This is a genomic window from Pseudomonas prosekii, assembly GCF_900105155.1.
Taxonomy (GTDB): domain Bacteria; phylum Pseudomonadota; class Gammaproteobacteria; order Pseudomonadales; family Pseudomonadaceae; genus Aquipseudomonas; species Aquipseudomonas prosekii.
Genome location: NZ_LT629762.1, coordinates 4,597,501 through 4,712,843, shown reverse-complemented (window position 1 = coordinate 4,712,843; position 115,343 = coordinate 4,597,501). Strand labels below are relative to the sequence as shown.

General features: G+C 60.1%; 104 protein-coding genes, 4 tRNA genes, 2 rRNA genes and 3 pseudogenes (2 of these 113 only partly in view). 39 read left to right on the top strand and 74 right to left on the bottom strand.

Features of this window, described 5'->3' with window-relative positions:
- The 5 genes from fabG to BLU01_RS21465 form a co-directional block, all read right to left on the bottom strand.
- Positions 1–599 carry the 5' portion of a 3-oxoacyl-ACP reductase FabG gene (fabG, locus tag BLU01_RS21485; protein ID WP_092279268.1) on the bottom strand. 145 nt of this gene lie to the left of the window's left edge, so the window shows 599 of its 744 coding nt (coding positions 1–599); the start codon lies at positions 597–599; its stop codon lies off the left edge, out of view.
- Between the two features lie 16 nt (positions 600–615).
- Positions 616–1,554 carry an ACP S-malonyltransferase gene (gene fabD / locus BLU01_RS21480; RefSeq protein WP_092279266.1) on the bottom strand — a complete coding sequence of 313 codons (939 nt, stop codon included), beginning with the start codon at positions 1,552–1,554 and terminating at the stop codon, positions 616–618.
- Positions 1,555–1,679: 125 nt separating this feature from the next.
- Positions 1,680–2,690, bottom strand: a complete 1,011-nt coding sequence (plsX, locus tag BLU01_RS21475; RefSeq protein WP_092279264.1) for a phosphate acyltransferase PlsX — start codon at positions 2,688–2,690, stop codon at positions 1,680–1,682.
- Between the two features lie 4 nt (positions 2,691–2,694).
- On the bottom strand, positions 2,695–2,877 hold the full coding sequence (gene rpmF, locus BLU01_RS21470) for a 50S ribosomal protein L32 (RefSeq protein ID WP_008152339.1): 183 nt from the start codon (positions 2,875–2,877) through the stop codon (positions 2,695–2,697).
- A gap of 13 nt (positions 2,878–2,890) precedes the next feature.
- A complete protein-coding gene (locus BLU01_RS21465; RefSeq protein ID WP_092279262.1) occupies positions 2,891–3,418 on the bottom strand; it encodes a YceD family protein in 528 nt (175 codons plus the stop codon).
- Between the two features lie 105 nt (positions 3,419–3,523).
- On the opposite strand from BLU01_RS21465, the gene BLU01_RS21460 reads away from it, so the two are divergent.
- Positions 3,524–4,102, top strand: coding sequence for a Maf family protein (locus BLU01_RS21460; RefSeq protein ID WP_092279260.1), 579 nt, complete (start codon positions 3,524–3,526; stop codon positions 4,100–4,102).
- Between the two features lie 228 nt (positions 4,103–4,330).
- Here BLU01_RS21460 and sppA read toward each other — a convergent pair whose 3' ends face one another.
- The 3 genes from sppA to rluC are packed head-to-tail and all read right to left on the bottom strand — an operon-like array spanning position 4,331 to position 6,950.
- Positions 4,331–5,317 carry a signal peptide peptidase SppA gene (sppA, locus tag BLU01_RS21455; protein ID WP_092279258.1) on the bottom strand — a complete coding sequence of 329 codons (987 nt, stop codon included), beginning with the start codon at positions 5,315–5,317 and terminating at the stop codon, positions 4,331–4,333.
- 24 nt (positions 5,318–5,341) lie between these two features.
- Positions 5,342–6,001 carry an HAD-IA family hydrolase gene (locus BLU01_RS21450; protein ID WP_092279256.1) on the bottom strand — a complete coding sequence of 220 codons (660 nt, stop codon included), beginning with the start codon at positions 5,999–6,001 and terminating at the stop codon, positions 5,342–5,344.
- Positions 5,988–6,950, bottom strand: coding sequence for a 23S rRNA pseudouridine(955/2504/2580) synthase RluC (gene rluC, locus BLU01_RS21445; RefSeq protein WP_092279254.1), 963 nt, complete (start codon positions 6,948–6,950; stop codon positions 5,988–5,990). Before rluC ends, BLU01_RS21450 begins: the two co-directional genes overlap by 14 nt.
- Positions 6,951–7,648: 698 nt before the next feature.
- On the opposite strand from rluC, the gene rne reads away from it, so the two are divergent.
- On the top strand, positions 7,649–11,005 hold the full coding sequence (gene rne / locus BLU01_RS21435) for a ribonuclease E (protein ID WP_092279252.1): 3,357 nt from the start codon (positions 7,649–7,651) through the stop codon (positions 11,003–11,005).
- A 175-nt stretch (positions 11,006–11,180) separates the two neighbouring features.
- On the opposite strand, the gene BLU01_RS21430 is transcribed toward rne, so the two are convergent.
- From BLU01_RS21430 to BLU01_RS21375, 12 genes are all read right to left on the bottom strand, one after another.
- Positions 11,181–11,771: a nucleotidyltransferase family protein gene (locus BLU01_RS21430; RefSeq protein ID WP_092279250.1), complete on the bottom strand. Its 591-nt coding sequence runs from the start codon at positions 11,769–11,771 to the stop codon at positions 11,181–11,183.
- Positions 11,768–12,751, bottom strand: coding sequence for an XdhC family protein (locus BLU01_RS21425; protein ID WP_092279248.1), 984 nt, complete (start codon positions 12,749–12,751; stop codon positions 11,768–11,770). Before BLU01_RS21425 ends, BLU01_RS21430 begins: the two co-directional genes overlap by 4 nt.
- Entirely contained in the window at positions 12,751–15,078 is a 2,328-nt protein-coding gene (locus BLU01_RS21420; RefSeq protein WP_092279246.1) for a xanthine dehydrogenase family protein molybdopterin-binding subunit, read from the bottom strand. Before BLU01_RS21420 ends, BLU01_RS21425 begins: the two co-directional genes overlap by 1 nt.
- Positions 15,075–15,545, bottom strand: coding sequence for a (2Fe-2S)-binding protein (locus tag BLU01_RS21415; protein WP_092279244.1), 471 nt, complete (start codon positions 15,543–15,545; stop codon positions 15,075–15,077). The genes BLU01_RS21420 and BLU01_RS21415 overlap by 4 nt, the downstream gene beginning before the upstream one ends.
- A 255-nt stretch (positions 15,546–15,800) precedes the next feature.
- Positions 15,801–16,820, bottom strand: coding sequence for a UDP-N-acetylmuramate dehydrogenase (gene murB / locus BLU01_RS21410; protein WP_092279242.1), 1,020 nt, complete (start codon positions 16,818–16,820; stop codon positions 15,801–15,803).
- Positions 16,817–17,281, bottom strand: a complete 465-nt coding sequence (locus tag BLU01_RS21405) for a low molecular weight protein-tyrosine-phosphatase (protein WP_092279240.1) — start codon at positions 17,279–17,281, stop codon at positions 16,817–16,819. Before BLU01_RS21405 ends, murB begins: the two co-directional genes overlap by 4 nt.
- The gene (kdsB, locus tag BLU01_RS21400; RefSeq protein ID WP_092279238.1) at positions 17,281–18,045 is read right to left on the bottom strand and encodes a 3-deoxy-manno-octulosonate cytidylyltransferase; all 765 of its coding nucleotides are present in this window, start codon (positions 18,043–18,045) and stop codon (positions 17,281–17,283) included. Before kdsB ends, BLU01_RS21405 begins: the two co-directional genes overlap by 1 nt.
- A complete protein-coding gene (locus BLU01_RS21395) occupies positions 18,042–18,227 on the bottom strand; it encodes a Trm112 family protein (RefSeq protein WP_007945752.1) in 186 nt (61 codons plus the stop codon). Before BLU01_RS21395 ends, kdsB begins: the two co-directional genes overlap by 4 nt.
- 25 nt (positions 18,228–18,252) lie before the next feature.
- Positions 18,253–19,263: a tetraacyldisaccharide 4'-kinase gene (gene lpxK, locus BLU01_RS21390; RefSeq protein ID WP_092279236.1), complete on the bottom strand. Its 1,011-nt coding sequence runs from the start codon at positions 19,261–19,263 to the stop codon at positions 18,253–18,255.
- Positions 19,263–19,694, bottom strand: a complete 432-nt coding sequence (locus tag BLU01_RS21385; protein WP_092279234.1) for an ExbD/TolR family protein — start codon at positions 19,692–19,694, stop codon at positions 19,263–19,265. The genes lpxK and BLU01_RS21385 overlap by 1 nt, the downstream gene beginning before the upstream one ends.
- Positions 19,691–20,326 (bottom strand): MotA/TolQ/ExbB proton channel family protein, encoded by a 636-nt coding sequence (locus BLU01_RS21380; RefSeq protein WP_167370441.1) that lies wholly within the window; start codon positions 20,324–20,326, stop codon positions 19,691–19,693. The genes BLU01_RS21385 and BLU01_RS21380 overlap by 4 nt, the downstream gene beginning before the upstream one ends.
- A gap of 98 nt (positions 20,327–20,424) precedes the next feature.
- Positions 20,425–22,671: a DNA internalization-related competence protein ComEC/Rec2 gene (locus tag BLU01_RS21375; RefSeq protein ID WP_092279230.1), complete on the bottom strand. Its 2,247-nt coding sequence runs from the start codon at positions 22,669–22,671 to the stop codon at positions 20,425–20,427.
- 136 nt (positions 22,672–22,807) lie between these two features.
- Between BLU01_RS21375 and BLU01_RS21370 the strand changes: the two genes are divergently transcribed.
- Complete coding sequence (locus BLU01_RS21370) at positions 22,808–23,326, top strand: DUF2062 domain-containing protein (RefSeq protein WP_092279228.1); 519 nt, start codon at positions 22,808–22,810, stop codon at positions 23,324–23,326.
- Between the two features lie 146 nt (positions 23,327–23,472).
- On the opposite strand, the gene BLU01_RS21365 is transcribed toward BLU01_RS21370, so the two are convergent.
- The 4 genes from BLU01_RS21365 to BLU01_RS21350 form a co-directional block, all read right to left on the bottom strand.
- Positions 23,473–24,252, bottom strand: a complete 780-nt coding sequence (locus BLU01_RS21365) for an ABC transporter permease (RefSeq protein ID WP_092279226.1) — start codon at positions 24,250–24,252, stop codon at positions 23,473–23,475.
- Positions 24,249–25,181, bottom strand: coding sequence for an ABC transporter ATP-binding protein (locus BLU01_RS21360; protein ID WP_092279224.1), 933 nt, complete (start codon positions 25,179–25,181; stop codon positions 24,249–24,251). Before BLU01_RS21360 ends, BLU01_RS21365 begins: the two co-directional genes overlap by 4 nt.
- A 132-nt stretch (positions 25,182–25,313) precedes the next feature.
- Entirely contained in the window at positions 25,314–25,937 is a 624-nt protein-coding gene (locus BLU01_RS21355; RefSeq protein WP_092279222.1) for a glutathione S-transferase family protein, read from the bottom strand.
- Between the two features lie 43 nt (positions 25,938–25,980).
- Positions 25,981–26,652: a transglutaminase-like domain-containing protein gene (locus tag BLU01_RS21350; protein WP_092279220.1), complete on the bottom strand. Its 672-nt coding sequence runs from the start codon at positions 26,650–26,652 to the stop codon at positions 25,981–25,983.
- Positions 26,653–26,901: 249 nt separating this feature from the next.
- On the opposite strand from BLU01_RS21350, the gene BLU01_RS21345 reads away from it, so the two are divergent.
- Positions 26,902–29,349, top strand: coding sequence for an acyl-CoA dehydrogenase (locus BLU01_RS21345; protein WP_092279218.1), 2,448 nt, complete (start codon positions 26,902–26,904; stop codon positions 29,347–29,349).
- Positions 29,350–29,414: 65 nt separating this feature from the next.
- The gene (locus tag BLU01_RS21340) at positions 29,415–29,822 is read left to right on the top strand and encodes a PA2817 family protein (RefSeq protein ID WP_092279216.1); all 408 of its coding nucleotides are present in this window, start codon (positions 29,415–29,417) and stop codon (positions 29,820–29,822) included.
- A gap of 147 nt (positions 29,823–29,969) precedes the next feature.
- Here the strand turns inward: BLU01_RS21340 and BLU01_RS21335 are convergent, their stop codons facing one another.
- Entirely contained in the window at positions 29,970–30,968 is a 999-nt protein-coding gene (locus tag BLU01_RS21335) for a LysR family transcriptional regulator (protein ID WP_092279214.1), read from the bottom strand.
- A gap of 90 nt (positions 30,969–31,058) precedes the next feature.
- Here BLU01_RS21335 and BLU01_RS21330 point away from each other — a divergent pair, with 90 nt between their 5' ends.
- From BLU01_RS21330 to BLU01_RS21320, 3 genes are all read left to right on the top strand, one after another.
- Positions 31,059–31,685, top strand: coding sequence for an alanyl-tRNA editing protein (locus tag BLU01_RS21330; RefSeq protein ID WP_092279212.1), 627 nt, complete (start codon positions 31,059–31,061; stop codon positions 31,683–31,685).
- 104 nt (positions 31,686–31,789) lie between these two features.
- Positions 31,790–32,560 carry a 2OG-Fe(II) oxygenase gene (locus BLU01_RS21325; protein ID WP_092279210.1) on the top strand — a complete coding sequence of 257 codons (771 nt, stop codon included), beginning with the start codon at positions 31,790–31,792 and terminating at the stop codon, positions 32,558–32,560.
- 1 nt (position 32,561) lies between these two features.
- Positions 32,562–33,200: a LysE family translocator gene (locus BLU01_RS21320; RefSeq protein ID WP_092279208.1), complete on the top strand. Its 639-nt coding sequence runs from the start codon at positions 32,562–32,564 to the stop codon at positions 33,198–33,200.
- Between the two features lie 132 nt (positions 33,201–33,332).
- On the opposite strand, the gene BLU01_RS21315 is transcribed toward BLU01_RS21320, so the two are convergent.
- The 4 genes from BLU01_RS21315 to BLU01_RS21300 all read right to left on the bottom strand — a co-directional run bounded on the left by BLU01_RS21315 (position 33,333) and on the right by BLU01_RS21300 (position 33,747).
- A tRNA-Gly gene (locus BLU01_RS21315) sits at positions 33,333–33,408 on the bottom strand.
- Positions 33,409–33,411: 3 nt separating this feature from the next.
- Positions 33,412–33,487: transfer RNA gene (locus BLU01_RS21310), tRNA-Glu, on the bottom strand.
- Positions 33,488–33,592: 105 nt separating this feature from the next.
- A tRNA-Gly gene (locus BLU01_RS21305) sits at positions 33,593–33,668 on the bottom strand.
- A 3-nt stretch (positions 33,669–33,671) separates the two neighbouring features.
- Positions 33,672–33,747, bottom strand: a tRNA-Glu gene (locus BLU01_RS21300).
- Positions 33,748–34,137: 390 nt separating this feature from the next.
- Between BLU01_RS21300 and BLU01_RS21295 the strand changes: the two genes are divergently transcribed.
- Positions 34,138–34,896 (top strand): hypothetical protein, encoded by a 759-nt coding sequence (locus BLU01_RS21295; RefSeq protein ID WP_178076517.1) that lies wholly within the window; start codon positions 34,138–34,140, stop codon positions 34,894–34,896.
- 465 nt (positions 34,897–35,361) lie between these two features.
- Complete coding sequence (locus BLU01_RS21290) at positions 35,362–35,727, top strand: DUF6124 family protein (RefSeq protein ID WP_092279204.1); 366 nt, start codon at positions 35,362–35,364, stop codon at positions 35,725–35,727.
- A 188-nt stretch (positions 35,728–35,915) separates the two neighbouring features.
- Here BLU01_RS21290 and BLU01_RS28410 read toward each other — a convergent pair whose 3' ends face one another.
- The 4 genes and pseudogenes from BLU01_RS28410 to BLU01_RS21275 all read right to left on the bottom strand — a co-directional run bounded on the left by BLU01_RS28410 (position 35,916) and on the right by BLU01_RS21275 (position 40,389).
- Complete coding sequence (locus BLU01_RS28410) at positions 35,916–36,779, bottom strand: methyl-accepting chemotaxis protein (RefSeq protein WP_373562284.1); 864 nt, start codon at positions 36,777–36,779, stop codon at positions 35,916–35,918.
- Positions 36,777–37,844: pseudogene (locus tag BLU01_RS28405) on the bottom strand (HAMP domain-containing protein); the annotation flags it as partial. The pseudogene BLU01_RS28405 and the gene BLU01_RS28410, both read right to left, overlap by 3 nt.
- Before the next feature lie 147 nt (positions 37,845–37,991).
- Entirely contained in the window at positions 37,992–39,386 is a 1,395-nt protein-coding gene (locus BLU01_RS21280; RefSeq protein ID WP_092279200.1) for an aminotransferase-like domain-containing protein, read from the bottom strand.
- Positions 39,387–39,627: 241 nt separating this feature from the next.
- Complete coding sequence (locus BLU01_RS21275; protein WP_092279198.1) at positions 39,628–40,389, bottom strand: SDR family oxidoreductase; 762 nt, start codon at positions 40,387–40,389, stop codon at positions 39,628–39,630.
- A gap of 234 nt (positions 40,390–40,623) precedes the next feature.
- On the opposite strand from BLU01_RS21275, the gene BLU01_RS21270 reads away from it, so the two are divergent.
- The gene (locus BLU01_RS21270) at positions 40,624–41,628 is read left to right on the top strand and encodes an NADP-dependent oxidoreductase (protein ID WP_092279196.1); all 1,005 of its coding nucleotides are present in this window, start codon (positions 40,624–40,626) and stop codon (positions 41,626–41,628) included.
- Positions 41,629–41,760: 132 nt separating this feature from the next.
- Here the strand turns inward: BLU01_RS21270 and pyrF are convergent, their stop codons facing one another.
- On the bottom strand, positions 41,761–42,459 hold the full coding sequence (gene pyrF / locus BLU01_RS21265; protein ID WP_167370440.1) for an orotidine-5'-phosphate decarboxylase: 699 nt from the start codon (positions 42,457–42,459) through the stop codon (positions 41,761–41,763).
- Between the two features lie 292 nt (positions 42,460–42,751).
- On the opposite strand from pyrF, the gene BLU01_RS21260 reads away from it, so the two are divergent.
- On the top strand, positions 42,752–43,510 hold the full coding sequence (locus BLU01_RS21260) for a response regulator (protein ID WP_092279192.1): 759 nt from the start codon (positions 42,752–42,754) through the stop codon (positions 43,508–43,510).
- The gene (locus tag BLU01_RS21255) at positions 43,510–44,520 is read left to right on the top strand and encodes a sensor histidine kinase (protein ID WP_092279190.1); all 1,011 of its coding nucleotides are present in this window, start codon (positions 43,510–43,512) and stop codon (positions 44,518–44,520) included. Before BLU01_RS21260 ends, BLU01_RS21255 begins: the two co-directional genes overlap by 1 nt.
- Before the next feature lie 166 nt (positions 44,521–44,686).
- On the opposite strand, the gene BLU01_RS21250 is transcribed toward BLU01_RS21255, so the two are convergent.
- The 10 genes and pseudogenes from BLU01_RS21250 to BLU01_RS21210 all read right to left on the bottom strand — a co-directional run bounded on the left by BLU01_RS21250 (position 44,687) and on the right by BLU01_RS21210 (position 52,999).
- Positions 44,687–45,739, bottom strand: a complete 1,053-nt coding sequence (locus tag BLU01_RS21250) for an AI-2E family transporter (protein WP_092279188.1) — start codon at positions 45,737–45,739, stop codon at positions 44,687–44,689.
- Between the two features lie 84 nt (positions 45,740–45,823).
- Positions 45,824–46,630: a DUF4892 domain-containing protein gene (locus BLU01_RS21245; protein WP_092279186.1), complete on the bottom strand. Its 807-nt coding sequence runs from the start codon at positions 46,628–46,630 to the stop codon at positions 45,824–45,826.
- 17 nt (positions 46,631–46,647) lie between these two features.
- Positions 46,648–46,770: pseudogene (locus BLU01_RS28095) on the bottom strand (glutathione S-transferase); the annotation flags it as partial.
- Positions 46,771–46,820: 50 nt separating this feature from the next.
- Entirely contained in the window at positions 46,821–47,675 is an 855-nt protein-coding gene (locus BLU01_RS21240) for an alpha/beta hydrolase (RefSeq protein WP_092279184.1), read from the bottom strand.
- Positions 47,672–48,478 carry an alpha/beta fold hydrolase gene (locus tag BLU01_RS21235; RefSeq protein ID WP_092279182.1) on the bottom strand — a complete coding sequence of 269 codons (807 nt, stop codon included), beginning with the start codon at positions 48,476–48,478 and terminating at the stop codon, positions 47,672–47,674. Before BLU01_RS21235 ends, BLU01_RS21240 begins: the two co-directional genes overlap by 4 nt.
- Before the next feature lie 313 nt (positions 48,479–48,791).
- Positions 48,792–49,235: a hotdog fold thioesterase gene (locus tag BLU01_RS21230; RefSeq protein WP_092279180.1), complete on the bottom strand. Its 444-nt coding sequence runs from the start codon at positions 49,233–49,235 to the stop codon at positions 48,792–48,794.
- 38 nt (positions 49,236–49,273) lie between these two features.
- Complete coding sequence (locus BLU01_RS21225) at positions 49,274–50,941, bottom strand: AMP-binding protein (protein WP_092279178.1); 1,668 nt, start codon at positions 50,939–50,941, stop codon at positions 49,274–49,276.
- 204 nt (positions 50,942–51,145) lie between these two features.
- Positions 51,146–51,598 carry a phosphohistidine phosphatase SixA gene (gene sixA, locus BLU01_RS21220; RefSeq protein WP_092279176.1) on the bottom strand — a complete coding sequence of 151 codons (453 nt, stop codon included), beginning with the start codon at positions 51,596–51,598 and terminating at the stop codon, positions 51,146–51,148.
- Positions 51,595–51,942 (bottom strand): DUF4389 domain-containing protein, encoded by a 348-nt coding sequence (locus BLU01_RS21215; RefSeq protein WP_092279174.1) that lies wholly within the window; start codon positions 51,940–51,942, stop codon positions 51,595–51,597. The genes sixA and BLU01_RS21215 overlap by 4 nt, the downstream gene beginning before the upstream one ends.
- 31 nt (positions 51,943–51,973) lie before the next feature.
- Positions 51,974–52,999, bottom strand: coding sequence for an NAD(P)H-dependent glycerol-3-phosphate dehydrogenase (locus tag BLU01_RS21210; protein ID WP_092279172.1), 1,026 nt, complete (start codon positions 52,997–52,999; stop codon positions 51,974–51,976).
- Positions 53,000–53,195: 196 nt separating this feature from the next.
- Here BLU01_RS21210 and BLU01_RS21205 point away from each other — a divergent pair, with 196 nt between their 5' ends.
- From BLU01_RS21205 to BLU01_RS21180, 6 genes are all read left to right on the top strand, one after another.
- Positions 53,196–55,319, top strand: coding sequence for a TonB-dependent receptor plug domain-containing protein (locus tag BLU01_RS21205; protein ID WP_092279170.1), 2,124 nt, complete (start codon positions 53,196–53,198; stop codon positions 55,317–55,319).
- Positions 55,320–56,249 carry an ABC transporter substrate-binding protein gene (locus BLU01_RS21200; RefSeq protein WP_092279168.1) on the top strand — a complete coding sequence of 310 codons (930 nt, stop codon included), beginning with the start codon at positions 55,320–55,322 and terminating at the stop codon, positions 56,247–56,249. It begins immediately after the preceding gene.
- Positions 56,246–58,150: an ATP-binding protein gene (locus tag BLU01_RS21195; RefSeq protein ID WP_092279166.1), complete on the top strand. Its 1,905-nt coding sequence runs from the start codon at positions 56,246–56,248 to the stop codon at positions 58,148–58,150. Before BLU01_RS21200 ends, BLU01_RS21195 begins: the two co-directional genes overlap by 4 nt.
- Positions 58,151–58,398: 248 nt before the next feature.
- A complete protein-coding gene (fabA, locus tag BLU01_RS21190) occupies positions 58,399–58,914 on the top strand; it encodes a 3-hydroxyacyl-[acyl-carrier-protein] dehydratase FabA (protein ID WP_042560484.1) in 516 nt (171 codons plus the stop codon).
- Positions 58,915–58,925: 11 nt separating this feature from the next.
- Positions 58,926–60,146, top strand: a complete 1,221-nt coding sequence (gene fabB, locus BLU01_RS21185) for a beta-ketoacyl-ACP synthase I (RefSeq protein ID WP_092279164.1) — start codon at positions 58,926–58,928, stop codon at positions 60,144–60,146.
- A 432-nt stretch (positions 60,147–60,578) separates the two neighbouring features.
- Positions 60,579–60,767, top strand: a complete 189-nt coding sequence (locus BLU01_RS21180) for a hypothetical protein (protein WP_092279162.1) — start codon at positions 60,579–60,581, stop codon at positions 60,765–60,767.
- 103 nt (positions 60,768–60,870) lie between these two features.
- On the opposite strand, the gene BLU01_RS21175 is transcribed toward BLU01_RS21180, so the two are convergent.
- From BLU01_RS21175 to BLU01_RS21140, 8 genes and pseudogenes are all read right to left on the bottom strand, one after another.
- Positions 60,871–61,413, bottom strand: a complete 543-nt coding sequence (locus tag BLU01_RS21175) for a DUF2058 domain-containing protein (protein ID WP_092279160.1) — start codon at positions 61,411–61,413, stop codon at positions 60,871–60,873.
- Positions 61,414–61,441: 28 nt separating this feature from the next.
- Entirely contained in the window at positions 61,442–62,275 is an 834-nt protein-coding gene (mazG, locus tag BLU01_RS21170) for a nucleoside triphosphate pyrophosphohydrolase (protein ID WP_092279158.1), read from the bottom strand.
- A 128-nt stretch (positions 62,276–62,403) separates the two neighbouring features.
- Positions 62,404–64,647 (bottom strand): GTP diphosphokinase, encoded by a 2,244-nt coding sequence (gene relA, locus BLU01_RS21165; RefSeq protein ID WP_092279156.1) that lies wholly within the window; start codon positions 64,645–64,647, stop codon positions 62,404–62,406.
- Between the two features lie 123 nt (positions 64,648–64,770).
- Positions 64,771–66,123 (bottom strand): 23S rRNA (uracil(1939)-C(5))-methyltransferase RlmD, encoded by a 1,353-nt coding sequence (gene rlmD, locus BLU01_RS21160; protein ID WP_092279154.1) that lies wholly within the window; start codon positions 66,121–66,123, stop codon positions 64,771–64,773.
- Entirely contained in the window at positions 66,123–67,025 is a 903-nt protein-coding gene (cysM, locus tag BLU01_RS21155) for a cysteine synthase CysM (RefSeq protein WP_092279152.1), read from the bottom strand. The genes rlmD and cysM overlap by 1 nt, the downstream gene beginning before the upstream one ends.
- Positions 67,026–67,150: 125 nt before the next feature.
- Positions 67,151–67,774: pseudogene (locus BLU01_RS21150) on the bottom strand (DUF1016 N-terminal domain-containing protein); the annotation flags it as partial.
- 180 nt (positions 67,775–67,954) lie between these two features.
- Complete coding sequence (locus BLU01_RS21145; RefSeq protein ID WP_092279150.1) at positions 67,955–69,379, bottom strand: sensor histidine kinase; 1,425 nt, start codon at positions 69,377–69,379, stop codon at positions 67,955–67,957.
- Positions 69,366–70,088, bottom strand: coding sequence for a response regulator transcription factor (locus BLU01_RS21140; protein WP_092279148.1), 723 nt, complete (start codon positions 70,086–70,088; stop codon positions 69,366–69,368). Before BLU01_RS21140 ends, BLU01_RS21145 begins: the two co-directional genes overlap by 14 nt.
- A 214-nt stretch (positions 70,089–70,302) precedes the next feature.
- Here BLU01_RS21140 and BLU01_RS21135 point away from each other — a divergent pair, with 214 nt between their 5' ends.
- The 4 genes from BLU01_RS21135 to BLU01_RS21120 all read left to right on the top strand — a co-directional run bounded on the left by BLU01_RS21135 (position 70,303) and on the right by BLU01_RS21120 (position 75,235).
- Positions 70,303–73,053: a response regulator gene (locus BLU01_RS21135; protein ID WP_092279146.1), complete on the top strand. Its 2,751-nt coding sequence runs from the start codon at positions 70,303–70,305 to the stop codon at positions 73,051–73,053.
- A gap of 276 nt (positions 73,054–73,329) precedes the next feature.
- The gene (locus BLU01_RS21130; protein WP_092279144.1) at positions 73,330–74,319 is read left to right on the top strand and encodes a 2-hydroxyacid dehydrogenase; all 990 of its coding nucleotides are present in this window, start codon (positions 73,330–73,332) and stop codon (positions 74,317–74,319) included.
- A gap of 77 nt (positions 74,320–74,396) precedes the next feature.
- Complete coding sequence (locus BLU01_RS21125) at positions 74,397–74,831, top strand: hypothetical protein (protein ID WP_092279142.1); 435 nt, start codon at positions 74,397–74,399, stop codon at positions 74,829–74,831.
- Positions 74,831–75,235, top strand: a complete 405-nt coding sequence (locus BLU01_RS21120; protein ID WP_092279140.1) for an META domain-containing protein — start codon at positions 74,831–74,833, stop codon at positions 75,233–75,235. The genes BLU01_RS21125 and BLU01_RS21120 overlap by 1 nt, the downstream gene beginning before the upstream one ends.
- 807 nt (positions 75,236–76,042) lie before the next feature.
- On the opposite strand, the gene BLU01_RS21115 is transcribed toward BLU01_RS21120, so the two are convergent.
- Positions 76,043–76,510, bottom strand: coding sequence for a TlpA disulfide reductase family protein (locus tag BLU01_RS21115; RefSeq protein ID WP_092279138.1), 468 nt, complete (start codon positions 76,508–76,510; stop codon positions 76,043–76,045).
- Positions 76,511–76,624: 114 nt separating this feature from the next.
- Between BLU01_RS21115 and arsC the strand changes: the two genes are divergently transcribed.
- The 3 genes from arsC to BLU01_RS21100 are packed head-to-tail and all read left to right on the top strand — an operon-like array spanning position 76,625 to position 77,998.
- Positions 76,625–76,978: an arsenate reductase (glutaredoxin) gene (gene arsC / locus BLU01_RS21110; RefSeq protein WP_092279136.1), complete on the top strand. Its 354-nt coding sequence runs from the start codon at positions 76,625–76,627 to the stop codon at positions 76,976–76,978.
- Complete coding sequence (gene wrbA / locus BLU01_RS21105; protein WP_092279134.1) at positions 76,975–77,571, top strand: NAD(P)H:quinone oxidoreductase; 597 nt, start codon at positions 76,975–76,977, stop codon at positions 77,569–77,571. The genes arsC and wrbA overlap by 4 nt, the downstream gene beginning before the upstream one ends.
- A gap of 1 nt (position 77,572) precedes the next feature.
- Positions 77,573–77,998, top strand: coding sequence for a DUF2069 domain-containing protein (locus tag BLU01_RS21100; protein ID WP_092279132.1), 426 nt, complete (start codon positions 77,573–77,575; stop codon positions 77,996–77,998).
- 100 nt (positions 77,999–78,098) lie between these two features.
- Here the strand turns inward: BLU01_RS21100 and BLU01_RS21095 are convergent, their stop codons facing one another.
- Positions 78,099–78,773, bottom strand: a complete 675-nt coding sequence (locus BLU01_RS21095) for a DNA-3-methyladenine glycosylase I (RefSeq protein ID WP_092279130.1) — start codon at positions 78,771–78,773, stop codon at positions 78,099–78,101.
- A 183-nt stretch (positions 78,774–78,956) separates the two neighbouring features.
- Positions 78,957–79,781: a tRNA 2-thiocytidine(32) synthetase TtcA gene (gene ttcA, locus BLU01_RS21090; RefSeq protein WP_092279128.1), complete on the bottom strand. Its 825-nt coding sequence runs from the start codon at positions 79,779–79,781 to the stop codon at positions 78,957–78,959.
- 449 nt (positions 79,782–80,230) lie between these two features.
- On the opposite strand from ttcA, the gene BLU01_RS21085 reads away from it, so the two are divergent.
- Together BLU01_RS21085 and BLU01_RS21080 are read left to right on the top strand one after the other, a co-directional pair.
- Positions 80,231–80,833, top strand: a complete 603-nt coding sequence (locus tag BLU01_RS21085; protein ID WP_045061787.1) for a Yip1 family protein — start codon at positions 80,231–80,233, stop codon at positions 80,831–80,833.
- A 182-nt stretch (positions 80,834–81,015) separates the two neighbouring features.
- Positions 81,016–81,510: a SprT family zinc-dependent metalloprotease gene (locus tag BLU01_RS21080; RefSeq protein WP_092279126.1), complete on the top strand. Its 495-nt coding sequence runs from the start codon at positions 81,016–81,018 to the stop codon at positions 81,508–81,510.
- A gap of 119 nt (positions 81,511–81,629) precedes the next feature.
- Here BLU01_RS21080 and BLU01_RS21075 read toward each other — a convergent pair whose 3' ends face one another.
- Positions 81,630–82,811, bottom strand: coding sequence for a CaiB/BaiF CoA transferase family protein (locus tag BLU01_RS21075; protein ID WP_092279124.1), 1,182 nt, complete (start codon positions 82,809–82,811; stop codon positions 81,630–81,632).
- Between the two features lie 174 nt (positions 82,812–82,985).
- A complete protein-coding gene (locus BLU01_RS21070; RefSeq protein ID WP_092279122.1) occupies positions 82,986–84,320 on the bottom strand; it encodes a dicarboxylate/amino acid:cation symporter in 1,335 nt (444 codons plus the stop codon).
- Positions 84,321–84,658: 338 nt separating this feature from the next.
- Here BLU01_RS21070 and BLU01_RS21065 point away from each other — a divergent pair, with 338 nt between their 5' ends.
- Positions 84,659–85,657 (top strand): AraC family transcriptional regulator, encoded by a 999-nt coding sequence (locus BLU01_RS21065; protein WP_092279120.1) that lies wholly within the window; start codon positions 84,659–84,661, stop codon positions 85,655–85,657.
- Between the two features lie 159 nt (positions 85,658–85,816).
- On the opposite strand, the gene BLU01_RS21060 is transcribed toward BLU01_RS21065, so the two are convergent.
- The 3 genes from BLU01_RS21060 to BLU01_RS21050 all read right to left on the bottom strand — a co-directional run bounded on the left by BLU01_RS21060 (position 85,817) and on the right by BLU01_RS21050 (position 88,559).
- On the bottom strand, positions 85,817–87,163 hold the full coding sequence (locus BLU01_RS21060) for an ATP-binding protein (protein ID WP_092279118.1): 1,347 nt from the start codon (positions 87,161–87,163) through the stop codon (positions 85,817–85,819).
- A complete protein-coding gene (locus BLU01_RS21055; protein WP_092279116.1) occupies positions 87,160–87,837 on the bottom strand; it encodes a response regulator in 678 nt (225 codons plus the stop codon). Before BLU01_RS21055 ends, BLU01_RS21060 begins: the two co-directional genes overlap by 4 nt.
- 119 nt (positions 87,838–87,956) lie before the next feature.
- The gene (locus BLU01_RS21050; RefSeq protein ID WP_092279114.1) at positions 87,957–88,559 is read right to left on the bottom strand and encodes an outer membrane beta-barrel protein; all 603 of its coding nucleotides are present in this window, start codon (positions 88,557–88,559) and stop codon (positions 87,957–87,959) included.
- Between the two features lie 146 nt (positions 88,560–88,705).
- Between BLU01_RS21050 and BLU01_RS21045 the strand changes: the two genes are divergently transcribed.
- Complete coding sequence (locus tag BLU01_RS21045; RefSeq protein ID WP_092279112.1) at positions 88,706–89,497, top strand: dienelactone hydrolase family protein; 792 nt, start codon at positions 88,706–88,708, stop codon at positions 89,495–89,497.
- 174 nt (positions 89,498–89,671) lie between these two features.
- The gene (locus BLU01_RS21040; protein ID WP_197675566.1) at positions 89,672–90,397 is read left to right on the top strand and encodes a 4'-phosphopantetheinyl transferase family protein; all 726 of its coding nucleotides are present in this window, start codon (positions 89,672–89,674) and stop codon (positions 90,395–90,397) included.
- Between the two features lie 159 nt (positions 90,398–90,556).
- On the opposite strand, the gene BLU01_RS21035 is transcribed toward BLU01_RS21040, so the two are convergent.
- On the bottom strand, positions 90,557–92,167 hold the full coding sequence (locus BLU01_RS21035) for an ATP-binding protein (RefSeq protein WP_092279108.1): 1,611 nt from the start codon (positions 92,165–92,167) through the stop codon (positions 90,557–90,559).
- A complete protein-coding gene (locus BLU01_RS21030) occupies positions 92,164–92,886 on the bottom strand; it encodes a winged helix-turn-helix domain-containing protein (RefSeq protein WP_092279106.1) in 723 nt (240 codons plus the stop codon). The genes BLU01_RS21035 and BLU01_RS21030 overlap by 4 nt, the downstream gene beginning before the upstream one ends.
- Positions 92,887–93,619: 733 nt before the next feature.
- Here BLU01_RS21030 and BLU01_RS21025 point away from each other — a divergent pair.
- Complete coding sequence (locus tag BLU01_RS21025) at positions 93,620–96,514, top strand: ribonucleoside-diphosphate reductase subunit alpha (RefSeq protein ID WP_092279104.1); 2,895 nt, start codon at positions 93,620–93,622, stop codon at positions 96,512–96,514.
- A gap of 356 nt (positions 96,515–96,870) precedes the next feature.
- Here BLU01_RS21025 and flgE read toward each other — a convergent pair whose 3' ends face one another.
- From flgE to BLU01_RS20995, 6 genes are all read right to left on the bottom strand, one after another.
- Entirely contained in the window at positions 96,871–98,187 is a 1,317-nt protein-coding gene (flgE, locus tag BLU01_RS21020; RefSeq protein ID WP_092279102.1) for a flagellar hook protein FlgE, read from the bottom strand.
- 31 nt (positions 98,188–98,218) lie between these two features.
- The gene (gene flgD / locus BLU01_RS21015) at positions 98,219–98,947 is read right to left on the bottom strand and encodes a flagellar hook assembly protein FlgD (protein ID WP_092279100.1); all 729 of its coding nucleotides are present in this window, start codon (positions 98,945–98,947) and stop codon (positions 98,219–98,221) included.
- A gap of 15 nt (positions 98,948–98,962) precedes the next feature.
- A complete protein-coding gene (gene flgC / locus BLU01_RS21010; RefSeq protein ID WP_092279098.1) occupies positions 98,963–99,406 on the bottom strand; it encodes a flagellar basal body rod protein FlgC in 444 nt (147 codons plus the stop codon).
- A 3-nt stretch (positions 99,407–99,409) separates the two neighbouring features.
- Positions 99,410–99,817, bottom strand: a complete 408-nt coding sequence (flgB, locus tag BLU01_RS21005) for a flagellar basal body rod protein FlgB (RefSeq protein ID WP_092279096.1) — start codon at positions 99,815–99,817, stop codon at positions 99,410–99,412.
- Between the two features lie 260 nt (positions 99,818–100,077).
- Entirely contained in the window at positions 100,078–100,905 is an 828-nt protein-coding gene (cheR, locus tag BLU01_RS21000) for a protein-glutamate O-methyltransferase CheR (RefSeq protein ID WP_074879171.1), read from the bottom strand.
- A gap of 46 nt (positions 100,906–100,951) precedes the next feature.
- A complete protein-coding gene (locus BLU01_RS20995) occupies positions 100,952–101,884 on the bottom strand; it encodes a chemotaxis protein CheV (protein WP_092279094.1) in 933 nt (310 codons plus the stop codon).
- An 87-nt stretch (positions 101,885–101,971) separates the two neighbouring features.
- Between BLU01_RS20995 and flgA the strand changes: the two genes are divergently transcribed.
- The 4 genes from flgA (at position 101,972) to BLU01_RS20975 (ending at position 104,587) form a co-directional block, all read left to right on the top strand.
- Positions 101,972–102,733 carry a flagellar basal body P-ring formation chaperone FlgA gene (gene flgA / locus BLU01_RS20990; protein WP_092279092.1) on the top strand — a complete coding sequence of 254 codons (762 nt, stop codon included), beginning with the start codon at positions 101,972–101,974 and terminating at the stop codon, positions 102,731–102,733.
- 167 nt (positions 102,734–102,900) lie between these two features.
- On the top strand, positions 102,901–103,227 hold the full coding sequence (flgM, locus tag BLU01_RS20985) for a flagellar biosynthesis anti-sigma factor FlgM (protein WP_092279090.1): 327 nt from the start codon (positions 102,901–102,903) through the stop codon (positions 103,225–103,227).
- Positions 103,228–103,274: 47 nt separating this feature from the next.
- Positions 103,275–103,742, top strand: coding sequence for a flagella synthesis protein FlgN (locus BLU01_RS20980; RefSeq protein ID WP_092279088.1), 468 nt, complete (start codon positions 103,275–103,277; stop codon positions 103,740–103,742).
- A 98-nt stretch (positions 103,743–103,840) separates the two neighbouring features.
- A complete protein-coding gene (locus BLU01_RS20975; protein WP_092279086.1) occupies positions 103,841–104,587 on the top strand; it encodes a flagellar brake protein in 747 nt (248 codons plus the stop codon).
- A 67-nt stretch (positions 104,588–104,654) separates the two neighbouring features.
- On the opposite strand, the gene BLU01_RS20970 is transcribed toward BLU01_RS20975, so the two are convergent.
- The 4 genes from BLU01_RS20970 to BLU01_RS20955 form a co-directional block, all read right to left on the bottom strand.
- Positions 104,655–106,034 carry an MFS transporter gene (locus BLU01_RS20970; protein ID WP_092279084.1) on the bottom strand — a complete coding sequence of 460 codons (1,380 nt, stop codon included), beginning with the start codon at positions 106,032–106,034 and terminating at the stop codon, positions 104,655–104,657.
- Between the two features lie 69 nt (positions 106,035–106,103).
- Positions 106,104–107,345 (bottom strand): glutamine synthetase family protein, encoded by a 1,242-nt coding sequence (locus BLU01_RS20965; RefSeq protein WP_178076518.1) that lies wholly within the window; start codon positions 107,343–107,345, stop codon positions 106,104–106,106.
- Positions 107,346–107,555: 210 nt separating this feature from the next.
- A complete protein-coding gene (locus BLU01_RS20960) occupies positions 107,556–108,245 on the bottom strand; it encodes a sensor histidine kinase (protein WP_092279080.1) in 690 nt (229 codons plus the stop codon).
- The gene (locus tag BLU01_RS20955) at positions 108,242–109,846 is read right to left on the bottom strand and encodes a tetratricopeptide repeat-containing response regulator (RefSeq protein WP_092279078.1); all 1,605 of its coding nucleotides are present in this window, start codon (positions 109,844–109,846) and stop codon (positions 108,242–108,244) included. Before BLU01_RS20955 ends, BLU01_RS20960 begins: the two co-directional genes overlap by 4 nt.
- A 233-nt stretch (positions 109,847–110,079) precedes the next feature.
- Between BLU01_RS20955 and BLU01_RS20950 the strand changes: the two genes are divergently transcribed.
- The 3 genes from BLU01_RS20950 (at position 110,080) to BLU01_RS20940 (ending at position 112,681) form a co-directional block, all read left to right on the top strand.
- A complete protein-coding gene (locus BLU01_RS20950; protein ID WP_092281684.1) occupies positions 110,080–110,637 on the top strand; it encodes a lysozyme inhibitor LprI family protein in 558 nt (185 codons plus the stop codon).
- A gap of 40 nt (positions 110,638–110,677) precedes the next feature.
- A protein-coding gene (locus BLU01_RS20945; RefSeq protein WP_092271200.1) for an IS3 family transposase occupies positions 110,678–111,828 on the top strand; the annotation gives its coding sequence in 2 pieces (ribosomal slippage) (positions 110,678–110,912 and positions 110,912–111,828; 1,152 coding nt in all).
- The gene (locus BLU01_RS20940) at positions 111,821–112,681 is read left to right on the top strand and encodes a hypothetical protein (RefSeq protein WP_157720179.1); all 861 of its coding nucleotides are present in this window, start codon (positions 111,821–111,823) and stop codon (positions 112,679–112,681) included. Before BLU01_RS20945 ends, BLU01_RS20940 begins: the two co-directional genes overlap by 8 nt.
- Positions 112,682–112,857: 176 nt before the next feature.
- Here BLU01_RS20940 and rrf read toward each other — a convergent pair.
- Both rrf and BLU01_RS20930 read right to left on the bottom strand, forming a co-directional pair.
- A 5S ribosomal RNA gene (rrf, locus tag BLU01_RS20935) occupies positions 112,858–112,973 on the bottom strand.
- Between the two features lie 181 nt (positions 112,974–113,154).
- A 23S ribosomal RNA gene (locus BLU01_RS20930) occupies positions 113,155–115,343 on the bottom strand; it runs 703 nt beyond the window's last position.

The window sequence follows — 115,343 nt, the reverse complement described above, 5'->3', positions numbered from 1 at the left end:
CGCTGCGCTTCAGGCAGCTCACGGGTCATATCGGTGTCGATGAACCCTGGGGCCACCGAGTTTACCGTAATCGAACGCGAACCGACTTCACGCGCCAATGCGCGGCTGAAACCTTCCAGACCTGCCTTGGCGGCTGCGTAGTTTACTTGGCCTGCGTTGCCCATGGCACCCACAACCGAACCAATACTGATAATTCGTCCCCAACGCGCCTTGGTCATGCCACGCAAAACGCCCTTGGACAGCCGAAACAGACTGTTCAGGTTGGTATCGATGACGTCGTTCCATTCGTCGTCTTTCATGCGCATCATCAGATTATCGCGGGTGATGCCGGCATTATTGACCAGGATCGCCGGCGCACCGAACTGCTCGGAAATGCTCGAAAGGACCGCCGCAACCGATTCGTCGCTGGTCACGTTGAGTTCCAGACCCGTGCCCTGAATTGCGTTTTCTTTAAGCGTTGCAGCGATGCGCTCGGCACCCGCTGCGGAGGTCGCGGTGCCAATCACGATGGCGCCCTGACGACCCAGTTCCAGGGCGATGGCCTGGCCGATACCACGGCTTGCGCCAGTGACCAGTGCAACTTTACCTTGCAGACTCATGCAAGTTTCTCCTGATTCAGACCAGCGCTGCGCGAGCGGCAGCGAAAGCGTCTGGGGTATTGAGGTTGGAAGTCGACACGCCTTCGGCGCAGCGTTTGTTCAGGCCGGCGAGCACTTTACCCGGGCCGCATTCGACCAACTGGGTCGCGCCCTTGGCGGCCAGCGCCTGGACCGATTCAACCCAGCGCACAGGCTTGTAGAGCTGCTCAAGCAAATCGCGCTTGAGGGTGTCGAGATCGGCCGGCACGCTGGCGCTGACGTTCTGCACCACCGGGATCTGCGGCGCCTGCCAGTCAATCGCGGCGATGGATTCGGCAAAACGCTCGGCGGCCGGACGCATCAGCTCACAGTGCGACGGCACGCTGACCGGCAACGGCATGGCGCGCTTGGCACCACGCGCCTTGCAGCCTTCGATGGCGCGCTCGACGGCAGCCTTGGCACCGGCGATAACCACTTGGCCCGGCGAGTTGAAGTTGACCGCACTGACCACTTCGCCCTGCACCGCTTCGGCGCACGCTGCCAGTACATCGGCATCTTCCAGACCAAGGATAGCGGCCATGCCGCCCTGCCCGGCCGGCACGGCTTCCTGCATCAGTTGGCCACGACGCTCGACCAGTTTCACCGCGTCGCCCAGGCTCAGACTGCCCGCAGCGACCAATGCGCTGTATTCGCCCAGGCTGTGACCGGCCACATAAGCCGGACGCGCGCCGCCTTCAGCCAGCCACAAGCGCCACAAGGCGATCGAAGCGGTGAGAATCGCCGGTTGGGTTTTATCGGTTTGATTGAGTTGCTCTTCCGGCCCTTGCTGGGTCAGTGCCCACAGGTCGTAACCGAGAGCATCGGAAGCTTCTTTGAATGTTTCGAGGACGATCGGATGTTGCGCGCCCAACTCGGCCAGCATGCCGAGGGACTGCGAACCCTGTCCTGGAAAGACGAATGCGAGGGAAGCAGACATGTAACAAGCCCCTAATGATCTTGTCGTCGGAGAATTGACGTCCCGCTTGGGGGACGCAAGAAACTGACAGTTGGATGGCCAATTGAACTGAGCGGTCACATTTAAGCATTGTCCGACGAAAACGCCTAAGGCAACAAATCCTCCAGACGACCGTGCAGGCGTCGCGGGAGGTTTTCCTGAATCTCGATCAGGGCGCGCTGAATGGCGCTCTGAAAGCCCTGCACGCCCGTCGAGCCGTGGCTTTTTACGACGATTCCCTGCAAACCGAGAAAACTCGCACCGTTGTGTCGCGCCGGGGCCAGGTCCGCCTGCAAGCGCCTCATCAGCGGCAGCGCCAATGCGCCGACCATGCGCGAGGCCAGGTTCTGCTTGAACAAGGCTTCGATGCGCCCGGCAATCATTGTCGCCAGGCCTTCGCTGGATTTGAGCAGGATATTGCCGACAAAGCCGTCACACACCACCACATCCGCCTCGCCGCGATACAAACCGTCACCTTCGACAAAACCGATGTAATTGATGCCGCGCGCGTTCTGCAACAAGGTCGCAGCGAGTTTGACCTGCTGATTGCCCTTGATGTCTTCGGTGCCGATGTTCAGCAGCGCCACGCGCGGGCGCACCACACCCAGCGTCTCCGCCGCCACCGAGCCCATGATCGCGAACTGCAACAAGTGCTCGGCACTGCAATCGACGTTGGCGCCCAGATCAAGCAACTGGCAATAACCCTTCTGCGTCGGAATCGCCGCGACCATCGCCGGCCGATCAATGCCGGGCAGCGTCTTCAACACAAATCGCGACAACGCCATCAGGGCGCCGGTATTGCCGGCGCTGACGCAGGCCTGGACTTTGCCATCACGCAGCAATTCGAGCGCCACGCGCATCGACGAGTCAGGCTTGCCACGCAAGGCCTGCGCAGGCTTTTCGTCCATGGTGATGATTTCGGACGCGGGGGTAATCGACAGGCGCGCGCGATCCACAGCCGAGTGACTGGAGAGCAGTTCTTCCAAAAGGGTAGTTTGACCGACGAGGGTCAGGTGCAGCGAGGGCGTAGCAGACAGGCAAGCGAGGCTGGCCTGAACAATGCTGCGGGGACCGAAGTCCCCGCCCATTGCGTCAATCGCGATGACTTGAGCAGACAAGTGATTACTCGTCAGCGCCCTTGTCGATCACTTTACGGCCACGGTATACGCCTTCTGGCGATACGTGGTGACGCAGGTGAATTTCACCAGTGGTTTTTTCTACAGACAGAGTGCTTGCCGTCAGGGCGTCGTGCGAACGACGCATGTCACGGGCAGAGCGGGATTTTTTGTTCTGCTGAACAGCCATAATTGATTAACTCCTAAACGTTTGGGTCACGCTTTAACTGCGCCAATACACTGAACGGGTTGGACCGCGTTACCTCGTCCTCGCTCGGTTCGGGCTCATCGAGACCCGCCGGCTGCTGGCATTCTTCCGGATGATGAGCAGGCACAATGGGCAGGGCGAGCAAAAGCTCCTCCTCGACCAGTGACTGCAGATCCAATGGATCTTCGCCCAGTTCCAGCACGTCATAACCTTTCGGTAACGACTGGGTATTCGCACCCTCCTTCACCACAACGTAACTGCATTCGCTGTGGATTGGCAGGGTGACCAGCTCAAGACAACGCTGGCAAACCATTTTGACTTCGGTGTCGATAAAGCTGTGGATTACCACAGACTTACGTTCATCTCGTTCAAAAACGAATTTAGCCTGCACCGTACCGACAGTGTCGGAAAGCGGGTCGCAGAGTCTCTCCAAATCGGCCAGCAGCAGTTCACCTTGAAGGGTGGTGCCACGATCAGCCAATTTGCGCGGGTCAACGTGAGGTGGAATCGGGTCATTCAACATAGGCGCAGCATTATAGGGATGCACCCAGCCATGTCAAAGGAAATTCAGCCCTGTCCGTCACTTGCAAGCCTCGCTAGAATTCGTCACTGCCTTTTGGAGATGCGCATGCTGCCTTTATTACTCGCTTCAAGCTCGGTTTACCGCCGGGAATTGCTGGCCCGCCTGCAACTTGAGTTCACCTGCAGCTCGCCGGATATCGACGAAAGCCATGGTGAAAATGAATCGGCAATCAATCTGGTAAAACGCCTCGCCGAACAGAAAGCACGCGCGCTGGCGGGCAGCCATCCTGCGCATCTGATCATCGGCTCCGATCAGGTCGCCGTGCTCGGCGAGCGCATTATCGGCAAACCCCACACGTTCGAAAAGGCCCGCGAACAATTGCTCGCCTCCAGCGGCGCCAGCATAACCTTCCTCACCGGCCTCGCGCTGCTTAACAGCCAGACCGGCAATTGCCAGGTCGACTGCGTGCCGTTCACCGTGCACATGCGCGTGCTCGACCAGCAACGCATCGAACGCTACCTGCGCGCCGAGCAGCCCTACGACTGCGCTGGCAGCTTCAAGGCTGAAGGTTTGGGGGTGAGCCTGTTTCAAAGCACCGAAGGCCCTGACGCCACCAGCCTGATCGGCCTGCCGCTGATCCGCCTGATCGACATGCTGCTGGCCGAAGGCGTGCAAATCCCCTGAACCTGCTTATGCGCAAACGCCCGAACACCGCAATTATGTAGCAGCTGGCGAAGCCTGCGTTCGAGTGCGCAGCGCTCGCCAACCCAAGCGCCGCGTTGCTTCAGGTAGATCGCGTGCAGAAGTTTTACGACTGCTGCGCAGCCGAACGCAGGCTTCGCCAGCTGCTACACGGATTGCATTCGCAAAAAAACCGGCCATCTCGGCCGGTTTTTTAAGGAGCAAACTTGATCAGCGCAGCGACGGACCGTTAAACCCCATCCACATCGCCAAGTGCTCGGCCACGCTGGCGCCGAGCTTTTTCGAGAAGCGGTCGAACGTCGACTCCTGAACGGTGAAGTCCACCAACTCTTTCTCGCCAATCACGTCACGGGCCACCGAACTGGCACTGCCCAGACCATCGATCAGACCCAGCGGCAGCGCTTGCTCGCCCGACCAGACCAAACCGGAGAACAGCTCCGGGTGCTCTTTGTCCTTGAGTCGATCACCACGGCCCTTCTTCACGCTGTTGATGAACTGCTGATGCGTGGTATCGAGCACGCCCTGCCAGAACTGCGTTTCTTCAGGCTTCTGCGGCTGGAACGGATCGAGGAACGATTTGTGCTCGCCTGACGTATAGGTGCGGCGCTCAACGCCGAGCTTTTCCATGGTGCCGACAAAACCGTAACCGGCCGCCGTCACGCCAATCGAACCGACCAGACTGGCCTTGTCCGCATAAATCTGGTCAGCCGCGCTGGCGATGTAATAAGCACCGGAAGCGCCCAGATCGGAAATTACCGCGTAGACCTTGGTGTCCGGATGCAAAGCGCGCAGGCGCTTGATTTCGTCATAGACGTAACCCGACTGCACCGGACTGCCGCCCGGGCTGTTGATGCGCAGGATCACGCCTTTGACCTTGTCGTCCTCAAACGCTGCACGCAGGCTGGTGACGATGTTGTCGGCGCTGGCGGCTTCCTTGTCGGCGATCACCCCGGTTACTTCGATCAGCGCGCTGTAGTTGGAACTGCGCGCGGCGCTCTTTTCCATGTCCATCAGCGGCGTGAACAGCAGCAATGCCACGACCAGGTAAACGAAGGTCAACAGCTTGAAGAAAATCCCCCAGCGCCGCGAGCGACGCTGCTCCTGGACACTGGCCAGCAAAGTCTTTTCCAGCAACTGCCAGCTTTTGGCGTCACCGTCAGTGCTCGCCCGCTCAGGCGCTTTCCATTCGTCGGTCATGCCATCCACCCCAGCAAAAACGTATTAAGCCTGACGAAGCCAGGCATGCAATTCGGAAAAGTGATCTATCGCCAGCCGCGGCTCGAACAGCTTGAGCGCCTCGATGGACTGCGCGCCGTAACTGACCGCCACGCTATCCATGCCAGCGTTGCGCGCCATCTGCAGATCAAAGGACGAATCCCCGACCATCAGCGCCTGCTGCGGCGAAACCCGGCAATGCGCGAGAATCTCTTCCAGCATCAGAGGGTGCGGTTTGCTGGCGGTTTCATCGGCGGCACGAGTGATATCGAAATATTCTTCCCAACCGTGCGCTTTCAGCACCCGATCGAGCCCGCGACGCGCCTTGCCGGTCGCCACCGCCAAGTGATAACCGGCATCGCGAAACGCCGCCATCGACTCGACCACGCCTTCGAACAACGGCGAAGGCACGGCCTCAGCAGCGATGTAGTGATCGGCGTAGTGCTGACGAAACGCAATCAGCTGGTCATCGGCAATTTCTGGATACAACGTGCGAATCGCCTCGGGCAAGCCCAGGCCGATGATGCCCTTGACCGCAAAGTCGTCGCGCAACGGGAACCCGGAGCGCTCGGAGGCGACGTGCATCGCTTCGACAATCCGACCAATGGAATCAGCCAGCGTGCCGTCCCAATCGAAAATCAGCAGTTTGTAATCAGAGGGGTGCACTCAGGCGCTCCACAGTCTTGGCCCACATCTCGTCGACCGGCGCCTGCAACTTCAGCTCGCCGCCATCCGGCAGCGGTACGGTCAGCATGTAGGCGTGGAGGAACAGACGCTTACCGCCCAGATCACGGATTTCCTTGCTGAAATCGTCATCGCCATACTTGCTGTCGCCGGCAATGCAATGCCCGGCGTGCAAGGTGTGGACGCGAATCTGGTGGGTGCGGCCGGTAATCGGCTTGGCTTCGATCAGCGTGGCAAAGTCGCCGAAACGGCGCAGGACCTTGAACACGGTCACCGACTCCTTGCCCTCCTCCTCGTCGACCTCGACCATACGCTCGCCGGAGCGCAGATTGCTCTTGCCCAGCGGCGCACGGACTTGCTTGATCGAGGCCGCCCAGTTGCCGCGGACCAGCGCCATGTAGCGCTTGTCGACGCCATCACCGCGCAGCGCCGAGTGCAAGTGGCGCAACATGCTGCGCTTTTTCGCAATCATCAGCAGGCCGGAAGTGTCACGGTCGAGACGGTGAACCAGCTCCAGCTCCTTGCAGTCGGGACGCAACTGACGGAAGGCTTCGATCACCCCGTAGGTCAGGCCGCTGCCGCCGTGAACGGCAATGCCGCACGGCTTGTTGATCACGATCAGGGCTTTGTCTTCGAAAACAATCGACGCTTCAAGGCGTTGCAGCAGGCCTTGTGCCAGCGGCACCGGCTCGTCGCGCTCGGGCACGCGCACTGGCGGCACGCGCACGATATCGCCCGCCTGCAGCTTGTATTCGGGCTTGATCCGACCTTTGTTCACCCGCACTTCACCCTTGCGCAAAATGCGATAAATCAAGGTCTTGGGCACGCCTTTGAGCCGAGCGAGAAGGAAGTTATCAATACGTTGGCCGGCATATTCCGGCGAGACCTCCAGCAGTTGTACGGCTGGGGTCGAAGGGGCAGTAGTCGTCATGGCGCGGATGATAACAATTTTTTATGGAATTGAAGCACTTAATCATTGCTGCTATAGTCGCGAACGCCGCCAAAAGCGGCCTGGACAGCGGACTAACGGTCAAAAACCGGCCCTGACCAACGCAATTCACCAGGACGCGAGGCCGTCCTACGGGGCTTTCGCTACGTAACGGTGGAGTTTGCAGGTGTAACGAGCGCAGGTGACATGAGGCCTGAATCAAGCCGCAAAGCAGAGTTTTCACTCGTTTTGCTCGCCAATATTCATGGCCAGTTCACAAAGTGCAGTCAGCTGCGAATGACCCCGAGCGAATGCTTCGGAAACAACGCCTAAATTAGCCATGATGCGTGACCTCCCCTTTCGGAGCTCACGGTAAATGCCAACCCGCTGCGGATTCTGCGCGCGGCAGCACCCGAATTATCAGGGATACGTGTAGGGTGGAGATGCACAACCGCTGGACTGTGTAGCAATAGGCTTTATCAAGACGCTTCATCTCGTCCACAGCCGCCGGTTGATTCCTCCTCCTGACTGAGTGCTTAAGTAGCCACAGCAAGCAGGACGCGTACGTCGCGATAACGGCCCAATTGGCCACGTCGCTGGACACGGGAATGGCCAACCACTCCCGACGCACCTGACACCGACCGTGAGAAGTCGTGTGTGCCGAACGCCGTTTCCGGCAGCCCGGAAACCGACGGTACTACATGAAAAGAATGCTGATTAACGCAACTCAACCCGAAGAGTTGCGTGTTGCACTGGTAGATGGCCAACGCCTCTACGACCTGGACATCGAATCCGGTGCACGCGAGCAGAAGAAGGCCAACATCTATAAAGGCCGGATTACTCGCATCGAACCAAGCCTTGAGGCTGCCTTTGTCGATTTCGGCTCCGAGCGCCACGGCTTCCTGCCCCTCAAAGAAATCTCCCGCGAATACTTCAAGAAAGCCCCCGAAGGCCGCGTCAACATCAAGGACGTCCTGACCGAAGGCCAGGAAGTCATCGTTCAGGTCGAAAAAGAAGAACGCGGCAACAAGGGCGCAGCCCTGACCACGTTCATCAGCCTGGCCGGTCGTTACCTCGTGCTGATGCCGAACAACCCGCGTGCCGGCGGTATCTCCCGTCGCATCGAAGGTGAAGAGCGCAACGAACTGCGTGAAGCCCTGAACGGCCTGGTTGCTCCAGCCGACATGGGTCTGATCGTGCGCACTGCCGGCCTGGGCCGCAGCAGCGAAGAAATGCAGTGGGACCTCGATTACCTGCTGCAACTCTGGACCGCCATCAAAGAAGCCTCGCTGGATCGCTCCGCGCCATTCCTGATCTATCAGGAAAGCAACGTGATCATCCGCGCCATCCGCGATTACCTGCGCCAGGACATCGGCGAAGTGCTGATCGACAGCGTTGAAGCGCAGGACGAAGCCCTGACCTTCATCCGCCAGGTGATGCCGCAGTACGCGAGCAAGATCAAGCTCTACGAAGACAGCGTTCCGCTGTTCAACCGTTTCCAGATCGAAAGCCAGATCGAAACCGCCTTCCAGCGCGTTGTCGAACTGCCTTCCGGCGGCTCCATCGTTATCGATCCGACCGAAGCCCTGGTGTCCATCGACATCAACTCGGCGCGCGCCACCAAAGGCAGCGACATCGAAGAAACCGCCCTGCAGACCAACCTTGAAGCCGCCGAAGAAATCGCCCGTCAGTTGCGCTTGCGCGACATCGGCGGCCTGATCGTCATCGACTTCATCGACATGACCCCTGCCAAGAACCAGCGCGCCGTGGAAGAGAAAGTCCGCGAATGCCTGGAAGCCGACCGCGCTCGCGTGCAAGTCGGTCGCATCTCGCGCTTCGGCCTGCTGGAAATGTCCCGCCAACGCCTGCGTCCATCGCTCGGCGAAAGCAGCGGCATCGTCTGCCCGCGTTGCAACGGCACCGGCATCATCCGTGACGTTGAATCGCTGTCGCTGGCGATCCTGCGCCTGATCGAAGAAGAAGCCCTGAAAGACCGCACCGCCGAAGTTCGCGCACAAGTGCCGATCCCGGTGGCCGCGTTCCTGCTCAACGAAAAACGCAACTCGATCACCAAGATCGAACTGCGCACCCGTGCCCGCATCGTCATTCTGCCGAACGACCACCTCGAAACGCCGCACTTCGAAGTTCAGCGTCTGCGTGATGACAGCCCGGAAGCGCACATCAATCAGTCCAGCTACGAAATCGCTGCTGCCGCTGCCGAAGTGGAAGAAGTTCAGCCTGCCGCTGCCACCCGCACTCTGGTTCGCCAGGAAGCCGCGGTTAAAACTGCGCCGGCTCGCGCCAACGCGCCAGTGCCGACCGAAGTCGCCGCCCCTGCGCCTGTCGCAGCACCGGTTGCCGTGCCAGAGCCGAGCCTGTTCAAAGGCCTGGTGAAATCGCTGGTCAGCCTGTTCGCGACCAAAGAAGAGCCAGCCGCTCCGGTTGTGGTTGAGAAACCAGCGACCACCGAGCGTCCAGCGCGTAACGAAGAGCGCCGCAACGGTCGTCAGCAGAGCCGCAACCGTAACGGTCGCCGCGATGAAGAACGCAAACCTCGCGAGGACCGTGCACCGCGTGAAGAACGCGCACCACGTGAGCCACGCGAAGAGCGTCAACCACGCGAAGCTCGTGAAGAAACCGCAACTCCGGCCGTTGCTCGCGAAGAACGCGCACCTCGCGCCCCTCGTGAAGAACGTGCACCGCGCGCGCCTCGCGAAGACCGCAAGCCTCGCGGCGGTGATCGTGAAGAACGCGTCCGTGAACTGCGTGAACCACTCGACGCCGCTCCGACTGCTGCTGCCGTAGCCGCTGTTGGCACTGTTGCCACCGCGACCACGGCGGAAGAGCGTCCAGCGCGCCAGCCACGTGAAGAACGCGCGCCACGCCAACCGCGTGAAGAGCGTCAACCACGTGCCGAGCAAGCTGTTGCCGCCGTCGCTGAAGAAGAGCTGACCAACGAAGAGCAACTGCAGGAAGACGGTCAGGACAACGCCGAAGGCGATCGTCCACGCCGCCGCTCCCGTGGCCAGCGTCGTCGCAGCAACCGTCGCGAGCGTCAACGCGATGCCAACGGCAACGTGATCGAAGGTTCGGAAGAATCCGAGTCCGCCGAAGGCAGCGAAGGCAACGACAACCACCAGGCACCAAGCGCTGGTGATCTGGCCGCCGGCCTGGCCGTTACTGCAGCCGTCGCCAGCAGCGTGATCAGCGCTCCGGCCGAAGCTCAGGCTAACGAGCAAGCCGAACGCGCCACCGCCGCCGTGCAGGAAACTGCCCCGGTAGAAGCGCCGGTTGTTGAAGCGACTACTCCGGTAGAAGCCACGGCATCGCCGGAAATCGAAGTCGCGCCGGTTCGTGAAGCACAGCCTGAAGTTCAAGCTGCTGCCGAGCCTGCTTTTGTCGCCGAAGCTGCCCATCAGGCAACTCCGGAAACATCGACCGAAACAGTCACCGAAGCCGTTCGCGAAGTGCGTGAAGAGCAAACCGCGTTCAACTGGGTCTCCGAGCCAGTAGCCGCTGAGCCAACCGTCGAGGCACCAGCGCCAGTCGCTGAAGCTGCGGCAGTGGAAGCTCCGTCGATTGAAGCTCCGGTAGTCGAGGCTCCAGTTGTTGAAGCTCCAGTAAATGAAGCTCCGGCATTCAAAGCGCCGTCGTTTGAAGCGCCAGTCGCTGAAGCAGTGGTCGCCGAGCCAGTGGTTGCCGCTACCGAGCCTGCTCCAGTGGTTGAAGCACCGGTTGTTGCCGAAGTGGCTGCACCGGTTGTCGAAGCTGCTGCGGTCAGCGCTCTGACTGAAAACGGCCGCGCGCCGAACGACCCACGTGAAGTGCGTCGCCGCAAGCGTGAAGCCGAACGTCTGCAGAAAGAAGCCGAACAGGCTGCTTCTGCTGCTCCGGTCGCTGCTGAAGTTGCCGAGGCAGCCCCTGCCCCGACTGCTGAAGCGCCTGCTGTTGGCACAGCTGAATCCGCTATCGACGAAGCGCCACGCTCCGTTCAAGACGCGGTACAGCAACACGATCAAGCCCTGGAAAAAGAACACGAGCCTAAACCCCTCGTCTGATTCCATCGGCCATTAAAAAGCCCCGCCTGGTGATCCAGGCGGGGCTTTTTTTATGTTCACCACAATCTCTGTGGGAGCGAGCTTGCTCGCGATGGCGGTGAGTCAGCTTGCATAAATGTTGAATATCAAGCTGCTATCGCGAGCAAGCTCGCTCCCACAAGGAACTGCGGCAGAACTACTGGAAGACCAACCTCTGCGGCACATCCACATCCCACAACACGCCGGGATCATCCACCGCCACTTCCACCACCCGCGCCTGCGCGAACAACGGCTTGGCCCCACGGTCACCCGACAACTTCATCAACTCAGGACCGAAACGCCGCCCAAATCCCACCGGGTGCCCATGGTCGCCCTCATGCACCGCAACGCTGATGCAATCCTCGGCCATCCCCGCCACCACCCGCTCAACACTCGAAGGCAGGATAAACGGCATATCCCCGAGCACGATCAACCAACCATCAAGCTCGGCACACGCCGCCACGCCGGCAGCGATGCTGTCGCCCATGCCGGTCGATTCGATCAGCACAATTTCGAAGCCGTACGCCTGCGCCATGCGAATCACTTGCGGGCGATCCTCGGTGGTCACCAGCACGCGTTTGTGCAGCGATGCCGGCAAACTCACCAGCACCTGCTCGATCACCGAACGCACAGCGCCATCGCGACCGGTGCAATCGGCCAGCAATTTGTCTTTATCAGCACCGGCAACCTGGCGAAACCGACTGCCCTGCCCCGCCGCCAGCACGATCACGCCAACCGGCTCACTCATACGTCCTCCCGCAACGGCTTCTTCTGTTTCAGCTCGATGCCGTTTTTGATCGCGACAATTTCGGCCAGCAGCGACAAAGCGATTTCAGCCGGAGTGTGGCTGCCGATGTGCAGGCCGATCGGGCCGTGCAGCCGCTCGATGGCCTGTGCTGACAAGCCTAGCTGAGCCAGGTTGTCGCGGCGTTTCTGACTGTTGACCCGCGAACCCAGCGCACCGACGTAAAACGCCCTGGAATCAAGCGCAGTCAGCAGCGCCATGTCATCCAGGCGTGGATCGTGGGTCAGCGCAACAATGGCCGTGCGCTCGTCGGTCTGAATGTTCAGCACCGCTTCATCGGGCATGCCCGTGACGAATCGGCCGTGCTGTTCTTCCCAGCCGTAGACGAACTCCGTGCGTGGATCGCAGATCAGCACTTCGAAATCCAGCAGCCGCGCCATTTCCGCGACATAACGCGACAACTGCCCCGCACCGATCAGCATCAGACGCCAGCGTGGCCCGTAGATCGCGCGCAACGTATTGCCGTCGAAACTCAGCGCGTCGGTCTTGCTCGCGGGCTCCAGCAGCACTTCGCCGCTGGAGATATCCAGCAGACGCGCGACGATTTCATGGTCTTCACAACGCGCCAGCAATTCGGCGACCCATGCTGGATCGCCGACGCGCTCCTCGGTCAGGCGCAACGTGCCGCCGCAAGGCAACCCGAACCGCGCGGCCTCCTCGCGGGTAACGCCGTAAGTGATCAATTGCACCGGCGGCCCGTCAGGCGGAATCCGCCCGTCGTGCAACCGCGCAATCAGGTCGTCCTCGACGCAACCGCCGGACACCGAGCCGATCACCACACCGTCCTCGCGCAACGCCAGCATCGCGCCAGGTGCCCGGGGCGCGGTGCCCCAGGTCTGGACCACGCTGTACAACATCACGCGCTGACCGGCGCGGCGCCATTCGAGGACGCTGCGCAGGACGTTCAGATCGACGCTGTCCATCAGGCTTCAGCCTTCTGCCAGCCCTGCAACTGATAACGCACCGGCAAGTCGCGAATGCGTTTGCCGGTCGCGGCAAAAATCGCGTTACACAATGCCGGGGCAATCGGCGGCACACCCGGTTCGCCGACGCCGCCCAATGGCACCTCGCCCGGTGGCGTAACCAGATGGATCGCGACTTCCTTCGGTGCCAGCGACATGCGCGCCACTTCGTACATGTGGAAGTTGTCCTGCTGGACCTTGCCGTCCTTGAAGCTGATCTCGCCGAGCACCGCGTTGCCGAGGCCCATCACGCAAGCGCCTTCGAACTGCGAACGGATGCGCTCGGGGTTGATCTGCGGCCCGCAATCCACCGCAATGTCAGCCTTGTGCACGATCAACGTGCCATCGTCCTTGACCTCGACTTCAATCACCGCCGCCACATAGGTGACGAAGCTGTAATGCACCGCCAGCCCCAGGCCTCGGCCCTTGGGCAATTGCCGACCCCAACCGGCAGCCTTGGCCGCAGTTTCCAAAACGGTGCGCATGCGCGCGGTATCGATTGGATAACGCTCCGGAGATTCGCCGTAATTCCACTCTTCACTCAAGGTGCGCGGATCAATCTTGCGATCCGGGCCGAGCAACTTGATCTGATACTTCAGCGGATCCTGCCCGGCCTTGTGGGCCAATTCGTCAACAAAGGTCTGGATCGCGAAACCGTGAGGAATGTTCGACACCGAGCGATACCAGCCGACCCGCGTGCGCACGGTCGCTTCCGGGTTTTCCAGGCGCACATTGGGAATCGCGTACGCCATGTTGGTGAAACCCATGCCCAACTCGAACGCTGCTTCGTGGTTCATGCCCGGCGCAAACAGCGCGGTGATGCTCGGCGCCACGGTGCGGTGCAACCAGCCCGACGGCATGCCGTCCTTGTCCAGACTGGCTTTCAGGTATTCAGCCGACACGGTGTGGAAGTACGAACAATGGATGTCGTCTTCACGCGTCCATTGCACGCGCAGCGCTTTGCCGGGGAATTCCTTGGCAAGGATCGCCGCTTCGACGACGAAATCCGGTTTCGACTTACGCCCGAAACCACCACCGAGCAATGTGACATTGAACGTGACGTTATCGAACGGCACACCGAGGCGTTCGCCGATCCGCTCGCGGGTGACTTGCGGTGCCTGGCTTGGCGCCCAGGCTTCGATCACGCCGTCCTTGAAGCGCGCGATGGCGACCATCGGCTCCATCGGTGCCTGCGCCAGATGCGGCAAATAGTAAGACGCTTCCAACGTGTCGGCGCCGCTCAAGGCTTTGTCGATGTCGCCGGTGTTGCGCACCACTTTGCCGGGTTTCAGCGAAGCGGCTTCCAGTTCCTTGCGGTAGGCAATCGAGTCGTAACTGGCATTCGGGCCGTCGTCCCACTCGATTTTCAGCGCCTCGCGGCCCTTGATCGCCGCCCAGGTATTGCTCGCCACCACGGCCACACCGCCCAACGGCTGAAACTCCGATGGCAACGGACGACCTTCGATCTGCAAGACTTTTATCACGCCGGGGACTTTCAGCGCGGCGCTGTCATCCACCGTTTTGACCTTGCCGCCGTACACCGGCGGGCGGGCGATTGTCGCGTAGAGCATGCCCTCGAAATGCACATCGGCGCCGTACACCGCGCGGCCATTGACGATGTCGTCACCGTCGATGGCGCGCACGCCTTCCTTGCCGATATAGCGAAACTCTGACGGCTGCTTGAGCCGCAGGCTGTCGCGCGCCGGTACGGCCAGCGCACCCGCGGCAGCGGCCAATTCGCCGTAACCGAGTTCACGTTTGCTCGGTTGGTGCACGACTTTGTGTAATTGCGCGCGGCATTCGCCGACCGGGACTTTCCACTGATCAGCGGCGGCTTGTTCAAGCATGGCTCGCGCGGCGGCACCGCAGCGACGCATCGGTTCGTACCAGTGGCGCATGCTGCGCGAGCCGTCGGTGTCCTGGTTGCCGAAACGCACTTCGTCGCCCGGCGCCTGTTGCACTTTGACCCGCGCCCAATCGGCGTCGAGTTCATCGGCGACAACCATGCTCAGACTGGTGCGCACGCCCTGGCCCATTTCCGAGCGGTTGCAGACCACGGTGACCGTGCCGTCGGTGGCGATGCTGACGTAGACCTTCGGATCGTCGATCCAGCCGTTGGGCATGCCTTCGGCGCCGAACTTCTTGTCTTTTTCCTCAGCGAAAGCATCGGGCAAACCCCAACTCGCCGCGACCACCAGCGCACTGGTGGCACCGACGCCTTTGAGAAAGCCGCGCCGGCTCATATTACTCAAGTTGCTCAGGGCAAAATCTTTCGGCAGCTGGCTCATGCCTTGGCCTCCTTCAGATGAGTAGAGGCTTGGCGGATCGCAGTCTTGATCCGGTTGTAAGTGCCGCAACGGCAGATGTTGCCGACCATCGCTTCTTCGATCTGCTCGTCGCTGGGGTTCGGGTTGGTCTTGAGCAGTGCGGTGGCGGACATGATTTGCCCGCCCTGGCAGAAACCGCACTGGGCCACGGCGGTGTCGAGCCAGGCTTGCTGAACGACTTGCCCGACCGGGTCGGCGTGCAGGTTATCGATGGTGCGCACGTCCTGGCCGACGACCGAGCCAATCGGCGTGATGCAGCTGCGCGCCGGCAGCCCGTCAATGTGGATGGTGCAGGCGCCACACAGGCCCATGCCGCAGCCGAACTTGGTGCCGTTGTAACCGGCGACATCGCGAATCGCCCAGAGCAGCGGCATGTCTTCGGTGACGTCGAGTTGATGGTCTTGGCCATTGAGTTTCAGGGTAATCATGGGCACGCCCGCATATTTGGTTTGGTCATGGGGTCGAGCAATCTGCCGCCGGGGGATGGCGGTGGGTTCAACAGATCGGCTCAGGCTAATCGGCTCTCTTACGCGGACGGAAGCGTCTGCGTCGGGCCTGTCGTTAAATAAATGGGTGAAACAAATGGTTGCATCGTTAGGTGGCTAAGTTAACCCAGCGTTAACAAAAAAGCCCTGCACATTTGAAGTGTGCAGGGCTTCGAATTCGATCTTGAAAGCGTAGCCTCAATAACGATTAGGCTCCATTTCCAGCTCGACGCCGAATCGTTGCGAAATGTCTTGCTGGATGCGTTGCGCCAGTTCGAGCAGTTGCAGCCCGGTCGCGCCGCCGTAGTTGACCAGCACCAGCGCCTGCAATTTGTGCACGCCGGCATCAGCGTCGCGGAAACCTTTCCAGCCAGCCTTCTCGATCAGCCAACCGGCCGCCAGTTTCATCTGCCCGTCGGCTTGCGCGTACGCCACCAAGTCCGGGTATTCGACCTTCAGTTGCGCAACCAGCGACGCCGGCACCAACGGGTTTTTGAAGAAACTGCCGGCATTGCCGAGCACCGCCGGGTCCGGGAGTTTTTCGCTGCGAATGCTGCAAATCGCCTGGCTGACATCAGTCGGCGTCGGCTGATCGATGCCCTGCTCGCTCAGGCGCTGACGCACCGGGCCGTATTCCAGGTGCAGATGCGCGGCGCGGCTCAAAGTAAAGCGCACCCGCAGAATCAACCAGCGGCCCGGCTGCTGTTTGAACACGCTGTCGCGATAAGCGAAGTTGCATTCTTGCAGGGTGAAATCGCGCAGCTCGCCGGTTTGCCGATCCAGCGCCGTGAGGCCGGCGAACACGTCTTTGATCTCGACCCCGTAAGCGCCGATGTTTTGCATCGGCGCGGCCCCGACAGTGCCGGGGATCAGGCTGAGATTCTCCAGCCCGGACAACCCTGCGGCCAGCGTGTGTTGCACAAACGGATGCCAAGGCTCACCGGCCTCGGCCTCGATCACCACTTGGCTGCCGTCATCGCTCAACACACGAATCCCGCGCGTGGCCATGCGCAGCACCAGTGCCTGAATATCGGCGGTCAGGAGCAAATTGCTGCCGCCACCGATCACCAACAGCGGCACCGCGTGGGTGTCGGCGTAGGCCAGCGCGTCACGGGCATCGGTGTCGCTGTGCGCTTCGGCAAATAGCTGCGCCTCAACGTCGACGCCAAAACTGTTGAACGGCTTGAGCGAAACCCGGGGTTGTACCTGCAAACTCATAACCGTCCTTTTAACTCGATCACCAGCCGATCACTGGCACGCTCGATCAGATCCAACACGTACTCGAAGCCTTGGTCGCCGTCGTAATACGGGTCCGGCACTTCATCGACTTCCGACTCATAACGGCGCAGGAACAAATCCAGCTCAGCTTTGCCCTTGGCCGGTTGCAAGGCCTTGAGGTTGCGCAGATTGCTGTTGTCCATCGCGAGGATCAAATCGTAACTGGAGAAATCGGCCCGGCTGACTTGCTGCGCGCGTTGCGCCGACAAGTCGTAACCGCGCAGCTTGGCCGCCGCTTGACTGCGCTTGTCCGGCGCCTTGCCGACATGCCAGTCACCGGTGCCGGCCGAAGCCACTTCAATCTGCCCGGCCAGCCCCGCTTCGCGCAGTTTGTGGCGCAGCACGCCTTCAGCGGTAGGCGAGCGGCAAATGTTGCCTAGGCAGACAAACAGAACTCGCATCAGGCCTCCAGCAAGCGACGAACGCGCTCAAGGTCTTCGACGGTATCGACGCCGGTCGGCGGCGCGATCAGCGCGTCGGCAACGTGGATGCGCACGCCGTGCCACAAGGCGCGCAGTTGCTCCAGGGATTCGGTGTTTTCCAGCCAGCACGGGCCCCAGCTGACGAAGTCATGCAGGAAACCGGCGCGATAAGCGTAGATGCCGATGTGACGGCGATACGGCACGCCTTCCGGCATTTGCTCGCGGGTTTTGGCGAATGCGTCGCGCGCCCACGGCAACGTGGCACGGCTGAAGGTCAGCGCCAGGCCATTGAGGTCGCTGACAACCTTGACCACGTTGGGATTGAACAGGGTTTCGACGTCTTCGATCGGCTCGGCCAACGTGGCCATGCGCGCTTCGATGTGGGCGGCGAGGTTGGCGGCCACCTGATCGATCACGCTCGGCGGAATCAACGGCTCGTCGCCCTGCACGTTGACCACGATCGCGTCTGCGGCCAGGCCCAGTTTCGTCGCTACTTCGGCCAAACGGTCGGTGCCGGAATTGTGATCTTCGCGGGTCAGCACCACTTCGGCGCCGAAGCTTTTGCAAGCCTCGACAATCCGCGCATCGTCAGTGGCAACCACGACGCGCTGGGCACTGCTTTTGCTCGCCTGTTCCCAGACGTGCTGGATCATCGGTTTGCCGGCGATCAGCAGCAGCGGTTTGCCCGGCAAGCGGGTCGAGGCGTAGCGCGATGGAATGACAACGGTAAAGGCTGTGGTCATTTATCCAGGCGCTCGTCGGTGGTCAGGGTGCGGGCTTCGGTTTCGAGCATCACCGGGATGCCGTCGCGAATCGGGTACGCCAGGCCTGCGCCCTTGCTGATCAGCTCGGTCTTGTCGGCGCTGAGCTTGAGTGGGCCTTTGCAGACCGGGCAAGCGAGGATATCGAGCAATTTGGTGTCCATGAGCGTTCCCTGGATAAAGACGTAATTAAGGCAAAAGACGATTCGGCAACAGGCGCATCAGCTGCGTATCAAACCAGGCCACAAAGGCCGGCGACGGCGCAGCATCGACCGCCAGGTACCACCAGTCGGCGGCAGCAAAGGCGCGGCACTTCACCGCGTCCTTTTCGGTCATCACCAACGGCAATGACGGGGTGAAATTCAACGCCTGCACGCTGTATTCGGCGTGGTCGGCAAAGGCATGCGGTATTGGCCGCCAGTGTAGCGTTTCGAGGGTATTGAAGAAACGCTGCGGATTGCCGATCCCGGCCACTGCGTGCAGCGCCTGACCTGCAGGAAAGTGCTCGAGCGGCCGGCGTTCGCCGCTGTGCAGGTTGACCAGCGCGGTCGGTTGCAACTGAAAGGCAAAACCGTCGTCGCGGTCTTCGGCGGCGCCGTTGAACAGCACGGCATCGACGCTTTGCAGGCGCTCGACCGGCTCGCGCAACGGCCCGGCGGGCAGGCAACGCTGATTGCCCAAGCCTCGCGCAGCGTCGATCAGCACCAGTTCAAGGTCGCGGGCCAAGCAGTAATGCTGCATGCCGTCGTCGGACAGAATCAGGTCCAGCGCTTCGCTGGCCAGCAATGCCTTGACCGCGTTGCTGCGGTTGGGGTCGATCATCAACGGCACGCCGGTGCGCTGGACGATCAGCAACGGCTCGTCACCGGCAATCGCGGCGCTCTGCTCAGCTTCGACACGCCACGGCAGTTGCGGCGGCTTGGCGCCATAACCGCGACTGACCACGCCGACGCGCAAACCGCTGCGTTGGCAATGCTCGATCATCCACAGGATCATCGGTGTCTTGCCGGTGCCACCGACGGTGATGTTGCCGACGACAATCAACGGCACCGGTGGCTGGTAGATTTCGCCCTCGCCGGCCAGAAACCGCTGGCGCTTGCCGACCACCACCCGCCGGTACAGCCATTCAAGCGGCTGCAACAGCTTCAGCGCCGGATGACCGGCATACCACGCGGCGAGCAAACGATCAGACATGGCCATCAGGGTGCGGGCGGCGCCGCCTCGACGGTGGTCATGCGCAAATGGCTGAAACCGAGCTTGCCGGCGGCGTCCATGGCGATGATGACGGACTGATGCTGGGCCTTGCCGTCGGCGCTGATGGACAACGGCAAGTTGGTGTCGCCATTGGATTCCTTGCGCAAGGCGTCCATCAACGTCGCCAGATCATTTTTCGGCAGCAACTGGTTGTTCACCGAAAACACGCCTTCGGCGCTGATCGCCACGTCGAGTTGCTTGAGCTGCTGATCTTCGGCCGGGGAGCCGCTGACCGCTTCCGGCAGTTCGACGCGCAACTGGGTTTCGCGGGTAAACGTGGTGGTCACGACAAAAAACAGCAGCAAAATGAACACCACGTCGATCAGCGACGCGAGGTTGATGTCGACATTCTCCCGTTGCTTGCGGCGGAATTTCACGCTTTGCCCTCAGCCAGATCGACGTCACGGTCGCCCTGCACTACCTCGACCAGCTTGATCGCTTCCTGCTCCATGCCGACCACCAGTTCATCGATGCGCCGTTGCAGGAAACGGTGGAAGAACACCGACGGAATACCGACCATCAGGCCCGCCGCCGTGGTGATCAGCGCTTTCGAGATACCCCCGGCGAGCACCGCCGCGTTGGTGGTCATGCCCGTGCCCATGAACGCGCTGAAAATATCGATCATGCCCAGCACCGTCCCGAGCAACCCGAGCAGCGGGGCCATGGCGGCGATGGTGCCGAGCGCATTGATGTAGCGCTCCAGCTCGTGAATCACCCGAGCGGCGGCTTCTTCGATGCACTCTTTCATGATCTCGCGACCATGCTTGGAGTTGGCCAGGCCGGCCGCGAGGATTTCGCCCAACGGCGAGTTGGCGCGCAGTTCCTTGAGCTTCTCTTTGTTGAGCTGTTTGTCCTTGATCCAGACCCAGACCTGCCCGAGCAAGTGCTCCGGGGTCACGCGACTGGCGCGCAGGGTCCACAGACGTTCAGCAACGATCGCCATTGCCGCGATGGAACTCAGAATGATCGGAATCATCATCCAGCCGCCGGATTTAACCAATTCCCACACAGTGACAGTCCCCTCGAAAAAGTGCGCCACTCTAACATAGGGGTTCGGTGCACCGAAGACTGTCATGTCGCATCCCGTCTGGCCGTGATAGCTCATGGCTATTTATTGCCCCTGTGGTTAACCGTTGGCGAATCGCGCCAGAAGCGCCGTTGTTGACGCATGGTCCGGGGTGGCTCGAAGCTGCCGAGTTGCAGACGGATGGCGCCGTGCTCGGCGCTGTCATAGATGCGCAAGCCGCGTTTGCGATAGCGCGCCAGCACCGTGGGATGCGGATGACCAAAGGAATTGCCATGGCCGCGCGAGATCAGCACGGCTTTGGGTTGCAGCGCGCTAAGCAGCGCCATCGACGAAGAACTGCGGCTGCCGTGGTGCGGCGACGCCAGCCAATCGGTGCTGACCGCCAACGAGCTGTCGAGCAGCGCCCGCTCGGCGTGGCGGTCGATATCGCCGGTCAGCAGCAAACGTTCGCCATTGGCTTGAATCTGCAGCACGCAGGATTTTTGATTGCTTTCGCTCGCCGCTGTCCATTGCCAGAGCTGGAAGGTAACGCCGTCCCACGTCCATTGCCGGCCACTTACGCAGCCCTCGGCCAGCAATTCGACGGGCAAGCCTTGAGGATCGCCGCTGAGCACGCGCGTCACCGGCAGCCCGTTGGCGACCGAGCGCGCGCCGCCGGCATGGTCGGCATCGGCATGGCTGAGCAACATCACATCGAGGTGTTTCACCCCGAGTTTGCGTAATGCCGGCAGCACCACACGCTCGCCGAGGTCGAAATCGCCGACGCGCGGGCCGGCGTCGTAGAGCAACGCGTGATGCCGGGTGCGCACCAGAATCGCCAGACCCTGGCCGACATCGAACTGCCAGACGTCGGCGCGGCCCTCGGGCACTTCATCGCGCGGCGGAAACACCAGCAACAGCAGCAGCGGCCAGCCTAGCGCGCGCATCGGCACACCGCGCGGCATCAAGAGCAGGAACGCGCCCAACCCACCGAGCACACCAATCCATAACGGCACCGCCACCGGCACCCACGCGGGCAGTTGATTGGCGACCAATCCGAGGCCTTTGAACATCAGGTCGATCAGCCCGCCGGCCAGCCACAGCAAGCCTTCACCGACCACTGGCACCGGCAGCAACAACGTCCCCAACAAGGCTGGCGGCAACACCACCAGACTGATCCACGGCACCGCGAGCAGATTGACCAGCGGCCCGCTGACACTGATGGGCAATCCCAACAACAGCAGCACCGGGCACAGGCCAATCGCAATCAACCATTGCGCGCGAGTCCAGGTCTGCCACCAGCGCCACGGACCCAGTCGCCCGCCGAAAGTGAAGATCAACACCGCGACCGCCGTGAACGACAACCAGAAACCCGGTTGCAGGCTCGCCAGCGGGTTGAGCAACAACACTCCACCGAGCGCCAGCGACAGCGGCCACCACGCGCCGAGATGACGAAAGCGCAATCGCCACAACAGCACCAGGCCAATCATTACGCAGGCGCGGCGCACCGGCACGTCGAAACCGGCCAGCAGTGCGTAACCGAGCGCGGCGGCGAACGCCAAGCCACACGCCCACGGCAACCACGGCATTCGCCCCGGCCACACGCCGTAACGGGCGAGCAAGGCGATCAGCAAGTACACCGTGCCCGCCAGTAACCCGATGTGTTGCCCGGAAATCACCAACAGGTGCACGGTGCCGGTGTCCTGCAACACTTGCCAGTCTTCGCGGCTCAAACCGGCGCCATCGCCCAGCACCAACGCCGTCAGCGCACCGGCGCGGCCCTGAGCATCGACATTGAGCAAGCGCTGGCGGATGCCGTCGCGCCACGCCCAACGCGCGGGTGCCAAAAGCTGGCCGTCCTTGACGCTGCCCGTCGCGCCGATGCCTTGGGCCAATAACCAGGCGTCGTAATCAAACGCGTGCGGGTTGAGCAGACCCACCGGGCGCTTCATTTTCACCGCCAGACGCCAGCGCTCGCCGCTGTTGACCGCTGGCCCGCCGTACCACGCCAGGCGCATCAGCGACGGCACCGCGGCGTGGCGCGAGTGCGCGTCGGCCAGTTCGAAACGCACCACCGTTTCGCTGTTCTGCGGCAACCCTGTGATTCGCCCTTCGACCCAGCGCGTTTCGCCATCCAGCTTCGCGGGCAGCCGATCATCCAGCGCCGTTTGCGCAAAACCACATGCCCAGCTAAAACCAAACAGCAAGAATGCCAACGGATACGTGCGAAACGGCAGCAGCATCAACGCCACCACCGGCAACAACAGCCACAACCAGACCGGCGGTAATTCCGGTAAAAAACGCAACGCCAACAATCCGAGCGCCAGCGCCACTATCCCTGTGCGCATAAGCCCGTCCTTGAGAGGTCCCTCCCTAGGCTTAGTCGGCTTTACGCACATGCACGGTTATTAATTGTCACAAAGTCTGAATGGGCCACTTATAGAATCCAGACATACTTGCGGCCTGAACCGACCGAGAAGCCTTATGCCCCGGCGCTTATTCAAACGCTACATGCCAGACCCGACCAGCATCAAGGAACACAAATCCTTACGCTTTCTCGGCACTCTGCTGCATGACCCCAACCTCTGGCACCTCAATCGACACTCGGTGGCCCGGGCGATGGCGGTGGGTCTGTTTGCCGCGTTCCTGCCGATTCCCCTGCAAATGCTCGTCGCTGCGGTGCTGGCGATCATGGTGCGCGGCAACATGCCGATTGCGGTGAGCCTGGTTTGGCTGACCAATCCGATCACCATGCCAGCGGTGTTCTTTTGCACCTATCAGACCGGCGCCTGGCTGATGGATGTGCCGGCCCGACATCTGCCGGATGAGCTGACCTGGGAATGGATCAGCGGCCAACTCTCGACGTTGTGGCAACCGTTTTTGCTGGGGTCGGTGGTGATGGGATTGGTGCTCGGCGCCCTCGCCTATTGCCTGACGATGATGTATTGGCGTTGGTGGGTGGCGCGGCAGTGGCGGCGACGCAAGAAGAAGAGAATGGGTTGAATGCAAAACGGCCTCCTTAATGGGAGGCCGTTTTTTTATGCGGTGTTTGCGCTGACGCCATCGCGAGCAAGCTCGGCTCCCACAGGTTCAGCGTTCGCCCCCGTAGGAGCGAGGCTTGCCCGCGAAGCAGACGACTCGGTCGCAGATCAGGTGCGCATGCCGCGCCCACTCACTAGCAACCGCGCGCAAGCGACGTACAACACCACGGTCGCCACGACCATGAAGGTGATCGCCACGCTGATCTTGATGTCCGACACGCCAAGGATGCCGTAACGGAAGGCGTTGACCATGTGCAGCACCGGGTTGGCCAGCGACACGGTTTGCCAGAACGGCGGCAGCAGCGAGATCGAGTAGAACACCCCGCCCAGATAGGTCAGCGGCGTCAGCACGAACGTCGGGATGATCGAAATATCATCGAAGTTGCGCGCAAACACGGCGTTGACAAAGCCCAGCAGCGAGAAGATCGTCGCCGTCAGCACCACCACCAGAATGGTCACGCCGAGGTGATGCACCTGCAAATCGGTGAAGAACAATGACAGCAGCGTCACGATGACCCCGACCATCAAACCGCGCAGCACGCCGCCCAAGGTGTAGCCGATCAGAATCGTGTGCGGCGACACCGGCGAGACCATCAGTTCCTCGATGGAACGCTGGAACTTGCTGCCGAAGAAACTCGACACCACGTTGCCGTAGGAGTTAGTGATCACCGACATCATGATCAGCCCCGGCACGATGTACTCCATGTAAGTGAAGCCACCCATGCCCCCGATCTGCTTGCCGATCAGGTTACCGAAGATCACAAAGTACAAAACCATGGTGATGGCTGGCGGCAGCAGCGTCTGCGGCCAGATCCGGGTAAAGCGCCGGACCTCACGGTAAACGATAGTATTGAGGGCAACGAGATTGGGTTGCAGCTCGGAACTCATACCGCCACCTTCGACAGATTTTTCTCCACCAGGGACACGAACAACTCCTCGAGGCGATTGGTTTTGTTGCGCAAGCTCAGCACTTCGATGCTCTGATGCGCCAACTGGGTGAACAGCGCGGTGATGCCCATGGCTTTGTCGACCTGCACTTCAAGCGTATGGCCATCGATCAGCTTGGTCGGGTAACCGAGCAACTGCGGCGGTGTGGTCAAGGTGTTCTTGATGTCGAGCAGGAAGGTTTCCACGTGCAACTGACCGAGCAGCGTTTTCATGCTGGTGTTCTCGACGATGGTGCCGTGGTCAATGATCCCGATGTTGCGGCACAACTGCTCAGCCTCTTCCAGATAATGCGTGGTGAGGATGATGGTGATGCCTTGCTGGTTGAGTTCAGTGAGGAAGGTCCACATCGAACGACGCAGTTCAATGTCCACGCCTGCCGTCGGTTCGTCGAGGATCAGCAGACGCGGTTCGTGAACCAGCGCGCGAGCAATCATCAAACGCCGTTTCATCCCGCCGGACAGTGACCGCGAGGGCGTATCACGTTTATCCCAGAGACCGAGCTGAGTGAGGTATTGCTCGGCGCGTTCCTTGGCGATTTTCGACGGGATGCCGTAATAACCGGCCTGCGTCACGACGATATCGAAGGTCTTTTCAAACTGATTGAAATTGAATTCCTGCGGCACCACGCCAATCGAGCGCTTGAGCTGCGCAGGGTTCTTGTCCAGGTCGTGGCCGAAGATATTCACCGTGCCGCTGGTCTTGTTGACCAGGGTCGAGAGAATGCCAATGGTGGTGGATTTGCCGGCGCCGTTAGGGCCGAGCAAAGCAAAAAAGTCACCTTCGGCGACGTCCAGATCGATACCACTCAAGGCCTGGAAACCGTTGCCGTAGGTTTTGGTTAGCTGCCGGATGGACAGAGCGGAACTCATATCTGATTACGCACCAAGAAGGGAAGAAAGGAATAAATAAGGGCGGGCGGCGACGAATACAACCGCGGCGCAGGAGCGCAATGGTGCGTGTCGCCGCCACACAAGTACAGTCAAGTGTGTCGATAGTGAGTATTAAGTCAACGCGGTCATGACCGCTTTCTGGAACGCCGGACGCTGTTTCAACCGGGCATACCAGGCTTCGAGATGCGGCTGCGGCGCGCGCTCGATGGGCATCTCGAACCAGGCATAAATGAAACTGCCCAGCGGAATGTCGCCCATGCCGATTTCGGCGCCGGACAGGTACGGTTGGTTTGCCAACGCCTGATCGGCCATCGACAGCAAACCTTCGCATTCCTTGATCGCCGCATGGATGGCGGGCCAGTCCTGCTGATCTTTCGGCGTGCGCAACACACCCCAGAACACCGTGCGGAACGGGCCGGCGAAACTTGAAGTGGTCCAGTCCATCCATTTGTCAGCGGTCGCGCGAGCCTGAGCATCCTGCGGATACCACGCCGTGTTGCTGGCGTGTTTCGCCATCAGGTAACGCACGATGGCATTGGATTCCCACAGGACAAAACCGTCGTCCTCAATCACCGGCACCCGGCCATTGGGATTCATCGCCCGGTACTGCGGCGTGTCCACGACACCGAACGCACCACCGGCATCGATGGCTTCGTAGGCGAGGCCGAGTTCTTCGGCGGCCCACAGTGGTTTGCGCACATTCGACGAGTTTTTCCGACCCCAGATCTTCAGCATGACCGCCTCTTTATGGATGAATGCGCAGGCAGCATACGCCGGATCAGGCGCGACTCAAATCACCCTGCATGTCGCCACGCATGTCACCGAGGAGCGCGGGCAAATGATCGCCAAACAGGTGCGGATAGCACTTTTCCAGGTGTTCGAAAAAGAATGTCTCAGGCACGTCGGCGAACTGACCGTGGTCCACCAGGTACTCCATCAACTGCTCGCCTTCGCGATTAAAGGGATGGAAAACGCTGTCGTGGACGCCATCGAATTCCAGTGGCGCCACGTTGAACAATTCGCACAAACCCTGATTGAACGCCGGCGTGGCTTTGACCCAGCGCCCGTTCAAATACAACTCGGTGTAACCGTGCATGGCGAACACATCGCTCTTGAGCAATTCCAGCAAGCGCGGCGTCGACAGGTGATTGCGCACATCGGCCAGACCGATACGCGCGGCAATCCCACAATGCCGGGCACATCCCGCCAGCAGGGTCGCTTTGGGCACGCAATAACTTTCGCCGGCCGCCAGCGCGTAACTGCCACGCAAGGTGTCTGGGTCGCGGCTGAAGGTGTAGGGGTTGTAGCGCACGGCCTCGCGCACCGCGTAATACAGATTGATCGCCTGCTGAACGGGATCGCGACTGACGCCGCGATGCTTTTCGGCGAACTCCACCACCGCGGGGTGGTCACTATCGATGAAGCGACCGGGATTCAAATACTCGTGCATGAGGGCGATCTCCTGGGGGAGCCTCAAGTCTAGCGACACCTTCAGCACACAGATAACGACGATTCGGCCAAACATGGGCGCTTTGCCGCTAACCCCGCGAACGTTTTCCCAGGGCTGTTGCCCACAGTTCTTACAAAACCCGTCCAAGGTTTCCCACGATATCAATCACATCGGTCTGACCACACTGTTTTGCGGATGCCGTCTAAGCTCTGAAGGTTGGTTTTGCCCTGGTGTCACGGAGGATTAAATATGCTGTTGTTGTGGATACTGGTTCTGATCGTCGGAGTGGCCTATTTGGCTCACCGCCGCGTCGCCCCGCTGCCGGCGTTGGGCATTGTGGCTGTTTACGTGTTGGCGATGGGCGCCTTCAGCCATGCACCGGGTTGGCTGTTGCTGATTCTCTGGGTGCTGATCGCTGCAGTGGCGGCGCCTCTGTTGCTGCCCGATCTGCGCCGCAAATACTTCAGCGCGCCGCTGTTCAGCTGGTTTCAGAAAACCCTGCCGCCGATGTCGCAAACCGAACGCGACGCCATCGATGCCGGCACCGTGTGGTGGGACGGCGAGCTGTTCAGCGGTCGTCCGGACTGGGACAAGTTGCTGGCCTATCCAAAAGTCCAACTGACCGAAGAGGAACAGGCTTTCATTGATGGCCCGACCGAAGAACTCTGCGCGATGGTCAGCGACTGGCAGATCGGCCAGGACATGGACCTGCCGCTTGAAGCCTGGACGCATATCAAGGAAAACGGCTTCTTTGCGCTGATCATTCCCAAGGAATTCGGCGGCAAAGGCTTCTCCGCGTACGCCCACTCTCAGGTCGCGATGAAACTGGCGACCCGCAGCGGCGATCTCGCCTCCACCGTCATGGTCCCGAACTCGCTCGGCCCTGCTGAACTGCTGCTGCACTACGGCACCGACGAACAACGCAATCACTACCTGCCACGCCTGGCGCGCGGCGATGACATTCCGTGTTTCGCACTGACCGGGCCGCTGGCCGGCTCCGACGCTGGGGCGATGCCCGACACCGGGATCATCTGCAAAGGCGAATGGGAAGGTCATGAAACCCTGGGCCTGCGCCTGAACTGGGAAAAACGCTACATCACCCTCGGCCCGGTCGCTACCCTGCTCGGTCTGGCGTTCAAGGCTTATGACCCGGATCACTTGCTGGGTGACAAGGAAGACCTCGGCATCAGCCTCGCGCTGATCCCGACCGAAACCCCTGGCGTCGAAATCGGCCGTCGTCACTTGCCGCTCGGCGCGGCGTTCATGAACGGCCCGAACTCCGGCAAAGACGTGTTCATTCCGCTGGAATTCCTCATCGGCGGCCAGGAAATGCTCGGCAAAGGCTGGATGATGCTGATGAACTGCCTGTCGGTCGGGCGTTCCATTTCGCTGCCGGCGGTGGGCACTGGCGCCGCCAAGTTCACCAGTCTGGTCACCGGCCAATACGCGCAGGTACGTGAACAGTTCAACGTGCCGCTGTCGGCATTCGAAGGTATCCAGGAAGCCATGGCGCGCATCGGCGGTAACGCCTGGATGATGGACGCCGCGCGCATGCTGACCGCCAACGCGGTGGATTTGGGCGAGAAACCGTCGGTGTTGTCGGCGATCCTCAAATATCACCTGACCGAACGCGGCCGGGAGTGCATCAGCCACGCGATGGACGTGCACGGCGGCAAAGCAATCATCATGGGGCCGAACAACTATCTGGGCCGTAGCTGGAATGGCGCGCCAATCTTCATCACCGTGGAAGGTGCGAACATCCTCTCGCGCAACCTGATGATCTTCGGCCAAGGGGCGATTCGCTGCCATCCATTCGTACTCAAGGAAATGGCGCTGGCCGGTCGTGAAGACAAGGATCAGGCACTCAAGGAATTCGACGGTCTGCTGCTCCAGCACATCGGTTTTGCGGTCAGCAACGCTGCCAGCACGCTGGTGTTGAACCTCGGTTTCGGCCACTTCGAACACGCGCCGGGCAACAAACTGAGCCAAGGTTACTTCCGCGCGCTCAACCGTCAGGCTGCAGCATTCGCCATGCTCGCCGACCTCAGCATGATGCTGCTGGGCGGCGAACTGAAGCGTCGCGAACGACTGTCGGCGCGTCTGGGCGATGTGCTCAGCAACATGTACCTCGCCTCCGCCGCGCTCAAGCGTTATCACGATCTGGATTCGCCGGACCACATGGCGCCGCTGTTCAACTGGGCGATGGAAGAAAGCCTCGGTCAGTCCGAGCGGGCGTTGGACGAACTGTTGAGCAACTTCCCGAACAAGATCCTGGGTTGCCTGCTGCGGGTGATCGTGTTCCCGTTCGGCCGTCGCCACAAAGGTCCGTCGGACAAACTCGGCGCCGAAGTGGCTGCGGTGATTGGCCGGGCCAAGGGCGATCCAACCCTCGAAGAGTTGCTCGGCGGTTGCTACCGTCCGCAGTCGGCTGATGACGCGGTTGGCGCGCTGCAACATGCGTGCAATCTGCTGAACAGCGCGCAGCCGTTGCACAAAAAGCTGCACGTCGCGCTCAAGAGCGGTCAGGTCAAACCGACTGCCGGCGAACACGCGATTGATGCCGCACTGGAAGCCGGCGTGTTGCAACCGGCCGAAGCGCAGACCCTGCGTGATGCCGAACTGGCGCGCCGCAAAGTCATTGATGTCGATGATTTCGACAAGGAAGAACTGGCGCTGGCCGACGGAAAGGTCCGCTGATCCTGTAAAAACCGGTGCGGGAGCTTTATACTCCCGCGCCCGTTTTGCTCTTGAGGACTTATCTCGTGTCCAATGTCGTTGCCGACCATCTCGTCTTGCTTGACCACTTGCGCAGCATCCTGGTCGCCGTAGGTGAGGCCGAACAGGTTCCCGAAGAAAGCCATGCCTTGTTTCTGGAGCGCTTCGACGAATTACGTGCATTGCTGCCGGTCGATCCGATCGAAAGCCAATACCTGGGTCAGGACATTCTCTGCCAGGTAACCACCCGCTATCCGCAAATCGCCCACCTGGTACCGCGCGACCTGCTCTGGTACTTCGCCGGCGACTGCCTGCATTACATGCCTGACGATGAAATCAATCTGTATCAGGCTCTGGAAGAGCGTCGTTTCGAAGCTGAGCAGAACGACGAACCGTTTGACTGGAATCAGGAAAAACAGCTGCTGGCGATGTCGAACGACGACAGCAAGCACTGATCCCGGATCAGCAATGCAAAAGGCCCGCATGGTGAACATGCGGGCCTTTTTTTGTGGCGTTAATGAGGGCGCCTTCGCGGGCAAGCCTCGCTCCTACAGGTTATGCGCGATCCCTGTAGGAGCGAGGCTTGCCCGCGAAGGCGTCAGTCAAAGCAATCCGTCACTCTCCGGCAACTCATACTCAGCCGCAACCTTGCCCAAGGCACTCGGCTTCCCCGGCTTGCTCAGCGTGGGCTCTTTCTCCAGACACTCCACCAGATAATCAATCAACACCCGAAGCTTGGGCGGCAGATAACGCGTCGGCGAATGCAGCAACCACGCACCGCCATGGTAGGACGCGAGGAACGTCCAGTCCGGCAGCACCTGCACAATCAATCCCTGCTCCAGCGCATAACGCGCGGTGAAATACGGCAAGCTGCCAATGCCAATGTGCTGCAACACCGCGCCGAGCCGCACGCCAGTGTGGTTGGCCGCATAGCGTCCACGCACTCCGACGGTTACCGCTTTGCTGCCCTTCTTGAATTTCCAGCGAGCATCGCTCGGGGTTTCGCCCAGGTAGATGCAGCTGTGATTGAGCAAGTCGTGAGGATGGGTCGGCGTACCGTGTTCGGCGAGGTATTGCGGCGTGGCGCAAAGCAAATGGTCGATGGTCAGCAATTGCCGCCCGACCAATCCGGCGGGCGGGCGATCGGTGATGCGGATCGCCAGATCAACATTGTCATCGATCAAATCCACCTGTCGATCTTCCAGCAACAACTCCACATCGACTTTGGGATAACGCCGCAGAAATTCCGGCATATGCGGGTGAATCACAAAGCGCCCCACCGCTTTCGGCACGCTGACCCGCACCAGACCTTCCGCCTCGTGGTTGAACTGGCCGCTGATTTCCATCACTGATTTCGCCGCGCTGACCATTTCCTGGCAACGTTTGAACACTTCTTCGCCGCCATCACTCAAGCGCAATTTACGCGTGGTGCGCTGCAGCAAGCGCGTGTTCAACGCTTTCTCCAGACGCGAAATACTGCGGCTGACCGCCGATGGCGACGAGCCTAATTGGCGAGAGGCTTCGGAGAAGCTGCCGGTCTCGACAACTTTGACGAAAATCGCCATTTCACCCAACAACGGCAGCGGTAGATTTATGCTCACAGCGCAACAGTCCTTTGATGTTTGAACGGATTATCACGCAATTCCACGCTTCATATAATAAAAACAGAAATTTTAATAAGGGCATGGAATATGACGCTTCGCCTCTTTTTCCATAGTGATGACCTCAAGGCCAATGTGGAAGTCCTCGACTGCACGCCCCACGAGAATGAATACGCGGTGGTTTTACGCGCCACACTGTTTCACCCACAGGGCGGCGGGCAGCCGTCGGACATTGGCTGGATCGGTGAAAGCCAGGTGCTGCGCGTGGCTCAGGATCCCGAGCGGATCGTCCATTACGTCGACCACCCGGTACAACTCGGGATGATCCAGATCCGCGTCGACGAACAACGCCGCCAACTCAACGCCCGCCTGCACTCGGCCGGTCACCTGATTGGGCATTTCATTCAGGCGCGCGACTGGATGCCGATCAAGGCGCACCACTGGCCGGGCGAAAGCCGGGTGCAATTCAAACCAGCCGAATCGGCTGAAGAACTCGACGTGGAAACGGTTCAACGCGGCATCGAACAGTGGATTGCCGCCGACCTGCCGCGCCTGACGTCACTGCGCGAAGGCGCTCGGGAAATCAGTTTCGGCGACCTGCCGGCCTACGGTTGTGGCGGCACGCATGTACGGAGCCTGAAGGATTTGGGCACGGTAACGATCGACTCCCTTGCACAGAAAAAGGGCACGTTGTCCGTCCATTACCACGTGGACTGACGCGCGGACTGAGCTTTGCGCGATGGCGCCAATGTCATCGCCCGGCGCCGGAGGGGCGCGCATTCGCGAGCTCCGTTGACTATTCGATAGATGGACCTAAAAACATGATGCTTGACGTCGAGCGTCTCGATGAGACGTGCATAAAAAAACTCGCCAACGAAGAAGTGCTGGCCGTTCGCGTCAAAGGCTTTTTGCCCCAGCCGCTGGCGGTGCAGATTGGCGACAAGATTCTTGCGCCGGGTTTCGAGGGCTACATCAACGCGCCGAGCATCGGTCGCATTGGCATGGCGTTTTATGAAGCGGAAAACCAGCCGCTGCTGATCGAAGACTATTTCGCCCGCGCCTCCAGCAACATCGAAGAACTGCGCAACCGCTGCGCGCCCTACGCCTCCCCCGTCGACACGCTGCGCTGCATGCTCGACGAGACCTGGCCGGCGGGCGCGCATCTGGAAAACCTCTACGGGCGCAAAATGTACATCGGCCTGTCGCGCGTGGTGAAGCCCGGCGTGTGTTTTCTCGCCCACCACGACATCTTCGCCAAGGACGCCCCGGACAGTTTTCAGGCGCGCAGCCTCGACGCGCAGTTCGCCTGCAACGTCTACCTGAACATGCCGACCGAGGGCGGCGCGTTGCAGATGTGGGACCACCCCATCACCCCCGACCAGTTCGATGAAATGCGTGGCGACAGCTACGGCATCGACCCGGCACTGCTCGGCCCTCCGACCCTGGAGGTACGCCCCGATCCGGGCGATTTCATCATGTTCAACTCGCGCTGCATGCACTCGGTGACGCCGGGCGTGGCAGATCCGCGTTTGAGCCTGTCCTTTTTTGTCGGTTATCGCGGCAACGCTTCACCCCTTACTTTCTGGAGTTGAGATGTTTTCGAATTACCTGGGCGAGTTTCTGGCACTGGCGACCATTCACTTTCTGGCCGTCGTCGCCCCCGGACCGGACTTTGCCGTCACCATCCGCCAGAGCGTACGTTTCGGTCGGCTGGTAGGCATCTGCACTGCGCTGGGCATCGGCGCGGGGATTTCCGTGCACGTGCTTTACACCCTGCTCGGCGTCGGCGCGCTGATGCACACCACGCCGTGGCTGTTGACCGTGGCCAAGGTCGTGGGCGGTGCCTACATTCTTTATCTGGGTGTCAGCCTGTTGCGCAGTAAACCGAAAACCGTGCTTGAAGGGGAAAAAGTCACGGACGAACCGGTGGTCGAGCAGACGCTGTTTAAAGCGTTTACCACGGGTTTCCTGACCAACGCGACCAACCCGAAAGCCACGCTGTTTTTTCTGGCGATCTTCACCACCATCATCAGCGCCACGACGCCGCTGAACATTCAAGCGCTGTACGGCGTGTGGATGTGTTTTGTGAACGCGCTGTGGTTCGTGATTGTGGCGCTGTTTTTTTCCAGTAACCGGGTGCGCCTGTTGTTCATGCGCATGGGGCACTGGTTCGAACGCAGCATGGGGGTGATTCTGATCCTGTTCGCCGGGCGCCTGATTTTGTCGATGTAAAGCTTATTCACGACGAGACATGCACCACGCAAAAGGCCCGCCCAGTCAGACTGGCGGGCCTTTTTTGGCAGGTTTGGGATAAATCGAGCGCACACAAAAACGCCGCTCAGTGAGCGGCGTTTTTGTTGAATATGGAGCGGGAAACGAGACTCGAACTCGCGACCCCGACCTTGGCAAGGTCGTGCTCTACCAACTGAGCTATTCCCGCAAATGGCGTCCCCTAGGGGACTCGAACCCCTGTTACCGCCGTGAAAGGGCGGTGTCCTAGGCCACTAGACGAAGGGGACACGCTAACTGAAACACATGGTGTGTATTTCAGTGCCCAAATCCGCATCCGAAGATGTCGGTTCTGGTTTCACTCAGCGCTGCCCGAAAGCAACGCTGTTTAAAATTGGAGCGGGAAACGAGACTCGAACTCGCGACCCCGACCTTGGCAAGGTCGTGCTCTACCAACTGAGCTATTCCCGCATATGGCGTCCCCTAGGGGACTCGAACCCCTGTTACCGCCGTGAAAGGGCGGTGTCCTAGGCCACTAGACGAAGGGGACACACGTACAACATTCACTCCCTACCGCGTTTCGCTGTGTGCTTTACGCTGTAAGTGGCGCGCATTCTATGGATGGATTGAGGGGTCGTCAACCCCTTGATATAAATTTATTTAAATCAATGACTTCGCCCTGCTTTGAGCAGCGAATCAGGGTTTTCCGTCGCTCGGTGTTTGGCGCCTATATTCTGGCGCCGATCAAGGCGTTATAGTCCGCCTGCAACAATGATGGCCATGTGCAACGTGCACGCCGCTGCTTATATAAGCGCGACGACGGCCGATAAACAGTAGAGTCCGGCTGCTCCAACTGGTCGAGCGGCGCTATGCGCCCCCACGCCAAGCCACTACACTCGCACGCGAACCCAATAAAGAGGTCTTACCGGTGACACCACTCATGATCACCCTGCTAGTTGTAGCCGGGATCGCACTATTGATCGCCATTGGCTACATGAACCATGTGGTGGAAAACAATAAGCTGGAAAAGGCCCGTACCAAGGTTGAACTCAACGACCGTATGCGTCGCTGCGGCGAAATCACCGAGACCTTCCCCGGTCAGTTGATGAACCCTGCGCTCAAGCTGCTGTTGACCCGTCTGGAGCTGAACGTCTGCCAGCGTCTGCAAAACCTGGAAAAAAACAACGCTGCGCTCAAGGCCCGCATCATCGAACTTAACGCTCTGGTCGCCCAAGGCGAATCGCTCCCGGTGAACAACCCGCCGGCACCGATCCAGACCGAAGCCAAAGCCAAAGACGTGCGCTTCCTGCTCGAAGCCCTCCACGGCCAAATCACCCGCGCCGCGCAAGACGGCTTTCTGCCGACCAACGAAGCCAAGCGCTGGATCCGCGAAGTCCGCCACATCCTCGTGTTGCTGCACATCGAATTTTTCAACAACCTCGGCCAGCACTCCCTGCAACAAGGCCAACCCGGCCAGGCCCGCCTCGCCTTCGAACGCGGCGTGCAATACCTGCGCAAACAGCAGGAACCGCAGATCTACGCCGAACAACTCGAATACCTGGAAAAACTCCTGGCCCGCGTCAACGCCCAAGTCATGGACCAAAACGCCCCGGCCGAAGACGAAGTCAATCAACTCACCTCAGGCCTGAAAGACGTTGAGGCTGATGCGGACTGGAAGAAAAAAGCGATTTACGACTGATCGTCGCTGGCTTCCTGTAACACCTTGACGCCCGGTGCATTGCACCGGGCGTTTTGCGTTTCGGCCCCTGCCGATGCCTGTCACAGGTGCAGGCGAATCGGTATAAACACGTTTAAAAAGATCCGTTTAACGACACGCGCAGAAACGTCCTGAAGGCTACAAAACCTTGTGCCTTTACCTACGACTAAGACAGAATCCGCTGGCTTGTGCGCCCTGCCCTTGAGCCCTATTGTTTCCCTGCCGCTGCTCATCAGTGGTCGGGTTTAGTCGCCCGAAGGTTTCATCTAGGTGCATTAGCCCTCGATCAATCAGGTATTTCCATGCCTGCACTTGATGGTGGTTGTGCGCAGGGCGTCCTAGGGCGCGCCGGTCTTTTGATGATTCCACCGGTCGACTAACCTGCGTACAGCCGCCTCCCTTCTTTTAGTCGGGAATGGTCGCGGCCCCAACTTTGGAAAAATCAATATGTTCAAAGTAACGCCCAATCCGCCGCACACCGATCCATTACCCTACGACGCCTGCCTTGACCCCAAAAAACTGCAAGCCGCAGCAGACCGGGCGCTGAGCCACTACATCGGCAGCGGGACACAGAAAACGCAGATATCATCCCGCAAACCGTACGGCATTTTCGTCATCGGCCCCTCGGTCGACGACGAGACATTGCTGGTACAAGCCTGCACCTCGTTTGCATCGGCCAGCGCCATGGCCAACGACATCGCGAACTCGATAGATGCGCGGCATCGCGATTCGATCGTGGCGCTGCAGCAAGTGATCATGATGGGAGAATTGGCAGTCAATCGGGTACTGGACAACTACCACCCGCCTGGGTGACGGCCGGGCAAAACAGTGAGAGGCATTGCGCCTCTCACTTCCTGGCGAGAAGTTGGTATGTGGGGATGAGTACATTCGAGAGGGAATGGTGGGGTTTGAAGACGTCATCGCGAGCAGGCTCACTCCCACAGGGGACGGGGTGAATCTGGGAGGGATTGGTCGGCGCTAAAGCCGCCATGCCCAAAACATCAAAGCCGAAAATGCCCAACCATTCCCTTCAACTCCACCCCCAACTGCGCCAACTCAATACTCGAAGCCGCATTCCCGCGCATCGCCAGCGAAGAGTGATCCGCACTCGCCCGAATACTCGTGACACTCCGATTAATCTCCTCGGCCACCGAACTCTGCTGCTCCGCCGCCGCCGCAATCTGCTGATTCATCTGCTGAATCAACGACACCGCCGCCGCAATACTCCCCAAAGCACTCTCCGTCTGCAAAGCATCACTCACCGCCAACTTCACCAACTCACCGCTGCTGCGAATCTGCTGCACCGACGACTGCGCCGCCGAACGCAACGCCGAAACCAACCGCTCAATCTCCTCCGTCGACTGCTGAGTACGCTTGGCCAATGCCCGCACCTCATCCGCCACCACCGCAAAACCCCGGCCCTGCTCACCCGCCCGCGCCGCCTCAATCGCAGCATTCAGCGCCAACAGATTAGTCTGCTCGGCAACACTCTTGATCACCCCCAACACCGTGCCGATATTCTGAATCTCGGCACTCAAACTCTCGATACTCGAACTCGCCGAGGTCGCCGAATCCGCCAACTGCTCGATCCGCGCCATACTCTGGCGCACCACCTGCTGCCCGCTCTCAACCTTGTCGTCGGCGGTCTGCGCTGCGGTCGCGGCCTCTTCGGCATTGCGCGCCACGTCATGCACCGTGGCAGTCATCTGATTCATCGCCGTCGCCACCTGCTCGGTTTCTTCCTTCTGGCTACTGACCTCCAGGTTGGTCTGCTCAGTCACCGCCGACAGCGATTGCGCCGAACTGGCCAACTGCTCGATCCCCGCCTGCAACCCACTGACAATACTGCTCAGCCCCGCGCCCATCTGCTGCATCGCCAGCATTAATTGGCCGATCTCATCACGCCGGGTCACCTCCACCGTCGCACTCAAATCCCCCGCCGCAATCTGCTGCGCGACGCGAATAACGCTGCGCAACGGCGCGACGATCAACCGGGTAATCACCCACGCAGCGATCAACCCGACCAACAGCGCCAGCGCCGAAGAAGCAATGATCAACAATGAGTTTTTCTTCAATTCAGCCTGCATCGCCGCATCTTCGGCGACATACGCCTGATCGACGCGCGCTACCACCTGAGCGGCGCGCTGATGCAATTGTTCGTAGACGGTTTTTTCCTGAGCCAGCAGCCCGGTGTACTCCGCCAGTTTCTCGCTGAATCCGGCGATATGCCCGGCCACTTCGTTGAGCACCGTTTGATAACCCTCATCCTTGACCGACGTTTTCAGTTGTTCGGCTTGCGCCAACGCCTGATCAGCCTGCTCGATCTTGCCTTTGCCGGCGCTGTCGTCATCGCCCTTGCGGCTCTGGTCGAGGCGCACTCGGGCCTCGTTCATGGCTTGCAACATCAACTGCGAAACCTGGCTGACCTGACTGGCCTGCTCAATGAACTGCGCGCCGTCCTTGCCCTCGGATTCCTTCAAGGTATAAGCGCCATCGTCAGCCAGCCCGGCCTGCAACACGTCGAGGTTATTGGCTACGCTCGACACCGACCAACTGGCCATTTCCAGAGCGAGGTCCTTGGCCTGGGTCAATGAGACGAACTCGTCAAACGCCTTGCGATAGGCGCCAAGCGACTGCTCGACATCGTTCATGACCGGCACATTGGCCGCCGATTGCGCTTTCAATTGGTTGGCCAGAGCGACCAACTCATCGACGCCCTTACGCAACGCGTCCGCAGTTTTCGGGTTGTTGTGCAGCGCGTAGTCCTGTTCCAGCAAACGCACTTTGAGCAACTCGCTGTTGAGCGAAGACATCTGCTTGAGCCCATCGAAACGCTGACTGATGGTTTGCAGGGACCATACGCCAATGGCTGCCACCACGGCGGTCAACAACAGCACCAGGACAAACCCGATGCCCAGTTTTTTCGCCATACCGAGGTTGGCAAAACGTCCTTGCACGGCCGAAATCATTGCGCGTAGTCCCCTGCCATAGTCTGTAGATGGAGATTCGCAACGGGCCTGTGCCAGCACAAGTCTCTGGCGTCGGAATAATGGCAAAAAGCTACGCCCGCGTCGTTTTCAGAACGTTTTAGGTCGATCCCCAGCGCTGGCCTGGAAAAACCTCCGCGCCCTTGGATCACAGGCATACGCCACGTTGATCCGCTGCCACGAACTGGCTTCGCCACACGGGCTGAACGCGGTGGCGGACGACAACAGCACACCAAATCGCCGCGCCAGTGTGCGCAGCTGAGCGTAGTCGCAACGGGTAGATCGCGCCCAGATGAACAGGCCACCGACCGGCTTGCCGAACACTTCCCACTCGGCATCTTCGAGCAATTGCAGCGCAGCGGCACGGTCCATGCTCAAGCGCTGACGCTGGCGCTGAACCAATTTGCGATAGGCGCCAGCGCTCAACAGATTGGCCAGCACCGACTCGCAAAACCGTGAGCCGCCCATGCTGCTGACCATCTTGACCTCGGCCAGCTGCGCAATCAGCCCTGCCCCCGCCAGCACAAAACCCACGCGCAACGAACTGCTGAGGGTTTTCGAAAAGCTGCCGACGTAAATCACCCGCGCCTCGTCATCCAGCGCCGCGAGACGTGTGCCGGGCGCGTGGTGCATGTCCGCGTAGACATCGTCCTCGATCACCAGCACACCGTGCGCCCTGCTCAACTGCAGAATTTTTTGCGCGACCACGGCTGTCAGGCAACTGCCCGTCGGGTTGTGGTGGAAGCTATTGATGAACATCGCGCGCGGGCTGTGCTCGCGGCATAAACGCTCGAGCACTCGGGTATCCGGGCCAGTCGGCGTACGCGGCACTGCAAGCATGCGCACGCCGTGCAGCCTGAGCAAATCGAACAAATGCGAAAAACCCGGACTTTCCACCACCACACAATCGCCGGGTTTGAGCAACGTGCGCACGATCAGGTCGAGCGCCTGGCTGGCCCCGGCGGTGGTCATGACAGACGATTCAGTGGCGACGATATTCAGCGGTTTCAGGCGTTGGAGAATCTGCTGGCGCAACGGCAGCAATCCCAGCGGCGTACTGTAATTGAACAGGCCGGCCATGTCGGTTCGCGTGACCTCGCGGATCGCGTAGCTGAGGTCATCAGTCTCGCGCCAACTCTCGGGCAACCCGCCGCAGCCCAGCAGCAACTCGCCCGACAGGCTGGCGCTGCAAAGGCTGTGCATGCCTTCGAATCGCGGCAGGTCCAAGGTCTCCGGGGCCACCGCCAGCGACGTTGCGACCTGGAAGCCACAACCCGGACGCGAGGCCAGAACGCCCTGCACTACCAGCCGTTCACACGCTTCGACGACACTCGATTGACTGAGCAGATTGAGCCGCGCGATCTGTCGCACGGAGGGCAAGCGAGTCTCGGGCGGGACTTCGCTTTGAGCGATCCAGCTCGCCAATCCGTCGACGATTTGCTGTACGACCGGCACCATTGCCTGTCGGTCAATTCTCAATTCCATGAGCACGCAAACTCCTGTCCGTTTTGCTGCGCGCAGTTAATCACAGGAGTGCGGACAGGGCTGTGCGACAACGCCGTCAAAAACAGCGGTTCTAACTATTTGAAACACATTGCTCGTGCTTGATGAAGATTCCTGTGGGAGCGAGCTTGCTCGCGATGGCGGCGTATCAGGCGCCATTGATGTTGACTGGAATGGCCTCATCGCGAGCAAGCTCGCTCCCACAGGGGTTATTGGCAAAAGGTTAAAACGCGGTAACGCCGCCATCCACCGCCAGCGAATGCCCGGTGGTGAACGCTGCGCCGTCGCTGCACAGGTACAAAACTGCGCTGGCGATTTCCTCGACTTTGCCGATTCGCCCGACCGGGTGCATCGCGTTGGCGAACTCGCCTTTCTTCGGATCGGCCTCGTAGGCGCGGCGGAACATGTCAGTGTCGATAACCGCCGGGCACACGGCGTTGACGCGGATTTTCTTCTTCGCGTATTCAATCGCCGCCGATTTGGTCAGGCCGATCACCGCATGCTTGGAGGCCGCGTAGATGCTCATTTTCGGCGCCGCGCCGAGGCCGGCCACCGACGCGGTATTGACGATCGCGCCACCGCCCTGCGCCAGCAACAGCGGCAACTGATACTTCATGCACAGCCACACGCCTTTGACGTTGACGCCCATGATCGCGTCGAACTCGTCGAGCGTGCCGTCAGCCAGTTTGCCTTTTTCGATCTCGATCCCGGCGTTGTTGAAGGCATAGTCGAGACGGCCGTAGGTATTGATCACCTCATCCATCAGATTTTTTACCTCGCTCTCCACCGTTACGTCGCAGCGCACGAAAGACGCTTCGCCGCCCGCTGTACGAATCAGCGCCACCGTGCCCTCGCCCCCCGCCGTGTCGAAATCGGCGACCACCACTTTCAAGCCCTCGGCAGCAAAGGCCTGGGCCGTGGCGCGGCCGATGCCGTTGGCAGCGCCGGTGACTACGACGACCTGGCCGGAAAACGTCATGCTCATTGTTATGTCCTCGAAAGAAGGTGCGGGGATCGCGTGTTTCGCAGTCTAGCCACAGCGACGCATCGCGCGGCAGCACTATCAGAAGCCCGGTTGAGCGGCCATGCGTTGCAGTGATAAAAGCGCCCGCGCAACTATCACTGCACTGGATCGGAGTGCATTCGCCGCGTCAGCCAACCTTGCGACATGGGCCACGAACGGCTATCAACAAAGCTTCATTCAGCTTGAGTGCCCGTCATGACTACCCAGACCAATCGCCAATTCCTGCTCGCCAAACGCCCGGTCGGCGCGGCGACCCGCGAAACCTTCACCTATCAAGAAGTACCGGTCGGCGAGCCGGCGGCGGGTCAGATCCTGGTGAAGAACGAATACCTGTCGCTGGACCCGGCCATGCGTGGCTGGATGAACGAGGGCAAGTCCTACATCCCGCCGGTCGGTATCGGCGAGGTAATGCGCGCGTTGGGCGTAGGCAAAGTCGTCGCGTCGAACAATCCGGGGTTTGCCGTCGGTGACTACGTCAACGGCGCCCTCGGCGTGCAGGATTATTACCTCGGCGAGCCGCGCGGCTTCTACAAGGTCGACCCGAAACTGGCACCGCTGCCGCGCTATTTGTCGGCGCTGGGCATGACCGGCATGACCGCTTATTTCGCGCTGCTCGACGTCGGCGCACCGAAGGCCGGCGACACCGTGGTGCTGTCCGGCGCGGCAGGTGCGGTGGGCAGCATTGCCGGGCAGATCGCCAAAATCAAAGGTTGCCGGGTGATCGGCATCGCCGGCGGCGCAGACAAGTGCAAGTTCCTCATCGATGAGTTGGGGTTCGACGGCGTCATCGATTACAAGAACGAAGACGTCCACGCCGGGCTCAAGCGCGAATGCCCGAAAGGCGTGAACGTGTATTTCGATAACGTCGGCGGCGACATTCTCGACGCGGTGTTGAGTCGTCTGGCGCTGAAAGCGCGGGTGGTGATTTGCGGCGCGATCAGCCAGTACAACAACAAGGAAGCGGTCAAGGGCCCGGCCAACTACCTGTCGCTGCTGGTCAATCGCGCGCGCATGGAAGGTTTTGTGGTGATGGACTACGCCGCGCAATTCGCCGCCGCCGGGCAGGAAATGGCCGGCTGGATGGCCAAGGGGCAATTGCAGAGTCGCGAAGATATTGTCGAGGGACTGGAGACATTCCCGGAGACGCTGATGAAATTGTTCAGCGGCGAGAATTTCGGCAAGTTGGTGTTGAAGGTGTAACGGATTTTTTAATACACCACTAAAACCAATGTAGGAGTGAGCCTGCTCGCGATAGCGGTGTATCAGTCAACATTCATGTCGGCTGATACTGCGCAATCGCGAGCAGGCTCACTCCCACAGGTTTAGCGGTGTTCAGGCGATTTCGGCGACGACATCGGCCAACGCTTTCGCCGGATCCGCTGCCTGGCTGATCGGGCGACCAATCACCAGGTAATCCGAGCCAGCATCCAGCGCCTGACGCGGGGTCAAAATGCGTCGCTGGTCATCCTGCGCGCTGCCCGCCGGACGAATCCCCGGCGTCACCAATTGCAGCGACGGATGCGCCGATTTCAGCGCCTGCGCTTCCAGTGCCGAACACACCAGACCGTCCATCCCGGCTTTTTCCGCCAACGCGGCGAGGCGCAAGACTTGCTCCTGCGGCTCGATGTCCAGACCAATCCCCGCCAGATCTTCACGTTCCATGCTGGTCAGCACGGTCACGCCGATCAACAGCGGCTTGGGGCCGGTGCGCTGGTCGAGCACTTCGCGGCACGCGGCCATCATGCGCAGGCCGCCGGAGCAATGCACGTTGACCATCCACACGCCCATTTCCGCCGCCGCTTTCACCGCCATGGCGGTGGTGTTCGGGATGTCGTGGAACTTGAGGTCGAGGAACACTTCGAAACCCTTGTCGCGCAAGGTGCCGACGATTTCTGCGGCGCAACTGGTGAACAGTTCCTTGCCGACTTTGACCCGGCACAGTTTCGGGTCCAACTGGTCGGCCAGCTTCAGTGCGGCGTCACGGGTGGGGAAATCCAGGGCGACGATGATAGGAGTCTGGCAGACGGACATGTGCGGGCTCTCAGGCAGGACGAAATCGGCGCGCATTGTAGCGGAACCAGCGCCGCTGCGGGACCCGATGATCGGTAATTCGTCCCGCAGACTCTGCCAAGCCTAGCCGCTGCGCCAATTGTGTCGAGGCCGATACACTCACGACACGCCGGCAACAACTGCCGGCGCTACCCTCGTCCACCGCAACATGTCCTTACAGCACTTCCCGCCTCCGGGCCGGACGCCTATGCTGAAGCCACAACCTCGCAGCCCACTTTGTGGTTGGCAGCCTCTCTGGCAGATGAACACACGCATGCACAACACCCCCGCACCTGTGAACGACGATCAAAAGACGCCCGGCGACGACAAGCGTTGGAGCATTCGCGCCTTGATCGTTGACGATGACATTCCGATCCGCGAACTGATGATCGACTACCTGGCGCGTTTCAATATCCACGCCAGCGGCGTCACCGACGGCGCGGCGATGCGCCAGGCGCTGCAAGCGGAACATTTCGACGTGGTGGTGCTCGACTTGATGCTGCCCGGCGAAGACGGTTTGTCGTTGTGCCGCTGGTTGCGCGCCGAATCCGATATTCCGATCCTGATGCTCACCGCGCGTTGTGAACCCACCGACCGCATCATCGGCCTGGAGCTGGGCGCCGACGATTACATGGCCAAGCCGTTCGAGCCGCGTGAGTTGGTCGCGCGGATTCAGACGATTCTGCGGCGGGTGCGCGACGATCGCACCGAGCAGCGTGCGAATATTCGTTTCGACAATTGGCGCCTGAACAGTGTGCTGCGCCAGTTGATCGCCGCTGATGGTTTGGTGGTGCCGCTGTCCAACGCCGAATTCCGCCTGTTGTGGGTATTTATCGAACGTCCCCGGCGCGTGCTCAGCCGCGAACAATTGCTCGATGCCGCGCGCGGTCGTTCGATTGAAGCGTTTGATCGCAGCATCGATCTGCTGGTGTCGCGCCTGCGGCAGAAACTCGGTGATGACCCGAAAAATCCGCAGTTGATCAAAACCGTTCGCGGTGAGGGTTATCTGTTCGACGCTCGAGACATCGGCTGATGCGGGCGCGCTTCGATACGCTGTTCGGCCGCCTGTTTGGTGTGTTGCTGATCGCGATTATCCTCGCGCACGTGTTGGCGTTCTTCTGGTTTCACCATTACGGCCCGCCGCCCCCGCCGCCACCGCCGGGTTTCTCTGACCAGCAGCGGCCGCCACGCCCATGGTTTGGCGGACCGCTGGTGCCGCTGACGTTTCAGTTTGTTTCGCTGATCATCGCCGCGTGGTACGGCGCCAAACTGCTCAGTCGGCCGATCCAGCGCCTCAGCGATGCCGCCGAGCGCTTGAGCGAAAACCTCGACAGCCCGCCGCTCGACGAGTCCGGTCCACGGGAAGCGCGGCAGGCGGCTCACACCTTCAACAAGATGCAGCGGCGAATCATCGAACAAGTGCAGCAGCGTTCGCGGATGCTCGGCGCGGTGTCTCATGACTTGCGCACGCCGTTGTCGCGGCTGAAGCTGCGGCTCGAACAAATCGACGACAGCAAACTGCAAGGCCAGATGCGCCAGGACCTGGACGACATGATCGGCATGCTCGACGCGACCCTGACCTATTTGCACGAGCAACGCACCAGCGAAGCCCGGCAGTGGATGGACGTGCAGGCGCTGGTCGAATCGCTCAGTGAAAACGCCCAGGATCAGGGCGCCGATGTGCAGGCCAGCGGGCATTGCGTGCCGCTGCAAGTGCAGCCGATGGCGCTGCGTTCGTGCATCAATAACCTGATGGACAACGCGCTGCGCTATGCCGGGCAGGCGCTGATAACGCTGGAGGACAGCCGCGAACATCTGGTGATCCGGGTGATCGATCACGGTCCGGGGATTGCTGCGGATAAACGCGAAGCGGTGTTCGAACCGTTCTTTCGCCTGGAAGGTTCGCGCAACCGTAATTCCGGCGGGGTTGGACTGGGCATGACCATTGCCCGGGAAGCGGCGGAACGCCTGGGCGGGCAGCTCAGCCTGGAAGAGACGCCGGGCGGCGGCCTGACCGCCGTGATCAACCTGCCGCGCAATTGAATCCCGGTTAGAAATAAATCTTTCCTGTTCAACACAAATCAACTGTAGGAGTGAGCTTGCTCGCGATGGCGGTGTATCAGTCAACATTGATGTCGGCTGATACGCCCTCATCGCGAGCAAGCTCGCTCCCACAGGGTTTTTAGGGTGGCCGCAAGCCCGCCACAATTCAGCGCCGATCTTCTATCCGCGCATGGCTCTTGCTCCAGTCCGTCAGCAAGCTGTACGCCACCGCCAACAACGTCGGGCCGATAAACAGGCCGATAAACCCAAACGCGATCAGCCCGCCAAACACCCCGAGCAATACGATCACCAGCGGCAGATTCCCGCCACGGCTGATCAGGTACGGCTTCAGCACGTTGTCGACGCCGCTGATGATGAACGTGCCCCAGATGCCGAGGAACACTGCCATCCCATACTCACCTTTCCACGCCAGCCAGGCCGTGGCCGGAATCCAGATCAGCGGCGGGCCCATCGGGATCAGGCTCAACATGAACGTGACGATCCCCAGCACCAGCGCGCCCGGAACGCCAGCAATCAGAAAACCGATCAACGCCAGCACCGCTTGCGCCGCCGCAGTACCGATCACGCCGTTGACCACGCGCTGCACGGTGCCGGCGACCAGTTCGATGTAATAACCGGCGCGGTCACCGATCAACCGCTCGAGCAAACCATGAACAAACGCCGCCAGACGCGGGCCGTCGCGGTAGAAGAAGAACACGAAGACGATGCTCAAGGTCAGCTCGAGGATGCCGCCACCGATCTGCGCACTGCGCGCGAGCAACCAGTTGCCGACCTGTCCCAGATAAGGTTTGGCCGTGACCATCAGCGCCGCGCCCTGCTCGTCGATGCTGTTCCACAAACCCACCAGCCGTTCGCCAATCAGCGGAATGCTGCCAAGCCAGGTCGGCGCTTCCGGCAGGCCGTCGACCTGCACATCCTTGATGAACGCCGTGGCGTCGCGCACGTGATCTGCCAGATTGAACCCCAGCCAAACCAGCGGCACCGCCACCAGCAACATCCAGCCGAGGGTCAGCACAGCCGCCGCCAGCGATTCGCGGCCATTCAGCCAACGGGTCAGCAAACGCATCAGCGGCCAACTGGCAAACGCCAGCACCGCGCCCCAGAACAATGCCGACCAGAACGGTGCCATCACCCAGAGGCTCGCGCCAAACAGCACCAGGAGCAGAATCTGCACCAACAGCCGATCGTTATTGATCATCCAAGTCTCGAAAAAAGTCAGTAGAGCAAAGGTCACTAAAACAAAGAGTAGGCGAACGCGATGGGCGCGCTCGCCGGGTGCAGCTTAGCGCAACAGTTCAAAGTGCAGGCCAGAGCCTTCGACGTTGCCAGTCTCCAGGCGGGCGGCGCGCACGCCCTGGCTGATCAGCGATTGACGCCAGGCTTCGGCATTGGCCCCGGAAACACTGACCCGCAGCGTCGTGTCGAGGTTCAAGCCACGGGAAATCAGGCGCAGCCAAGTGGCGTCAGGTTCAGCGTCGAGTTTGGGGAAATCCAGCTTGCCGGTGCTTTTGAGCTGGCGCAGCAGGGTCGCGGAGGTCGGCAGCAGATCGCCCAGCGGTGCGGCGGCGGCAAATTGCTCGACGTGCAGATAGGCTTTGCGATTGCCACGAGTGATGCTGTAAAGCGCCACCAGCGAGTCATCGTTGGGCGCCGCCAGCCGCAGCAGCAAGTACGCCTGCTGTTCGTCGGCGCCGTACAGTTTGGAATTGCCGAAGACTTCATTGGCCCACAGGCTGCTCTCGCCGCAATCGCGAGCCTGGCACCAGAACAGCAGCTCGGCGCCCTGCTTCTGCAAGGCTTCGCGCGCTACGGTGAAGGCTTCGGTGGAGGAATGCTCGGCGGGCAGTTCGTAGGTCACCGAGGTGGTCTGGCCACGGGCGCTGACCTGGCCGTCGAAACGCAATTGGCCGCTGATCTTGCGGATCGAGCCCAGCGGATAGATCCGCTCAAGCTCGACCGGCGCGCGATAGTCGACGATTTGCGCGTCGGCCAGGCGCGGCACGATCGGCAAGTCCTGGCTGCCCGCAATGTCCGCCGCCAACAGCAACGGACTGAAACAACTGAGGGCCAGCAGACTGAGTGTACGCATGGGCCTGCTCATCGGATTGGCACGCCCTGTTCCTTTTGGTCGAAACTCAGTGCCTGCATCGTGCAGGACAAGCGGAGTTTCTCGAACACGATAGAGACCTTGTGGCCTTCCCGGGTCGCAGCGGTGTAGAGATCTATCATGGTTGTCTCCCATTTCAACCCGCCCAGCCTCGACAGTTGCCCGGCGCAAGTCAAGGAACGGCGAAGAACCGATTGAAACAGTCTGCGACAAGGCCGGCACCGAGCTCGTCATTCAGGTGCAAATGATGGCCGCCCGGCAGCTGTTCCCGGGCAAAGGGTAGACGCTCCAGCAACTCGGGGTGTTTGGCGAGCATGCCGTCAGCCGCGACCACTAATTGCGTAGGACAAGTGATACGCGCTACGAAGGCCATTGCCTGTTCTTCTGTCAGACGCAGCGGCGATGGCAACGTCAGACGGCTGTCGGTGCGCCACGTGTAGCCGCCCGGCACCGGCATCAAACCGCGTTGCGCCAACAACTCCGCGGCCTCGCGACTCACCGCCACCAGGCCTTTCATTCGCGCTTCGATGGCGCGGTCGAGGGTGTTGTAGACCGGTTTGCGTTTCTCCCGCAGGTCGAGTTGCGCTTGCAGGGCCATGCCCATGCGCTCGGCCGCATTTTCGCCTTTGTCTGTAGGAGGAATCACGCCATCGATCAACGCCAGATGCGTGACGCGCTCCGGCATTGAGCCGGCAATGATCAACGCAGCAATCGCGCCCATTGAATGGCCGATCAACGCAAAACGCTTCAGCCCCAATTGCTCGGCGACTTGCAGCACGTCGTGCGCGTAATCCCACATTGCGTAGCCAGCGCCAGTCGGCCGGTGTCCGGAATGACCGTGACCGGCCATGTCCAGCGCGATAATCCGCAAACCTGTGAGCTTCGGCGCCAACCGCGCAAAGCTGTTGGCGTTGTCCAGCCAGCCATGCAGGGCGATCACCGGCAAACCGTCTTCGGGGCCGAACAGGTGCGCGGCCAATTCGATGTGCGGCAGGCTCAGGCGGACTTCTTCGACGACGCTGCTCATGCGCAATCCTGCTGGCGGCGGCCTTCCCAGCGGCTGAACAGGTTTTTCAGCAGCGTAGCGGTGTCTTGCGGGCGTTCGAGGGGAAACATGTGGCCGCCGGGCATGCTCAGGGATTCGCCGAACGGCATGCGCCCGACGGAGCTGGCGTGATGGCGCATGACTACGCGGCTTTTATGCCCGCGCACCACCGCCAATGGCACTTTCAATTGCCGGGCGCGGCCGGGGCTGGTGTGCGGCACGCCACGGTAAATGCTGATTTCGGTGGCCGGGTCGAAGCGCAGTCGCAGCTTGTCGCCCACCTTGTGCAAACCGTGCTGCAGGTAGGCGTCGAAGCATTCCGGGTCGAAGCCGCGAAACAGGGTTTTGCCGGCGAAGTAGCTGCGCGCGCTTTCGATGTCCGCGAATTCTTCGCGACGGCCCAAAGTACGCCCGGCGGGGGTCAACTTATCGATGAAGCCAAACCGCTTGGCCGCGCGGATTACCCATTGATCGGCGCGGGTCAGCACCGGCGAATCGAGCATGACCACACCGCGATACAGTTCGGGGCACCGCAGCGCGGCGTGCAAATGCAGGACGCCACCGAAGGAATGACCGACACCCCAGACCGGCTCAGGCTGTTGGTTGAGGTGATGGATCAACTCGTCCACCAGGTTGTGCCAGTTGTCGTCCGCCGGGAAACGCGGGTCGTGGGCGTGCTGCTCCAGATGCGTCACCTGGTACTCCGGCGCCAACGCCGCGAACAACTTGCCGTAGGTCCCCGACGGGAAGCCATTGGCGTGGGCGAAAAAGATCTGCTGCGGCATACCGGTCAATCCATGGGCGAGAAACGTGAGGGTGATTGTCCGCAACAGCATGAGCGGCGGCAATGACTGTAACTGACAGGAATGATGACAGTCCGGCCATGGCTATGGGGGGTGTCAGTTAAATCCACCCCTCACCCCAGCCCTCTCCCCAAGGGAGAGAGGGGGAAAGGGAGCCGATCGAGGACTTTTCAGAACCTGCGTTCGACTCGGACTTTCAGGTCGATGTACTTCGACTAAACAACTCGGTCGGCCCCCTCTCCCCTCTGGGGAGAGGGTTGGGGTGAGGGATGGTTTCATCTGAAGAAACTCAACCTCAACGCGCCGGAGGATTCTCACCCAACGGCACAACCGCCATGGTCAGGCGCGACACGCAACTGGCTTTGCCTTCGTCGCTGCTCAAGCGGATGTCCCAGACGTGCGTGGTGCGGCCGATGTGAATGGCTTTGGCCACCGCCGTCACCCGGCCGCTGCGCAAACCGCGCAGATGGTTGGCGTTGACTTCAAGGCCCACGCAATAGAATTTGCTGGCATCGATGCACAGGTAACTGGCCATCGACCCGACGGTTTCGGCCAGCACCACCGAGGCGCCGCCGTGCAGCAGGCCGAACGGCTGATGGGTGCGATGGTCGACGACCATGCTGGCGGTCAGGGATTCGTCGTCGAAGGCGTCGAAGCGGATATCCAGCACTTCGCCGATGGTGTTTTTCTGGAATGTGTTCAGTTGTTCAATGTCGGGAGCAGTACGCCAGAGACTCATCGCAGGTTCCTTTTACAGGTATAGGTATTGTTGGTCGCTCAATCCTGCCACAGCACTGGCTCGTTTCGCTCGCTCCATTCTTCGAAACGCGCGCCATACGCGGCCTCGATGACGTTGCGCTTGATCTTCAGCGTCGGCGTGAGGAAGCCGTTTTCCACCGCCCAGCTGTCCTTGACCACCACCAATCGGCGCAAGCGCTCATGTTTGTCGAGCGCGCCGTTGACCTCTTCGAGGAGTTTTTCCAGGCTGCTTTGCAACCCCGCCCGCGCGGCGCCCGTCGCGTCCTGCTGGCCGACGTCCGAGAGCACGCACAAACCCAGCGGCGCACTCAAGCCATCGCCGACCACGCACACTTGTTCAATCCGCGAATGCACCGCCAGCCGATTCTCGATCGGCGCCGGGGCGACGTATTTGCCTTTGCTGGTCTTGAAGATTTCCTTCAGGCGCCCGGTCAGGCGCAAGTTGCCCTGAGCGTCCTGCTCACCTTTGTCGCCGGTGCGCAGAAAGCCGTCGGCAGTGATGGTGTCGGCGGTTTTCTGCGGTTCCTTGAAATAGCCGAGCATGGTCGCACCGCTGCGCACCATCACCTCGCCGGTCTCGGCAATCCGCATTTCGACATCCGGACATGGCCGGCCGATCCAGCCCGTTTTGTTGTCGCCGGGCCGCCCGATGTGCGAGTAACCGCAACTTTCGGTCATGCCATACACCTCGAGCACGTCGAGCCCCAATTTGCGGTACCACAGCAGCAGGGTTTGTGGCACCGGCGCGGCCCCCGACAAGGCAATGCGCAACGCGTCGAGGCCGAGCCCGGCGAGCACTTTGTGCCCGACTCGCTTGCCAATAAACGGCAGGCCGAGGAGCCAATCCAGGCGTTTCGCCGGGATCTTGCTGTACACGCCCATCTGGAATTTGGTCCAGATGCGCGGCACGCCGAACAACGCGGTTGGTCGCGCGCGCTGCAAATCGGTGAGGAAAGTGTCGAGGCTCTCGGCGAAGAACACGGTTTGCCCGGTATAGATCGACGCCAGTTCGACGAACATGCGCTCGGCCACATGGCACAGCGGCAAGTACGACAGCAGCCGATCCGACTCGTTGAGCCCGAACAATTGCGTGCCGCGCGTAGTGGCGAAACCGAGATTGCCAAAGGTGTGCATCACGCCTTTGGGCAGGCCGGTGGTGCCCGAGGTGTAGATGATCGTCGCCAATTGATCGGCGGCCGGCGTCGGATTGTCCTGAATCGGCGAGCTGTTTTGCAGGTCGTCCCAACTGAAACTGAATGTGCCGGGTGGATGCAGTGGCAGGCTGATGGTCGGCAAATCAGCACTGACGCCGCGCGACATGCCGGGCCAGTCATCGAGTTTGCCGATAAAGGCCAGCGCTGCTTCGGAATGCTCCAGCACCTGAGCCACGGATTCGGCGGTGAGGTTGGGGTAAAGCGGCACCGACACATGGCCGGCCATCCAGATCGCCAGGTCGGCGACGATCCAGTGCGCGCAGTTTTTCGAGATCAGGGCAATATGGCTGCCTGGCGGCAATTCCCGCGCGCGCAACCAGTGCGCGGCGCAGCGAGCCTGATGGCCGACGTCGCCCCAGGTCAGGGTTTCGACGCGACCGCCGCCGCTGGGCTGAACCAGAAATCGCTGCTCGGGATGACGGGCTTCACGCTCGTAGAACACGTCCAGCGGCAAACGGAAAGCAGCAGACATGCGACTCGCTCCTGTTTTTTTGGTCTGGAGCAAGCGTAGTCAACCAAGCAAGTGCTTGGTTGCTTATTTGATACAAATTTTTGCGATGACCTGCGACATGGTGGGAGCGAGCCTGCTCGCGATGAGGGTGCATCATTCGGCAAATTTATTGCCTGAGACGCCGCTTTCGCGGGCAAGCCTCGCTCCTACGAGAGCCAAAGCGGATCAGGGATGTTTCAGCGCTTTGAGTTTCATCGCGCCGGCCAGTGGCAGGTCGCCTTCGAGTTCAGCCAGGCCTGCGGTTTTCACCGCTTCCGGGTCTTGCACGTGGCCGTGCTGGAGGAACCCGAGCAAGTTGCCGACCAGCGGGTTATGGCTGACCAGCAAGGCGTTATCCACCGACACCAACTGCTCGGCCACCGCTTGCGGGCGGTTGTCCGGGGTCAGCCATTCAACGGTGCGAATCTCCGGCAGGAAACCCAACGCATCGCGCACCAGCTCGGCGGTCTGCTGCGCGCGCAAATAAGGGCTGGCATAAATGGCGCTGATCGGATGGCCGATCAACTCGGCGGCGGTACGCAGCACTTCTTCGCGACCGTGATCGGTCAAGGCGCGCTCGGAGTCCGGACGTGAGCCGTGTGGCTCGGCTTCACCGTGGCGCAATACCCAGATTTTCATAGCTTCGGCTCCTCATCACGCGCCGGATGTGGCGCAGGCGCGACCGCGTGCGGCGCTTCACCTTCGGGTGCGCGCGGGGTTGGCCAATCGGCGAACGGCCAGGGTTTCTGATCAGTGTGGAAGGTGCCGAAACGACCGATCTGCGCGAGGAACTGGCTGAGGCTGTCGCCAAAATTCATCAGGCTGCCGCTCGGCGCGCTGTAGATCAAACGGTAGATCAGTTGCACCAGCACCACGGCGCCGAGGATAAATTGCGCCACTTGCCAGACCAGCAAGTAGACGATCATCCACAACACCCGCAGGAGGATGGATTCGTACTTGGCTTCGGTTTTCGGATCGTTCATATCTCGTCCCTGCTCCATTGGCAAAACGTGTTCAGTTGAAACCGCTGGTGGAAATGAAGTCGACGTCGGTTTTCGGCTCGCCCCGCATCAGTAGACCGATCACCTGATCAAGCGTGCGACCTTCGAACAGGATGGCGTGCAGCCCGGCGACCAGCGGCATATAGACCCCCGCTTCCTGCGATTTGGCTTTGAGCACTTTCAGCGTGTTGACCCCTTCGGCCACTTCGCCGAGGCGCGTCACTGCATCTTCCAGGCTCAAGCCCTGGCCGAGGGCAAAGCCGACCTGATAGTTGCGGCTTTTCGGCGACGAGCAGGTGACGATCAAATCGCCGACTCCGGCCAGACCCAGGAAGGTCATCGGGTTGGCGCCCTGATTCACCGCGAAACGGGTCATTTCCGCCAGTGCGCGGGTGATCAGCATGCTCTTGGTGTTTTCGCCCATGCCCAGCGCCACCGCCATGCCGGCAATGATCGCGTAGACGTTTTTCAGCGCGCCGCCCAGCTCCACGCCAAAACGATCGGCGCTGGCGTACACGCGAAAAGTGCGCCCGTGCAGCGCTTCCTGAACGCGCTGGCACAACTCTTCGTCTTCGCTGGCGACCACCGTGGCGGTCAACGCGTGCTCGGCGATTTCACGGGCCAGGTTCGGCCCGGACAACACACCGATGCGTGCTTGCGGCGCGATCTCTTCGAGGATCTCGCTCATCAATTTGAAGGTCTGGGCTTCGATGCCTTTGGTCAGGCTCACCAGCAATTTGCCGCTCAAGCGTTCGGCGTGCGGCACCAGCACGGCGCGCAACGCGCTGGACGGCAGCGCGACGAAGCACAAATCACACGCCTGCAACGTAGCTTGCAAGTCGGTGACAGCTTCGACGCCGGGTAGAATCTTGATGCCTTTGAGGTAACGCGGGTTCTCGCGATTGACCCGAATGGCCTCGGCTTGCTCGGGATCACGCATCCACTGCAAAACCTGATGGCCATTCTCGGCCAGTAAATTAGCCACGGCGGTACCAAAACTTCCGCCTCCCAGGACCGCAATCGGGCGCTGTTCAGTCATATGCAATCCGTTAATCCATACCAGTGGCGATGCCGGCATTATACGGAGCGGCCCAGTGGCGGCCAGCCCCTGCGACAATTACCGGCAGTTGTAGGAAGAAGACCAATAAAACCGAGGAAAATGCCCAGATCGTGACTGGAAAACCCGACGACCTCGGTTAACATGCGCGCCACTTAATCGCTACCAAGGCTTTGTCGTGTTTTTCGGTCCTCCTGCACCTCGCTCGTCATTGCTGCTGGCGCTGATCTTCAGCCCGGTTTTGCTCGCCGACGACCTGTTTCTCGACAGCGAAGCGCTGCCGCAAGTGCTCACCGCCACGCGGCTCAAGCAGTCGCCAGCGGCCGTGCCGGGAAGCATGACGGTGATCGACAGCCAACTGATCGACGCCAGCGGTGCCCGCGACATCAGCGAGTTGCTGCGGCTGGTGCCGGGGATGATGGTCGGCAACATCAACGGCAATCAGCCGGCGGTGAATTACCACGGCACCAACGCCAGCGAAGCGCGGCGCATGCAGGTGTTGATCGATGGCCGCTCGGTGTACCGCGCGGGCCTGGCGACGGTGGACTGGAGCGATATTCCGGTGGCCATGGAAGACATCGAGCGCATCGAAGTGTTTCGCGGCCCGAACACCGTCAGCTACGGCGCCAATGCGCTGATGGCGGTGGTCAACATCATCACGCGCAACCCGGCGGACAGCCACGGCACGCGCCTGAAAATCACCCGAGGCCAGCGCGGCATCAATGATTTCTACGCCAGCCAGGGCACCGGCTGGGACGGCGGCGATTTGCGCCTGTCGCTTTCCGGCCAGCAGGACGACGGCTTTGACAGCGACCGCAATGGCGCCGACTACCGCGACAGTCGACGCCTCGACCGCTTCAATCTTGCAGTCAGCCAGGCGCTCAACGACAACCAGAGCATCGACGTGCAGTTGAATGCCAAGGACGGCGCCAACCAGCGGCCTTATACCTACCGGCCAGTGTTCTCGGGGATTACCGCTGCGGGTAACAATTCCGACGTGATTGCCAAGGATTACGCCGGCTCGCTGCGCTGGAACCTCGACATCAATCCTGATCACAGCCTGTACGTTCAGGGCTCGGCGCAACATTGGGACCGCCAGCAGACCTGGCGCGCCTGTGATGCCGAAGTGTCGTTCAGCCCGCAACTGAGCGAGCTGTGGCAGATCAATCCGAACTACACCGAACGTCTCGCGCGCAACATGTTGATGTTCACCGGCCCCGGCGCACCGGCCGGCACCGCCACTGAGCAAGCGCTGGCCAATCAAGTGCTCGACCAATGGAAAAACGGCGCCCGCCGAACCCTCTGCGGCGACATCGACCAGAGCACCCGCGAGTCGCGCTACGACCTCGAATTGCAGGACACCTTGAGCCTGTCCGATAGTCTGCGACTGGTCAGCGGCATGAACTATCGTTACGACCGGGCAGATTCCGAGACCTACTTCAATGGCACGCTCGACGACACCACGTGGCGCACGTTCGGCCAACTCGAGTGGCGCGCCAGCGAACACTGGCTGCTGCAGGGCGGCGCGATGTTTGAAGACACGCAATTGACCGGCAGCTCGCTGACCCCGCGGGTTGCGGTGAACTACCTGATCAACCCGCGCCACGGCGTGCGCGCGGTGTATTCGGAAGCGATCCGCTCGCCGAACATGTTCGAGAACAACGTGAACTGGAGCTATCAGGTGACCAACCTGCAGCCCAGCGCCTACGGCCAGTCCAGCGCTCGTTATTTCGTCAAGACCCGCGGCCCCGGCGACCTCGACAAGGAACGCATGCGCTCGCGGGAGCTGGGCTACAACGGCTTCTTCGCCGAGCTCGGGCTGGCAATCGATGTGAAGCTGTTCTACGACGAAATCACCGGGATGATCAGCGAGCCGTTGCGCAACAACCAATACATCGCCAGCAACGCCAACACCTCGCAATTCTCCGGCGCCGAAACGCAACTCGACTGGCGCCTCGGCAGTGCCGATCGCGTGCGCCTGACCTACGCCTACGTCGATGCCAAGGCGAGCAACCCGCTGGACCAGCAGCAAACTGCGCGCAACAGCGGTTCGGCAGGTTGGTTGCGCGATTGGGGCCACGGCTGGAACAGCGCGCTCTTCTACTATGGTGACGACGCGCTGAACGGCTACCGTTTCGAACGGGTCGACGCGCGCCTGGCCAAACGTATTGGTCTGGGCAAGGCCAATCTGGAGCTGGCCGGCGTGCTGCAACAGCGCCTCGACAATCAGCCGACTACCTTCGCCGACAACCATTACGACGAGCGCCGAGTGCTTTATTTCAGCGCGGAGCTGGCGTTCTAAATGCGGGTTCAGTCACGGAAGACGCCAACCTTTGGCCAACTGCTCGGCGTGCTGTGCGTGGTCGTCAGTGGTTTGTTTGCCAGTCTGTCGGCGAGTGCCGTGGAAATTCTGCTGACCGGCGCTGAGGACAGCCCCGGCGTGCAATCTTTCGTTCAGGCCCTGAGAACGTTGCGCCCCAGCGACAACGTGCGTTTTCAAGCACTGGACAGCCTGCCGGCGCCGGGCAACTTGCCCAGCGGCACACGCTTGATTCTGCTCGACCCGCCGAGCCTCGACTGGCGTCTGCAGGAAAGTCAGGGCCCGGCCACGCTGGTGCTGCGCATCAGCCGCCTGCAAGCGCGGCAACGCTTGAGCAATCTGCAGCCCAGTCATTTGAGTCTGTTATGGAGCGATCCGCCGCTGGAGCGGCAATTGCGCCTGACCCGGATGATCCTGCCGCAAGCGCGCCGCGTCGGCGTTTTGTATGACCGCCACAGCGAATTCCTCCTCAAGGAATTGCGCCACGCCGCCCTGCCGCTGGGCCTGGAGATCGTCGCCGAACGCTGGGACGACACCAGCGACAGCCGCCCTTTGCAGGACCTGCTGAAAAACAGCGACGTATTGCTCGGCCTCGACGACCCCGATTTGTACAACCCGAAAACCGCGAAAAACCTGCTGCTCAGCAGCTACGCGCGGCAAATGGCGCTGATCGGGCCCAACGCCGCTTTCGTCAAGGCCGGCAGCCTTGCCAGCACCTACAGCGACCAGAATGACTGGCTGGCGATTCTCGACGATTTGCTCGACCGCCCGACCGCCAGTTGGCCACGCACGCTCTACCCACGGCACTTCAAAGTGTTAAGCAATGCGCAAGTGGCTCGTTCATTAGGTATTGAACAGATGAATGAAGCGTCTGTCGCAACACAGTTGGCCGAAGGAGAACGCCACCCATGACCTTCCGACGCCGTTGGGACATCAACACCCGTACCCAGATCATCAGCCTCGGCCCTGCCCTGTTGCTGACCTTGCTGCTGATCAGTTTCTTCACGTTTGTGCGCATTCAAGACCTGCGCCAGGAGCTCAATCACACCGGGCAACTGATTGCCAATCAACTGGCACCGGCCACCGAATACGGGGTGATTTCCGGCAACAACGATGTGCTCGAAAGCCTGCTCAAAGCTACGCTGGCCACGCCCAATGTGCGTTTCCTCGAAGTGCAGGACAGCGCCGACCGGATTCTGGTGTACGTCGAGCAACCGTCGGAATCGCACAACCGTTCGCAGCAGGTCGAGGTGTTTCAGGCGCCGGTGCGCCTGCAACGGATTGCGCTGAACAACGACTTCTTCGAGAACACCCGCACCTCGGTCAGTGCGCCGAGCGAGGACTACCTGGGCCGGGTGATCGTCGGTCTGTCCAACGATGCCTTCAGCCAGCGCCAGCAAGAGATTTTGTTCAAAGCGGCGATTCTGGCGTTGTTCGCCTTGCTCTTTACTTTCCTGCTGGCGCGACGCTTGGCCGGCAGTCTGTCGCAACCGATCCGCGACATCGGCAACGCGGTCAAGGCCATCCAGCAAGGCGACTACAGCACGCCGCTGCCAATCGTCGATGACACCGAGTTGGGCGCCTTGTCGCAACACATCAACAACCTCGCCGACGGCCTCGAACAGGCCAGCCGCGAACAGCAGCAAGCCATGTCACAGTTGATCCAGACGCGTGAAGAAGCGGAGAAAGCCAACAACGCCAAATCCGATTTCCTGGCGATGATGAGCCACGAATTGCGCACGCCCATGAACGGCGTGCTGGGCATGTTGCAGTTGCTCGAAACCACCGACATGACCGAGGAGCAAGTCGAATACGCGGCGCTGGCCTCGGAGTCGACCGAGCATTTGCTGAAGGTGATCAACGACATTCTCGACTTCTCGCGCATCGAGCGCTCGGAGCTGGAACTGGAGCACATCCCGTTCAACCTCGCGGACTTGATCGGCAGTTGCGCGCAGGCGTTTCAGCACAGCGCGGCGCAACGCAAACTGGAATTGGACCTGACCATCCCCGCAGACATGCGCGCTTTGCAGGTACAGGGCGATCCGACGCGGATCCGGCAGATTCTGGTCAACCTGATCGGCAATGCGCTGAAGTTTACCGAGCACGGCCGCGTGTCCATTGAAGCGCAATGGCAATCGCTGGATCACGAATTGCTGTGGTTCACCTGCACCGTGCGCGACAGCGGCATTGGTATTCCGGCGGCGAGCCTGGAGTTGATGTTCAACGCTTTCCAGCAGGCCGACAGTTCGATTTCCAGACGTTACGGCGGCACCGGGCTGGGCTTGCCGATTGCCCGCACGCTGGCCGAACGCATGGGCGGCACGTTGCGCGCGCAGAGCGAGGAAGGTCGCGGTTCGGTGTTTACCCTGGAAATACCGCTGGCTCTATATAAGCAGGCATTGCCGCCGTTGCCGAGCCCGCGCGCACCGTCGGGCAATGGTCATGGCGAGGGCCGCAATGTGCTGCTGGTGGAGGACAACCCGGTGAACCAGACGGTTATCGAAGCGATGTTGCGCAGTCTCGGTTTCACCGTCAGCGTCGCCACTGACGGCGAGCAAGCAGTGCGCAGTGCCGAGAGCCTGATTTTCGAAGCGATCCTGATGGACTGTCGACTGCCGATTATCGACGGCTACGAAGCAACTCGGCAGATTCGCCAGTTGCCCGGCTGCCTCGACGTGCCGATCATCGCGCTCACCGCCAACGCCTTGCAGGGTGACCGCGAAACTTGTTTGGCGGCGGGTATGAACGATTACCTGGCGAAGCCGTTCAAACGCACTGATCTGCAGCAAATTCTGCAGCGTTGGGTGCAGTAGTGCTGTCCTTTCGGCTATCTGCGACTGGCGTGAAAGGCGAAAGTGCGGCAGTCTTAGGCACCCGAACAGGCCCGAAAAGGGGCTTGAATAATAATTTCAGTGCACAAGTGTATATTCATGTCCTTGGCGCTGTGACTTTCACCACAACGCAATAGTCTATGAGTAGGCTGTCGACTCGAGGCATGAACGCTTCGATCGGCCGGGAAGATTTGCCCCACCCTGCCGCACGGGACTATTGAGGAGCTCGCATGACCAAACAAAACGCCTTTACTCGGGAAGACCTGCTGCGCTGCAGTCGCGGTGAGCTGTTCGGCCCAGGTAACGCGCAACTGCCCGCGCCGAACATGCTGATGGTGGATCGCATCACCCATATCAGCGAAGAAGGTGGCAAGTACGGCAAAGGTGAATTGGTCGCCGAGCTGGATATCACTCCAGACCTGTGGTTTTTCGCCTGTCACTTCGAAGGTGATCCGGTGATGCCGGGCTGCCTGGGCCTCGACGCCATGTGGCAACTGGTCGGTTTCTTCCTCGGCTGGCAAGGTCTGCCGGGCCGCGGTCGGGCCCTCGGTTCGGGCGAAGTGAAGTTCTTTGGTCAGGTCCTGCCGACCGCCAAGAAAGTTACGTATAACATTCAGATCAAGCGCGTCCTCAAAGGCAAGCTGAACCTCGCAATCGCCGACGGTTCGGTCAGTGTCGATGGCCGCGAAATCTACACCGCCGAAGGCCTCCGGGTCGGCGTGTTTACCTCCACTGAAAACTTCTAAGGGTTATCCGCATGCGCCGCGTCGTTATCACTGGTCTGGGCATCGTTTCGTGCCTGGGCAATGACAAAGAGACCGTCTCCGCTAACCTGCGTGCAAGTCGCCCGGGCATCCGGTTCAACCCGGAATATGCCGAAATGGGTCTGCGTAGCCAGGTTTCCGGCTCCATTGACCTGCCCCTCGAAGAGTTGATCGATCGCAAGATTTATCGCTTCGTCGGCCACGCGGCGGCTTACGCCTACCTGGCCATGAAAGACGCCATCACTGACTCCGGTCTGACCGATGAGCAAGTCTCCAACCCGCGTACCGGCCTGATCGCCGGTTCCGGTGGCGCCTCCACGCTGAACCAGATGGAAGCGCTGGACATCCTGCGCGAGAAAGGCGTGAAGCGCGTCGGCCCATACCGTGTCACGCGGACCATGAGCAGCACCGTTTCCGCTTGCCTGGCAACGCCGTTCAAGATCAAGGGCCTGAACTACTCCATCGCTTCTGCCTGCGCCACCAGTGCTCACTGCATCGGTACCGCCATGGAACAGATCCAGATGGGCAAGCAGGACATCGTGTTCGCCGGCGGCGGTGAAGAAGAGCATTGGAGCCAATCGTTCCTGTTCGACGCCATGGGCGCTCTGTCCAGCAAGCGTAACGACACCCCGGAACAAGCTTCCCGTGCCTACGACGCTGACCGTGACGGTTTTGTCATTGCCGGCGGTGGCGGCATGGTCGTGGTTGAAGAGCTGGAACACGCTCTGGCCCGCGGCGCGAAGATCTACGCGGAAATCGTTGGCTACGGCGCAACGTCCGACGGTTACGACATGGTCGCCCCAAGCGGCGAAGGCGCAATCCGCTGCATGCAGATGGCGATGTCCACCGTGGATACCCCGATCGACTACCTAAACACCCACGGCACTTCGACTCCGGTCGGCGACGTCGCGGAAATGAAAGGTGTGCGTGAAGTGTTCGGCGCGAACGCTCCGGCCATCAGCTCGACCAAGAGCCTGTCGGGTCACTCCCTGGGCGCCGCCGGCGTTCACGAAGCGATCTACTGCATGCTGATGATGGAAGGCAACTTCATGGCGGGCTCCGCCAACATCGACGAGCTGGACCCGGAAGTGGCAGACATGCCGATCCTGACCAAGACGCGCGAAGACGCCACCATCAACACCGTGATGAGCAACAGCTTCGGCTTCGGCGGTACTAACGCCACGCTGGTATTGAAGCGCTGGGCCGGCAAGTAATACTCGCCGCCGCTCGCTTCAGATAAAAACGCCCCGACTGGTTCGGGGCGTTTTTTTATGCCTGGAAAAACACCTCCCCGCCGCCCTCCTGTAGCAGCTGGCGAAGCCTGCGTTCGGCGACGCAGTCGTCGTGAAATCAGCCAATGCGGTATGTCAGGTAAATCGTATATTCCGAATTTGCGACGACTTCGTCGCCGAACGCAGGCTTCGCCAGCTGCTACAAGTCGTGCATTTACTCGGGCCAACATGAAACATTTGTCATGAAACTCAAGCGCCTGCGACCGAATGTCGCGGTTTTAGCGGGCTGCAGCCCATTTGCAGTTTTCGCAATTATTCGTTGCGAAACGAAAGCGTTTACTTAGGGAGCTAACCAAACATATAACAGAGGCCTGCACACGCTTTGCTGCAGATAACTGAAATTGGAGCTAGCAGATGACTGTAAAAGTAACTGAACGCGACGATTCACACATGTCCCACGAAGGCGTGGCCGCCGGTGTGCGGATCTGGGATGTGCATCAACAAGACTTGCTGGTCGGGATGTTTCATTCCGAGACCGACGCGCACAACTACAAGGCCGAACTGGAAACCCTGGAACAACAACGCGAGTTACGTTCTGCCTGACACCGCGAAGCATTTGGCAATCACAGCATTGAAAACGACGAACCCCGCCATTGGCGGGGTTCGTCGTTGTAGCGAGCCTTTTATCGACTCGACACAGCAAGCCTTACCACATCAGATCATCAGGAATCTGATAAGCCGCGTACGGATCGTCCTCAGCCGCGACTTCTTCAGTCTTCACGTTCATCTGCACGATGCGCTGCGGATCGCGCTCCTGGATCTTCAGCGCCGCCTCACGCGGAATCACTTCGTAGCCGCCGGCGTGATGCACGATCGCCAGCGAACCGTTGCTGAGCTTGTTGCGCATCAGCGTGTTGACGCACAGGCGCTTGACCTTCTTGTCGTCAACGAAGTTGTAGTAATCCTCGGTGGTCAGCTTCGGCAGGCGCGACGCCTCGATCAGTTGCTTGACCTGAGCGGCGCGGGCCTTGGCCTCGACCTTCTCCTGTTGCTGACGGTTCAGCTCCTGGTCGCGCTTGACCTTCTCGGCCTTCGCTTCCTGAGCCGCGCGCTGCTGCGAATCATCGAGTTCAATCTGCCCCTTGTGGGCCAGGCGTTGCTGTTTCTGCTTGTCTTTGCCGACCTGTTTGGCCTGCTTTTGGTTGACCAGCCCTGCTTTGAGCAACTGGTCGCGAAGGGAAATGCTCATGGTGCTTATTTCTCACTTAGGCAACTGCTCAACCGCAGCTGGGCAAATTCTTTTCCTGACGTTTGGCTTCGCCCCACAAGGCGTCCAACTCTTCGAGGGTGCAATCTTCTATGGGACGGTGGGTGTCGCGCAATGCCTGTTCGATAAAACGGAAGCGTCTTTCGAATTTGCCATTGGCGCCGCGCAGTGCGGTTTCCGGATCGACCTTGAGGTGCCGCGCCAGATTGACCACTGAAAACAGCAAGTCCCCGACTTCATCGGCAATCGCTGCCGAGTCGTTGTCGGCCATCGCTTCGAGCACTTCATCGAGCTCTTCGCGGACCTTGTCCAGCACCGGCAAGGCGTCCGGCCAGTCGAAACCGACCTGCCCGGCGCGCTTCTGCAATTTGGCCGAACGGGACAAGGCTGGCAGCGCGGCGGGCACGTCATCGAGCAAGGACAGTTGCTCAGGCGCCGACGATTTCTCGGCGCGCTCCTCAGCCTTGATCTGTTCCCAGCGCTGTTTGACCTGTTCTTCGTTCAGGCGTGGTACGTCCAGCGGCGCATACAGATCGCCAGTAGGGAACACGTGAGGATGCCGGCGAATCAGCTTGCGGGTAATGCTGTCGACCACGCCGGCGAATTCGAAGCGCCCTTCTTCCCGGGCCAGCTGGCTGTAATAAACCACCTGAAACAACAAATCGCCCAACTCGCCCTGCAAGTGATCAAAGTCGCCACGCTCGATGGCGTCGGCAACTTCGTAGGCTTCTTCCAGGGTGTGCGGGACGATGCTCGCGTAAGTTTGCCTGATGTCCCACGGGCAACCGAACTGCGGGTCGCGCAGGCGGTTCATCAGGTGCAGTAAATCTTCAAGTGAATACATCAATCAATCTCTGCGGCAACGCGGTGTATTGGGCAACCGGAAACCTGTAGGAGCGAGGCTTGCCCGCGAAGGCGGTGTGTCAGGTATGACGCCTTCGCGGGCAAGCCTCGCTCCTACAAGGGACCGCTTCACGGCGTGCGGTTACGCCGGGTTTCGATGATGTTCGGCAACTGCGAAATCCGCCCGAGCAATCGGCCCAATGCGTCCAGCCCCGGAATCTCGATGGTCAGGGACATCAACGCAGTGTTGTCCTCTTTGTTCGAGCGGGTGTTGACCGCGAGCACGTTGATCCGCTCGTTGAGCAGCACTTGCGAAACGTCACGCAGCAGGCCGGACCGGTCGTAGGCGCGGATGATGATGTCCACCGGATAGGTGAGCACCGGCACCGGGCCCCAGCTGACCTGAATGATCCGCTCCGGCTCGCGCCCGCCGAGTTGCAGCACCGAGGCGCAATCCTGGCGGTGAATGCTCACGCCCCGGCCCTGGGTGATGTAACCGACAATCGCGTCGCCCGGCAACGGCTGACAGCAGCCGGCCATTTGCGTCATCAGGTTGCCGACGCCTTGAATCTGGATGTCGCCACGCTTGCCCGGCTTGTAACCGGTGGCTTTGCGCGGGATCAGCTCCAGCTGTTCGTTGCCGCGCTCCGGCTCGACCAGTTGTTGCGCCAGATTCACCAGTTGCGCCAGGCGCAAATCGCCGGCACCGAGGGCGGCGAACATGTCCTCGGCGGTTTTCATGTTGGCTTTTTCGGCCAGCTTGTCGAAATCCACCGCGGGCAAGCCGAGACGTGTCAGTTCGCGCTCGAGCAAGGTTTTACCGGCCGCGACGTTCTGGTCACGGGCCTGCAATTTGAACCAGTGAACGATCTTCGCCCGCGCTCGCGAGGTAGTGACGTAACCAAGGTTCGAGTTCAGCCAGTCGCGACTCGGCGTCCCGTGTTTGCTGGTGATGATCTCGACCTGCTCACCGGTTTGCAGGCTGTAGTTGAGCGGCACAATGCGCCCGTTGATCTTGGCGCCACGACAGTTGTGACCGATTTCGGTGTGCACGCGGTAGGCGAAGTCCAGCGGTGTCGAGCCTTTCGGCAAGTCGATGGCGTGGCCGTCGGGGGTAAAGATGTACACCCGATCCGGTTCGATATCGACGCGCAATTGATCGGCCAGACCGCCGATATCACCCAGCTCTTCGTGCCACTCGAGGACCTGACGCAGCCAGGAAATCTTCTCTTCGTAATGGTTGGAGCCGGATTTGACGTCGGTGCCTTTATAGCGCCAATGCGCGCAAACCCCGAGTTCGGCTTCTTCGTGCATGGAATGCGTGCGGATCTGCACTTCCAGCACCTTGCCTTCCGGGCCGATGACCGCCGTGTGCAGCGAGCGGTAGCCGTTCTCTTTCGGGTTGGCGATGTAGTCGTCGAATTCTTTCGGGATGTGCCGCCACAAGGTGTGAACGATGCCGAGCGCGGTGTAGCAGTCGCGCATTTCCGGGACCAGCACGCGCACGGCCCGCACGTCGTAGATCTGGCTGAATTCCAGACCTTTGCGCTGCATTTTGCGCCAGATCGAATAAATGTGTTTGGCCCGGCCACTGATGTCGGCATCGACGCCGGTGGCGGTCAATTCGTTGCGCAACTGGTTCATCACGTCGCCGATGAAGCGCTCGCGATCCAGCCGCCGCTCGTGCAGCAACTTGGCAATCTGTTTGTATTGGTCAGGCTCGAGGTAACGGAAGGACAAATCCTCCAGTTCCCACTTGATGTGGCCGATGCCGAGACGGTGGGCCAGCGGTGCATAGATGTCGAAGACTTCACGGGCGACGCGATTGCGCTTTTCGTCGTCGGCGGTTTTCACCGCACGGATCGCGCAGGTACGTTCGGCCAGTTTGATCAGCGCGACGCGCACGTCATCGACCATCGCCACGAGCATTTTGCGCAGGTTTTCGACCTGGCCCTGGGTGCCCAGCACCAGCGATTGACGCGGGCTCAGGCTGGCGCTGATGGCCGCCATGCGCAACACGCCGTCAATCAGCTTGGCGACCACCGGACCGAACCGCTGGCTGACTGCCGGCAGTTCGATCTGGCCTTCGCGCACGCCGCGGTACAGCACCGCCGCCACCAACGAATCCTGATCGAGTTTAAGGTCGGCGAGAATCTCGGCGATCTCAAGGCCGGTGCGAAAACTTGAGGTCCCCTCGGACCACAGATTTTTTGCCGCATTGGCCTGTTGTTCGGACATGCGAGCGAACTCGCACGCTTCCTTCAAGGCTTCGCGATCCAGTGCCAGATCGACACTGACCGCATGATCGAGCCAAGCCTCGAGATTGATACTGCCGTCGGTGTTGATCGGCTGGTGTGCTCTCACCTGTACCATCTTGCTTACCTTCCCTACGACGCAGTTCAATGCGTCAAATCGCTGACCTTCACTGCCCGTGCGCCCGCGCCGGGCGGTTGCGCGGCGGCTGCACGGGCGGCCAGTCGGACGAGACGAGCCGTCCTAGCTCGCTTCAAATAACGCCATGGCCTCGACATGTGCCGTCTGAGGAAACATATCGAGAATCCCGGCACGTTTTAACCGGTAGCCCTGCTTGACCAATTCGACCGTGTCGCGCGCCAGCGTTGCCGGGTTGCACGACACGTACACCAACCGTTTGGCGCCCAGGGATGCGAGCTTGCGCACCACCTCGAAAGCACCGTCGCGTGGTGGGTCCAAGAGTACCGCAGAAAAGCCTTCGCGCGCCCATTCGGCATCGGCCAAAGGCTGGGATAAATCGGCCTGAAAAAATTTGGTGTTATGCAAATTGTTACTGGCAGCGTTGGCAGCGGCGCGCTCGACCATGGTCTGCACACCTTCGACCGCGACTACTTCGCGGACGACTTTGGCCAGCGGCAAGGCAAAATTGCCGAGACCGCAGAACAGATCCAGCACCCGCTCATCCGCCGCCGGCTTCAGCCATTCCAGCGCCTGCGCGACCATGGCTTCGTTGACCCCGGCGTTGACCTGGATGAAATCCCCGGGCCGATACGCGAGGTCCAAATCCCACTGCTGCAGCCGATAACCCAACGTCTGGTCAGCCTCGACCGGGTACGGTTCGCCATCGCCATGCAGCCACAATTGCGCTTCATGAAACGCGCAGAAATCCTTGAGAATCGTCAGATCGGCCTCGGACAACGGCGACATATGCCGCAACAACACCGCCAACGAAGAACCGCTGAACAATTCCACGTGCCCCAGCGCTTGAGGTTTGCTCAGGCGTCGAAGCATTTCCGGCAAGCGCGTGATGATCGGTTGCAAGGGCTGTACCAGCACCGGACATTCGCTGATCGCGACGATGTCCTGACTGCCGGCAGCACGGAACCCGACTTCGAGCTTTTTCGCCTTCATGTCCCAGCGCACCGCCACGCGGGCGCGACGACGGTAGGCGAATTCCGGACCGCTCAGCGGCGCCGCCCACTCTTGCGGTTCGACCCCGGCAACCTTGGACAATTGCTCGGCGAGCATGCGCTGTTTCAGGGCAAGCTGCTCGGTGTGCGGCAGATGTTGCACGCTGCAACCGCCGCAACGACCGGCGTGCGGGCACGGTGCCGGGCGCCGCAGTTCGCTGGCCTGGAATACCCGCTCGGTGCGTGCCTCGACCACTTTGCCGTGGGCATTGAGCACGCGCGCCTCGACCTCCTCACCGGCCAGCGCGCCGATGACGAACCAGGTACGCCCTTCGAAAAACGCGATGCCGCGACCGTCATTGGCCAGGCGCTCGATGCTCAAGCGCTGCTTTTTGCCGGTCGGGATTTGTGGTGCCTTGCTGCCGCCCGTGGGTTGGAAGCGCAGGCCTCTCTCTTGCTTGGCCATCAGTTGGGCGCGTCGAAAATGCCGGTCGACAAGTAACGGTCGCCACGGTCGCAGATGATCGCAACGATCACCGCGTTTTCCACTTCCTTCGACAGGCGCAACATCCCTGCCACGGCGCCGCCCGAGGACACGCCGCAGAAGATCCCTTCCTCGCGGGCCAGACGACGGGTTACGTCCTCGGCCTCGCGTTGCGCCATGTCGACGATGCGGTCGACACGATCGGCCTGATAAATCTTCGGCAGGTATTCCTGCGGCCAGCGACGAATACCTGGGATCGCCGAGCCTTCCATAGGTTGCAGACCGACGATCTGCACGTCAGGATTTTGCTCTTTCAAGTAGCGCGACACGCCCATGATCGTCCCGGTGGTACCCATCGAGCTGACGAAATGGGTGATCGAGCCTTGGGTCTGACGCCAGATTTCCGGGCCAGTGCTGGTGTAGTGCGCCTCGGGGTTATCACCGTTGGCAAACTGATCCAGGACCTTGCCGCGGCCTTCTGCTTCCATCCGCTGGGCGAGGTCGCGAGCGCCTTCCATGCCTTCTTCCTGGGTCACCAGAATCAGCTCAGCGCCATACGCCGTCATCGCGGCTTTGCGTTCGGCGCTGGAGTTGTCCGGCATGATCAGGATCATCTTGTAACCCTTGATCGCGGCGGCCATGGCCAGCGCAATCCCGGTGTTACCCGACGTCGCTTCAATCAGCGTATCGCCAGGATGAATCTGCCCGCGCAACTCGGCACGGGTAATCATCGACAGCGCCGGCCGGTCCTTGACCGAACCCGCCGGGTTATTCCCCTCAAGCTTGAGCAAAAGGGTATTGCTGGTGGCGCCAGACAGGCGCTGCAAGCGGACCAGCGGAGTGTTGCCGACGCAATCGGCGATGGTTGGGTACTGCAAGGTCATGGCGTATTCGCAATCCAGACTGCGGGGGCGCCTATCATACCGGCAAACGTTGGCAGGCCATATCACGCAAAGTGCGGTGCTTATGGCTTATGGGAATAAGGGGCTGGATCAGCCCTTCTCGCAAGCCCCAACTCGATCAGGAACTCCTTGAGACGTGTGAGCAATCCCTGATGAAGGTCGGTCTCGGCATGACCGCCGGGGAGGCCGAGAAATTCGACCATGTACGCATCGCGAAAAATCTCCAGCGCCGAAGGATGAGTTTGTCTCAATGCCGTTGAGACTTTCACCGGTTGGGTGATGCTGCGTTCGAATAGTGCAGCTTTGAATTGACGTTCAAGCTCACGCCTTGACCACCTCTCCTTGATCGCCATGCGTACGTAGAACTCCCGCTCTTCCGGGCGTTTACTCTGGCTGAAAATAATCAGGTTGTGTGACCAGGACAATTGTCGCACCAGTGGTGCGACTTTCTCCTCGGCCCGGTAAGTCTCATAGAACTGACACATCCGAAACAAGTTTGACCGAGTAAACCCACGCAATCCTGGCTGAGTCCGAGCCAAGTGTTCAGCCAACTGACTGACCACCGAATCCCCCCATTCAGCGTCTTCCAGCTTGCGACTGATGTAAGCCCCGACCTGCCAATACAATTCGATCAGTTGAGTATTTACTGCCTGGATGGCTCGCTGTTTGGCACTCTGAATAAGTGCGAGCACTTCATTGAAACGGTCGTCAGTGGTGCTGGGCGCGGTCATGCCAGATTCCTTGAAGGCAAGTGAACCCGAGCTTAGACCGTCTAGGAAAGGTAAAGGGGCCGGAAAACGCCTTTAGGAAATGTCGTACGGGAATACGGGAATGGTCCGCCAAACGCAGCGGCGCGGTGAATTTGAGAGCCTCATCGCGAGCAGGCTCACTCCTACAGGGGGTCGTCGTTATTACACGATATGTGGGCGACGCAAATCCAGGGTGGGAGCGAGCTTGCTCGCGAAGGCGTCCCCAGCAGCAGCGCCGATATCCGCCACTAGGCGCATATTCAGGCGCAACCCTGCCCCGGCATTCTCCGCCCAAAGCGATCCGCCCTGACGTTGCACCGCATTCCTCGCGATGCTCAGCCCCAAGCCAAAACCGCCGTCGCCCGGCCGCGAGCCGTCGAGGCGGATGAAGGGTGAGAAGATGCGTTCCAGGTCGACTTCCGCGACGCCGCCGCCCTGATCTTCCAGCCACACCAGCCAAAAATCGCCATCGCGCTGTGCGCCGAGGGTGATCACGCCGTCGCTCGGCGAGTGCCGAATGGCGTTGCGCAGGATGTTTTCCAGCGCCTGAGCCAAGGTGTTGAGATGGCCACGCACCCAGCAGGTGGAGTCGACGGCGCAGTGCAACTGGCGCGCCGGCCACGCCGTTTCGTAACAGGCGTTTTCCGTAAGCATGTCCCACAGCGCTTGAATCTGAATCGCTTCGTCGGGCAGGCGCGAGCGTTCGGTGTCGAGCCAGGCCAGTTGCAGGGTGTCTTCGACCAGACGCTGCATGCCATCGACTTCGCGGCTGATGCGTTCACGCAGTTGCGCCACGCCCTGCTCGCTTTCGCTGGCGACACGCAGACGGCTTAACGGCGTGCGCAGTTCGTGGGACAGGTCGCGCAGTAATTGTTGTTGCAGGGCCACGGTGCTTTGCAGGCGCTCGGCCATGTGATCGAAGGCGCGGCCCAGTTCACCCAGCTCATCCGAACGATTGGTGGTGTGCCTCGACAAACGCACGTTCAACTGGTCGGCGCGCCAGGCGTTGGCCTGTTCGCGCAGGCTGTTGAGCGGCACCACCAGCAAACGATACAAACCGACGCACAGCAGCAATGTAAACAGCCCGGGAATCACTCCGTTGGTGATGACGCGCCAAAACACCCGATAGCGCCCCGGCATGAAACGCTGCGGCAATTCGATCACCAGATTGCCGGCGTGCGGGTCACCGGGAAACGGCACGCGCAGCCACGGCAGGTTTTTCTTGTGGATCGGCCAATCGAGGCCGCGCAGGAAGGTCAGGCGCTCGATGTCCTTGTCGGTCAGCGGCTGTGTGCTCAGCGATTGCAAGTCGCCACCAATCACTCCGACCCAGCCTTTTTCGCGTTGGCGCATGCCTTGCAGCCAGGCATCGACTCCAGTCCGCTGGCCCTGACGCCACGCCTGTTCGGCCTCGGCGGCGTAGCGGGTCAACGTGCCTCGCGCGTCATCGGAGAGAAACTGATTACGCTCCTCCATGTAGCGGCCCCAGGACCAGCTGAGCCAGATCATCAGCAGACAAAAAGCCACCAGCAGACAGGCGAGTTTCCAGAACAGCGAGTGCCGGCCCGGCAGGTCAGACCATTTCATCGATGGCGCTCAACACATAACCTTTGCCCCAGACGGTGCGCACTTCGCGCTCGGTGTAGCCGATCGCCTTGAGTTTGCGCCGGATCTGGCTGATGTGCATATCGAGGCTGCGGTCGTGGGCGGCATAACCGCGTTGCAGCACGTGCTGATAAAGGAAGGCTTTGCTCAGCACTTCATCGTTGTTGCGATTCAGCGTTTCCAGCAGCCGGTATTCGCTGCGCGTCAGGCCGGCGCCGTGCTCGCGATAGAAGACTTCGCACTGATCGTCGTCGAACAACAAACTGTGCACGGGACTGACCGGCGCTGGCGGCTCGGGCCGACGGTCGAGCGCCACGCGTCGCAGGATCGCTTCGATGCGCACGCGCAGCTCGGCCATGCTGAACGGCTTGGGCAGGTAATCGTCGGCGCCGAGGCGAAAACCGCTGATGCGATCGGCCTCGGCGCCCAATGCCGACATCAGCACGACGGGCGTCGAATGGCTCTGGCGAAACTGCGTCAGCACATTCAAGCCATCGAGGCCCGGCAGCAGAATGTCCATCAACACCACATCAAACGGCTGGCCGCGCGCAATCGCCAGGCCTTCCTGACCGTTCTGACACCAGGTCACCTGAAAGCCGCAACGGCCCAAGTGCTCGTGGACGTACGCACCGAGCACGAGGTCGTCTTCTATAGAGAGGATGCGAGGGAGAGCGGCATTGATGGGATTCATGAGTATCTGCAAATAATTCTCAGTTGGCGATTATTCAAGATTGCCTCGTCAGGGGCAACCCAAGGTTTGCCGGGCGGGCGAAAGCGCCGATCCGACCGACGAATGACGACATCAATTTACGAAGATTGCCCGCAAGCAAATCGCTACACTGCGCAAGTGGTGCGTGCCGGATGCACGCGCGGGTCTAATAAATAGCGGGATGCAGGAGAAATGCGTGCTCAAGAAACTGGGAATTAAAGGCCGCGTGCTGTTGCTGACCTTGCTGCCGACCAGCCTGATGGCATTGGTCCTGGGCGGCTATTTCACCTGGACGCAGCAATCGGACCTGCAAACCCAATTGATGCAGCGTGGCGAGATGATCGCCGAGCAACTGGCGCCGCTGGTAGCCCCGGCCATGGGCCACCAGAACACCGAATTGCTCGAGCGCATCGCCACCCTGTCGCTGGAACAGACCGACGTGCGCGCCGTGACTTTCCTCGCGCCCGACCGCACGCCGCTGGCCCACGCCGGGCCGACCATGCTCAACGCCGCGCCGATCGGCAACGGTGCGCACATGCTCCGGCGCAGCGGCAATGACGCCACCCGCTACTTGCTGCCGGTGTTCGGCAAGCACCGTAATTTCGCCGGCGAGCTGATTCCCGACGAGTCGGAACGCCTGCTCGGCTGGGTCGAACTCGAACTCACGCACAACGGCATGCTGCTGCGCGGTTACCGCAGCCTGTTCGCCAGCCTGCTGTTGATCGCCGCCGGGCTGGCCGGCGCGGCGTTGCTGGCGTTGCGCATGGGTCGCACGATCAACCGGCCGATCAGCCAGATCAAACTGGCGGTGGCGCAACTCAAGGACGGTCATCTGGAAACCCGCTTGCCGCCGCTCGGCAGCCAGGAATTGGATGAGCTGGCGTCCGGCATCAACCGCATGGCCGGCACCCTGCAAAACGCGCAGGAAGAATTGCAACACAGCGTCGATCAGGCCACCGAAGACGTCCGGCAGAATCTGGAAACCATCGAAATCCAGAACATCGAGCTGGACCTGGCGCGCAAGGAAGCGCTGGAAGCGAGCCGGATCAAATCCGAGTTCCTCGCCAACATGAGCCATGAAATCCGCACGCCGCTGAACGGCATTCTCGGCTTCACTCATCTGCTGCAAAAAAGTGAACTGACCCCGCGCCAGCTCGATTATCTGGGCACCATCGAGAAATCCGCCGACAGCCTGCTGGGGATCATCAACGAGATTCTCGACTTTTCGAAAATCGAGGCCGGCAAACTGGTGCTCGACAATATTCCGTTCAACCTGCGCGATCTGCTGCAGGACACGCTGACCATCCTCGCCCCCGCCGCCCACGCCAAACAGCTGGAATTGGTCAGTCTGGTGTATCGCGACACGCCGCTGTCGCTGATCGGCGACCCGCTGCGGCTCAAGCAGATTCTGACCAACCTGGTGAGCAACGCGATCAAGTTCACCCGCGAAGGCACGATCGTCGCCCGCGCCATGCTCGAAGAAGAACACGACGACAGCGTGCAGTTGCGCATCAGCATTCAGGACACCGGCATCGGCCTGTCGAATCAGGACGTGCGCGCGTTGTTCCAGGCGTTCAGTCAGGCTGACAATTCACTCTCGCGGCAGCCGGGTGGCACTGGGCTGGGGTTGGTGATTTCCAAGCGTTTGATCGAACAGATGGGCGGCGAAATCGGCGTCGACAGCACGCCGGGCGAAGGCTCGGAGTTCTGGATCAGCCTGAGCCTGCCAAAAACCCGCGACGATGCCGAAGATCTGCCCGGCCCACCTTTGCTCGGGCGGCGGGTGGCGGTGCTGGAAAACCACGAACTGGCGCGCCAGGCGTTGCAGCATCAATTGGAAGACTGCGGCCTCGAAGTCACGCCGTTCAATACTCTGGAAAGTTTGACCAATGGCGTCACTGGCGCGCATCAAACCGATCAGGCGATTGATCTGGCGGTGCTCGGCATCACCAGCAACGACATGCCGCCAGAACGCCTCAACCAGCACATCTGGGACCTCGAACACCTCGGCTGCAAAGTGCTGGTGCTGTGCCCGACCACCGAGCAGACGCTGTTCCATCTCTCGGTGCCCAACCCGCACAGTCAGTTGCAGGCGAAACCGGCGTGCACGCGCAAGCTGCGTCGGGCGCTGGCCGATCTGGTCAACCCGCGCCAGCAGCGCAGCGAGCCCGGCGAACCGGTGTCCAGCCGCGCGCCGAAAGTGCTGTGCGTCGACGACAACCCGGCGAATTTGTTGCTGGTGCAAACCTTGCTCGAAGACATGGGCGCGAAAGTGCTCGCCGTCGAGAGCGGTTACGCCGCAGTTAAAGCGGTGCAGAGCGAAACCTTCGATCTGGTGCTGATGGACGTGCAAATGCCTGGCATGGACGGGCGCCAGAGCACCGAAGCGATTCGCCAGTGGGAAAGTGAGCGGCATTGCACGCCGCTGCCAATCGTCGCCCTCACCGCCCATGCGATGGCCAACGAAAAACGCGCGCTGCTGCAAAGCGGCATGGACGACTACCTGACCAAACCGATCAGCGAGCGGCAACTGGCGCAAGTGGTGTTGAAATGGACCGGGCTGGCCCTGCGCAATCAGGGGCCGGAGCGCTCCAGCGACAGCCATGGCGGCAGCGAATTGCTGGTGCTCGATCACGAAGAAGGTTTGCGTCTGGCTGCGGGCAAGGCTGATCTGGCGGCGGACATGCTGGCGATGCTGCTGGCCTCGCTGGAAGCTGATCGCGAGGCGATTCGCGTGGCCCGCGAGGCGAACGACCAGAATGCGTTGATCGAACGCGTGCATCGCCTGCACGGCGCGACGCGCTATTGCGGCGTTCCGCAGCTGCGGGCTGCGTGTCAGCGCAGCGAGACGTTGCTCAAGCAACAGGACCCGAAAGCGGCGGCGGCCCTCGAAGAACTGGAGCGCTCGATCAACCGGCTGGCCATGCAGGCACGCATCAGCGCGTGATCCAGGGCAACACGCCAAAATCCGCAAAACGCTAGGATCCCGAAATCCCCAAACCGCTACGATCGGTTTTTTGTAGCAGCTGCCGAGCCTGCGAGGCTGCGTTCGGCTGCGCAGCAGTCGTAAAATCAGCCGCCTCGGTGTATCAGGTGAACCGCATTCACCGGATTGACGACGGCTGCGCCGCCGAACGCAGCCTCGCAGGCTCGGCAGCTGCTACAGGGCTACAAAGCTACAAAGCGGCGGGGCGGCTACAGTGGTTTTTTCCAGGAGGACGACATGCGCACTATTCTTTTCAGCAGCCAGACTTACGATCGCGAGAGTTTTCTCGCTGCCGATTTGCCCGCCGGTATCGCATTGCAGTTTCAACCGGCGCGTCTGAGCGTTGATACGGTGGCGCTGGCCGAACATCACGAAGTGGTGTGCGCGTTCATCAATGATGACCTCAGCGCGCCAGTGCTTGAACACTTGGCGGCCGGCGGCACGCGCCTGATCGCCCTGCGCTCGGCGGGTTACAACCATGTCGATCTGCTGGCGGCGCACCGTCTGGGACTGGCGATTGTGCGGGTTCCGGCCTACTCGCCGCATGCGGTGGCCGAACATGCGGTGGCGCTGATCCTCGCGCTCAATCGACGTTTGCACCGCGCCTACAATCGCACCCGCGAAGGCGATTTCAGCCTGCACGGACTGACCGGTTTTGACCTTTTCGGCAAGACTGTCGGCGTGGTCGGCACCGGGCAGATCGGCGCGACGTTCGCAAAAATCATGAACGGTTTTGGCTGCCAGTTGCTGGCCTACGACCCCTTCCCCAATCCGCAAGTCGAAGCCCTCGGCGCACGTTACTTGAGCCTGCCCGAGCTGCTGGCCGAGTCGCAGATCATCAGCCTGCATTGCCCGCTCAACGCGCAAAGCAAACACCTGATCAACCGCGAGTCGCTGGCGCACCTGCAACCGGGGGCGATGCTGATCAATACCGGGCGCGGCGGATTGGTGGATACACCGGCGCTGATCGACGCATTAAAGGACGGTCAGCTGGGTTATCTGGGGCTCGACGTGTATGAAGAAGAGGCGCAGCTGTTTTTCGAAGATCGCTCGGACCTGCCGCTGCAAGACGATGTGCTGGCGCGCTTGCTGACGTTTCCCAACGTGATCATCACCGCGCATCAGGCCTTCCTCACGCGCGAAGCGCTGGGCGCGATTGCCGCGACGACCTTGCACAACATCGCGGCGTGGGCGGCCGGGACGCCGCAGAATCTGGTCGAGGGCTGAACCTGATCGAAGGTCACACGCCCGCGCCATGCTGCGCCGATGCCCGTGCTAGCATACCGCGCATATTTGGAGGACCCATGGTCGAACACGATTTCCGCTACAACCTGATGAACCCGCAGCACACCCTGACCGAATGCCGCGCCCTGGTGCCGGGGCGTTATCAAGTCACCGGCAATGGCGGCTCGATTCGCAACAATGACGTGCTGGTCGTCACCCTCAAAGGTGCCAAGGACTTGTCCATGCGCCTGACCGTCGAAACCGTTCGCCACTTGATCAACCCGCCCGGCCAATGGGTCGCGGTGGCCAGTGGTCCGGTGTTCGGCGAACTGGCGATCCATACGTGGAAGGTCAACTGCGACAGCTGCGCCAAAGAACTGAGCTTCGAGTTCGCGGTCGACGCCAAGCTCGGCAACAAGGCCGAAAAGCCTGCCGCCACCGCGCGGATTGCCGAGTTGGGCTGGTCCACCGTTGGCGACAAACACCTGTGTCCGAAATGTCAGGAGCCCGCGTGATGAAACGTTTGGCTCTGGCGGCGATGGTCGGCGCCAGCCTGATGGGCTGCGCCGCCGAACCGGTTCAACTGCAACACAACCGCAGCTACATTCTGGAATGGATCGGCGAACGGCCATTGATGGATTACAGCCACTTGACCATTACCCTGGGCGACGACGGTCGCGCCTACGGTAACGGCGGCTGCAACCATTGGTTCGCACCGTACACGCAGGACGGCGACAAGCTGAGTTTCGGCAAAATCGGCAGCACCCGCAAACTCTGCGCGCCAGCGCTGATGGAGCAGGAAAAACGCTTCCTGCAAGCGCTGGAAAACGTGCAGCGCTGGGACATCTCGCCGATCGACCAGATGCGCTTCTGGCCCGCCGAAGGCAAGCCGCTGCGCTGGTGGCTTGAAGAGGGTTGATTGGCTGTTCGAGTGTGTTCCGTCAGCCAGATCCACCCCTCACCCTAACCCTCTCCCCAGAGGGTAGAGGGGACTGACTGAGTTGCTCTTGGAGCTACATCGACCTGGAAAACCGAGTCGAACTCAGGATTTGGAAAGCATGCGGTCTGCTCCCTTTCCCCTTCTCCACTGTGGGGAGAGGGGACTGACTGAGTTGCTTTTGGAGCTACATCGACCTGGAAAACCGAGTCGAACTCAGGATTTGGAAAGCATGCGGTCTGCTCCCTTTCCCCCTCTCCCCTGTGGGGAGAGGGCTGGGGTGAGGGGCTGGATCCAACGATCAACACCCATTTCAGTCCTGCTCAGTTCGTCGCTTTCAACTCTTCAAGTCCCTGAAAACCGAGCCGAACTCAGGATTTGAAAAGCATGCGGTCTGCTCCCTTTCCCCCCTCTCCCCTGTGGGGAGAGGGCTGGGGTGAGGGGCTGGATCCAACGATCAACACCCATTTCAGTCCTGCTCAGTTCGTCGCTTTCAACTCTTCAAGTCCCTGAAAACCGAGCCGAACTCAGGGTTTGAAAAGCATGCGGTCTGCTCCCTTTCCCCCTCTCCCCTGTGGGGAGAGGGCTGGGGTGAGGGGCTGGATCCAGGGATCAACACCCATTTCAGTCCTGCTCAGTTCGTCGCTTTCAACTCTTCAAGTCCCTGAAAACCGAGTCGAACTCAGGAGTTGAAAAGCATGCGGTCTGCCCCCTTTCCCCCTCTCCCCTGTGGGGAGAGGGCTGGGGTGAGGGGCTGGATCCAAGGATCAACACCCATTTCAGTCCTGCTCAGTTCGTCGCTTTCAACTCTTCAAGTTTTGCCATCACCCCCGCCGCTGTCTGCTCGCCCATCAGCTGTTCGCGTACTTTGCCCTGGTTGTCGATGATGTACGTCACCGGCAGCGCTTCGCTGCGTGGCAAATCGAAAACCTCCGCCGGGTCCTGCGCCAGCACCGTGAACTTGATCCCGAGTTTGTCGCTGGCGCTCTTCAGCTCTTCGCCCTGCACATTGTCGAAGTTGACCCCGAACACGCCGATCTTCTTGCTCTTCAATTCTTCAGCCAAAGTGTTCAATTCCGGGATCTCGGTACGACACGGTCCGCACCATTCGGCCCAGTAATTGACCACCAGCCATTGTTTATCGAGTCGCCCGGACGCGACTTTCTGACCGTCCTGGTCAATCCCGTAGTCGTTACCGCAGCCCCCCAGCATCAACGCGCCGATGATCGCCAATGCCGCTGCCAATCGCCTTGTCATGTGGTTTTCCTTGTTCAAAATTGAATGCGCCTGCGACCCATCGCCTCCCGAGGTTCTGGATTGCGCGCTGCACAGTTAGAATAACCGCCACATTACGCAAGATGCGACCCGCACATGACCGATCTGACGCTTTATCACAACCCGCGCTGCTCGAAATCCCGCGGTGCGCTGGAACTGCTCGAAGCCCGTGGCCTGACCCCGACCGTGGTTCGCTACCTCGAAACCCCGCTGGACGCCGCGCAATTGCAGGGCTTGCTGAACAAGCTCGGCATCACCGCACGCGAACTGCTGCGCACCGGTGAGGACGAATACAAAACCCTCAACCTGGCCGACGCGACGCTGACCGAGGCGCAATTGATTGCCGCCATCGCCGCGCACCCGAAACTCATGGAGCGCCCGATTCTCGAAGTGGGCGATAAAGCCGTCATCGGCCGTCCGCCGGAGAATGTCCTGGAGTTGCTGCCGTGAGCGCGCCGTACATTCTGGTTTTGTATTACAGCCGCAGCGGCTCGACCAATGAAATGGCCCGGCAGATTGCCCGTGGCGTCGAGCAGTCGGGCATGGAAGCGCGCCTGCGCACGGTGCCGGCGATTTCCACCGAGTGCGAAGCCGTGTCGCCGGACATCCCGGACGCAGGCGCGTTGTACGCCAGCCTCGACGATTTGAAAAACTGCGCCGGCCTCGCCCTCGGCAGCCCGACGCGTTTCGGCAACATGGCGGCGCCGCTGAAATACTTTCTCGACGGCACCAGCAACCTGTGGCTGACCGGCGCCCTCGTCGGCAAACCGGCCGGCGTGTTCACCTCCACCGCGAGCCTGCACGGCGGCCAGGAAACCACCCTGCTGTCGATGATGTTGCCGTTGTTGCACCACGGCATGCTGATCACCGGCCTGCCCTACAGCGAATCGGCATTGCTGGAAACCCGTGGTGGTGGCACGCCCTACGGCGCCAGCCACCACGCCGGCGCTGACGGCAAACTCGGTTTGAACGAACATGAAGTTTCGCTGTGCCGGGCTCTGGGCCTGCGCCTGGCCAAAACCGCCCAGAAACTGGAGGGCTGAGATGGCCAGGAAGCCGAAAATTCTGCCGTCGATCGAATGGCTCGAACCGCGCGTGCGGGCGATGCGCGTGATCAGCCTGCTGTGCTTTTTTGCCCTGGTGGGTTTGCTCTGCGGTTATTACTTGCTGGTCGCCGACCTGCACGGCGCGCGACCGTGGGTGATTCTGCTGATCGAGCTGGTGCCGCTGCTGTTGCTGGCGCCGGGGATGATCGTCGGCAGCGCGCGTGGGCATTCGTGGATGTGTTTTGTGGTGAATCTGTATTTCATCAAAGGCGCATTGGCCGCGTATGACCCGAACCGGCAGTTGTTCGGCCTGCTGGAAATGGGCGCGAGCCTGGCAGTGTTTTGTTCGGCGTTGCTGTATGTGCGGTGGCGGTTTCAGTTGAATCGCAAGCTGGCTGGCGAGGGCGAAATCTCGGTTGGCTGATCTGACGCCTTCGCGGGCAAGCCTCGCTCCTACAGGGGATTTGTGAACGACACAAATCCAATGTGGAAGCGAGCTTGCTCGCGATGCAGGCAACTCGGTCTCAGTGGTTGACCGTATACGCCAGCATCATCGATATCTGGCTCATCGGCCGCCCGCCGCTCTGTTCATGCCACTGGTTGAACACGTCTTGCACCAACGCCAGATCACGCTGGCTGGTCGGCACTTTGTCGACGATCTTCTGCGCATTCAGTCCCGCGACCACGTCGTAGCTCGGCACAAACGTGTCCTTGCCGACCATGCGCAAAAACCGCGGTGCCGACAGCCCGCCGAGTTGATGGCCGCGCTTTTTCAGGAAGGTCCACAACCCGACAATATCGGTCACCGGCCACTCGGCGATCAGTTCGCCGAAGCTGCCCTTCTCGTGCGTCACATCGAGAATGAACTGCGCATTGCGCGGCACGCTTTTGAGCTTGCCCAAGTGGCGGATGATCCGCGCGTCCTGCATCAGGCGTTCGAGGTGCTCGGCGCTCATCAGCACGACTTTTTCCGGGTCGAACCTGAAAAACACTTCTTCGAAAGACGGCCACTTGGCGTCCACCAGACTGTGCTTGAGCCCGGCGCGGAAAACGCGCAGCGCCATGGTCGAGAGGTAACGGTCGTCGCTGATCTTGCGCAATTGTGCCGGGGTCTTGGGTACCGGCAGATGGGCTTCCAGTTCAGCCGCTGAACCAAAACGGTTCAGACAGTACTCGTGTAGCCACTTGTAATCGCGCATGCCCTCTCCTGAGGATTGAAATATAAAAACCGTGGGAGCGCGCGAGCTGTGGCGAGGGGGTTTGCCCCCGTTTGAGTGCGTAGCACTCACAAAATCTCCGACAACGCGGCGATTTTGCGGCCGCTTCGCAGCCCAACGGGGGCAAGCCCCCTCGCCACAGGGCCCGCTCCCGAACAATGTTGTTCAGAGGTTGACGACGTTGACGAAGCGCGACGCGGCGCTTTCGTCGATCTTCAAACTGCCGAAGTCGAACAGGTTGCGGTCCGCCAATTGCGACGGCTGCACATTCTGCAAACTGCGGAATATGCTTTCGACGCGGCCCGGGGTCTTGCGTTCCCATTCTTGCAACATGTCCTTGACCACCTGGCGTTGCAGGTTCTCCTGCGAGCCGCAGAGGTTGCACGGGATGATCGGGAATTGCTTGAGGTCCGAGTAGGCCTGGATGTCTTTTTCGTTGCAGTAAGCCAGTGGCCGGATCACCACGTTGCGGCCATCGTCGGCGCGCAGCTTCGGCGGCATGGCTTTGAGCGAACCGTTGAAAAACATGTTGAGGAAAAACGTTTCGACGATGTCGTCGCGATGGTGACCGAGGGCCATTTTGGTTGCGCCGATTTCGTCGGCGAAGGTGTACAGCGTGCCGCGACGCAGGCGTGAACACAGCGAACACGTGGTCTTGCCTTCCGGGATCAATTCCTTGACCACCGAGTACGTGTCTTTTTCGACGATGTGATACTCGACGCCCAGCGATTTCAGGTAGGCCGGCAATACGTGCTCGGGGAAACCCGGCTGCTTCTGGTCCATGTTCACGGCGACGATGTCGAACTTGATCGGCGCGACCTTCTGAAAGTGCATCAGCACGTCGAGCATGGTGTAACTGTCCTTGCCACCGGACAGGCAGACCATGACCTTGTCGCCGTCTTCAATCATGTTGAAATCGGCAACAGCCTCACCGGCCTGGCGGCGAAGGCGCTTTTGCAATTTGTTCTGGTTGACCGTGAGAGTGCCCATGCAACGAATCCGTGAGGTGTGACGAAAGGCCAGCATTTTACGCAAAAATCCAGCATGGGCGAAGGGCTGCCGATTACCGCAACCCTCCCCCTCCCATGTAGCAGCTGGCGAAGCCTGCGTTCGGCGACGCAGTCGTCGCTGATCCGGTACACGCGATACGACTGATACACCGAGGCGGCTGGTTTTACGACGACTTCGTCGCCGAACGCAGGCTTCGCCAGCTGCTACAGGTTTGCGGTGCTGCTGAAGTGTTAATGCACAGACCTGCCGGCGATTAACAGCGATCTTTACAGCGCGATTTGCTCTAAAGCCCCGCAACCCGTGGCGTGCAGACCTTTCTATACTCCGACATAAGGTCGCACACGTATTCAGACCTTTCCTTACTTGGCCACTTTGGCCCGTAGGCGCTCCGCTGGGGGGCGATGGTAATAACAAGAGGAGTGACTGGCATGATCCATCACGTAGTGGGGCTCTTCACCCACCCCGACCAGGAATGGAAAGAAATCCGTGGCGACCAGGAGGAAAGCATCAGCCACATGTACCTCACCCACACGCTGATCCTGGCGGCGATCCCGGCGGTCTCGGCGTTTATCGGTACCACGCAGGTCGGCTGGGTCATCGGCAATCGGGCGCCGGTGATGCTGACTCAGGAAAGCGCGCTGTGGATGACGATCATGTCTTACCTGGCGATGCTCGGCGGCGTGGCGGTGATGGGCGCATTTGTGCACTGGATGGCTCGCACGTATGACGCCAATCCGAGCCTGGCCCGTTGCGTTGCCTTCGCCACTTACACGGCGACACCGCTGTTCATCGGCGGATTGGCGGCGTTGTATCCGCATATGTGGCTGGGAATGGTCGTCGGCACGGCTGCCATTTGCTACACGGTGTACCTGCTGTATGTAGGGTTGCCGACGTTCATGAACATTCCATCGGACGAGGGTTTTCTGTTTTCCAGTTCAGTGCTTGCCGTCGGCCTGGTGGTGCTGGTGGCCATCATGGCGTTTACCGTGATCGTCTGGGGACTCGGCGTGGGGCCGGTCTATACCAATTAGCCATCAGCCAGGAATGGCCACGGCACTAGACCAACAGACCAAGATCTGCCAACACAGGCCGCCACCGGGCGGCCTTTTAATGGCTGGCGCAAAACGCCCGGGACAACGACCATTCGGCGCCTGACTGATTCGCAAGTCCCGAGGGTTGCGGCATACTCGACGCCTCTGGAGACCCATCAAGCATGCCCGAGCAACTCAATACCCGCGTCGAAGACTGTTACCAACAAGCCGAATCCTTTTTCAAACGAACTTTCAAACGCCCCGTGGTGAGCCTCAAGCTGCGTGGGCAAAAGGCCGGTGTCGCGCATTTGCACGAGAACCTGCTGCGTTTCAACCCGCAGTTGTACCGGGAAAACAGCGAAGATTTCCTCAAGCAAACCGTGGCCCACGAGGTCGCGCACCTGATCGCGCATCAATTGTTTGGCGATCGCATTCAGCCGCACGGCGAAGAATGGCAACTGATCATGCGCGGCGTTTACGAACTGCCGCCGAATCGTTGCCACACCTATGACGTGAAACGCCGCAGCGTGACGCGATACATCTACAAGTGCCCGTGCGCCGACAGCGATTTCCCGTTTTCGGCGCAGCGCCATAGCCTGGTGCGCCAGGGTCGGCGTTATCTGTGCCGGCGCTGCCGCAGCACATTGGTGTTCAGCGGCGAGATGCGTGTCGAGTAAGTCAGATTTTTGTGTGCATGCCGGCCTCATCGCGAGCAAGCTCGCTCCCACAGGGGATAATCGGCGCGACTCAGCCCCATGTGGGAGCGAGCTTGCTCGCGATGGCGTCTGGGTAGGCGCTACGCGATCACCTTGGCACGCCGCAATTGCTCAATCCGCTGCACACTCAACCCCAGTTCCGCCAACACCTGATCCGTATGCTCACCGATCGCCGCGCCGATAAAGCGTGGCGCCGGCAAGCCTTCGGAAAATTTCAGCGGACACGCCATCTGCGCCTGCGTCGAGCCATCCGCGCGCGGCACTTGCGTTACCAGTGCCCGCGCCTGCAACTGCGGATGCTGCAACGCTTCGCCGACGCTCAGAACCGGTTCGACACACGCATCGACGCCGGCAAACAACGCGCACAACTCAGCAAAGTCACGCTTCTCGAATTCCATTTTCAGCTCATTTTTCAACGCCTGTTGCTGCTCCGGTTTAGTCGATAAACCCTGCGCCGCCAGCTCCGGGCGACCCAGCGCCGAACACAGTTGCTGCATGAACGCCGGTTCGAGGCTGCCCACCGACATCCAGCGGCCATCGCGCGAGCGGTAGTAGTCGTAGAAGCTGCCGCCATTGAGCATCTGCTCTTCGCACTCGGGCTCGACGCCGCAAGCCAGGTAACCGGCGCCAGCCATCGCGTTAAGGCTGAACGCGCAGTCGGTCATGCTCACGTCCAGATGCTGCCCCTGCCCGCTGTGCTGGCGCGCGATCACTGCCGCGAGCAGGCCGATCACGCCGTGCAGCGAGCCACCGGCGATGTCCGCCACTTGCATGCCCAGCGGCAGTGGGCCGCTGTCGGCGCGGCCGGTGTAGCTCGACAATCCGGCCAACGCCAGATAGTTGATGTCGTGGCCGGCGCGTTCCTTGTACGGGCCGGTCTGGCCGTAGCCGGTAATCGACACGTAAATCAGCTTCGGGTTGATCGCCTTCAGCGCTTCATAACCCAGGCCCAGCCGCTCCATCACACCGGGACGAAACTGTTCGAGCAGGATGTCGTGGTCCTGCAGCAATTGCTTGATCAGCTCCAGCGCTTGCGGTTGCTTGAGGTCCAGCGCCAGGCTGCGCTTGTTGCGGTTGAGGTAGGCGTGGCTGGCCGACACCCCTTGATCGTGCGGCGGCAACACGCGCAGCAGATCGGCGCGGGTCGGCGATTCGATACGTAGCACTTCGGCGCCCATGTCCGCCAGCAACAAAGAGGCGAACGGCCCCGGCAGCAGTGTCGAGAAATCCAGAACCTTGAGTGATGCCAGTGGACCGAGCATGAATGTTCCCCGTTTGCGAAGGCTTGTATGCAATGGCTTGAGCCTAGGCAGGCAATCGCATTGCGGCAATCACTTGATGTGTCAGCAACTGTGACCGTTACGCTCAAATCGCAGGCATGAAAAAACCCGCCGAAGCGGGTTTTTCAATGCAGCTCAGATTAAGTGCAGCTGAGTTTACTTGACGTTGCTTGGGGTTGGGCCTTCAGCCACGCCCAGGTCGTCTTCAACGCGCTCGTCAGAGATACCACGACCGCCCGAGGCCAGCTCGGTGTTCAAGGTGTCGACGTCGAGTTCCTTGACCCACTTGGCCACAACCAGCGTGGCCACGGCGTTACCGACCAGGTTGGTCAGCGCGCGGGCTTCGGACATGAAGCGGTCGATGCCGAGGATCAGCGCCAGACCGGCAACCGGCAAGTGGCCTACTGCCGACAGGGTGGCGGCGAGGACGATGAAGCCCGAACCGGTCACGCCAGCCGCGCCTTTGGAGGACAGCAGCAACACCACCAACAGAGTGATCTGGTGCGTGATGTCCATGTGCGTGTCAGTTGCCTGGGCAATGAACACCGCAGCCATGGTCAGGTAGATCGCGGTGCCGTCGAGGTTGAACGAGTAACCGGTCGGAATGACCAGGCCAACCACGGATTTCTGTGCGCCCAGACGCTCCATTTTGATCAGCATGCGCGGCAGTACCGATTCCGAAGAAGAAGTACCCAACACGATCAGCAGTTCTTCACGGATGTAGCGAATCACTTTCAGCACGCTGAAGCCGTGAGCGCGAGCGATACCGCCCAGCACGATCAGGACGAACAGCAGGCAGGTGATGTAGAAGCACGCCATCAACTGACCCAGTTGCACCAGCGAGCCGACACCGTAGGCACCGATGGTGAACGCCATGGCACCGAAGGCACCGATCGGCGCGAGTTTCATGATCATGTTGATGATGTTGAACATCACGTGGGCGAAGCGATCGATCAGGTCCAGCAGCGGCCGACCGAACGAACCGAGGCGATGCAGGGCGAAACCGAAGATCACCGAGAACATCAGCACTTGCAGGATGTCACCGGTGGCGAACGCGCCGACGATGGTGTTCGGGATCACGTTGAGCAGGAAGCCAACGACGCTTTGATCAGCACCGGCCGCTACGTACTGCGCGACTTTGGAGGCATCCAGGGTGGTCACGTCGATGTGCATGCCGGCGCCCGGCTGCACGATGTTGACCACGACCAGACCCACCAGCAAAGCGATGGTCGAGACGATTTCGAAGTACAGCAGCGCATAGCCGCCGGTTTTGCCGACCGATTTCATGCTCTGCATGCCAGCGATACCGCTGACGACGGTGCAGAAGATAATCGGCGCGATGATCATTTTGATCAGCTTGATGAACCCGTCACCCAATGGCTTGAGGGCCACACCGGTCTGCGGATAGAAGTGACCGATCAGAATGCCGATGATGATGGCAACGATCACCTGGAAATACAGGGATTTGTACAGTGGCTGACGAGTCGTCATTGCAAAGTTCCTCAAGAGTGCCCGATGACAACATCCATCTGTTGCCCAAGACACTTCAATTGCGAACCCTCCTGCACTGGAGGGATTTGTTTTGTCGAGCTGCGCAGCGGCAGGCATCTACCGCTTGTATCGCAAAGCCCGTGCCACCTTCACGAGAATCCCGGCAAGCCTTTTGACATCAGGGGCTGCAGGTTTTTGCCGCGCTGCAACGCACCGCGCAATGTGGCGGATTCCCGCCTAACCACCCAACCTCGTCCTACAATATGGCGGATATCCGCCTTGTTCAGCGCCGAGCCGTGCGGCTACCATTCGCCGCTTAACGGACGGACCTGCCAGCCATGCGTGAACGCACTATCGCCAGTCATTTCGCCCGCGCCGCCCTTGGCGGCGCGCGCCGTCGTGGCTTGGATTATTCCGCGCTGTTGTTACAACTCGGGATCAGCCCTGAATTGCTCGACGAGCCGCGTGCGCGGATCGCGCCGGAACAATTCACTCGGTTGATCCAGAGCCTGTGGCTGGCGCTCGACGACGAATACCTGGGTTTCGGCCCGGCGCCGAGCAAACCCGGCAGTTTCGCGATGATGTGCCACGCGCTGATCCACTGTCGCAATCTGGATAAGGCGCTGCATCGCGGCTTATTGTTTTATAGCCTATTCCCCGAGGCCCCGCGCCTGACCCTGAGCCGCGAGGACGAAATGATTCGCCTGAGCCTCGACGACGCGCAGCTGTGGGACCCGGATCATTTTCTGACGGAATGCCTGCTGGTGATCTGGCATCGCCTCGGCAGTTGGCTGATCGGCCAACGGATTCGGCTGGAGCAAGCGACGTTCAGCTATGCGCGGCCCGAGCACGGCGCGGAATACGATTTGCTGTTTCCCTGCGCGCTGGAGTTTTCCCGGCCGCAAAGCAGCCTGCTGTTTCACAGTCGCTACCTGGCAATGCCGTTGTTGCAGGACGAACGCACGCTCAAGCATTTTCTCGAACGCTCCCCCGCCGACCTGTTGTCGCGCCCGGATGACGGCGACAGTTTGAGCAGCCAGTTGCGCCGTTTGCTCAGCCGCGACAGTTCCCGTTGGCCGGACCTGGAAGCGGTGGCCGCGCAATTGCACATCAGCCCGCAGACCTTGCGCCGGCATTTGCGTGAAGAGGGCAGCAGTTTTCAGGAATTGAAGGATCAGTTGCGCCGCGACATTGCGATTTATCACCTCGGGCGCGCCGACCTGTCGTTGCAACAGATTGCCGAACAGCTGGGATTCTCCGAGCCTTCGGCGTTTCATCGGGCGTTCAAGAAATGGACCGGGCTGACACCGGGGGCTTATCGCGCGCAAGAGAATTGAACCTCGGCAGCAGATTCTCGAGTGTTTTCTCCGGCCTCATCGCGAGCAAGCTCGTTCCCACATTTGGTTCGCGGCGTTCACCCACAGTGTGTTCACCACCGTCCCCTGTGGGAGCGAGCTTCCTCGCGATGCCGTCCGCCGGCACACCTCAGATTCAGATCAAAGCGCCGGGAAATGAATCCGAAACGCCGCGCCGCCCAGCGTCGAGTCACCCAGGGTCAATTTGGCGCTGTAGCTTTCGATGATGTCCTTGACCACCGCCAAACCAATCCCCTGCCCCGGATGCTGGCGATCCAGCCGTTCGCCCCTTTGCAGAATCCGCGCGCGCTGGTCTGGCGGCACGCCCGGCCCGTCGTCTTCGACGCACAGCTCAATGCCGCCCTGGGTGTCGCGGACGCTGACGCGCACTTCGCTCAAACACAGCCGATAGGCGTTTTCCAGCAGATTGCCGAGCATTTCCAGCAACGCGCCCTGCTCGATCGGCACGTAACAGTGCTCCGGCAAATCGAAAGCCACGCGCACGCGTTTGTCGCGATAGACCTTGTCCAGCGTGTCGCAGAGGCTTTGCAGCACCGGGCGCAGGCGCACCTGATGGCGCACCAGACCGCTTTTGCGCAGGCTGGCGCGCTGCAATTGATAGCCGATCTGCTGGCTCATGCGCTCGATCTGCGATTGCAGCACCCACGCCTGATCGCGGTCCTCGGGGCGCTGCGCCATGTCTTCGCTGACGCCTTGCAACACGGTCAGCGGGGTTTTCAAACTGTGCGCGAGGTCGTCGAGGGAATCGCGGTAACGGCTGCGTTGCTCGCGTTCGCTGTGCAGCAAGCGGTTCAGCGAGCCGGTCAGCCGCAGCAGTTCGCGCGGGTGTTGCTCGGTGAGGCTTTCGCGGTCGCCGCTTTCGATCTCATCGAGTTCCTGACTCAAGCGGCGCAGGGCTTTCAAACCCCAGGTCAGGCCAATCCATAGCAGCGCCAGCAACACCAGCAACGCTGCGCCGAAACCGAGGTAAAGATTTTCGCGCAGGCCTTCGAGGGTGATTTCGTATTCGCGCACCGGTTGCAGCGCGACGATGCTGAACGCCGCGCTTTTGCCGCCGAGCAGTTTGACCTCGACGTCATAAACGAAAAATTCCTGGCCGTCGGTTTCCTTGATTCTGGCGAACTCGTTACCGCGTCCGTCGTAACGCGGTTTGTAGTTGATGTTCTCTTCGCGGGTGCCTTTCGAGCGCCAGACCAGCCGCCCTTCGCGGTCATAGATGTAGCCGAGCAATCGGCTGTCGGTGAGGTTGTAGCGCTCGTCCGGCAACTGCGCCGGCATTTGCAAGCGATTGTCTTCGACGCGCGCGGCGGAAATCAGCGTGGTCACGTCCGAGGCCAGGCGTTGCTCGATCGAGTCCTGCAACGCGAGGCTGAACGCGCCTTGCATCGCCGGCAGCAACGCGAGCATGAACAACACCGCCAACAGCGTGGCGGCGAGCATCAGGCGAACGCGAAGCGAGCGAATCAAGTGCAGCGCTCGTTGAACAGGTAGCCGAGGCCGCGCACGGTATCGATCGGCTTGAACCCGGCCGGGCCTTCGAGTTTGCGCCGCAAGCGGCCGACCAGCACTTCGATGACATTCGGATCGCGCTCGTCGTCATCCGGGTAGAGCTGTTCCATCAGGCGGTCCTTGGCCACCACTTGCTGGTGATGGCGCATCAGGTATTCGAGAATCCGGTACTCGTAGGCGGTCAGCGCCAGCGGCTGTTCATCGAGGGTCGCCTGCTTGCGATTGAGGTCGAGCAGCAGCGGCCCGGCGGTGATCGTCGATTGGGTGAAACCGCTGGAACGCCGCAACAAGGCATTCAGCCGCGCGTCGAGTTCTTCGAACTGGAACGGCTTGACCACGTAGTCGTCGGCGCCGGCGGCGAGGCCTTCGACCTTGTCCTGCCAGTTGCCGCGCGCGGTGAGGATCAGGATCGGGAAGGTCTTGCCGCTCGAGCGCAATTGGCGGATCAGGTCGAGGCCACCCATGCCCGGCAGGCCGAGGTCGATCACCGCCAGGTCATGGTTGAATTGCTCGGTCTGGTACAGCGCCTCTTCGGCGTTGGCCACGGATTCGACCACGTGGCCGCTATCCGTCAGGCGAGTTTGCAGGTGATGGCGCAATAGCGCTTCATCTTCGACAACCAGCAATTTCATAACGCTCTCCCGGGCAAAACAACATCTCCAGAGGCACGCGCACGTGCCTCAATGGTCAACATGGCAACGCCGGATCACCCTGTTTGGGTGATCCGGCGCAGGTCTGTCGCGAACGGCTTTTAAAAAGCGTAGTTGGCGGACAGGTAGGTCTGGGCGCTGCTGTTAAGTGCCAGCGAGCCTTGTTTGCTGCCACCGCGCTCGCTCATTTCGGTGCTGGCATTGCTGCGCAGGTAACGGTAACCCAGCTCGACCGAGGTGTTCTGCGAAACTTGCTGCAACACGCCGACCTGGCCGCCGAGGGCGTAACCGATGTCGCTGTCGCGGCTGAAGCCTGGGGATTCCTGGGTCAGCTTGGTGAAACCGGCCGTGGCGCCGCCGAACAATTTGGTGCTGCCGCCCACCGGGTAAAACAGATCGTAGCTGCCGAGCAGGTTTTCCTGGCGCAGTTTAATGCCATTGTGCGAGCCGGACACGTTGTCGTAAGTGGCGTAGTAGCGGCCTTGGTTGTTTTGCTTGCCCAGACGCACACCCCAGGTGGTGTCTTTGCCGATGGCACCGTCCGCGTTCGGGTGGCCGAGGTTGTCGTTGAGGGCGTGGGATTTTTTCACCTTGTCGCTGGTTTGCCCCAGCGTCAGGCCGGCGAAGGTATCGTCGGTAGCGTGCGCCGCAGCACTGGCGCTCAACACGGTGAAAGCCAACAGCAGTTTTTTCAAAGAAGTCATAGGAGGTTTCCTTATGCACTATCGCTTTTTGGGTACGGGGCAAGGTTACTTACCCGCCCCTGAACTGCCCCTGAACGCTCTCTGAACCTGAGCTGAATCAAATCGACTAGGCTGATTTGACCACTTTCTTTTAAGGAGACCCGACCATGCGCCTGTTTCTCGCCCTCGCCCTACTGGCCGCCAGCACGCTGGCCAACGCTGCGATCAAGACTGAGGAAATCCCTTACCAGAGCAGCGACGGCACGCAGATGATTGGTTATTACGCCTACGACGACGCGATCAAAGGCCCGCGCCCCGGTGTGGTGGTGGTACATGAGTTCTGGGGCCTCAACGATTACGCCAAGCGCCGCGCCCGCGATCTTGCCGGTCTCGGTTACAGCGCGCTGGCCATCGACATGTACGGCGGCGGCAAGAACACCGAACATCCGAAGGACGCGATGGCGTTCATGCAAGAGGCACTGAAGGACAGCGCGGTGGCGAGCGCACGCTTTCAGGCCGGGCTCGATCTGCTGAAGAAACAACCGCAGACCGATCCGCAGAATCTCGCGGCAATCGGTTACTGCTTCGGCGGAGCGGTGGTGCTGAATGCGGCGCGTCAGGGCCTGCCGCTCAAAGGCGTGGTGAGTTTCCACGGCGCGCTGGCGACCAAGACGCCGGCGACCGCGGGCAGCGTGAAGGCGAAAATCCTCGTCGAGCATGGCGCGAAAGACAGCATGATTACTCCGGACAACGTCGCCGCGTTCAAGTCGGAAATGGACAAGGCTGGCGCCGATTATCAATTCGTCAGCCTTGCGGACGCCAAGCACGGGTTCAGCAACCCTGACGCCGACCGGCTCGGGCATGGCGAACATGGCGGGCCGGATATCGGCTACAACAAAGCGGCGGACGAGCGTTCGTGGGCGGACATGCAGGCGTTCTTCAAGAAAATCTTTGGCTGATCAGTGAACCCTGTGGCGAGGGGGCTTGCCCCCGTTCGGCTGCGAAGCAGTCGCAAAACCGGCTGGCATGGAAGGATGCCGGGAGCCGCTTCGCGGCTCAACGGGGGCAAGCCCCCTCGCCACAAAAGCTGTTGCTACTACCCAGCCTGAGAGCAACCCGGCAAAATGCCCGCCATGAATTCAACCCCTGCCCTGCCCGCCTGCTGCACCCCGCTCGATGCCCATTGGCCGCTGCCATTGCGGCTGGCGGAAACGGTGTTGCTCAGCACGCACTTCGACCCTGCGCAACTGGCCGCCGATGATTTCCAGCGCAGCGTCATCGCGCCGCCGGCGAGCATTCAGCGTTCGGTAGCCAAGCGCCAAGCCGAGTTTCTTGCCGGACGGGTTTGCGCGCGCGCCGCGTTGCAACAGCTTGAAGGCTTGGATTGTGTGCCGGCCATCGGCGAGGACCGCGCGCCGGTCTGGCCCGCACACATTTCTGGCTCGATCACCCACAGCACCGGCCGCGCCGCCGCGATTGTCGCGAACAAGGCGCACTGGCGCGGCTTGGGCATGGACCTGGAAAACCTGCTGAACTTCGAACGCGCCGAGCGCCTGGCCGGGGAAATCCTCACACCGCCGGAGCTGCAGCGCATGGCCGCTGCTGGCAGTGAGCATCTGGCGCTGCTGGTGACCCTGACCTTTTCGGTGAAGGAAAGCCTGTTCAAAGCGCTGTACCCGATCGTCCAGCAGCGCTTCTATTTTGAACACGCTGAAGTGCTGGAATGGTCGGCGGACGGTCAGGTGCGCTTGCGCTTGCTCACGGATTTGTCCAGTGAGTGGAGGAACGGGGCTGAGCTGGATGCGCAGTTCGCGGTGAAAGATGGGCAGTTGTTGAGTCTGGTCAGTATCAAGGCTTGAGGCTCGCCCCTTGTAGCAGCTGGCGAAGCCTGCGTTCGGCTGCGCAGCAGTCGCCAAACCAGACACCGCAGTGTTTCAGGTAAACCGCGTGCGCAGGATTTACGACTGCTTCGCAGCCGAACGCAGGCTTCGCCAGCTGCTACAGGTGCTCGTCAAGCCTCAACGCTTCTCCTGATTCCTCGGCCAGCTCAAACTGAAACACGCGCCGCCGAGGCTTTTGCTTTTACCGATCAGCGCCCGGCCGCCATGCCAATGGACGATGCGCCGCACAATCGACAAACCCAGCCCATGCCCACCGGATGCGCGAGTGCGGCTATCGTCGAGGCGCAGGAACGGCGTGAAGATTTTCTCCCACGCGGCTTCCGGCACGCCCGGCCCGTCGTCCTCGACATCGACCCGACAGCGCAATTGCCCGACCTGATAACTCACCGTGACCCGCGATTGCGCGTGGCGCATGGCGTTGCCGACCAGATTTTGCAGCGCGCGGTGCAGATAACGCGGTTCGGCTTCGACCCAGGCGTCGTCGCAATCGGCGGCGGACAAACACAAACCGCGCTGCACCGTGACCTCCGCGCGCAACGGCGCCAGTTCCTCGATGACTTGATTGACCAGCGCATCGAGATCGACTCGCTGGAAATTCAGCGCTGGCGAACCCTGCTCCAGGCGCGCGTACGTCAGCATCTCGTCGACCAGTTTGTCGAGGTCTTCGATGTCGTGGTCCATGCCTTCGCGGTACTTCTCCAACGCTTGCGGCGTGGTCGCCGAGCCGATCATCTCCAGGCCAAAACGCAGGCGCGCGACCGGCGTGCGCAGTTCGTGGGAAACCGCGCGCACCAGTTCGCGCTGAATCGCTAATAATTGCTGCAAATGCTCGGCCATGCCGTTAAACGCCGCCGCCAGCCGCCCGACCGAATCCGCGCCGCGCGCCGGCACGCGGGTTTCCAGGCTGCCCTTGGCGATGCGCGTGGCGGCAGCTTCGAGGCCACGCAAACGCCGCTCCAGTTGCCGCACCAGCAAATAAACGATCAACCCGATCAAGCTCAGGCCCAACGCCGCAATCAACACCAGCCATTCCGGCGGATACGGATTCATCTGAAACAACGGACCGATCTCCAGCACCCACGGCGTGCCGACCATGCCGGCAAACACCCGGATCGAATCGCCGCCCTTGCCCAGCGCCATCACCGTGTCGCCCTCGGACACACGCCGGCTCTGGTCTTCATCCATGTCAGCCTGTTCGACTTTGACCAGCCGCAGGTCGAAACCAAAACCCTTGTCTTCCTTCAATTGCGCCAGGCGCTGCGGTTGCTCGGCGACCGGGTAGCGCACCAGTTCGTCGGCCAACAGATAAATCGTCGCGCGGGCCAGTTGCTCGCTGATCTGCTGCACTTCGCCGGTCAGCACCAGTTGCTCCTTGTCGCTGACCAGACGGTAGACCTTCGCCGCGTGCGGGCCGGTCTGTTCGACCAGCGCCTGCCCGCGCAGCACACGGGTGCGCTGGGTCAGGTCGAGGTCGGTCTGGGCGAAGGTTTGCAGCGCCAGCGGAATGCCCAGCAAGCGTTCCCACACCAGCAACGCGCGGTGGCGCTCGGTCGGGTTCATCGGTTGCAGGTTGTCGGCCATCAGCGAGAACGTGCCGTGGGCCAGGCGCTCGCGGTATTGCTCGCTGCGCACCTGATTAAGCAGGTGCAGCGCCAGCACGCCGAGCACCGCCACGAGGATCAGCGCTGCGCACATGCCGCCGTAGATGCGCAGGAAAATCGAGTTCACAGCGGCAGGTCTGCGCAGGCTTCCGGCACGAACAGATAACCTTTGCTGCGCACGGTTTTGATCAGGCGTGGATGGTCCGGGTCGTCGCCGATTTTTGGACGGATGCGCGAGATGCGCACGTCGATGGAGCGGTCCTGGCCGTCGTAACCGATGCCGCGCAAGGCGGTGAAAATTTCTTCGCGGGAGAGGATCCGCCCGGCGTTGGCCACCAGCAGCCACAGCAGGTCGAATTCGGCGCTGGTCAGTTCGATGCCGTTGTCGTTGAGCCAGGCTTCTCGCAACGCGTTGTCGACGATCAGCGGCCCGAACTGCAAGCGGCGGAGTTTTTCCGGGGCGACTTCCGGCGCTTCGCTGCGGCGCAACAAGGCCTGGATGCGCGCCAGCAGCAAGCGCGGGCGCACCGGTTTGCACACGTAATCGTCGGCGCCGAGGTCGAGGCCGAGAATCTGATCGGTGTCGTCGGTGCGCGCGGTGAGCATCAGGATCGGCCCGTCGAACTTGTCGCGGACCTTGCGGCAAATGCTCAGGCCATCTTCACCGGGCAACATCAAGTCGAGGATCACCAGATCCGGTTGTTCCTTGATGATCCGCGCGGCCGCCAGCGCACCGTTGCCCTCGATTGACACGCGCAGGCCGTTGGCTTCGAGGTAATCGCGGGTCAGCTCGGCCAGTCGCTGGTCGTCTTCGACAATCAATACCTGCCAGGCTTCTTGCTCCACGGGTGACCTCTGCTTGCCAACAACACTTATAAGGAAGGATCCGCCCGTCTTTTTGTAATGATTGGGGAGGATAAGAATGCGTGTGCACCGGCCGATTGTATAAACGTCGCCCGGCGAGAAAACAAGTCGGCAAATGCGTTCGGACAAGCCGCTTTTTTGTGGTAGGGTTCGCGCCCTTAAAAATCCGAACGACTGTTTTCAGTGATTGAAAAACAGTGAAAATCCGCGCGATGCAGCAGCGTCGCGGCCTACACGCCTGTTCCACCTTTCCCACACAATTTACCCACAGGTTTATCCACAAGCAGTACGTTGCAACACTCTACAAAACGCACTATCTTGTAGCCCGACGCAAAACCAAACCCTACATGTAGGGTTTTCGGCAAAAAGCCCACCATATTTCAGACCAGAAACTCAAGTGCTTTATTGCCTGTTTACGGTTGAACCAAGCGTGTTTTTCAAAGCCCAAACCGCACTTGCGGATGGCACCGTTTTTTAAGGCCCAAATGGTCGGAACGGTACGGGTGTTGCAGTCATTTCTGCACCCCTGAAAGGAATCCGGTGTCGAGCCCAGCTCGCTGCCAAAAACTTCGGCAAGGATGCGGCGTCATTAGCCTTTTTCCTACTGTCCCGAAGTGGATATGCCCGGCGCCCGTCGGTTGTAGTGCTTCAGGACAGAACGGTGAGCACCATGACGGTGCTCAAACAAACATAGAGAATGCGGAGACAACCCCCCATGCAAACCGACACAACTCGCGAGAACCCGCAGGGCACCTTGCCGCAGGCCGCTGATTCGACTTCGGATCTGTCCGCCACCGCGCCTGGTCAATTGCGCGTGATCAAGCGTAACGGCACTGTCGTCCCTTATACCGATGACAAAATCACCGTCGCTATCACCAAAGCGTTTCTCGCAGTTGAGGGCGGCACCGCTGCCGCCTCGTCGCGAATCCATGACACCGTTGCCCGCCTGACCGAACAAGTCACCGCAACCTTCAAGCGTCGCATGCCTTCGGGCGGCACCATCCACATCGAAGAAATCCAGGACCAGGTTGAATTGGCCCTGATGCGTGCCGGCGAGCAGAAAGTGGCGCGCGACTACGTGATCTACCGCGACGGTCGTTCGAAAGAACGCGCTGCCCACGCGCCGGTCGAGGAAGCGGTCAACGCTCACCCATCGATCCGCATCACCCGCGCCGACGGCACTTTTGCCCCGCTGGACATGGGTCGCTTGAACACCATCGTCACTGAAGCGTGCGAAGGCCTGGAAGAAGTCGACGGCGACCTGATCCAGCGCGAAACCCTGAAAAACCTGTATGACGGCGTGGCCCTGACCGACGTCAACACCGCATTGGTGATGACCGCCCGTACGCTGGTCGAGCGTGAGCCGAACTACTCGTTCGTGACCGCGCGCCTGCTGATGGACACCCTGCGTGCCGAAGGCCTGAGCTTCCTCGAAGTTGCCGAAAGCGCGACCCACCACGAGATGGTCGACCTGTACGCCAAAGCGCTGCCGGCCTACATCGCCAAGGGTATCGAATTCGAATTGCTCAACCCGATCCTGGCCACGTTTGACCTGGAAAAACTCGGCAAGGCCATCAACCACGAGCGCGATCAGCAGTTCACCTACCTGGGCCTGCAAACCCTGTACGACCGTTACTTCATCCACAAGGACGGTATCCGCTTCGAACTGCCGCAGATCTTCTTCATGCGCGTGGCCATGGGCCTGGCGATTGAAGAGAAGCAGAAAGAAGACCGTGCAATCGAGTTCTACAACCTGCTGTCGTCCTTCGACTACATGTCCTCGACGCCAACCCTGTTCAACGCCGGCACCCTGCGTCCACAGCTTTCCAGCTGCTACCTGACCACCGTGCCGGATGACCTGTCGGGCATTTACCACGCGATCCACGACAACGCCATGTTGTCGAAATTCGCTGGCGGCCTGGGCAACGACTGGACGCCGGTTCGTGCGCTCGGTTCGTACATCAAGGGCACCAACGGCAAATCCCAGGGCGTTGTACCGTTCCTGAAAGTGGTCAACGACACCGCCGTAGCGGTCAACCAGGGCGGCAAGCGCAAAGGCGCGGTCTGTGCCTACCTGGAAACCTGGCACATGGACATCGAAGAGTTCATCGAGCTGCGCAAGAACACCGGTGATGATCGTCGTCGTACCCACGACATGAACACTGCCAACTGGATCCCTGACCTGTTCATGAAGCGCGTCTTCGATGACGGCCAGTGGACCCTGTTCTCGCCATCCGAAGTGCCGGACCTGCACGACCTGACCGGCAAGGCGTTCGAAGAGCGTTACGAGTACTACGAAGCGCTGTCGCAGTACCCGGGCAAGATCAAGCTGTTCAAGACCATCCAGGCCAAAGACCTGTGGCGCAAAATGCTCTCCATGCTGTTTGAAACCGGCCACCCTTGGCTGACCTTCAAAGACCCGTGCAACCTGCGCAGCCCGCAGCAGCACGTGGGCGTGGTCCATAGCTCGAACCTGTGCACCGAAATCACCTTGAACACCAACAAGGACGAAATCGCCGTTTGCAACCTGGGCTCGATCAACCTGCCGAACCACATCACCAACGGCAAGCTCGACACCGCCAAGCTGGAACGTACCGTGAACACCGCCGTGCGCATGCTCGATAACGTTATCGACATCAACTACTACTCGGTGCCACAAGCGAAGAACTCCAACTTCAAGCATCGTCCGGTCGGCCTCGGCATCATGGGCTTCCAGGACGCGCTGTACCTGCAGCACATTCCTTACGGTTCCGACGCTGCCGTCGAGTTCGCCGACAAGTCGATGGAAGCGGTCAGCTACTACGCGATCCAGGCTTCCTGCGACCTGGCTGACGAGCGCGGCGCTTACGAGACGTTCCAGGGTTCGCTGTGGTCCAAAGGCATCTTGCCGCTGGATTCGCAACAGATCCTGATCGAGCAACGTGGCCAGAAGTACATCGATGTTGACCTGAACGAATCCCTGGACTGGGCACCGGTTCGCGCCCGTGTACAGAAAGGCATTCGTAACTCCAACATCATGGCCATCGCGCCGACCGCGACCATCGCCAACATCACTGGCGTTTCGCAGTCGATCGAACCGACTTACCAGAACCTTTATGTGAAATCGAACCTGTCGGGCGAATTCACCGTGATCAACCCGTACCTGGTTCGCGACCTCAAGGCTCGCGGTCTGTGGGACTCGGTCATGATCAACGACCTGAAGTACTACGACGGTTCGGTGCAGCAAATCGAGCGCATCCCGCAAGAACTCAAAGAGCTCTACGCGACTGCTTTCGAAGTGGACACCAAGTGGATCGTTGACGCGGCCAGCCGTCGTCAGAAGTGGATCGACCAGGCTCAGTCGCTGAACCTGTACATCGCCGGCGCTTCGGGCAAGAAGCTCGACGTGACCTACCGCATGGCTTGGTACCGTGGTCTGAAAACCACTTACTACCTCCGTGCCCTGGCCGCGACCAGCACCGAGAAGTCGACCATCAACACCGGCAAGCTGAACGCGGTTTCCAGCGGCGGCAACCACGGTGACGATTCGGTATTGGCTGCGCCTGCCGGCCCGGCTCCAGTGCCGAAGGCTTGCGCCATCGACGAGCCGGATTGCGAAGCTTGCCAATAAGCCGAGCGGTACGTTGAATCGATAAGCGCTGCGAGGCGCTTGTCTGAAACCCCCGATCTGCCTCTGGCGGACCGGGGGTTTTCTTTTGCCCCAAGGAAAGGGTTGGCTGAGCTGACGCCTTCGCGGGCAAGCCTCGCTCCTACAGGTTTCGCATACCTCGGCGCAATCATTCCGACCTGTAGGAGCGAGGCTTGCCCGCGAAGAGGCCATCGAGCCCGACCAACTGTGGGAGCGATGCTTGCTCGCGAAGGCGCCCTCCCCGACAACACAAATCCTGTTGCCACCAAAAAAACCCCGGCCACAAAAAAGCCCCTCTTCCGAGGGGCTCCTTGTGCAGCGCTACAACCGAACCCGCATCAAGCCATCTGAATAATGGTCTGCATGATGGTGCTCTGGGTGGAGATGGTCTTGGCGTTCGCCTGGTAGTTGCTCTGGCCCTTGATCAAATCAACCAGTTCGTTGGTCAGGTTGACGTTGGACTCTTCCAGCGCGTTGGACTGGATCGAACCCAAGGTGCCGGTTTCCGGCGAATCGTAGCCCGGGATGCCCGACTTGTAGGTTTCTTTCCAGCTAGTGCCACCCACCGGTTGCAAGCCCTGCTCGTTGGTGAAGCTGGCGAGCGCGATCTGCCCGATCGGCTTGGTCTGGTTGTTGCTGAAGTTGGCCAGCAACACACCGCTGCCGTCGATGGTCAGGTTGGTGATCTGGCCAGTCGCATAACCGTTCTGCGTTGGAATCGAACGCGCGGTGTCAGCGTTGTACTGCGTGGTGTCGGCCATGGAAATGCTCATGCCGGCCGGATCGGCAGAAGCACCGTTCGGCGCCCAGACACCATTGGTCACGGTGCCTGGAACCCAACCGGTGACTTTCAGATCAGGGCTGACGATTGGCGTCGGCGTGGCCGGCGTGGTCACCGAGACCAGTTTGCCCGAGCTGTTGAACGACATGGTCGAAGCAACCGGCGGGGTCGCTGCGTTGGTCGGATCGCTGCCATTGGGGTTACGGCCATCGATCAGGGTGTAGGTTTTCCAGGTATTCGCGCCGGTCTTGACCATGTACTGGTCCATGTCGTGCTTGTTGCCCTGGGTATCGTAGACCGGCGTGGTGAACTGCTTGGTGAAGGACGCCGATTTGCTCGGGTCGAACGGGTTAGCAACCTGATCGATATCCGTTGCAGTGGAGTTCAGGTTGATCGTCGAAGCAATGCTGGTGGTGGTTTTCGGCGCCAGGTTCGAGGTGTCGATGCGCAGGTCACTCAGAACGCCGTTGGCGATCTTGCCGTTGGCATCGACGCCGTAGCCCTGCAGTTTTGCAGTGCCGTCGGAGTTGGTGACAAAACCTTCCTTGTCGACTTTGAACGTACCGGCACGGGTGTAGGACAACGAGCCATTGTTGCTCAGGGTAAAGAAACCCGAACCGTTGATGCCCATGTCCAGCACGTTGCCGGTGTTGCTGATGTCGCCCTGGGTGAACTGCTGGGAAACGTTGGCCAGGCGCACACCGTTACCGATGGTTTTGCTGCCCGAACCCAGTTTGGTCGCCGAGTACACGTCTTCGAATTCTGCACGGGACGATTTGAAACCGGTGGTCGCGACGTTGGCGATGTTGTTGCCGGTCACGTCCAGTTGTTTGTTGGCTGCATAGAGACCGCTAAGGCCGATATTGAAAGACATATTCCACTCCTTTGTGCCGGGTTAGTCGGCTCTATATACCAATGGTTTGAACTTTGGACAGGGCGACCGGGCCCAGGCCTGCGAGGTTGAGCATCAGCTCGCCGCCGGTCTGGCTGAGGGTCACGCTGTTGACCGTGGCCGGCAGATATACCGCCAGGTCCGTGGCCTTGCCGTCGATTGGCGCACTGGCCTTGACGTTGTAGGTGCCGACCGGCACCACGGCGCCGCTCGAATCCTTGCCATCCCACGTGAAGCTGGCACTGCCGGCCGCGCGTGCGCCAAGGTCGATGGTGCGGATCGCTTTGCCATCCTTGTCGGTAATGGTCACGGTGCCGCCGGCGATCGACGTCGACAGGTTGACCGAGCCAGTCACCGGTTTGGTCGGATCATCGACCTGCACCGAACCGGTCTGCACGATCACCGAACGGCCGACCAGCGACGACGCCTGCAACGCTTGCGAAGAGCTGTAGTTGCCGGCAATCGACGTCACCGTGTCATTCAACGCGGTGATGCCTTCCAGGCTACTGAACTGCGCCAACTGCGCGACGAACGCGCTGTTGTCTTGCGGGTCCAGCGGGTTCTGGTTTTTCAGTTGGGTAACCAGCAGTTGCAGGAAGGCATCTTTGCCCAGCTTCTGGCTGCCAGTGGCGCTGTTGGTCGCGGAGGCAATGCCGTCACCCGTGGAGCTGCTCGACTTGACTGACGAGTTCGCCAGAATGTCGTTCATGCTCAGGCCAGCGGTGGAATCGGTAACACTCATCTGAGTCGCCCCTTGTTACTGACCGAGGGTCAGCACCTTCTGCATCATGGTTTTGGCGGTGTTCATCATCTCGGCGTTGGTCTGGAACGAACGGCTCGCGGAAATCATGTCGGCCATTTCTTCAACGACGTTGACGTTCGGGTAGTAGACGTAACCCTTGGCGTCCGCCGCCGGATGGCCCGGCTCGTAACGCGCTTCGAGCTCGGCCTGGTCCTCGACCACGCCCAGCACTTGCACGCCTTGACCGGCAGCGTCCTGGTTCTGGAACAGCGAATCGCTGCCGCCGGCCTGGCCGCCCTGGAACATGGTGGCGAATACCGGGTGGCGCGCGCGATAGGTCTGGTCGATGCTCGACGAGACGGTTTCGGCGTTGGCGATGTTCGAGGCGACGGTGTTCAGACGCGTGGTCTGGGCACTCATGCCGCTACCGGCAATGTTGAAAACACTGGCTAGGGACATGACTTACTCTCCGCGCAGGGCTGCAACCAGCCCTTTGAATTTGCTGTTGAGCAGGGTGAAGCTGGCCTGGAAGTTGACCGCGTTTTCCGCGTAGCTCGACTGTTCCAGTTGCGCGTCCACAGTGTTCTGGTCGAGCGACGGCTGCATCGGCGTGCGATACAGCAGCGACTCGTCGCCATTGCTCAGGCCTTCGGCTTCGATATGACGGTTGTTGGTCATGTTCAAGGCGAATGCGCCGTTCTTGGTTTTCTCGCTTTGCGCGGCAAGCACGGCGGAGAAGTCCAGATCCCGAGCCTTGTAGTTCGGGGTGTCGGCGTTGGCGATGTTGTTGGCCAGGACTTCTGCACGCTGGGCGCGGAAGCCCAGGGCTTTCTCGTGGATACCGAGCGCGTTATCGAAGCTGATGCTCATGGCGGGGACCTTCGGGTGACCGGATTTTTCGTTAACTGGACCATAGCAAGCAGCGTGCCAATTCAAAAAACCCCGTAAACCGGGGGTTTGCGGGCAGCGGCAACGCGGCAATGCCAGAAAAGCGGCAACCGGTTTCCGCTGGCTGCCGCTTTTCTGCCGCTTTGCCACGGACAACATCAATCACCTGTAGGGATGCAAAAGCAGCGCGCATAAAAAAGGAGTCCCTGAGGACTCCCTTTTTAAGCGCGCTGCTTTTTGCATCACTTCGCCTGGTAAATAATCCCCGGGCTGCACTGGACCATCTGGTAATGGTCGGGCAAACCGTTCAGCGCTTCCGATGCGCCAAGGAACAGGTAACCGCCCGGCTTCAGCGTGCTGTGGATGCGCAACAGAATGTCTTTCTTCACCTCGGCGGAGAAGTAGATCAACACGTTGCGGCAGAACACGATGTCGAACTTGCCCAGCGCCGCGTAGCTGTCGAGCAGGTTGAACGAGCGAAACTCGACGCGACTCTTGATCGGTGCCTTGATCGCCCAGCGGCCCGGCCCTTTCGGGTCGAAGTAACGCTGCAGGCGCTCGGGCGACAAACCGCGACCGATCGCCAGGCTGTCGTATTCGCCGGTCTTGCAGTTGGTCAGCATGGTGCCGGACAGGTCAGTGGCAACAATCTGCACGCCCATCTTCAACTGGCCCATGTTGACGCGCTCGAACTCGTCGATCGACATCGACAGCGAATACGGTTCCTGACCCGACGAGCACGCCGCCGACCAGATACGCAGACGCTGGCCGGGGGCAGCCTTGATCGCCGCAGGCAACACCTTGTTCTTCAAGACTTCAAACGGGTAGGTGTCACGAAACCACAGGGTTTCGTTGGTGGTCATGGCATCCACCACCATTTCGCGCAAACCACTGCGCGGCTGGGTCTGGATGCGCTGCACCAACTCACCCAGGGACTTGATGCCCTGCTGTTCCATCAGTTTGTTGAGACGGCTCGACACCAGGTATTGCTTGTTTTCACCAAGCAAAATGCCACAGGCTTTTTCCAGGAATACCCGGAACTGTTCGAAATCCAAATTACCCGTAGACAAAGATACCGCCTCTTAAATCGTGTGAACCGCCAGGGGCAAAAGGCCCCTAGCTGATGTCTGCTGCTTTGATCCGGTCGACTACCCGGGATGCCAGGTCATCAGGGCGGAATTTGGCCAGGAAGTCATCGGCACCGACTTTCTTGACCATCGCCTGATTGAACACACCCGACAACGAAGTATGCAGGATGATATGGAGCTTTTGCATGCGCGGGTCGCTGCGGATTTCGGCCGTCAGGGTGTACCCGTCCATCTCCGGCATCTCGATGTCGGAAATCATCATCAAGAATTCTTCTTCCGGTTTCTTGCCCTCGTCGACCAGTTTGCGCAGGTAATCCAGCGCTTGCCGACCGTCGTTCAGCGCCACCACTTCGACGCCGACCGTTTGCAGGCAACGCGAGACCTGCTTGCGCGCCACCGACGAGTCATCAACAGTCAACACGCGCAAGGACAACGCCTTGTGCTGGGTTTCGACATCGACCACACCGGCGGAAATCGCTTCCGGGGTCGGCGCGACTTCGGCGAGGATCTTCTCGACGTCGATGATTTCGACTAACTGATTGTCGACCCGAGTCACAGCCGTCAGGTAATGATCGCGTCCAGTGCCCTTGGGTGGCGGATGAATCTCCTCCCAGTTCATGTTGACGATGCGCTCTACCGACCGAACCAGGAAACCCTGAGTCTTGGTGTTGTACTCCGTGATGATCACGAAAGGACTGTTCTTGTCTTTCAACGCTCCGGAACCGGTGGCCATCGCCAGATCCAGGATCGGGATGGTCGCCCCGCGAATATTTGCCACACCGCACACGACGGGACTGGACTTGGGCATCACGGTCAGCTTGGGGCATTGCAGCACCTCACGAACCTTGAATACGTTGATCCCATAAAGCTGTTTGCCGTCGAGACGGAACAACAACAGCTCCAGGCGATTCTGCCCTACCAGTTGCGTGCGCTGGTTTACCGAATCCATTACACCAGCCATGCCCAGACTCCCCACACCAACCAACGCTAAGTTGTGTTGCGACGCACATTCATCACTAAACGGCACGGCGCTTGCTTTTTAACCCGTATGAACGAACAAACGACATTTTTCCGACGCCTGACATCAAACTACCGCAAATTGCTTTGCGTGATGTCGGCCGTTTGCCTTTTGCCCCTTGGCAGCCCTGCCGTTGCTGACGCGGTTACCTTGCCTGATATGCTTATCGGCGTGACTCAGGGGTTTCTTGAGTTCACTGTTGAAGACTATTTGGCGACCAGTCAAACCGAGGGCCGCTACGAGATCGAAGTCAAACAGCTCGATCCGCGTATGCGCATGCCCATGTGCGACAAGGAATTGACAGCGACGCTGGAGAGTCCGGCAACGCCGATTGGCCGGGTCACGGTCAAGCTGCGGTGCGAGGGCAATTCACCGTGGACGGTGTTCGTACCCGCTCAAGTACGCCTGTTTCGGGAAGTCGTCACCACCACTCGGCCTCTCAAGCGTAGCGGCATTATCGAACCTGGCGATGTTGCTTTGCGTGAGCGCGACATCAGCCTGATCAATCAGGGTTACTTCACCTCGGTTGACCAAGCGATTGGGCAGAAACTTACCCGACCAACGGTAGCCGACCAGGTCATGACCCTGGTTCACCTCGAACAGGCAGAAGTGGTGCGCAAGGGCGATCAGGTGGTGATCACCGCCCGCAGCGGTACGCTCAGCGTGCGCATGCCCGGCGAAGCGCTGTCTAATGGCGGCATGTCCCAACAAATACGGGTAAAAAATCTTAATTCGATGCGCGTGATCAAGGCGCAAGTTACCGCGCCGGGTCAGGTGGAAGTGTCCATGTGACGTCAGGGATGTCGTGAACCTATGGCGCGCCGCTTGGCGCATGCCTAAACTGTGCCCATGCAACTCAAGTGGTGGCGCGTTGCAGCTCATTGTTTAAATGGGCCTAAAGTTTTCGCAGGGAGTGCCGAAAACATGGCAAGCGTCCAAATACCCAGAGGTTTTTTGTCATGGTCATTGATTTCAGCCGTTTAAATAACGCCTCGTCACTTTCGGGCAGTACTCGTACCAACGTTGCCAAGGAAACCGCCGACGCCGGCAAATCCGCAGCGCTGAATACCCCGGCCGAACAGGCCAGTACCGTCAAAAGCGGGGAATCGGTACACCTCAGCAATGAGGCTCAACAGTTGCAGAAGGTCACTGACAAGCTGCGCGATCAACCTGCTGTCGACAACGCCCGTGTGGCCGAGTTGAAAGCAGCAATCGCCGATGGCAGCTATAAAGTCGACAGCAGCCGTGTAGCCAGCAAACTGCTCAACTTCGAAGCCCAGCGCTAGGCCTTCGCCTGCGCCGGCTTTTGGACGCTTAAAACCCAAGGCCAGCCATGCACGATACTAATTTATTGCAATTGATCACCGATGACTTTGCTCCAGCTCAACGTTTGCTGGAGTTGTTGCAAACCGAGTCCCTCGCTTTGCACGGTCGCGACATGCCACTGCTCGAAGAAATTCTGGCGCAGAAACAGGCACTGATCATTCTGCTCGAACAGCATGGCCGCAAGCGCAGCGAAATCCTCGTCAGCCTCAACCTGCCCATGACCCGCGAGGGTCTTGAGCAACTCGCCAGCCATTCGAGCATTGGCGACCAGTTGCTGGCGCAGAGCGATGTGCTGACTGATCTGCTGGCTCAATGCCAGGCGGCCAACGTCAAAAATGGCCAGTCGATCCTGATGCAGCAGGCCGCCACCGCCAATCAATTGAAGATTCTCACCGGCGGCGAACCTCCAGCGCTGTATGACGCCCGCGGCTCCACCGCCAAGCTGGCGAAGCCCCGCCCGCTCAGCCAGGCGTGAGCGCGCAAATCAGCACGCCCTATCAAGACACGAAACATGCTGGCAGAATGCTAGCCAATGCTGCTAGTAGTCATATTTTGTCTGGAGATTGATGAACCGTGTTCAATGCCTCAAGCGCGGATGATGCTCCGCAGCCACCCAAGGTGCTCACCACTCCCCTGGAAATCTCCGGCAACCTGCGCCAGCTGCAAGACAGCCATGACCCGCTGATCATCACGTTCCACGAACGTAGCCAGCGTTTCCAGAGCTATCTGGTGGACATCGATCGTGACAGCAACACAATGGCCCTGGACGAAATGATCCCGCGCGACGGTGAACGTTTCCTGTTGGCCGGCGAACCCTATCGCGTCGAAGGCTTCCACGACGGTGTGCGCATCGCCTGGGACAGCAACGGCCCGCTGACTATCAGCGAAACCGATGGCGCGCGCTGCTACCGTGGCGCATTGCCGACCGAAGTGGTTTATCACCAGCGCCGCAACGCCTTCCGCGCCGCATTGAAACTCGCACAACTGGTTAGCGTTGAGTTGGGCGGCGACAAACTCAAGTCGCCCATCAGCGGCAAGCTGCTGGACATCTCCGCGACCGGCTGCAAGTTGCGCTTCGAGGGCGATATCACCTCCAGCCTGCAACTGGGCCAGGTCTACGACCGTTTCATCGCCGCCCTGCCCTTCGGCAGCATGACTGCCCCGGTTGAATTGCGTTACCTGCATTTCGAAGAAAGAATCTCCACCACCTTCGCCGGCGTGCGCTTTCACAACATGAGCGGGCTGGTGCAACGGCAGGTCGAACGCTTCGTCTATCAGCTGCAACGCGAAGCGCGGCGCTTTGATAAAGACGATATGTAACAGTATCCCGCGCCAATAAAAACGGGCAGTCCCTTGCGGTGACTGCCCGTTTTTTTATGCGCCTATTTCAAGGCCTGGCTTCGGTGAAGCTTTGTTCGCGTCCGGCGTCCGGGTCTTCCGGCTCGTCTGTAGCGGGGTCGGATTCTGGCTGCTGTTCCGGCTCAGGCTCTGGTTCAGGCTCGACCGGGTTATGCATCTGTTCATGCACCACTTGCTCGTCGACACGTGGATCGAGTGCCGCGACCAGCGGCGAGCTCGACATGCTGTCCGGCATGGCGACGTGATGCAGTGGCGCATCGTCGACCACGTGCAGATTGGTGACCGCTTTCGGGCGAATCCGCCACACCAGCACCAACGCGAAGAAGCTGAAAAAGGCATACAGCATGTGACTGCCGAACAGCTTCATCAGCACGCCAGCGGCCAACGGCCCGATGCTCGCGCCCACGCCGTAAGTCACCAGTAACATCGCCGTCAGCGACACTCGGCGATCACCCTCGACGTGGTCATTGGAGAACGCCACGGCCAGCGGATACAAACAGAACTGCACCAGCGAACAGAGGAACCCGGCGATGAACAGCACTTCAAGCGGCACGTCAGTCATGATCGCCAGCGGCAACGCCGCCAGGGCCAGACAAAACGCAAAGCAGCGGATCAGCAGCGCCCGGTCGTAACGATCGGACAACCAGCCCAACGGCCACTGCACCACCAGACCGGCAAAAATGCAGCTACCCATGAACAGACCGACCTGCTCCGTCGACAGGCCCTGTTGCGAGGCATACAGCGGCGCGAGACCGTAGAACGAACCGACGATCAAACCGGCGCCGAGCACTGTGCTCAATGACTGCGGCACACGTTTGATAAAGAAGCGCGGCTCCATCGGCGCCGGGTGCAGCGCCGCCGGGTGAATGCGTCGGGTCAGGGCCACCGGCACCAGACACAAGGCGAAACACAGCGCGACCAGCATCAGCAGTTCCAGGCCCAACCCCGGATGCAGAACCAGGATCAGTTGGCCCAACACCAGACCCAGGTACGAAGCGATCATGTAACCGCTGAATACCAGACCGCGTTGCTTGGCCTCAGCCTGCTCGTTGAGCCAGCTCTCGATGACCATGTACTGGCACATCATGCCGAGACCGACGATCACCCGCAAAAACAGCCACGCCGGCAGCCAGTCGATCAGACCGTGGCCCAACACCGCGGCGCCGACGATCCCGGCACACGCGGCATAGGCACGAATGTGGCCGACCCGGGCAATCAGTCGGTGACCAATCTTGCCGCCCAATACCAGGCCGAAATAGTTCGCCGCCATCAACGCACCGACCCACAAACTGTCGACGTTGTCAGCGGCCAGGCGCAAGGCCAGATAGGTGCTTAAAAGGCCCGAGCCGATCAACATCATCAGCGAGGCAAAATACAGCGCTCGAAAGGATTTCCAGATTTGGCGCATCGGCGTTCCGAGCGGCTCCTTGCAGTGGATCGGGCTATCGGAAAACGATAGCCCGAAGACGACGGATCGTCAGGCCTGGGCTGCTAAAACACGCCGTTCCCAGGGAGTAATTTCATCAAAGAAGCTGGTCAACTCCATGGTCTTCGAAGCGATGTAGCCTTCGATGAACTCCTTGCCAAACAGTTCCATCGCCAATTGACTACGCTTCAGACGCTCAAGAGCGGCATGCAAGGTACATGGCAACGAAAGATTATCCGGGACGACAAATTCGCCCTGAATCGCCGCGCTCGGTTCGAGCTCGTTTTCGATGCCGTGCAGCCCCGCAGCCAGGCTCGCGGCGATCGCCAGGTACGGATTGGCATCGGCGCCAGGCAGGCGATTTTCCACGCGCCGGGCTACTGGCGAACTCGCCGGAATGCGCAAACCGGCCGCACGGTTATCTTCGGACCAGCAGGCGTTGTTCGGCGAGGCGAACGGATGGCACAAGCGCTGGTACGAATTGACGTTGGGCGCGAACAGCGCGGTGAAGTCCGCCATGCCGGCCTGCTGCCCGCCGATGAAATGCCGGAACGTCGCGGTCGGTTGGCCATGCTGGTCGCTGAACACATTACGCCCGCTGCCGATCTCGACGATGCTCTGGTGAATATGCATCGAACTGCCCGGCGTGTGCGCCAAAGGTTTGGCCATGCACACCACGGTCAAACCGTGCTTGAGCGCGACTTCTTTCAACAGGTGCTTGAACAGGAATGTCTGGTCGGCCAGCAGCAACGGATCGCCATGAAGCAAATTGATCTCGAACTGACTGACGCCCATCTCGTGCATGAACGTGTCGCGCGGCAAGCCCAGCGCGGCCATGCATTCGTAGACTTCGCTGAAGAACGGGCGCAGGCCGTTGTTGGAGCTGACACTGAACGCTGAGTGCCCTTCCTCACGACGACCGTCCAGGCCCAGCGGCGGCTGGAACGGTTGGGTCGGATCGGAATTGGGCGCGAACACGAAGAACTCAAGTTCAGTCGCCACCACCGGCGCCAAACCGCGCGCGGCGTAACGGGCGATGACCGCTTTGAGCTGGCCGCGCGTCGACAGCGCCGAGCTCTCGCCGCTCAATTCGTCGGCGTCGCAGATGGCCAACGCGCGCGGCTGGCGGCTCCAGGGCAAGCGGTGAATCTGTGCGGAGTCCGGCACCAATGCGAGGTCACCATCATCGCTGCCGTAAAACCGCGCTGGCGGATATCCGCCCATGATGCATTGCAGCAGCACGCCCCGCGCCATCTGCAACCGGCGTCCTTCGAGGAAACCCTCGGCGGTCATTACTTTGCCCCGTGGTACGCCGTTCAAATCCGGCGTAACACATTCAATCTCATCAATGCCGGTCAATCGCTGAGCGAGTGAGCGCTGGCCATCGGTTGTCATGACGCAATCCTTGTTGTTGTGCGAGCCGCGAACGGCGACCCGAACAAAATAGGCTCCGCCCGTTCGGAATATCAAGCACCGGCGAACAAAAAGGCCTGCTGCATCGTTTCAGGGTAGATAAACACTGAAGACGCCGCCGCCAAGCGGCCCGCCGTTGCTGATGCGAGTAAAACCGCCGACGCCATTGCGCTGATGCAACGCAGCAATCCGTCCGGCGAAATACAAACCGAGGCCGGTGCTACCGCTGCTGTGGTTGATGCCCTGCACGTAATCGGCCTGGCGCTCGATCATCTGCGCCGGGTAGCCTTCGCCATCGTCGTTGACCGTGATAACCAACTGACCGGCCTCGTCGCTGACCGTAATCAACAACGAATCGCGGGCAAAACGGATCGCGTTGTTGATGCTGTTGCCGAGCACGGTCGCGATCAGTTCGCGGTCGAAGAAACCCAAAGGGCTCAGCGGATCGACCTCGTAGGTGGCCATGATGCCGCGACTGGCGAACACGTCCTGATGCGCGGCCAGTTGCGCCTCGATGAAGTCGTCGAGTTCGTGGTAAGCCGGCTGCAAGGGCATCTGATTGACGCCCAACTTGTACAGCCCGAGCAGTTGCACAAGCATGCCGTTGAGGTGGGCGAATTCAAACTCGATAACGCCCTGCTCCGTACTCTGCTGCTGATCCGGCAGGCGCGCGAGCCATTGGCTGTGGGCCTGCATCAACATCGCCAGGGAGTTCTTCATGTCGTGCACGGTGGAGGCAATCACCGTGGAAAAATCGAGAGCCTGTTCAGTGTCGTTCATTCGCCAAACGCCTTGCTTCGCAGCTTCTGATAACGGGGAAAACGCGGATCGGTATCGGGCATCATGCCGACCGTTTTCAGGCAGGCGCGACACGCTTCAAGTTCTGCCGACGGCACGCTGGTGTCCGTGCCGTGCAGCAACGATTGCGCCATGTTCAGCGCGATACTGATGTTCTTCGGTTGCAGCGCCAGGGCTTTGCGGAACACGTCCCGCGCTTCCACCAGGTTGCCGGCCTTGTACACGCGCACGCCTTGGCGGTTAAGGTCAGCGGCGGCATTGCCGGCATTGAGGATAGTCGGGTCGTCGGTCAGCTTGGCGATACCTTGCATCACCGCCGGGTCGTCACCGTAAATCTCCGCGCAGTTTTTCAGCATCGACGCACCGGCATCCGCCTGACCGAGCATTTGCAGTTGCTTGGCGACGAGCAGCGCGGCGTCGGCGCTCATGAATTGCTCCATGCCTTCGATGCGCATCATCGCTTGCTCGGTGAGCTTTTCCGCGGTCTCGGCGTCGTTGAGCAGCAGGCTGGTGGCTTTCATCAGCCGCGCACGCACCTGCAGGCCGGGGTCGGAAGGATTCTCCTTGGCGACAGCGCTGAGTGTGGTGTTGATTTCCAGTCGTGTGCGCGTGTCGAGGCCCTTGTCGCTGCCCTTGCTGATCAAGGCGTGCGCGAGGCCAAGGTTGCTTTCGGCATCCTTGAAACGCGACTGCGCACCTTGCGATACCGCTTGGCGATAGGCTTTGGAGGCCGTTTCGAAATCTTCGTTGGTCATTGCCAACTTACCCAACAGCGCCTGGCGCCGAACCGCCAGTGGCGACAGGCGAATGGCTTCTTCCAGAATACGCTGGGCACCTTTGGTGTCACCTTGGGCAACCAGCACGTCGGCCATGCCGTCATACAGTGCGGGCATCATCGGAAACACTTTCAGGGCTTTTTCATACACTTCTTTAGCCTGAGTGACCTGTCCGCGCTTGAACAGCAACTTGCCCAATCCGGCGAATGCCCATGGCAGCGGCCGATCAGCAATGATGCTGTCGTAGAGGCGTTCCAGCGCTTCGTTCTGATTCAGGTCGCGCAAGGCATCGGCGCGATAACGCAGGCACAGCGGCGCATAGCGGACGTCCTGTTTGCACAGGGCGATGCAGGCATTGAGCACTTCCACCGGTTTGTTGCGATCAAGCGCTTGCAGGATCGGCTTGAGCAAGGTTTTGCGCTGCACCAATCGCTCGAGGCGTTGAGCGAGGCCGGAGCGGTTGAACGGTTTGGTCAGGTACGCGTCGGGCTCATGCTCGAGGGCGCTGAGCACCATGGCTTGGCTGGTTTCGGCGGTGACCATGACGAACACGCTTTCATGGCTGATCAGTTTCTCGATCATCAGGTCTTCGAGCACCTGTTGACCGTTCTTCTTGCCATCGCCGAGGTGAAAGTCCTGAAGGATGAAGTCATAGGACTTCTGCCCACACATCCGCAGCGCCTGTTCACCGGTATCAGCGGTGTCGACATCCTTGATGCCCAGTTCTCGCAGCATGGACCTGACGGAGCTGCGGAAATCCGAGAAATCATCGACGATCAGAAAACTCTTTTGGTGATACGACAGCATCGAAGATTTCCAGGCAATTTAAGAAGAACAACCCAAAAGCAAACATACGATTTCGCGCGCGCCCGGTGAGGGACTGGCGAACGGCTGCAGATAAAGTAGACAGCGGCCGTTCGGGTTATCGGCCAGCAGTGCCGTTCTCTTGAAGAGTTCTGCGCAGAATCATGTATTGAGAGGCTTGGTTGATGCACACTTTGCCGGGACTTACTTACTCTACGAACTCAAGGTCTTATTACGTGTACACCAAAGGACGCTGGATTTTGTCTGCCTGTGCATTGCTGTCTACTGAGCATGCGCTGGCGACTGGAATGGATTGTACAAAAGCGGCGAGCACCGTCGAAAAATCCATCTGCGCGAATACTGCGCTATACACGTTGGATACGCAGATGGGCGCGGCTTATCGGGCACTGGTCAAAGCCAGTTCCGAACAACAGGTTGAATTGCGAACAGCGCAGCGTGCGTGGCTGAAGAGTCGTGATCGTTGCGTAGAGGATGTTGCGTGTCTTGATCAGCGCTATCGCGAACGCTTGCAGGAGTTGAGGGCGCAGTGGAGTGATGCAGTTGCTTACAGGCCGGATGATGTCGACAGGTTGGCATCTGAAGATTTACGGCAGGCAATAGAAAAATCCGACCCTGAGTTTCCTTTGGAGCGGGTGTTGGACTCGCTGGCGGTCAAGGCTGGGACGACCAATTTTGCGAGCGAGGGCGCTGACGACGAATCTCATCTGCCCAAGACGGCCCCGGCGGGAGTAACTAAGGATGAATGGAAGGCTGAATCGCCCCTAGTTTCGTAGACACCTCCAAGCCTTAAAATGAGGCCCATTAGGAGGTGCCATGAGCAACCAGCGATATCCCGAAGAATTCAAAATCCAGGCGGTCAAGCAAGTGACCGAAAAGCAGCTTCCTGTCTCGGAGGTGGCTGCACGATTGGGTGTGTCCGTGCACAGCCTCTATGCCTGGGTTAAGCGCTACACCAAGCCCCAAGAACAGCGCGTTGAGGAGGATGATCAAAGCGCTGAGGTTCGTCGTCTACGTGCCGAGCTGAAACGGGTGACGGAGGAGCGAGACATCTTAAAAAAGGCCGCCGCGTACTTTGCCAAGGAGTGCGGCTGAAGTACGCCTTTATTAAGCAGCAATCGGGTCATTACGCGATTCGACGGCTTTGCCTGACGCTCAAGGTTCATCCCAGCGGCTACTACGCGTGGCTATCAGAACCAAAATCTGCGCGAGCCAAGGACGATCAGCGACTGCTTGGATTGATCAAACACTCCTGGCTGGAAAGCGGTGGCGTTTATGGCTATCGCAAGATCCATGATGACCTGCGAGAGGTTGGTGAGAGCTGTGGCCGTCACCGGGTGGCTAGGTTGATGCGCCTTGAGGGTTTACGTTCTCAGACTGGGTATCGACGGAGGCCGGGAAAATATGGCGGTAAACCAGCCGTTGCCTCACCGAACTTACTGAAGCGCCAATTCGATGTCAGAGAACCCAACAAAGTCTGGGTCACAGACATTACCTACATCCGAACATATGAAGGCTGGCTGTATTTGGCCGTGGTGCTCGATCTGTTTTCACGCCAGATCATTGGTTGGTCAATGAAGTCGCAGATGACCAGCGACGTAGCCATTGATGCACTGCTGATGGCGGTTTGGAGACGTAAGCCGAAGCAAGAGGTGATGATCCACTCAGATCAAGGCAGTCAGTACAGCAGCTCAGACTGGCGAAGCTTCTTGAAAGCTAACAACCTGGTGGCCAGCATGAGTCGTCGAGGTAACTGCCACGACAACGCTGTGGCGGAGAGCTTTTTCCAGCTGCTAAAGCGGGAACGGATCAAGCGTAAAATCTACACTACACGCCAGGATGCTCGGGATGATGTGTTCGATTACATCGAGATGTTTTACAACCCAAAACGACGCCACAGTTTCAACAATCAGCTGTCACCGGTAGAGTTTGAAAAGCGTTACGCAGCGAGCCTGGAGAGTGTCTAGAAAACCCGGGGCGATTCAGGCTTTGACTGCTTCTGAGATTACCGGGGAGTACGGAAATCGGTCATACACGTTGATGGACCTGGACGGCGATGGACTTCGCGATCTGGTGGTCGATACCTATACCGGTGGCACTGGATTGTTTGAGTACATTGAGACGTTTCGGCGCAGTGGCGATGTTTTTGTCAAGAGAGTCGCCGGGCCTGGTTCTGAAACGAGTTCTGAAACGGATTCTGAAAGCTTTCTTTTTTCGCTGAATGGTCGCGGGGCGAATCAAACCGTAACCTGGGTGAAGGTTCGGGGGCGCATTTATGCGGCTTATCAGAACAGCTATTACGGGGTTGATCATGTTTACCTGCTCAATCCATTGAAGCTGAATGGCGATGTGCCGACTATAAGTGTCAATTATCGCTATGAGCTGTCTGTGCCCAAGACTCAGAAAGATGAAGAAACCGGCGTGGTAACGACTCTGGACGCGGCGCTGCATACAGCGCTGACTCAGGCATTGAGCGAAGTCAGTAAGACTGAAGCGAAAGATGTGGGCGATCAGAGCCGTCCGTTGTGCCCTATTCCACCGACAGGTGAGGGTGACGGCGCTTATTCCTCTTATGGCACCGGGCATTACACGTTTGAAATTGTCGGTGATATGCCGATCACGCTGGGCGGCGATTGTTATATCGGCCGACTGATGGATTGGTTCGGGGGTTATAACGCCAAGGACGGACTGTATGCGCAACTTTTGATGCGCAAACCGGAGTCCGTAGATGGCGGGCGTGGTTATCAGGTTAATGGGCGACGGAGTATGACGGGGGTGACGACTGCGGTTGGGAAAGTTGAAGGCGACAATGGGATGTAGTGGGTTGGGTTGGGTTAGCTTGGGTTGGCTTGGTTCTGCGGTTTGATTTTCGGTAGGTGCAAGAAAGCCCCACCAGACGTTGTCTGAGTGGGGCTTTTTTCGTAGACGCATTTCGTGTTTGTTGCGGACAAACAAAACCCCTACCTGCATACGCAGATAGGGGTTTCGGAATTTAATCTTGACGATGACCTACTCTCACATGGGGAAACCCCACACTACCATCGGCGATGCATCGTTTCACTACTGAGTTCGGGATGGGATCAGGTGGTTCCAAGGCTCTATGGTCGTCAAGAAATTCGGGTACCGAATCGTGGCCAGATGGCCGCGCTTCAGCAAATCGGGTATGTGACAGCTTCGGTATTTGTGTGTGGCTTTGTGCACAGTCGAACTTTCGGTTCATTGCGTCTTCACACACCGCAATCTGGTGCTCTTTCGCTTTTCAGCTCGAAGCAAGCAAATTGCTTGGGTGTTATATGGTCAAGCCTCACGGGCAATTAGTATTGGTTAGCTCAACGCCTCACAGCGCTTACACACCCAACCTATCAACGTCGTAGTCTTCGACGGCCCTTCAGGGGACTCAAGGTCCCAGTGAGATCTCATCTTGAGGCTAGTTTCCCGCTTAGATGCTTTCAGCGGTTATCTATTCCGAACATAGCTACCCGGCAATGCCACTGGCGTGACAACCGGAACACCAGAGGTTCGTCCACTCCGGTCCTCTCGTACTAGGAGCAGCCCCTCTCAAATCTCAAACGTCCACGGCAGATAGGGACCGAACTGTCTCACGACGTTCTAAACCCAGCTCGCGTACCACTTTAAATGGCGAACAGCCATACCCTTGGGACCGGCTTCAGCCCCAGGATGTGATGAGCCGACATCGAGGTGCCAAACACCGCCGTCGATATGAACTCTTGGGCGGTATCAGCCTGTTATCCCCGGAGTACCTTTTATCCGTTGAGCGATGGCCCTTCCATACAGAACCACCGGATCACTAAGACCTACTTTCGTACCTGCTCGACGTGTCTGTCTCGCAGTCAAGCGCGCTTTTGCCTTTATACTCTACGACCGATTTCCGACCGGTCTGAGCGCACCTTCGTACTCCTCCGTTACTCTTTAGGAGGAGACCGCCCCAGTCAAACTACCCACCATACACTGTCCTCGATCCGGATAACGGACCTGAGTTAGAACCTCAAAGTTGCCAGGGTGGTATTTCAAGGTTGGCTCCACGCGAACTGGCGTCCACGCTTCAAAGCCTCCCACCTATCCTACACAAGCAAATTCAAAGTCCAGTGCAAAGCTATAGTAAAGGTTCACGGGGTCTTTCCGTCTAGCCGCGGATACACTGCATCTTCACAGCGATTTCAATTTCACTGAGTCTCGGGTGGAGACAGCGCCGCCATCGTTACGCCATTCGTGCAGGTCGGAACTTACCCGACAAGGAATTTCGCTACCTTAGGACCGTTATAGTTACGGCCGCCGTTTACCGGGGCTTCGATCAAGAGCTTCGCGTTAGCTAACCCCATCAATTAACCTTCCGGCACCGGGCAGGCGTCACACCCTATACGTCCACTTTCGTGTTTGCAGAGTGCTGTGTTTTTAATAAACAGTCGCAGCGGCCTGGTATCTTCGACCGGCATGAGCTTACGGAGCAAGTCCTTCACCCTCACCGGCGCACCTTCTCCCGAAGTTACGGTGCCATTTTGCCTAGTTCCTTCACCCGAGTTCTCTCAAGCGCCTTGGTATTCTCTACCCAACCACCTGTGTCGGTTTGGGGTACGGTTCCTGGTTACCTGAAGCTTAGAAGCTTTTCTTGGAAGCATGGCATCAACCACTTCGTGTTCTAAAAGAACACTCGTCATCAGCTCTCGGCCTTAGAATCCCGGATTTACCTAAGATTCCAGCCTACCACCTTAAACTTGGACAACCAACGCCAAGCTGGCCTAGCCTTCTCCGTCCCTCCATCGCAATAACCAGAAGTACAGGAATATTAACCTGTTTTCCATCGACTACGCTTTTCAGCCTCGCCTTAGGGACCGACTAACCCTGCGTCGATTAACGTTGCGCAGGAAACCTTGGTCTTTCGGCGTGGGTGTTTTTCACACCCATTGTCGTTACTCATGTCAGCATTCGCACTTCTGATACCTCCAGCAAGCTTCTCAACTCACCTTCACAGGCTTACAGAACGCTCCTCTACCGCATCACCTAAGTGATACCCGTAGCTTCGGTGTATGGTTTGAGCCCCGTTACATCTTCCGCGCAGGCCGACTCGACTAGTGAGCTATTACGCTTTCTTTAAAGGGTGGCTGCTTCTAAGCCAACCTCCTAGCTGTCTAAGCCTTCCCACATCGTTTCCCACTTAACCATAACTTTGGGACCTTAGCTGACGGTCTGGGTTGTTTCCCTTTTCACGACGGACGTTAGCACCCGCCGTGTGTCTCCCATGCTCGGCACTTGTAGGTATTCGGAGTTTGCATCGGTTTGGTAAGTCGGGATGACCCCCTAGCCGAAACAGTGCTCTACCCCCTACAGTGATACATGAGGCGCTACCTAAATAGCTTTCGAGGAGAACCAGCTATCTCCGAGCTTGATTAGCCTTTCACTCCGATCCACAGGTCATCCGCTAACTTTTCAACGGTAGTCGGTTCGGTCCTCCAGTTAGTGTTAC

Coding starts and splice junctions, on each gene's coding strand:
- BLU01_RS21125 (WP_092279142.1), top strand. CDS start 74,397: ATGGTCGAACACGATTTCCGCTACAACCTGATGAACCCGCAGCACACC.
- BLU01_RS20995 (WP_092279094.1), bottom strand. CDS start 101,884: ATGGCTGGTGTAATGGATTCGGTAAACCAGCGCACGCAACTGGTAGGG.
- BLU01_RS21295 (WP_178076517.1), top strand. CDS start 34,138: ATGATCACCCTGCTAGTTGTAGCCGGGATCGCACTATTGATCGCCATT.
- BLU01_RS21325 (WP_092279210.1), top strand. CDS start 31,790: ATGATGCTTGACGTCGAGCGTCTCGATGAGACGTGCATAAAAAAACTC.
- BLU01_RS21330 (WP_092279212.1), top strand. CDS start 31,059: ATGACGCTTCGCCTCTTTTTCCATAGTGATGACCTCAAGGCCAATGTG.
- BLU01_RS21175 (WP_092279160.1), bottom strand. CDS start 61,413: ATGAGCATTTCCCTTCGCGACCAGTTGCTCAAAGCAGGGCTGGTCAAC.
- BLU01_RS21080 (WP_092279126.1), top strand. CDS start 81,016: ATGCCCGAGCAACTCAATACCCGCGTCGAAGACTGTTACCAACAAGCC.
- flgA (WP_092279092.1), top strand. CDS start 101,972: ATGAACGAACAAACGACATTTTTCCGACGCCTGACATCAAACTACCGC.
- BLU01_RS20970 (WP_092279084.1), bottom strand. CDS start 106,034: ATGCGCCAAATCTGGAAATCCTTTCGAGCGCTGTATTTTGCCTCGCTG.
- BLU01_RS21360 (WP_092279224.1), bottom strand. CDS start 25,181: ATGAGTTCCGCTCTGTCCATCCGGCAGCTAACCAAAACCTACGGCAAC.
- BLU01_RS21225 (WP_092279178.1), bottom strand. CDS start 50,941: ATGTCTGCTGCTTTCCGTTTGCCGCTGGACGTGTTCTACGAGCGTGAA.
- rlmD (WP_092279154.1), bottom strand. CDS start 66,123: ATGGCCAAGCAAGAGAGAGGCCTGCGCTTCCAACCCACGGGCGGCAGC.
- BLU01_RS21350 (WP_092279220.1), bottom strand. CDS start 26,652: ATGCACGAGTATTTGAATCCCGGTCGCTTCATCGATAGTGACCACCCC.
- relA (WP_092279156.1), bottom strand. CDS start 64,647: ATGGTACAGGTGAGAGCACACCAGCCGATCAACACCGACGGCAGTATC.
- rpmF (WP_008152339.1), bottom strand. CDS start 2,877: ATGGCTGTTCAGCAGAACAAAAAATCCCGCTCTGCCCGTGACATGCGT.
- BLU01_RS21195 (WP_092279166.1), top strand. CDS start 56,246: ATGACCTTCCGACGCCGTTGGGACATCAACACCCGTACCCAGATCATC.
- fabB (WP_092279164.1), top strand. CDS start 58,926: ATGCGCCGCGTCGTTATCACTGGTCTGGGCATCGTTTCGTGCCTGGGC.
- kdsB (WP_092279238.1), bottom strand. CDS start 18,045: ATGACCACAGCCTTTACCGTTGTCATTCCATCGCGCTACGCCTCGACC.
- BLU01_RS21420 (WP_092279246.1), bottom strand. CDS start 15,078: ATGAGCCAGCTGCCGAAAGATTTTGCCCTGAGCAACTTGAGTAATATG.
- BLU01_RS21465 (WP_092279262.1), bottom strand. CDS start 3,418: ATGTTGAATGACCCGATTCCACCTCACGTTGACCCGCGCAAATTGGCT.
- BLU01_RS21415 (WP_092279244.1), bottom strand. CDS start 15,545: ATGATTACCCTGAAACTCAATGGCCAAGACCATCAACTCGACGTCACC.
- fabA (WP_042560484.1), top strand. CDS start 58,399: ATGACCAAACAAAACGCCTTTACTCGGGAAGACCTGCTGCGCTGCAGT.
- BLU01_RS21075 (WP_092279124.1), bottom strand. CDS start 82,811: ATGCTCGGTCCACTGGCATCACTCAAGGTTCTGGATTTCTCGACACTG.
- BLU01_RS21240 (WP_092279184.1), bottom strand. CDS start 47,675: ATGAGCAGCGTCGTCGAAGAAGTCCGCCTGAGCCTGCCGCACATCGAA.
- fabD (WP_092279266.1), bottom strand. CDS start 1,554: ATGTCTGCTTCCCTCGCATTCGTCTTTCCAGGACAGGGTTCGCAGTCC.
- BLU01_RS20955 (WP_092279078.1), bottom strand. CDS start 109,846: ATGCTGTCGTATCACCAAAAGAGTTTTCTGATCGTCGATGATTTCTCG.
- rluC (WP_092279254.1), bottom strand. CDS start 6,950: ATGACGACTACTGCCCCTTCGACCCCAGCCGTACAACTGCTGGAGGTC.
- cysM (WP_092279152.1), bottom strand. CDS start 67,025: ATGACCTTGCAGTACCCAACCATCGCCGATTGCGTCGGCAACACTCCG.
- BLU01_RS21180 (WP_092279162.1), top strand. CDS start 60,579: ATGACTGTAAAAGTAACTGAACGCGACGATTCACACATGTCCCACGAA.
- BLU01_RS21290 (WP_092279204.1), top strand. CDS start 35,362: ATGTTCAAAGTAACGCCCAATCCGCCGCACACCGATCCATTACCCTAC.
- BLU01_RS21460 (WP_092279260.1), top strand. CDS start 3,524: ATGCTGCCTTTATTACTCGCTTCAAGCTCGGTTTACCGCCGGGAATTG.
- BLU01_RS21405 (WP_092279240.1), bottom strand. CDS start 17,281: ATGCGAGTTCTGTTTGTCTGCCTAGGCAACATTTGCCGCTCGCCTACC.
- BLU01_RS20960 (WP_092279080.1), bottom strand. CDS start 108,245: ATGAACGACACTGAACAGGCTCTCGATTTTTCCACGGTGATTGCCTCC.
- BLU01_RS21370 (WP_092279228.1), top strand. CDS start 22,808: ATGCCCCGGCGCTTATTCAAACGCTACATGCCAGACCCGACCAGCATC.
- arsC (WP_092279136.1), top strand. CDS start 76,625: ATGACCGATCTGACGCTTTATCACAACCCGCGCTGCTCGAAATCCCGC.
- BLU01_RS21275 (WP_092279198.1), bottom strand. CDS start 40,389: ATGAGCATGACGTTTTCCGGCCAGGTCGTCGTAGTCACCGGCGCTGCC.
- BLU01_RS21210 (WP_092279172.1), bottom strand. CDS start 52,999: ATGACTGAACAGCGCCCGATTGCGGTCCTGGGAGGCGGAAGTTTTGGT.
- BLU01_RS28410 (WP_373562284.1), bottom strand. CDS start 36,779: ATGGGCGCGGGGCTGAGCAGTATTGTCAGTGGGTTGCAGGCGGGGATC.
- BLU01_RS21255 (WP_092279190.1), top strand. CDS start 43,510: ATGCGGGCGCGCTTCGATACGCTGTTCGGCCGCCTGTTTGGTGTGTTG.
- flgE (WP_092279102.1), bottom strand. CDS start 98,187: ATGTCTTTCAATATCGGCCTTAGCGGTCTCTATGCAGCCAACAAACAA.
- BLU01_RS21025 (WP_092279104.1), top strand. CDS start 93,620: ATGCAAACCGACACAACTCGCGAGAACCCGCAGGGCACCTTGCCGCAG.
- flgB (WP_092279096.1), bottom strand. CDS start 99,817: ATGAGCATCAGCTTCGATAACGCGCTCGGTATCCACGAGAAAGCCCTG.
- BLU01_RS21065 (WP_092279120.1), top strand. CDS start 84,659: ATGCGTGAACGCACTATCGCCAGTCATTTCGCCCGCGCCGCCCTTGGC.
- BLU01_RS21215 (WP_092279174.1), bottom strand. CDS start 51,942: ATGAACGATCCGAAAACCGAAGCCAAGTACGAATCCATCCTCCTGCGG.
- flgD (WP_092279100.1), bottom strand. CDS start 98,947: ATGAGTGTTACCGATTCCACCGCTGGCCTGAGCATGAACGACATTCTG.
- BLU01_RS20980 (WP_092279088.1), top strand. CDS start 103,275: ATGCACGATACTAATTTATTGCAATTGATCACCGATGACTTTGCTCCA.
- BLU01_RS21280 (WP_092279200.1), bottom strand. CDS start 39,386: ATGGAATTGAGAATTGACCGACAGGCAATGGTGCCGGTCGTACAGCAA.
- BLU01_RS21095 (WP_092279130.1), bottom strand. CDS start 78,773: ATGCGCGATTACAAGTGGCTACACGAGTACTGTCTGAACCGTTTTGGT.
- BLU01_RS21050 (WP_092279114.1), bottom strand. CDS start 88,559: ATGACTTCTTTGAAAAAACTGCTGTTGGCTTTCACCGTGTTGAGCGCC.
- BLU01_RS21070 (WP_092279122.1), bottom strand. CDS start 84,320: ATGACGACTCGTCAGCCACTGTACAAATCCCTGTATTTCCAGGTGATC.
- BLU01_RS21120 (WP_092279140.1), top strand. CDS start 74,831: ATGAAACGTTTGGCTCTGGCGGCGATGGTCGGCGCCAGCCTGATGGGC.
- BLU01_RS21365 (WP_092279226.1), bottom strand. CDS start 24,252: ATGAGTTCCGAGCTGCAACCCAATCTCGTTGCCCTCAATACTATCGTT.
- BLU01_RS21375 (WP_092279230.1), bottom strand. CDS start 22,671: ATGCGCACAGGGATAGTGGCGCTGGCGCTCGGATTGTTGGCGTTGCGT.
- BLU01_RS21355 (WP_092279222.1), bottom strand. CDS start 25,937: ATGCTGAAGATCTGGGGTCGGAAAAACTCGTCGAATGTGCGCAAACCA.
- BLU01_RS20965 (WP_178076518.1), bottom strand. CDS start 107,345: ATGACCGCCGAGGGTTTCCTCGAAGGACGCCGGTTGCAGATGGCGCGG.
- BLU01_RS21345 (WP_092279218.1), top strand. CDS start 26,902: ATGCTGTTGTTGTGGATACTGGTTCTGATCGTCGGAGTGGCCTATTTG.
- sixA (WP_092279176.1), bottom strand. CDS start 51,598: ATGAAAATCTGGGTATTGCGCCACGGTGAAGCCGAGCCACACGGCTCA.
- BLU01_RS21100 (WP_092279132.1), top strand. CDS start 77,573: ATGGCCAGGAAGCCGAAAATTCTGCCGTCGATCGAATGGCTCGAACCG.
- BLU01_RS21140 (WP_092279148.1), bottom strand. CDS start 70,088: ATGAATCCCATCAATGCCGCTCTCCCTCGCATCCTCTCTATAGAAGAC.
- BLU01_RS21260 (WP_092279192.1), top strand. CDS start 42,752: ATGCACAACACCCCCGCACCTGTGAACGACGATCAAAAGACGCCCGGC.
- lpxK (WP_092279236.1), bottom strand. CDS start 19,263: ATGGCCATGTCTGATCGTTTGCTCGCCGCGTGGTATGCCGGTCATCCG.
- BLU01_RS21270 (WP_092279196.1), top strand. CDS start 40,624: ATGACTACCCAGACCAATCGCCAATTCCTGCTCGCCAAACGCCCGGTC.
- ttcA (WP_092279128.1), bottom strand. CDS start 79,781: ATGGGCACTCTCACGGTCAACCAGAACAAATTGCAAAAGCGCCTTCGC.
- BLU01_RS21130 (WP_092279144.1), top strand. CDS start 73,330: ATGCGCACTATTCTTTTCAGCAGCCAGACTTACGATCGCGAGAGTTTT.
- BLU01_RS21395 (WP_007945752.1), bottom strand. CDS start 18,227: ATGGACACCAAATTGCTCGATATCCTCGCTTGCCCGGTCTGCAAAGGC.
- murB (WP_092279242.1), bottom strand. CDS start 16,820: ATGAGTTTGCAGGTACAACCCCGGGTTTCGCTCAAGCCGTTCAACAGT.
- BLU01_RS21230 (WP_092279180.1), bottom strand. CDS start 49,235: ATGAGTCTCTGGCGTACTGCTCCCGACATTGAACAACTGAACACATTC.
- BLU01_RS21085 (WP_045061787.1), top strand. CDS start 80,231: ATGATCCATCACGTAGTGGGGCTCTTCACCCACCCCGACCAGGAATGG.
- BLU01_RS21320 (WP_092279208.1), top strand. CDS start 32,562: ATGTTTTCGAATTACCTGGGCGAGTTTCTGGCACTGGCGACCATTCAC.
- flgC (WP_092279098.1), bottom strand. CDS start 99,406: ATGTCCCTAGCCAGTGTTTTCAACATTGCCGGTAGCGGCATGAGTGCC.
- BLU01_RS21045 (WP_092279112.1), top strand. CDS start 88,706: ATGCGCCTGTTTCTCGCCCTCGCCCTACTGGCCGCCAGCACGCTGGCC.
- sppA (WP_092279258.1), bottom strand. CDS start 5,317: ATGACCGACGAATGGAAAGCGCCTGAGCGGGCGAGCACTGACGGTGAC.
- mazG (WP_092279158.1), bottom strand. CDS start 62,275: ATGTATTCACTTGAAGATTTACTGCACCTGATGAACCGCCTGCGCGAC.
- pyrF (WP_167370440.1), bottom strand. CDS start 42,459: ATGTCCGTCTGCCAGACTCCTATCATCGTCGCCCTGGATTTCCCCACC.
- BLU01_RS21040 (WP_197675566.1), top strand. CDS start 89,672: ATGAATTCAACCCCTGCCCTGCCCGCCTGCTGCACCCCGCTCGATGCC.
- flgM (WP_092279090.1), top strand. CDS start 102,901: ATGGTCATTGATTTCAGCCGTTTAAATAACGCCTCGTCACTTTCGGGC.
- BLU01_RS21200 (WP_092279168.1), top strand. CDS start 55,320: ATGCGGGTTCAGTCACGGAAGACGCCAACCTTTGGCCAACTGCTCGGC.
- BLU01_RS21235 (WP_092279182.1), bottom strand. CDS start 48,478: ATGCCGCAGCAGATCTTTTTCGCCCACGCCAATGGCTTCCCGTCGGGG.
- BLU01_RS21430 (WP_092279250.1), bottom strand. CDS start 11,771: ATGAGTGAGCCGGTTGGCGTGATCGTGCTGGCGGCGGGGCAGGGCAGT.
- BLU01_RS21245 (WP_092279186.1), bottom strand. CDS start 46,630: ATGCGTACACTCAGTCTGCTGGCCCTCAGTTGTTTCAGTCCGTTGCTG.
- BLU01_RS21425 (WP_092279248.1), bottom strand. CDS start 12,751: ATGGACAGCGTCGATCTGAACGTCCTGCGCAGCGTCCTCGAATGGCGC.
- BLU01_RS21115 (WP_092279138.1), bottom strand. CDS start 76,510: ATGACAAGGCGATTGGCAGCGGCATTGGCGATCATCGGCGCGTTGATG.
- rne (WP_092279252.1), top strand. CDS start 7,649: ATGAAAAGAATGCTGATTAACGCAACTCAACCCGAAGAGTTGCGTGTT.
- BLU01_RS21250 (WP_092279188.1), bottom strand. CDS start 45,739: ATGATCAATAACGATCGGCTGTTGGTGCAGATTCTGCTCCTGGTGCTG.
- BLU01_RS21145 (WP_092279150.1), bottom strand. CDS start 69,379: ATGAAATGGTCTGACCTGCCGGGCCGGCACTCGCTGTTCTGGAAACTC.
- BLU01_RS21055 (WP_092279116.1), bottom strand. CDS start 87,837: ATGAAATTGCTGGTTGTCGAAGATGAAGCGCTATTGCGCCATCACCTG.